Genomic DNA, 115,343 nt, shown 5'->3' with positions numbered 1-115,343 from the left:
GGTATATGGTTGTTCTTGTTGCCGGACGATAATAGCGCAGGCTATTACTTACAATCAGGCAGGTTATAAAAAGAAGTATGTTTGTTGTAACTGCATCTGTCAGAGCGTCCTTCCAGGTAAAACCAGCATTCAGGATAGAATAAACCTGTATAGAGGCCAGTAAAATCCAACTTATAAGAAATAAAACAGTAATACGACGGTCTGACAAAGGAACTAGTTGCATATAAATTTGGTAACAATCCGGGTGATTTCCTGAAGATCTTATATTTGCGTTGTTTTTCTAGCATAGCATTCAAATCAGATAGCGTACAATTTTTCTGTGTAGAGATTGACTAAGATAACGGAAGACGCCTGAAACAGCCTGAATACACTTTATATAGGTCCGATACCAGAAAAAATATTGATTTGATTGGCTAATGACCTGGCAGGAATGTGATGAATAATAATCATTCAGTTGGTTTTTTGCTGTAACATGAGAAGACCATTGCAATGAAGTTGCGAGCTTTCCTACTAAGGTTAGGTCTGCAACATGGCTAAATTGCCATTGCACCCACTGTTGTTTCAGATCCAGAAAGCAATCCTGCTGAGTATAACCAATAGAATTGGCTTTCTGGCGAGCTTCTTGCTGATCGAAGGCATGTATGATACATAGTTTTTTTGCCAACGGAACCTGAGCATCCTGACCAATAACACGAAATACAATGGTGGCTTTATACCAGTTCATAAGACTATAGTCAAATAAATGGATGATGAATAGTTATAGGAAGAAGTGATCAGGCATAGGTGTGAATTTCTATGCCCCCAAAAATTGAAGTTCCCTGCAATACCAGCGTTTTGTCAAAAGATCCATTAAGTCGTCTTCTTTTGTCTTCCATACCACCGAAGATGGTTACTACTTCTGACACTACTTCCCAGTTGGAAGGAATAATCAGCTTTGTACCACCAAAGATTTGTGTGATTTCGAGTTCCATCCGATTGGGAATTTCTGCGTTTACCAAATTTAATTCAACGCCCCCAAAAATGGCAACAGCTTCTCCTCCTCTGAAATTTTTAGAAAGAATAGTTTTCTTTATTGCGCCAAAGACTACCACATCATCAAGTCTTTCTTCTGTACTGTCAGTTGCATGATCCGTTTCATCATCTTCCAGCGAAGAATAATAATATGGTTTGTCCTTTTTTTCTCTTCTGAAAGATTGCTTACCAAATATAATCCACACACCAGCAGTGATAATGGCTACAGGCCATATAAACCGGACTATATGTAAATCAGGAAAAATATATTTGGTGAGGAATATAAAACCTATTAGGGTTATGATAAGCCATCCCTGATCGTAACGGTATTGATGTTTTGCTCCTGTAATCAATCCTACAATAATCAGAATCATCGGCCATTTGAAAATCCAGTCTGGCAATATAGTTCCTAGCTGTTTCAGGAAAAAAACCGATCCGAAAGCAACTAGGAAAGCACCCACAACAAACTTGCTTGACTGAGAATGTGAATTATAGAAATGATTTTTCATAGTGTTTGATATTTGTTTTGTAATTTTTAATCAAATCTATAGCTTCGGGGAGTTGATGACAATGCCGAAGAGGCAATATGTAGTCAGTTGTCGGTAAATGCGGTCTACATCTCGGTGAAATTTCTTCTAAACTTTACTGTCGGTGTATTTTGTACTGTAACCAGAGGATGGAGTTAGTTTTCATACTTAAGTGTGAAAGATGGTTTACATTATTTTTAAAGTAGCTCAATGAGCATATTTTGGAGTGTGAACTCATTAAACTACACACCGGAAAATAAGTGGAAGTGTAGCAAAGAATATCTCTTTGAAGCCTTTATAGAGTATTTTAAGTAACTTCTAAGTGAGTAGGAGTAGAAAAGTAAAATGTATGTAAGCAGGATGATTGCATCTTTCTTGTGTGAAGTCAGTTGAAAAGCCATTTTAGAATTTTTGGCATGCGTGTAAAACGTAAACTGTTCCACAAATTTGTATATTGCGACGGCGGAATTGCCTTTGTATAGAGTATAATAGTAAGATAGTTGAGACTTTTTTGCCTACAAACCATAATAGATTAATGATTCTGATAGTTGATGATAAGCCGGAAAATATTCTTTCATTAAAAAGTATTCTGGTGCTTAACTCTTTTGAGGTAGATACGGCTTTGTCTGGAGAAGAGGCATTGGTAAAGATTCTTAAAAATACCTATTCGTTGATTATTCTGGATGTCCAGATGCCTGGAATGGATGGATTTGAGGTAGCAGAGGCTATATCAGGACTTAGTCGTACCAAAGATACTCCTATTATCTTCTTATCTGCAGTCAATATAGAGAAGAACTTTGTAACCAAGGGCTTTGAATCCGGGGCAATAGACTACATTACCAAACCGGTAGACCCTGACATATTTATGTTAAAGGTCAGGACTTTTTGTAAGTTATATGAACAAACCCGTGCTTTAAATAATGCTCATCTGGCTTTGCAGCAGGAAGTTGAAGTGAGAAAAGAAGCTGAAAGAGCATTGCAGTCAACACTTACAGGATTACACCTCACATTAGAATCACTTCCTCAGATTGCTTTTACAGCGACACCCGATGGTAAAATTGAATTTGTTAATCAGCGATGGTATCAATATTCTGATTCAAAAGATATATTTCCAGCCCCTCATACTGACGATGAATCACTGACAGACCGATGGAATGAATGTATTCAGACCGGAAAGTTACTGGAAATGGAATTTCGGATCAGAGAACTCACTACGGGAGAATATCGGTATCATTTGCTTAGAGTAATGCCTGTAATTACCAACGGAATTATTGTAAAATGGGTAGGAACTTTTACAGACATCAATGAGCAAAAACGATTGAGCGAGTTTCTGGAACAAAAAGTGAATGAAAGAACACGCGCTTTACAGGAAACGAATCAGCAACTGGAGGCTAGTAACCACGATTTGCAACAATTTGCCTCTGTTGCCTCTCACGATTTACAGGAACCATTGCGCAAAATCAGGATCTTCAGTAGCATGATTAAAAGCAAGAAATACACAGACCCTGATTTGCTGGAGTATCTCAGTAAAATTACAGATTCTTCAGAACGAATGAGTACACTGATTCAGGATTTACTCAACTTTGCCCGTCTATCCAAAGCAGATAGTTTTAAATTAACAGACCTGAATGAGATTATTCGTGAAATACTAAGTGATCTGGAGTTGGTTGTTAGTGAAAAACAAGCCTTCGTTTCTGTTTCGTCAATGCCATCACTTGAGGTTATTCCAGGTTTAATCAGACAGGCACTTCAGAATATTATCAGTAATGCACTAAAGTTCTCCAAGCCTGACAACGTTCCTGTTGTCACTATTACAGCCGACTTTTGTGAAGGATTGAGCATGGATAGTCCTTCTGTTGTGGAAGGGGAGTATTGCCGTATCTATATTCGTGACAATGGAATTGGATTTGAAGAAAAGTATGCTGATATAATCTTTACTCTATTTCAACGGTTAAATTCCAGTGAACAGTATGAGGGTACAGGTATTGGATTAGCCATAGCTAAAAAGATCGTTGAAAAACATAATGGGTTAATTATTGCTCAAAGCACACCCGAACAAGGATCTGTCTTTACAATTATTCTACCTGTTCTCCAACAAAAGGAGCCTATCTCAGATTCACATTCATTGAAAACCACTTTTTTAACAAAAAAGATTTAAACAGGTATGGAAAAAACTTCCAATACTATAATAGCCAGAATTCGTACAGTATTTATTGTTTCTGGTATATTATTACTGCTAAGTTCTATTGCTTCTTATTACAGTATACAGCAACTCATTGAGAACTCAAAATGGGTAAACCATACCTATCAGGTATTGCTTGAAGCTGATAATATTGTTGCCAATGTTAAAGAAGCAGAAGCCAGTCATAGAGGGTATCTGCTTACACATGAAAATGCTTTCCTAACATCTTTCAATGAATCGTATAAAAAAGTAATTGATCGTTTTAATACGGTACAGGAATTAACACAAGATAATCCACAACAACAAAAGAATCTGGGTGATCTGAAAACATTAATCGAGAGGCGATTTAATCAGTTTGAGAAATTGCTGGAAACAGATAAGTCCAGAGACAGAAGTACTATTACCAACTCATTAAATCCTGAACTTTTATATGGTAAGCGGATAATGGATCAATTGAGTGATGCCATAAACCGAATTGAAAGAGAAGAAAATCGTTTGTTAGTCAGCCGTACTACAGCTCAGAATGAATACATAAGTTATGTTCCTGTTCTGGTATTGATTACAACTATAATTTCAATGACTATAACGGCTCTTGCTTACATACGCATTCGTTCTGATATGGAGCAGCGTCTGGTAAAAGAGAAAGAAGAACGGGCAAGATACCAGGAGACATTGCATCGAATTGGAGTAATGGAAGGTGTAACACAGAAAATAGCTTCAGGAGAATATACTGCCCGAAGTACGGATACGAAAGACGACGAATTGGGACGTATCTCAAAGGCTATGAATATAATGTCTGATTCACTGGAGGAGAATTTCAGACAGATGAAAGAACATAGCTGGTTACAGGCAGGTGCTGTGTTTATGAGTGATGCTACACGGGGGCAAACCAATATAGAAGAGTTGGTAACAAATGTTAGCAATGTAATTGCTTCCTATCTGGAAGTTCCATTGGCTGTTTTTTATGTAGTTACAGATAGTCGTACTCTTTTTGTGAAGGGAGGATATGGAGTATCGGATGCTCCCGAAGAAATTGGGTATGGTGAGGGGTTGTTAGGGCAAGCTGTTAAAAACAAACACATTATTACATTAGATGATTTACCGTCCGATTATATCAAGATAAATTCTGCATTAGGTAACACTCTTCCTGCATATCTCACCATTGTACCTATTACATTACGAGACAATGTTATAGGAGTAATTGAGATAGGGTCTTTGCACAAACTATCCGATTTACAGCTTCAGTTTTTGAAAGATAGTCGGGAAATCATTGCTATTAGCCTGGATGGGGTAAAGAATCTCATTCGACTACAGGAGTTATTTGAAGAGACACAGTCTCAGTCCGAGGAATTACAAGCCCAGCATAATGAATTAGAAAATATCAATGCTGAATTGGAAATGCAAGCTCAAAAACTTCAGGCATCTGAAGAAGAAATGAAAGTGCAACAGGAAGAGCTACTACAAGCCAATCAGGAATTGGAAGAAAGATCCCGGCTACTGGAAGAAAGAAACCAGGTGATTGTAGAAAGAAACCTGGAAATTCAGCAAAAGGCAGAGGAGTTGGCATTGAGTACAAAGTATAAGTCGGAGTTTTTGGCTAATATGTCACATGAATTGCGTACGCCACTAAACTCTATATTACTGTTATCCCGACTGCTATCAGAAAATAATGAGGCTAATCTTTCCGGAGAGCAGATTGAGTATGCTCGTGTAATCCAGAGTTCAGGTAATGGCCTTCTTGCATTGATTGATGAGATTCTGGATTTATCAAAAATAGAGTCTGGAAAAATGGATCTGGACTATGCTATGATTGCTGTAGAGGATGTTGCAACATCTATTCGATCCTTATTCACTCCGATTGCCAGAGAAAAAGGCCTTGATTTTAAGGTGCAGATAGATCCTGGTGTGGTACCACATATAGAAACAGATAAAATGCGTCTGGAACAGATTCTTAAAAATTTACTTTCCAACGCGTTGAAGTTTACATCCAAAGGGAGTGTAGAATTATTGATCTCTCCTTCTCCGGAAAAGCCTACTAATATCTTGTTTATGGTAAAAGATACGGGGATAGGTATTTCAAAAGAGAAGCAGCAAATTATTTTTGAAGCCTTTCAGCAGGCAGATGGATCTACCCGTCGTAAATATGGTGGAACAGGATTAGGATTATCCATTAGCAGAGAGTTAACCCGTTTGTTAGGAGGTGATATTAGGGTTACAAGTGAGCCGGGTAAAGGAAGTACATTTACATTCTACTTACCTGTAAAACAAGCGTACAAGGAGCAGTCTGTCTCACTACCTAAAGCATCTGTACCTCCTAAAGCTGAAACGGTGGTTGTTGAAGAGACAAAAGAAGTTAAGCAACCTGTTGTAGAGAATACATTTACTTCTGAGTTTATTCCTGAGAGTATTCCAGATGACCGATTGTCTGTATTGCCTGCAGATAAGGTTATTCTGATTGTTGAAGATGATATTCCGTTTGCGAAAGCTTTGTTGCAGTATACACAAAAGCAAGGATATAAAGCGATTGTAGCTGTACGTGGAGATGAAGGAATCATACTGGCTCAACAATATAAACCAACAGGTATTCTACTGGATATTCAGTTGCCAGTGAAAAGTGGTTGGGAAGTAATGGAGGTATTAAAAGCCAGTCCGAAAACCCGTCATATTCCAGTGCACATAATGTCCTCACATTATGCTAAAAAGGAAAGTTTATTGAAAGGAGCTGTTGACTTTATCAATAAACCAGTGGCATTGGAACAAATGCAGGAGGTCTTCAAAAAAATAGAACATGTATTGACGAAGGAAAGTAAGAAAGTACTGATTGTTGAAGAAAATACAAAACATGCCAAAGCTCTTGCCTATTTTCTCGAAACCTTCAATGTCCATTCTGAAATATCAGAGAGTATACCGGCTGGTCTGGAAGCATTGAATCGGGATGAGGTAGAGTGTGTAATTCTGGATATGGGTATTCCTGATCAGAAAAGTTACGAGGCTCTGGAATCAATCAAACGCAATCCTGGTCTCGAAAGCCTGCCTATCATCATCTTTACTGGTAAAAGTTTGTCAAAGGCAGAAGAGTCACGGTTGAAGCAATATGCAGACTCCATTGTAGTAAAAACAGCCCATTCGTATCAGCGTATTCTGGATGAGGTTTCCTTGTTTCTGCATCTAATGGAAGAAAGTCGTGCCAATGAGAAGTCAAGTAGTAAATATCCAAGACTAGGAGGAATGAGTGAGGTACTGGCAAACAAAAAGGTATTGATTGCAGATGACGATGTGCGAAACATCTTTTCGCTTACTAAGGCTCTGGAAGCACATCAGATGATTGTTTTGCCTGCTATGGATGGTAAGGAAGCCGTTCGGGTACTGGAAGAAAATCCTGAAATAAATCTGGTATTAATGGATATCATGATGCCTGAGATGGATGGCTATGAAGCCATGCAGCGTATACGGCAACAGATCCGATTCAGAAACCTGCCTATCATAGCTGTAACAGCGAAGGCTATGACTGGAGATCGGGAGCGTTGTATTCAGGCTGGAGCTTCAGACTATATTTCCAAGCCTGTAGATATTGATCAGTTGATTTCTTTATTGCGAGTCTGGTTATATGATAAAGCTTTATAAAATCAAGTACTATAAGAAATGACTACCATTTAGGAATAGCTACTATGTGAGTTGATACTTTATATGGAACAAACAGAGAAGAAAATATTAATTATTGATGATGATAGCCGGAATATTTTTGCCCTGACGGCCATTTTAAAATCCAGAGGGTTCATTGTTTTTTCAGCTGCCAGTGCTCAGGAGGGTATAGAAATGCTTTTGCAAAATAAAAGTATAAAAGCTGTTCTGATGGATATGATGATGCCTGAAATGGACGGCTATGAAGCAATAGGTTATATTCGGAATAAAGAGGAAATATCTCATATTCCCATTATTGCTGTAACAGCACAGGCAATGGTTGGTGATAAAGAAAAATGTTTAGAGGCAGGTGCCAATGACTATATTTCAAAACCTATCGATGTAGATGCTTTATTAAAGGTATTAGCAAACTATTAACTATTACAGATTGTCCATATGATTACAGATGAAGAAGTAGACTGGTTGTTGAGCGATCTGTTGGAAGTGTATGGCTATGATTTTACAGATTATTCAAGAGCATCTATAAAAAGACGCATGAGCCGGCTCTTCTCACTAGACCGGTTTCCCAGCTTTGCCGAATTTCGATTCAAACTTAGAAATGATGAAGAATATCTGAAACGTTTTGTAGAAGAGATTACTGTGAATGTTACTGAAATGTTTCGGGATCCCACATTTTACAAAGTGCTTCGTACAGAAATACTTTCTATACTGGCAACATATCCTTTGATTCGGATCTGGCATGCCGGATGTTCGACAGGTGAAGAAGTGTATTCTATGGCAATTTTGCTGTCGGAAGCCAATCTGTTACATAAATCATTGTTGTATGCAACCGACATTAACCCTAGTGTGCTGGAAAAGGCTAGCCGGGGAATATTTCCGTTGAGTCAGATGAAGCAATATTCTGAAAATTATATTCAGTCAGGCGGAAAGCGTGATTTTTCATCGTATTACACGGCTAAATACGAATATGTGAAGTTTCATGAAGATCTGAAGCAGAAAATGATATTTGCAACCCATAATCTGGTATCTGACCGATCTTTCAATGAGTTTCAATTGATCCTTTGTCGAAATGTACTCATTTATTTTGATCAGAATCTTCAGGAGAGAGTGTTTTCACTTTTTGATTATAGTCTGGAATCACTTGGATTTTTGGCATTAGGATCCAAAGAGACTTTGCGCTTTTCTACTATCTCTACAAACTACCGACAACATAGTTCGAAAGAAAAGATATGGCGGAAAATATCCTAAGTAAAAAATACAAATTAGTAGTGATTGGTGGTTCGGCAGGGAGTATGGAAGTGATTCTTGGAATATTATCAGAATTAAAGCGAACTCTTACACTGGCTATTGTTATTGTATTACATCGAAAAAAAAATGGAGAATCTCTATTAGTTGATCTTTTCTCTTCCAGAACAACTTTAGTAGTAAAGGAGGCAGAAGAAAAAGAAAGGATATTGCCTGGACATGTATATATAGCACCAGCGGACTATCATTTACTGATTGAGAAAGATTTTACCTTCTCAATGGACTTCTCAGAAAAGGTACACTACAGCAGACCAAGCATCGATGTGACTTTTGAAACGGCAGCAGATGCATATGGAGAGTCACTGATTTGTATACTCTTGTCTGGTGCAAATGCAGATGGTGCACTTGGTGTAAAAAAAGCAAAGGAAGCAAAAGGGTTGACAATGGTTCAGAATCCGGAAGATGCAGAAGTATCTTATATGCCAGCGCAGGCCATCGCTATAGCTCAAGTAGATTTACTTGTGAATGGGGCAGAGATGGGAGCTATTATCAATAATTTATCTGCCCAGTAAATTTCAGAGAGATTTTGTATTTTTGATATACCGGGAACTTTGTTAGCTGAAAAATGATTTTCCAGAAATAAACTTTATAAATAATCTTTGCATCATGAAATTGATATGTATCGATGATACCTGCAAGCCTAATGAGGTACAGCAGAAAAACTGGATCAAAAAAGGAGTAGAGTATACTGCATTGCGTCTGTATCGTAATCCATTGTCAGGAGATCAGTTTTTTGCTCTGGAAGAAGTGCAGCCAGATGCACCTTATGCAGGGTATAAAGTGCAACGCTTTTCATTTGATATCGATGAATTTATGAAAACGTTTGTAGAACAGAAGGAAACAGTGGAAGAACCTGAACTTGTGTAGTTGTTTTATAAATGCTTCAATAGAAATTGTGATCTCCGTGTTTGTATATAACACGGAGATTTTTTTGTGCATACAATCCGATAAATAGTTAACTACCAACGACGAGTGTGATATGCTTTCCGCTATAGAACTTGGTATTTGCTCTCTGCACTTTGAAGTTGTCTAACATAATCTCATAAAGCTGCAAAGGCATCTTTTGTACTGCGCCTTTACCTATTTTTCGAAACATAGCCAGCGACATGTTATGATTGAGTTATTGGTAAATCACTCGGCTCGCTACAAAATCTACTCGTTGAGCCTATTTGAAAATTATGTTAGACAACTTCGTTATTTTTACCGCATGAGCATTATATTACTTGTCACTCTTTTTATAGTTGGTTATGCCGCCATCACACTGGAGCATCAGATTAATCTTAATAAAACAGCGACGGCATTACTAACCGGGGTATTGTGCTGGACAATCTATGCACTTTTTCATGCTTCCAATGCGAACCAGGTGGTGGAAGAACTCTCTCACCATTTATCTTCGATTGCTGAGGTTCTTTTCTTTTTGCTGGGGGCTATGACTGTAGTAGAGCTGATTGATGCCCATGAAGGCTTTCGTATCATCACAGATCATATTACTTCCCGAAATACACTCCGGCTTCTTTGGATATTATCCTTGTTGACTTTCTTTCTTTCAGCATTGTTGGATAATCTTACTACTGCAATTGTAATGGTTTCCCTGTTACGCAAACTGGTGACAGAAAAGGAACAACGTAAATTTTTTGCAGGGATCATTATCATTGCAGCGAATGCCGGAGGTGCCTGGTCTCCTTTGGGTGATGTTACCACTACTATGTTATGGATTGGCGGACAGATTTCTGCCATACCTATTATGAAAGGTGTTTTTCTTCCTGCATTGGTTTCGTTGCTTATTCCCCTGATCTATCTGTCATTCAAGCTGAAAGGAATTAGTATAGCTCCAAAAGTTGAAGACACCAGCACTCAAGGTATTCAGGGTGGGCGTTTAATGTTGTATTGTGGATTAGGAAGCCTACTTTTTGTACCTGTCTTTAAGGCTATTACACAATTACCTCCTTATATAGGCATGCTACTGGGACTGAGTATTGTATGGGTGGCCTCTGAGATTATACACAAAGATAAAGATGAAGAAGAACGAAAGCCTTTTACTGCCGTACATGCCTTGCAACGAATTGATACTTCCAGTATACTTTTCTTTTTAGGTATTTTGCTCGCCATCAGTTGTCTGGAATCTGCTCATGTGTTACAAGGTTTAGCTACCTGGATGGACAATACCATCGGCAATCTGGATGTAATAGTGGTATTGATTGGGCTAGCCTCTGCTGTAATTGATAATGTGCCACTTGTGGCAGCAACCATAGGAATGTATGATTTGACAAATTATCCAATGGATCATAAGCTATGGGAGTTTCTGGCCTATGCTGCTGGTACAGGAGGCAGTATCCTTATTATTGGCTCAGCAGCGGGGGTAGCTGTAATGGGAATGGAGAAAATAGATTTTATGTGGTATTTGAGACGCATTGGAATACTGGCTTTTATTGGATATCTGGGAGGCGCTGCTACATACCTGCTGGTATATCAGGTACTGCATTAAGACAAGAGAGCCACAGAAATTTTAAGGTATTTTTAAGGTGTTTTTTTCTTCGTTCCATAGTAGATTTTGTAAACTTGCAATCATCATTTCCCTTACGCATTAGGAAATATGATTTATTCATAGACAGGCACTGCTGACTGAAGCTTTCAGTTAGCAGTCTTTTTTTATGGCTGTGGGTAGTATGTATGAGTTATACCAGACGGGAGAACTATGGCCCGGGTAGGATCTCGGTAAGGTGGAAACCGAGATCTTTTGTATGGAACCAATCCAGCTATCTGTCCCCGGTAACAGTGAGTAAGAGTGTTTCTATAAAATGCTGAATATAGGTTTGGTGGTTTGCATTAGATTATGCTATTATGATTTTTTAAAAGTAACTATTTGAGCGTAAATGGTAACCTAAATGAGATAGACAGAATAAATATGTAGATATGTACTTTGACTTCCTCGACATAATTGTCAGAAATAGAAAATGAAGCTATTAGCTATCAGGAAGTTGGATTAGACTAGTATAAGAAAAATTTCTTTTCCCCTTTATAAATGGTTGATTGTATCTATTTTGGCAAACTCAAACTTCGGATAGATATATACTCACTAGTCAAATGCCAGATACTATTTTTCCATGCAGCATGAAGAGTTTTATAACTCTTTTATTTCCTCCTTATGCCAAACGTATTCTTCTGCTTTTTATCCTTTGTCTTATAGCTAGTGCTGGTATTGTGTATGGTCAGAAGACGGAGCCTGAAGTAACTATTATTCCTGTGGGAAAAGGGTGGGCATCCAATTCTGTAAATACTGTTATATTCCGCAGGAATGCCTTAGTCACACATGGAAACTACCAATACATTGCATTTTATGATAGTACCCGGCATGTAGTTTTAGGTAAACGGAAGCTGAAAAGTAAGAAATGGGAATTAGTTCAAACCATTTTTAAAGGCAATGCTTATGATGCGCATAATTGTATAAGCATTATGGTAGATGGTGAAGGATACTTGCATCTTTCATGGGATCATCATGATAATCAGTTGCGATATGCTAAAAGTATTACTCCTGGTTCCTTAACTATGACCTATAAACTTCCAATGACAGGAGTATTGGAAGACAAAGTTTCTTATCCGCAGTTCTATAGATTTCCAGATGGAAACCTATTGTTCTCTTATAGAAATGGAGCTTCTGGTAGGGGAAATCTGGTAATTAACAAATACTTCACTGCCAGTAAAAAGTGGCAGCAAATCACTCCAAATCTGATCGATGGTGAAGGGAAGCGAAATGCCTATAGCCAGACCTATGTCGATCCCAAAGGTACAATCCATATCAGCTGGGTATGGCGTGAATCTCCTAATGTAGCCAGCAATCATGATATGTGTTATGCACGATCCAGAGATAGCGGCATAACCTGGGAAAAATCGACAGGGGAAAGATACCAGCTACCTATCAATGCTGCTTCGGCTGAATATGTTATGCAAATCCCGCAAAATAGTGAATTGATCAATCAGACCTCTATGTTTGCAGGAGCTGATGGCTATCCATTTATTGCCAGCTATTGGCGTGATCAAAATGAAAAAGTGCCTCAGTTTCGTGTGATATATTATGATGGAAACAAATGGAGTCACCTGAATACAAATTTCCGGAAAACCCCTTTTAGTCTGAGTGGTGGTGGCACCAAACGTATACCTATTTCCCGTCCCTATCTGGTTTCCTGGAAGGATAAAGGTCAAACATCCGTAGCTGTTATTTTTCGGGATGAAGAGCGAGGTAGTAAGGTTTCTGTGGCCATCTGTCAAAATATCAACAGTCCTGCTTGGGAAGTGAAAGACCTTAGTGCTGAATCAGTAGGGTCATGGGAACCTACCTATGATACAGAATTATGGAAACACAAAGGCATTCTGGATTTATTTGTCCAGAAGGTAGAACAAACCGATGCAGAAGGCATGTCTGTTATTCCTGCACAGGAAGTACAAGTGATGGAAGTAAAATTTGGCCGCTGACCTGGCAAGAATAATTAGTGTTATTTGCCTATAGATCATAGTTCTCAACAATATGAAGAAAAATTAATTTCTATTTCATATGGCTCTTAACCTGGTTAGATAGTTTTGTATCAATTCAATAACAACTCACATTTAACCAAAGTATTTACTATGAAAACCCCAATGAAAAAAATGTTAGTAGCCATTATTGCTCTGATCATGTGTGCTCCTGTATTTTCGCAACAACCTGAAGAAACTCACCATCGGGGTCAACGTGAAGAGGGACGTTCACCTCACCAGAGAGGTGGCAGACCACATGGCCGTGAAAGAGGTGGCTTACGTGTTTTAAGTGAATACAAAGGCACGTTGGTCGATTTTACCTATAATGAAGAAAAAGCGTATAATGGGTTTACATTGAGTGCAGAAGGAAAAAATACAGAGGTGCGCTTTGCGCCTCATTTAGCCAAAGAAATTATGGGGGCTGCTAAAAAAGGCGGAAATGTAACGGTTATGGGATTTAAGCGATCTGGAAAAGACGGAGCAGATGTAATTGTATTGAACAGCATTACTTCTGGATCGAAAACAGTGTATGAACACAGGCCTGACAGAGATGGTCGCCCGAAAGAAGAGTTTACCAAAGCAGATGGAAAGGTCACAGCTCTTGCTAAAGATAAAGAAGGACGTGTAAACGGTGTATACCTGGATAAATCATTAGTACGATTTGCACCGCATGTGGCTTTTCAGTTAGGTGATAAACTGTCTGTTGGAAAAGCGATAACTATAACAGGATATGTACGAGGTAATAGAGAAGGAGAAGTATTTGTGGAAAATACAAAAGTGATAATGGCGCAGACACTCGCTGTAGATGGGACTACCTATGCAGTACGTTAATTCTTATGTCCCATATCCAACTGCCTGGATTTGGGACATTTTTTGTGTTTAAGGTTTGTATTAAAGTTGTATATGTGTAAAAGAAATTGTTTTCTGATATGAAAATTTTGCTGGTAGAAGATGAGGTTCGGCTGGCGGAACATGTTTCTAATGGATTAGAGCAGGCCGGGCATGTGGTAGATACTGCTTCCAATGGCTCTATAGCTCTCGAACATGCCTCTACTACAGCTTATGATCTGATTTTGCTTGATCTGATGTTGCCAGGACAAAACGGATTTGAGGTACTGAAAAACCTGCGTGATTTTAATATTCGCATTCCTGTTATTATTCTGAGTGCATTAAGTAATACCGAACATGTGATCAGAGCTTTAAATGATGGAGCATTGGATTACATTCGAAAACCATTTGATTTTGATGAACTTCTTGCTCGTATTGGAGTGATTGGAAGAAAGTCTATGACACAGCAGGTAACCAAAATGGTAGTGGCAGGGCTGGAGATGGATAAAGTAAAACATGAAGTAAACCGGAATGGTAAAAAGATTGAACTCACCAACCGTGAGTTTGCTTTACTGGAACTGTTTATGTCGAATCCGGACAAGCTGATTTCCCGGACACAGATTGCTGAGAAAGTCTGGGAGGTAGATTTTGATATGGGAAGCAATGTGATAGAGGTACATATTTACCAACTTCGTAAAAAGATCAATAAAGGATTTGAAACAGAGTTACTACGAACCATAGTTGGACGAGGATATGTTCTGGATAGTAACCCGCACTAACAAGTAGTATAGCTGTGATTTTTTACAAGACCATTCGTTTCCGGATTGCACTGATAAGTGCTGTTATATTTATCCTTATTTCAACTATTGGAGCTGTTGTTTGTTATATACTAATTCGCAAAACGGTAGAGCGGGCTGCATTTCGTCAGACAGAATCTCAGGCGTATGCCTTACTGGATCGTATAGAAGTTGACCCTGTTCTGATTCCCTTGCCACAGGCTGATGAGGCTGCCCGAATAGAATTGATCAGTTCAGACTCTGTGCATGTATTGTTTGAATCTCCTCAGCTTAAACAGTTTAAAATTACAAATCGTCTGAATTTTCGTCATAACCCTGTGGTTCATGTGACGAAGTTTGTAGATGCAGAAACAGTTCTTTCTGTATTTTTTACCAGTACCCGGCCTGAAATAGCTGAAACGTTAAATCGTATAGCCTGGGTTTTGGGAATCACTATCGTATTCAGTGGTAGCATAGCTGCCTGGCTGGCATACCTGGCCGGAAATATATTTTTACAGCCAATCAGGCACATAACAGAAGTTGCCAGAAAGATCCATCTGAGTGAACGTCCCCAACAAGTAGTAGAAGTACCACAAACCTATGATGAGGTTCAGCAGTTGGCTGAAACTTTCAATCAGATGCTGGTACGTATTGGTAACGAAGTTGAAAAGCAAAACCATTTCTTCGCTTCTGCTTCCCATGAGTTACGAACACCCCTTGCCATTCTGCAGACTGAGATACAGGTAAGGTTAAAAGGCGGGAATTTACCAGAGGATATACAAAAACTACTGGAAAACCAGTTGGCAGAAACACATCGGCTTCGAAATTTGGTTGAAGATTTTCTGATGGTCAGTTCCTTGAAGAATCCAGATCTGTTGTTATTGCCTACTACAGTAGAGATGGATGAGTTGCTATTGGAAGTTGCAGATCGGTTTACTCTGTTATTACACCAGAGACAATTGCGTTTGAGTATCGATTTGGATTCGCATACTGATTCATTCGATGTGCAGGGAGATGCTTCAAAACTAAAAACAGTTGTAAGTAACCTTTTTGATAATGCTATCAAATATGCTCCTGAAAACGACCTTATTCAGATAAGGCTTTTTCGAAATGAACAACGAAAGGTGACTTTGATCTTTGAAAATCACTATAGTGGAAGTGGAATAGATCTGGATGCTCTAACAAACGCATTTTATCAGACGGATACATTGGCTAGCGGATTTGGAATGGGTTTATGGATAAGTCGACGAATTCTGGAACTTCATCAGGCAACATTATCCTTAACGAATGAAAATGAAATGTTTTGTGTGCAGATTCAATTTCCTTTCTTCCCGATTACTGATTGATCTATAGATTCACTTCAATTTCCATTTCTAATAGTGCGAAACTAAGGCTTTTGCCATGAGTATCTACCGCTAGAGAGGTCGTAACGCCTCCTAATAATGCCTGTTTACAGACAAAGTGTAATGCTGGTAGATTAGGTAGTTCATAGCGTATAATTTCTCCTGATACAATATCTTTGAGGTGCTGTTTTACAGAGTCTACAGTCACTTGATTACAAAGAATCGGATAATATTCGGATTTATAGGGAATCAGTGATAGGGTAAGTGTATTTCCCTTGTCACCTGCACGGCTATGCGCTATATCGTAGAGTTTGATTTTCATGCCTGATATAAAGAAATTGTTGATTGAACCTGGGTACGAGGAATTAGTGTAGAAACAATACCTACCACTTCATGGATGTATTTGCGGGCTCCACCACCTCCAGCTGGACCATTGGTATAGAGTGCTTCTACTTCTTCACCTACCAGAGCTGCCTGTGTTGAGGTTGACGCCTTCGCTGCTACCCGAAGACGTATTTCGTAAGGCTCTGGATGGTGCCCAAAGGAAGTTCGGTGTACAGAAGTACTGCCTATGTAATCGATACGTATATCTGAAAATGAAGAGCTAAGCCGTTGCCGGATGGTTTCACCTGCAAGTTGTGCCCGTTGCAAAGCATTGCTCCCTGCATAGGAGATCTCTCCTTCTCCAATAAACCCTGCTGCATATCCTACACTTACTTTCAACGTTTCGGGTTTCTGTTGTCCTTTCCCTCCAACAACCTGAATCTGATTAGTTCCTGTCTGTGTTAAATGTACTCCTGTGAAATCAGCTACCAAATCCGGAGTAAAGTATTGGCTGGGGTCCATAACTTCGTATAAAAGTTGTTCTTTAACTGTTGCAAGAGTAATTGTGCCACCTGTTCCCGGTACCTTACTAAATATGGCTGTTCCATCTTCCCAGACATCAACAAAAGGATGACCCAGATTGGCAAAGTCTGGAATATCTTTTTTACCTGGATCAGCAAAATATCCACCTGTTAACTGTCCTGCACATTCCATTAGATGTCCAATTACTGTTGCCTGTCCAATTCGTTCTGTATCGTCTAAAGACCATCCAAAACTGTGCACTAACGGCGCAACAAAAAGAGAAGGGTCTGCTACACGTCCGGTGATGATGATGTGAGCATCAGTTGCTAAGGCAGGTAATAAGGCATCTGCACCCAGATAGGCATTGGCGGAAATTAATTTTCCGGAAGTATGTAAGGGTTCTCCTGTTTCAATAGAGTTTTCAGTGCCTGATAACAATGGCAATACATCATCTCCTGTTACAGCAGCTACAATGATATCCAGATGTAATTGCCGGGCTATTTGACAAATAGTTTCTGCTGCAGCTACAGGGTTAGCTGCTCCCATATTGGTGATAAGCCGAATGTTGTTTTTCCTGATCAGTGGTAACAAACTGTGCATTCGGCGCTCCAACAATGGGTCATATCCTTTGGTTGCATCCTGTAATTTACGTTTTTGAGCCAACGCAATTGTACGCTCCGCAAGACATTCCAACACCAGATAGTCCAGATCTCCTTTTTCTGCCAGGATAAGAGCAGGTTCTAATCGGTCACCAGAAAATCCTGCTCCACATCCTATTCGTATCTTGTGTTTCATGATAAAGTATGTTTTGAAATTTAGATTTGTATAGATCCGGTCGTTAATGCAATAAGCGTCATGACGAGAGTAGTACCCAATGCCCATTTAAAGATAAACCGTTGATGGTCTCCCAATTCAACTTCTGCAAGTCCAACCAGTAAGAAAGTGGAAGCGGTAAGAGGACTCAAAGGAAACCCTACTGTCATCTGACCTAGTAAGGCTGCCCTTCCAATCTGTAATGGGTCTATAGCATAATGTTGTGCTGCCTGGCTTAAAATAGGGACTACTCCAAAATAATAGGCATCTGGTGTGAATAACATACTTGCAGGCATACTGGTAAGAGCTGTTAAGACAGGCAATAAATTACCATGCTCTTGCGGGATAAGAGATACCAGTGTGTGGGCCATAGCATCAATCATCTTGGTGCCCGTCAGAATGCCTGAAAATACACCGGCCGCGAATATCATACCTGAAACTAAAAAGATATTGGAACCATGTGCCTTGAGTACCAATTGCTGTTCTTTCAGTTTGGGAAAATTGATCAGAAGAGCTATAGTACTGGCTATTACAAACAATACTGGCGTTGGCAGCCATCCCTTCATAAGTATCACTATCAGCGCAATGGTTGTAATAGCATTAAACCAGAGTAACGAAGGACGACGAAACCCTTTTTTTTCTTCACTCAAGTTTGTTTTAGGATCATAGTTCAACAACACGATGCCCAAACGCTTACGCTCTTTTTTACCTAAGTAGTAAGCAACAAACAATACCCATACAATACCAGCGATTATAGCAGGAATATTGGGATTGAAGATGTGAACCGCATCAGAATTGAGTGTCGCCATAGCTCTGGCAGATGTGCCAGACCAGGGAACCAGATGCATGGGACCTACACTTAAGGCTACAATACCTGTTAATATCAGCCGATTTATCTGGAGTTGGGTATACAGAGGAAGGAATGCTGATATCACTATCATGAATGTTGCCGTACCATCTCCATCCAGGTGTACTATCATTGTAAGTACTGCCGTGCCCATAATTATTTTGAGTGGATCGCCTTGGGCATATCGGATAATTAGTGCAATGACAGGATCAAACAAACCAACATCCAGCATAATGCTGAAGTAAAGTACTGCAAACATCAGCAAAATTCCGGTTGGAGCTACCTGTTTGATTCCGCTAAGCATCATCTCTGACAGTTCTTTGACTGAAAAGCCTGCAATAATCCCAAATACAACCGGAACAAGGACTAACGCAGTTAGAACAGACAACCGTTTGAAAATAATGAGCAGTAAAAAAATGAGGATAGTAGAGAAACCAAGAAATGAGAGCACAGGATTATCTGGAGTTTAGAGTGTCACTTTGTTCAGCCTTTGTAATTTCATTCTGGGCGTCTTCTGGTAATAGGAAGCCTGCTTTAACCAGTTCCTCTGCTGCTTTTCTGACTGCTGAAACATATCCTTCATGACTACCATAACGTTCTTCCAGGGATAGTCGCGGATCTCCTGACGTTATACGTTCTTGTTTTGTCTTGGCAAATGGAATGAACATGCCACTTAATGATGCAAGATCTCCTTCTCCAAACCCTTTCTGACGAATACTCCAACCTGTATAGGTACCCAGAGGAACGCGTATGGTAATGTTTCGGATACCGTCCAGTTCATTACCATCTGGGTCTACTTTGGGAACCAGGACTGTATAATTTTTTCCTGGAATAATTTTGGGCGGTTCCCGCAGGATGCCTGTGGTATATTTGGTTGTAAATCCAGGTCCAAAGTCCAGTAAAGGAATTTTGTTGACCAATCCACTATAAGGCACTTTGGGAATTTTAGGCCAGCCTGTGCTTTTTTGATCAGGAGAAACAAGTGTTCCTTTGGCTATAGTAGAATAAACACTTTCTGGAGGAGTTTTTCCTGTTACTATCCATTCTTCCAGAGAAATAAGAATTGCCCGCAGATATGGAATATAAGAGTTGGGATTAGTCATAAATCCACTACTCTTATCTGTTATACCATATGGCGTATGTTGGGTACCTGCAAAATGATAGATACGAACATTAGGAGGGAGTACCAGATCTTTCTTTCCATAGGAGTCAGTGGTGGGGAGAGATGCTCTGAGTTGCCAGTACTCGGATGAGCTTAGTGTCTGTATAACTTTAGGACAGGTACCTGTCTGAATACATTTTTCCAGAATGCCACTTGTAATACCAGAAACGGGATCATAGTGTACATCCCAGGTAAAAGGAGGTTCATTACTGGGGAATAAGTGATCCTCATGTTGCAATCCTCCTCCTCCAGGACGTCCAAACCGGACATTCAGTGAAATGCGACGAGGGGCAATATGGGCATTAACACCATCAAAAACCTGTTTTAAATTTTCATCCTGGTTAAATCCCAGATGTAAAAATGTTCGTGCAAAGTTACTGCATTGGGATACACCCTGTAAAATGGTTGCTCGTATGGGAATAGATGTACCTGTAATCAGAGGATTACTATTTCCAGATTGATCCTGGGTCTGATATCGGAGAAATGAGACTATATCACGTATAGCTGCAAATCCAAGCCCCATTATCAATGGATTTTTAGCGATATATATCAGTTCATAGATATAATTGGGGTCAAATTTTTCTTTTAGAGAAATTTGGGTGGTACTGGGTGTACCAGGAAAAGGGACTACGCTACAATCCGAAAAAGCCCATTCTGTATTGGGGATTGAAACACGAGTATCAGCTTCATGTATACGTTTTGTGAGGACTAGTCCTCTATTATCCAGACTAATAGTTTCATAGCTGTGATGGGTGTTTCCACTGAATGCACCACTACTCAGATTAAGTGTCTGAGTCGGTTCCAGTACCTGATACTCAGTTCGTAGCATACCCGTAATCTCTTTGCCGTTTTCTGTTGCAACAGGGACTTTCATTGTCAGTCGGTTGTTTCCTGCTAATACATCTCCCTGCCAGGCACACCAGAGATATACATAACCTCTTTTTAGAAGAGTAGTATCTGGAGGAAATACATTTCCCCGATTGGGCAAGCTTAAAAATAAGATTCCATTATTTCGGTTGTTATCCTTTGGGCGAAGCAGAATAAATTCAGATATATATTCAACTTTTTCCCTGGCATTTTTAGGTGCCAGATCTATATCCTGAATAATTCTATTGAGAGTGTGTTTGGGATCTACTTCCCCAACTATCTGACCATATACTTTCTCATATGATCCTATGGTTCCGAATAACCTGCCATTTTCGTAAGGCTCCGTTTTAGTAATAAGAATTTTTACTATTTCTGCTCTGAGTGTAATAGAGAGAAGGAAGAATGACGTATAAACGAGTCTTTTCATGCTAATTATACTAACAAGAGACGATAATATGGAAACATACACTCGCAGATATTGAGTATAAAAACAGACCTATGAAATCAGTTTTCACGGGTCTGTTTTAAGTCAGAAGTCTATTTAGTAGTTGCTTGTTCTAAAAATAGATAGCGGGCTCTGTTTTTATCAGTTTGTACGCCACTGGTTACATCTATATACATCACCTGATCTCCTTTCGCATTTTTCATAACAGGCCATTCTGGAAGACCTTTACCATTGGGATTACCAGTTTTGATAAAATTGGCAAAATAATTTTGCATAGTTTCTGAAACCTTATAGTCGTCAGAACTCCATTCATACACCTGGTTATGAGGAAGATTTCCCATGGCATACTCGATTTCTGCTGAGTGTACTGCACCCGTTGCTGGTGGCATCTTAATTGCGTTGGCATCCGTATTTTTTACTACACCACCTGCAAGGCCAGGGGCTGCATTACCCATTGCTGCTTTCATTGGAGGTCTGGGACGTGTATAATAGTAGCGATACACAGGTTTTCCGCCTGTTTGGTTATGTACATCCAGCCATTTCCAGGTACTATATCCAATAAACCGGTCACCAGCCAGATCTGTAGCGGATTGAGTTACTTCGTTTTCTGAAGATGCAGGATAAAGTTTTAGTGCTTCTGTTGCTTTGTCTCCATATAGTTTCTGTACCGCTTTTGTATAATTTTCAGTAGTAGGGGCTTCCTGGCCCATAATGAACCGATAATTCATTTCTTCTGAATTCCAACCACCTAATAAAGGTACATGAGCCTGCTGACCCGCCTTAAAAATATCAGCAGGGGAAGTAGGGAAAAAGTATCCATCTACAATAGCGGAGAACCATGGTGTACCTGGTTTTGCCGTTGCTTCCAACAATTGTTCTGCTGGTATAGCACGTAATGCTGCCAGGGAGTTAGCTCCTGCGTCTGTCGCAAACTTTACACCGGTCTGCTCTGCTTGACTAAGGGGCATCAAGGGTTGCAGAGAAAGTAATGATCCACTTTCTCCAATGGCACCTGCAATCAGGTTTTTAGAATGTGGAGATGCCATCTGTGCACTTACTGCGAAGGAGCCCGCAGATTCACCTGCAATAGTAACTCGTTTTGGATCACCGCCAAAGGCTGCAATGTTTTGTTGTACCCAACGCAATGCGGCCGTCTGGTCCATTAGGCCATAGTTACCCGATGCTTTATTAGGTGATTCTTTGGTAAGTTCTGGATGTGCCAGAAATCCAAATACTCCTAAACGATAATTTACGGTAAGTGCTACAATTCCTTTCTGTGCCATGCTTTCTCCATCATAACGGGCTTCAGAACCATCGCCAGCTACAAAGCCGCCACCATAGAAGTATACCAGTACGGGTAGTTTTTCATTTCCGGATTTAGCGGGAGTCCATACATTCAGATACAAACAATCTTCACTCATGCCATTGGAACGGAAACCCATATCACCAAAAATTGGACGTTGCATAGCTCTGGGACCAAATTTGTCTGTTTTAAGCACTCCCGTCCAGTTTTTAACTGGTTGAGGTTCTCTCCAACGAAGATCACCTATTGGTGGAGCGGCAAATGGGATACCTTTAAATGAACGGATACCACTTTTTTCTGTTGTACCTTCTACAAGACCATTGGCTGTCTTAACCTGATTGGCCTTGTCTGAAGTAGTTTTGGGTGCCTGCGCTATAGCCATTGAGACCAACTGAGTAGTCGCAGCCAGTAATAATAGGAGTGTTTTCATAAAGGTGAATGGTATTAAACAATTCGATTATTGAAATAATTTTTTATATTGTCGCAATAGTGAACAATAGTAAAAAACAAATTGGGAACTTCCAAAAATAATGTTGCAAATTGCGACAATAAAAGTTTGAAAGGTACTATACATTTTTGTGCACCCTATCTGGTTGTTAATTTTGTCTATAGATGAATAATTCTTCCTCGCTTCTTCCTCCCAGTGGTGAAGGCTTTTTGCCAGGACTGGCAATAGATCTGGTCATTTTTGGATTTCATGAAAATCAGTTGAAGATTCTCCTATTGGAATATAAGAATACCGGCTTATTTGCTCTTCCTGCTGGTTTTATTAAAAATGATGAGAATCTGAATGATGCTGCTCGTAGAGCTTTGACAGAACGTACAGGATTACATGATATTTATCTGGAACAATATTATGTATTTGGTGATGTAACACGTCATGATCCTACCCCTTTGGAAGCTATCATGTTAGGCAAGGGACATGTGCCTCCTCACGATCATTGGTTATTACGGCGGTTTGTGTCTGTAGGATATTATGCATTGGTTGATTTCACACAAGCAGTACCTATTCCGGATTTGTTGTCTGATCAGTGTGAGTGGCATGATCTGAATAACCTGCCTTCTCTGATGCTGGATCATAGTACTATGGTAAACAAAGCGTTACAGACATTACGAGATAATCTGGATCATAAGCTCATTGGGACTAACCTTTTGCCTGAGACTTTTACAATGGGGGACTTACAAACATTATATGAGACAATACTTGGTGAAAAATTAAATCGAACCAGTTTTCAACGTAAAATGCTGGATTTAAATATCCTGGAAAGATTAGATAAGAAATGGACAGGTGGTGCACACAAGGCGCCTTATCTCTATCGATTCAAAAGTTGAATAACTTAACAAAATAGATGAACAGATCTATCGTTACTATCCATAATTCTGCTCATATTAGGAAGAAGTATAGTACAGAAAAGGTTAGTTTGTACTTACTATACATTTTTCTGAAGTCTGTTTACTCCTTTTACCAACATTTTAGTGGGAGTTTTATATAAAAATGCTAAAAGCCTGCCGGTTCTCCTATATGTAATTAGTTGGTCAGTTTAAGATAGAATCCTACCTGCAGACAGAGAGATAGTGCATTTGTTTGTGGTATAGATAGGGTATGAAAAACAGGACAATATAGTTGGATCCCCAAATTGCTACTAGATTTAAAAGAAGTAAAAAGGATAGGTTCAGGGCAAGGAAGCCTATTTGTTAATCGATAGCCAGCAGATATAGAGATCAGTAAATAGGTGAAATCGTAACTTAAAATCTATTTTTACAACCTTATAAAATTATACAGCTACTTCCATCACTGACTATAAATAAAGATGTAATATCTGAAAGTATTTCTCTGCATTGCAATACCAGGTTGTCATTATTGATAATATCCCCTGACTGGTAATAATACCCTCAAAATAGCAACCATTCGGCATTTCTTTTCTTTCTACTTTTGGCTATCCACTATGTAAACAGCCAGCATTGACTTCATCTATTTATAATCAGGGATTTGCAGAAGATAAATAACTCACCCAAGCATCTTCAGATTATAAAGAAATCTTCTGTTCCCTTCATTGAGCAGGAGAAATTAGAGCATGATAAGATTAAAGTGAAATATCTTATGTGAGCTTAATTTTAGAACACAGCAGGAGGGTACTCATATAAATAAGATTTGTCTATTTTAAATTTCAGTTACGCATGCAATTTTCAATAAAGGCCAAATTAATACTTGCTTTCTCAGTATTACTTTTTTTGTCAGCAACAATCTTCTTTTTGGGTAATCGCAATACCAGTACTATCAATACGAGGGTAAATGAAATTGTTGATGTAAATGCCCGATTAATAACTCTATCGGCAAAAATTGCAGAAGATGTACAATTCATTACCAAACGGGAAAAAGACATCATTATTACTCGTGATCGGGACCAGATGCAGGACTGGATAGATGACAGTGAAGCTCGGAATGAGGAGATGAACAAACGGCTTGAAGAGTTGCAATCTTTGTCTAGTAAGGAAGATAAAGAACTAATAGAGCAGTTTCTGATTGTATGGAAAGATTATAACAAGAACTTCACTAAAATCAAGCATCTGGCATTTACTGTTAATACAGATTCTAGCAACCAAGCTGCTTATACACTTTCTTCTACTGTTACCCGAAAAGTGACAGTAGATGCTACCACTATCATGAGTAAGATAGTGAAACGTAATGAGGAATCTTTATCAAAAGCCAAAGAAGAAACTGCTGCAATTTATGAACATGGACAAACAAATATGTTCATTTTGATTATTGTAGGTGCTCTGATATCCGCAGGGATTATCTTTTGGATTATTACTTCACTAAAAAAATCGCTTCAACAAGCACAAAATGCTATTACTTCACTGGCTGCAGGTAATTTTTCAATCACCATTGATAAATACAATCAAGATGAAATAGGGGCTTTATTGGATCAGATACGATACATGGTTGGGAAACTGAATAATAGTGTTTCATTGGCTAAACGGGTGTCAGAAGGGGATCTTTCATTAGATCAAAACCATAAGATAGAAGGTGAGTTAGACACTGCACTCAATGAGATGGTAGTGCGTCTGAGAGATATTATGGGTATTATTATGCAAGGAGCTGATAACATAGCTTCCGCCAGCTTACAAATGAGCTCTTCTGCACAACAAGTATCACAAGGCGCAACTGAACAGGCTGCATCTATTGAAGAAGTATCTACGTCTATTGAGCAGATGACGTCCAATATCAATCAGAATACAGATAATGCACAGCAAACTGAAAAAATAGCCTTACAGGCTGCAGATGATATTAATAATGGCAATCAATCGGTCGGGAATACAGTTTCATCAATGAAGACCATTGCTGAGAAGATTACGATTGTTGGAGAAATATCCCGTCAGACTAATCTGCTTGCGTTGAATGCCGCTGTAGAGGCAGCTCGTGCGGGTGAACATGGAAAAGGCTTTGCAGTAGTGGCTGCTGAGGTTCGCAAACTGGCAGAAAGGAGCCAATTGGCAGCACTGGAAATTGACGAACTTTCCAAAGCCAGTGTTGTAACCGCTGAAATGTCAGGTAACATATTGGAACAACTGGTTCCTAATATTCAGAAGACATCTCGTCTGGTACAAGAAATATCAGCTGCAAGTATAGAGCAGAATTCTGGAGCAGAACAAATCAGCATGGCCATACAGCAGCTTAATCAGGTAATTCAACAGAATGCCGCTTCTTCTGAGGAAATGGCAACTAGTGCCGAAGAGCTATCGGCTCAGGCAGAGCAACTGAAGGAGGCCATTGCTTTCTTTAGAATTGAGAAAAATAGTTATCAGAAGATTCAGAAAATCACAGAGAAGAATAATAAATCTATACGTACTAGTTTTACTCCAGTTCAGACAAAAAACACTACCAATGTACCCAAAGCATCAACAAAAGGGGTAACAATTCATATGGGAGAGGATAATCTGGATGAGGAATATGAAAAATATTAATAAGTTCTTATTTTAAAACAACTACCTACTTAAACAGATTATGAGTAAGGGTGTCGATATTATTTGTAATGATCAGGCTGAAGGAGTAGCTCAACTTACTATCAGTGGTAATCTCACATTACGAAATGCAACTACAGTGAAACAGGCATTAATTGAAGCACAAGATAAGTATAAGCATTTGTCTGTTCTACTATCAGAAGTTAATTCATTGGATGTATCAGTCATTCAGATTATCATGGCTGCCAAAAGCTCGAATCCGGCGATACAATGGAATATAACATTATCAGATGATATTCAAACTTTATTGGTTCGGGCTGGGCTGGCACTGTAATCTATTAAACCCTGTAATTTTAGATACTATATAGTGTGACATGAAAAAAACAATTCTACTGGTTGAGGATACAGGAAGTATACGTTCACTTGTTCAGTTAACCCTTCAAGGGGAAGGATATCATGTATTAGCTGGGGTAGATGGTGCAGATGCACTCAAATACCTGGATGGTACAAACATAGATTTAATAATCACGGATCTGAATATGCCTAATATGAACGGCATTGCTTTTATCCGAGAAGTTCGTACAAGAGAAGATTATAAATATATTCCTATTGTGCTTTTTACAACAGAAGCAGAAGCTATAAAGAAAAAAGCCAGAGAGGCTGGGGCTACTGGAGCAATTGCCAAGCCTTTTCAAAAGGACGAACTCCTTGGAACTATAAAAAAATTGATACGATAATTAACTGTCCTTAGTATAACATGGGAAAAACTATACTCATAGTAGATGATTTTGAAAGTTCATTGAATATACTGGAGAAGTCTCTTGAAAAGGCAGGCTATCAGGTTTTGAAAAGTGGTGACGGGCAGGAAGCTCTGACACACTTTGATGGACGTGATATAGACCTGGTAATCACAGATTTGAATATGCCTAACATGGATGGGATTAGCTTAGTGAAGGCGATTCGGGCAAATACAGAATATAAATTTACGCCGGTGATTCTGTTGACTACCAAATCTAATCAACAGGAGCAGGCAAAAGAAGCAGGAGTTACCTCCTTTATGCAAAAACCTTTCCAGGTAGAGGCATTGTTGGCAAACGTACGGAAAATAGTCAGATAACGCAGCTTTTGTATGGATTCACTACATGAAAAGTTTCTGGAGGAGGTAACAGAATTTGTTGCTGATCTGGAAAATGCTCTGCTGGAGCTTGAAAAAAATCCTGAAAACCAGAAACTGATTGAGAAGGTATTTCGGATTATGCATACACTGAAAGGAACCAGTGCTATGTTTGGATTTGATAAGATTGGTAACCTTACACATGATCTGGAAACTATTTATGAATTTATCAGAGAGCAGAAAACTGCTCTTTCAGAGGAAATTCTGAGTCTTACATTTGCCTCGATTGATTTTATAAAGATCCTGGTAGATACAAACAATGAGCTTCCTACGGAAGAATATAAACTTAAATATGAGACCCTGCTTTTTAGTATAAAAAGGAAGGTTGATATATTGGAACGTAATCATTCTGCTATAGCCGAAACAGCAAATGACATATCTGTCTCAGCAGAGGATGCTGAAATTGTATTAGATGAAAAGAAAATAGTTACCTATTATATACAGTTTATTCCTGCTGGACATCTCCTTACAACAGGTGTCAATCCTTTGTATATGATTGATGACGTGTATGCATTGGGAGAGTGCAAAGTATTTTTGCGTAATAAGAATGTTCCTGACTTATTACAGATTCAGGAAGAGAGCTGTTATTTGTCCTGGGATATCTTTTTGAGTACATCTGAGGAAAAAAGTACGATTGCAGAGGTCTTTCTGTTTGCCGAAGATGCTTGTACTCTGAAGATTCATAAGATCGCAGATAAGCCTTTGTTGCAGGATAATGCGTTTATTCAGAAGATGAAAGAACTTTCTGTTGTCACAGAAGGTATTTCATTAGGTAGTATTACTGCATATCTGCACAGTGCGTCTAAAGAACCTGCTCGTAAAGAAGAGAAGGCAGAAGCCAAAAAAGAAGTAGTAGTGGAAGATGAACCTAAAGTATCTTTATCTAAGATTGCTTCTTCTAAAAATAACTCGCTTACTAGTATTCGTGTTGCATCACGCAAGCTAGATGAAATGATGAATGTAGTCAGTGAATTGATTACAATGCAGGCAAGACTAACATTGTTTGCAGAGAAGAACAACTCTGCAGAACTAACATCCATTGCTGAAAACTTTGACAAGCTGTTGCGTCAGTTACGAGATAATTCATTGAAGATATGTCTGGTACCAATGGAAACTATCTTTTCTCGCTTTCAACGATTGGTAAGAGATCTTTCCAAAGACCTGCAGAAAAACATTGTTTTTAGCACAGAAGGAGGTGAGACAGAGGTCGACAAGAGTATTATTGAAAATCTGAGTGATCCGATTCTGCATTTGCTTCGCAATAGCATTGATCATGGTATTGAAGATGCTGAGACACGAATCCGGAATGGAAAGTCTGCACAAGGGAAAATACACCTGAAAGCTTTCTACTCTGAAGGGATGGTACAAATTGTCATTGAAGATGATGGAAAGGGAATAGATCCAAAACGCATCCGAGAAAAGGCAATAGAAAAAGGAATTCTAAATGAGACTACTCCATTAACAGATAAAGAAGCCATCAATCTTATCTTTCTGCCTGGTTTCAGTACTGCTCAGAAAGTAAGTGAAATCTCTGGTAGGGGTGTAGGAATGGATGTAGTCCGGCAGCGAATTGAAGAGCTCAGAGGCGAAATATATATTGACTCGAAAGTGAATAAAGGAACAACTATGACTATTAAACTTCCTTTGTCGCTTTCCATCATTGATGGTATTCTGGTAAAAGCAGATGATACCTGTTTTGTTATACCATTATCTGCTGTCGACAAGTGCTACGAAATCAGACATGATGAGATACATGCAGGATTTAATGATCTTGTAATTATAGATGGAGAACAAGTGCCATTCTATTATCTGAGAGAGGAGTTTGCTATAAGTGGAGAGGCTCCTGCTATTGAACAGATTATTACTATAACCTATGAAGGTCAGAAAATAGCCTTAATTGTAGACAGGATCGTGGGCGAGTATCAGTCGGTATTGAAACCATTGGGAGCTATGGGTATATCCAAAGGACAGGAACTCTTGTTGGGAGCAACCATTATGGGAGATGGCACCGTAGCTCTGGTGCTGGACAGTGGTAAAATTGTTAAACAACTATTACATAAAGTTTTCATTTAAATAGTTAATCACGTGAGTACAGAATCTGTATCTATTCAGTCCTATTTGTCATTTAAGCTTGGACAAGAAATATTTGCCGCCAATGTATTGACGGTAAACGAAGTGTTGGAAGTAGGTAAAATTACCAAAGTGCCTCATGCTCCTGCATTTATGAGAGGAGTGACAAATTTAAGAGGAACCGTACTTCCTGTGATTGATACACGCGTTAAGTTTGGCATGACGCCTGTTGCTGAGACTCAGGACAGCTGCATTATTGTATTGACCATTGCACAAAATGCAGAGGCCGGAAAGCATATTGTAATTGGAGCATTGGTAGATTCCGTTGTAGAAGTATTTGAGGCATCACAGGAGCAGATCAAACCATTGCCTGCTATGGGAGTTCGCTACAATGCCAACTTTATTAAAGGCACCTTTAAGGTTGGAGAAGACTTTATTATGTTCCTGGATATAGACAAAGTATTTTCTTCTGAAGAACTGGTCGTATTGAATAGTTCTGAAGAGGTGGCTAGTGCCTGAATGTGATGTTTGCTACTGATGAACCTTCTGTTAAAATGTCTGATGCTGATTTTAAACGAATCAGCACTTACATTTATCAATCCTGTGGAATAAAGTTGCCTGTTGCAAAGAGAAATATGGTTGAAAGCAGATTGAAGAAACGGCTTAAAATTACCCGTCAATCTTCTTTCAAGACTTACTTTGATTTTGTATTTACTGCTGCAGGAAAGCAGGAAGAGCTGCAGTATATGGTAAATGCAATCACTACCAATAAAACGGATTTCTTCAGAGAGTACAATCATTTTGAATTCCTTCGGTCAACCGTACTCCCTGAGTTACTTGATCAAAGCCATAACGTATTGAATGTCTGGAGTGCAGGCTGTTCCAGTGGAGAAGAGCCTTACTCTCTGGCTATGGCATTGAGTGAGTATATGGTTGATCATGTGCCGTTCACATTCCGTATACTGGGAACTGATCTTTCTACTGAAGTCCTTAGTAAGGCTATTCGGGCAGTTTATACAGAAGACAGAATTACAGACATTCCTCTTCACCTACGTAAAAAATACCTGTTGCGCAATAAATCACACGAACAGCAAGATGTTCGTATAATACCTGATCTTCGGGAAAAGGTTACTTTCCAGCAACTGAATTTTCTGGAGGAAGATCATAGAAAGTTAGGCAACTTCCATATTATTTTTTGCCGTAATGTATTAATATATTTTGATAAGCCTACTCAGGAAATGGTATTGAGTAAACTCATTTCTAAACTTGTAAAAGGTGGGTATCTGTTCATTGGCCATTCTGAATCACTGGCCCATATGAATCTGCCTGTTCAGCAGCTTCGTCCTTCTGTATTTAGAAAGTTATAGCACGCAATGAGTGCACTAATTCTTCCAATTACCTGTTAAGCATGCAGGGAGAGCTATTTTCTCTAGTACAAAATCGGGAGAATGTCTATCTTTATTCCTGATAATGTTTGGGATATGAATCTTACAGAGATTATTTTTATAAATAAAGCCTGTAAGAACTGGCTCACTTTCATCCTTCTAAATACTGCATAAATCTTTGCAATGATAAAGCAAATGGAAGTCAGAAGTATTGATACTTTTTACAAGGAATTGGCCGAGTCAACACAAAAGGGTCGATACACTTTATTGCCTGAAGGAATCACAAAAGAAACAGGTCATTTTAACGTATTTAGTATAGCAAATTTCTTTACTAAATTTAAAGAGACGGGTGAGGCCTTAATGCCTTATAATAGGAGAGCTTATTACAAAATAAGCTTCATCAAAGGACATAACAGAGCAGAGTATGCGGATAAAGTTATAGACATTCAAAAAAGTGCTTTGCTATTTGCTACTCCAAAGATTCCTTACCATTGGCTTCCTCAGGATCTGGAGCAATCTGGGTACTTTTGCATTTTTACAGAAGATTTTCTGATTAAGTCCAAGAGTGGGGTAGCTATTGATGAACTTCCTATTTTTAAACCAGGAGGCTATCCTGTCTTTGCGCTTTCAGATGAAGATATGAATAGGATTGAGGCGGTATTTCTGAAAATGAATGAAGAACTATCCTCTGACTATATATATAAATACGATTTGCTTCGGAACTATGTATTGGAGCTGATCCATTTTGGCCAAAAGCTTCAGCCTGCTACGGCATTGACTACCAAACATAATGGAACTGCGCGAGTTTCATCCTTATTTACAGAATTACTTGAACGACAATTTCCTATTGAATCCCCTAAACAGACTATTGGTTTACGGACTGCAAAAGACTACGCAGAACGATTATCTGTACATGTAAACTACCTTAATAGAGCCCTCAAAGAACAAACAGGGAAAACTACAACAGAGATTATTACTAACCGGATCACACAAGAGGCTAAAATGTTGTTGCGTCAGACTAACTGGAACATTTCAGAAATCGCCTATTGCCTGGGTTTTGAAGAGGTAGCACATTTTTCTAATTTTTTCAGAAAACAGACCTCTTTCTCTCCCGTAAGTTTTCGTAATTAACCAAGGTTTGAATTTTGCAAATATCGGTTTGTCTGATGCAAACTGCACACCTACTTTTATCGCCAACTTTGTGTCATACATTTAAACAAATAGTAAACTATATGACACAGAAAACTAAAATCGCATTGGTGACAGGAGGTAGTCGTGGATTGGGAAAAGACATGGCAATAAAGATTGCCCGGAAAGGTATTGATGTAATACTAACCTACAATAACCGAAAAGAAGATGCCTTAGCTGTAGTGGCAGAGATTGAGAAACTTGGACAAAAAGCTTCAACCCTACAATTAAATGTAGGAGATATAAAAAGTTTTCCCGCATTCATTACTAGCCTTAAAGAAATTCTGGAAAGCGTCTTTCATACACAGAAGCTGGATTTTCTGATTAATAATGGAGGGGCTAATCTGATCATTCCTTCATTTGCTGATACAACAGAGGAAAATTTTGATGAGCTGATGAATATGCATTTTAAAGGTGTATTCTTTTTCACGCAAAAGATACTTCCTTTTTTGAATGATGAAGGAGGTATAGTCAATATTTCTACGGGTTTAACGCGCGTTTCTTTTCCCGGTTCAGGTACCTATGCCAGTATGAAAGGAGCAATTGAGGTGCTTACCAAATATCTGGCAAAGGAATTAGGACCTCGTTATATCAATGTAAATGTAGTTGCTCCCGGAGCAATTGCGACAGACTTTAGTGGAGGACGGCTAAAGAATTCTGTGCAAATGCAGGAACACATAAAAAGTGTAACAGCCATTCCTCGTATCGGACAGGCAGAAGATATTGGTGGAATTGTCGCCTTTCTCTGTACACCAGAATCCAAATGGATTAATGCTCAGAGAATTGAAGCTTCTGGTGGATTACTTATCTAATATTGATACACAATCTTATAAATCGCCTGCAGGGGATGGTCTGCTTCCAACCCATAATCATTTATGGTAAAGGTACTTTGATTCGTATAAATTATAGTTTTAGAACTGGGTTGATCAGTTTTGTCTACAGTGTATTCCTCTTTCAATTTCGTCAAATCAGTACTCTGTAGTAAATCCAGTACTTTTGTTATATCAGTTCTGGAAAGCGAATAGATAGAGTCTTTATATGCTGGATTATAGTACCATTTCTTGCAGGAATTTGTATCGTTTTGAAAATCAATGATTACATCAATTGAAGGAAAGTCGTCTGATTCTACTCCAAAAGCACTAAGATGCATTTCAACTTTGCTGATTGAATTAGTGTTGGTTGTTTGAGAATTTGTACAGCCTATGAGCCCTGATAAGGCTATTCCCAGAAGACAAAACGTAAGTTTCATTGTTGGTAATATTAACTTGAAAATTGATTGATTATTATCGTCCTTCGAAGTTTACTATGCTGATAGGCAGTTCATAAATAAGCCATGCTTTCTTTCTGATCAGATTCGACTTTTGTTTAATCATCTGTATAAAGTCTTTCAGCCCCACAGGTTCGTTGCCATTGGCATGGACAAGTACGAGGCTACCTTGTTTGGGTTGCTGTTTTTTTGCCAGCCATGCATCACTTCCAATAGGAAGTAAGCCAAAGGCAAGTACCTGATCAAAGATGGCTTTATCAGAGATTAGGCCGGGGAACCGGAAAAATATGGAAGGGGTTAAACCATTTTCAAGCATATACTGCTCATTTAGGAGCACTTCATCTGAGATCTTGGTATTTGGCGCAAGCAGGAAATTAACCGGAAGAGGTTTGGAAGGACTATAATAGTGATGATAGGAGTGGTTAACCCATGTAATATCCAGTTCGCCTTTGTTCACAAGATCTTTCAGATAAGCTAAGTCCTGCATATGTTTTTGTATCCATACACCTGTGATTGTAATAGTGATAGGAATAGGCTTTTCTTCGGGTTCAAATGCAGTAATGAGTTGTTCAAAAAATGAACGGGCAAGAGGCTTGGAAGATGGACAAAGATCTATCGTTAGGCTAAATCCACGTTCTGTGGTATCTGTGCGTTGTATACCTGCATCCTGGAGATTAGAATCTCTTCCTTTTTCCTGATGAAGGGCTTTTATATACGGGGTGTGCTGAAATAAATTTTCGATCTCATTCCATGAATCTTTCTGAATCGTATTGGTGGGTAACTGTCGGGCAGATGTTTCAAGAGTATAGGGATTAAGAAGAAGATACATTTGCTGATTGTTTTGTTGCCATTTACGCAAAATGATTTGTTGTGGTTCCGAATTGGTCACTCCATAAAATACCTGATAGGCAGTAATCTGTCCATAACTATGAATATATAAGGCGATGAATAGAAGAGTAGTGATAGAGATGCGAAACATCGGAAAAATAGAGATAAATTGTTTTGAACCAATAATACATAAAATATAACTAAGACATATAAACTAGTACGGGAGCTGTAGAATTATCTCCTTGACTATGTAGAAGCTTTCGGACATATTATTTTGTGTTTGTTTATTAAGTGTTTGATAATCTGTGTTTTATGTAGTTGGTATGTAATTCTATACTATTTGTACAACAAAGATGTAAAAGAAAATACTTTTACATGCTGAGAATACATAAAACTTAAATTAAAGAACATGGCACATACTGTAGTTGGCATTTTTGATACTGCCTCAGAGGCGCAAAATGCCGTGGAGGAATTGGTTGAAAATGGTTTTGACCGTCATAATATAGATATTTCGTATGGATCTGAGCAAAATAGTAGTTCGGATTGGAGTGAAAATGAAAATGCTGGTTTCGGTGAGACTGTCAGCAACTTCTTTAAATCATTGTTTAACGGAAAAGACGAAGCCTATAAATATTCTGAGGTTGCGAAGAATACATCAATAGTAACTGTGTATACTTCTTCTGAAGATCAGGCTGAAGATGTGGCGGATATTCTCGATGATTGTGGTGCAATAGATGTAGATGAACGGGCTATCGTAACCAATACCATCACTACAGGAGGAACTACTATCGGTCGGACAGATACTGCAGGTTCTGAAAATCAGCTAGGCACTGTGACTGATTCTGTGACTCAATATGGAGATAGAGCGAATGAAGACCGTATAAAAACCGGAACATTCCAAGACCCAGTAGGGGGTGATCTGGATGATAGAATTGGTTCGTTTGCAGACACAACCCGTACGATTAATAGCAGTGAAGATTCAGATAATACCATGGATCAACCAGCACAAAGTGACACAACTATACAGCGTCGTTCACGTAGTCGTATTATAGAACGTCCAGTTGGAGATGAACTTCGTTTATGGAAGAATAAGGATCGGGAAACGGATGTATAATACCAGATTCTAATCAAAAACAGCTGCTTGTCCATCAGGTAGCTGTTTTTGATTTATAGATTATATCATCTTATAAGTCCACTCAGATAAAGTACTAAGCCTGCCAGGGCGCTGATACCAATCCAGGAAATCATTCCCAATAGTTTTTTGGATAATACTACAAATGACAAAATAGCCCAACCCAAGGCAAACCAATTGATAACTGAGATCTTGAATCCCTCCGGGAAGATGACAGATTGAGAAAATGTGAGAGTTAGATTTAAGATGACACCTACCACTGCTGCGGTGACCAATGCCAACATAGATTTGACTTTGGGATTTTGACGTGTTTTTTCTACTAGTGGGGCTCCTATAAGTATGAATAAGAAACAGGGTAGGAAAGTGTAATAAGTGGTTAATACTAACCCATTGGTAGCTGTAAGCAAAGATCCATCAGAATGATTATATCCAGCCAGAAAACCCACAAATGATAAAACCATGATCAAAGGTCCTGGAGTTGTTTCTCCTAGGGCAAGTCCATCAATCATCTGGTTACCAGATAACCAGTGGAACTGTTCAACTGTGATTTGTGCTACATAGGGAAGTACAGCATAGGCACCCCCGAATGTGATTAATGCTGCCTTCGTAAAAAATACAGCTATCTGCCAATAGAAAGGAAAATCTTCACTTGTGTAATAGAGAATAATCATTGGCAACCCCCATAAGAATATACCAGTTAGTGCCTGAGATAAAAAATGCTTAACGCGAAAAGAAGTAACAGTTGGAGTTGTATTTTGATTGATCAAATATTGATCCTCTTCTATATCCAGATGAATCTCGTCCTGATAAGACTTCAGGAGATATGGAAACCATCTCTGGCATATCCATGCTATCAGTATTGCAATAAGAATGAGATAGGGGAAGGAGATAATAAGAAAAAATATACAAATAAAGCTGCAAATAGCTATAGCATAATATAACGGTCCTAATAGTGATTTGTGAGCAATTTTAACAAGGGCAACTACTATGATAGCTATTACTGCAGGCTTCAATCCATAAAAAAGAGCATAAACCCAAGGGATAGTACCATAGACAACATATAAGATGCTAAGTCCTAACAGAAAAAAGACAGATGGAAGGACAAACAAAATCCCTGCTACTAGTCCACCCCGTGTTCCATGAAGCAACCAGCCAATATAGGTTGCCAGTTGCTGAGCTTCAGGGCCAGGCAATAACATACAGTAGTTGAGTGCATGTAAAAATCGGCCTTCTGAAATCCATTTCTTCTGCGTTACAACAAAGTTATGCATGATGGCGATTTGCCCTACTGGTCCACCAAAGCTGATAAAGCCAAGTTTGAGCCAGAACAGAAAAGCTTCGCGAAATGAGGGATAAGATAGTGAATTAAGCGGTTTGGGCATTGATACAAATGAATTAATACATAGAAATAAGCAAAACAGGGATGTTGTTGCATCCCTGTCTTAAACTTAGTGATTTCCATATTTTTTTCTCAGGCTATTACTGCCAATATAATTTTATTTTGAAGTTAATTATGAAAGGATGAAAAGACAGTTTTTTGATTATGCTTTATCCTGTTAATTGGTCTAAACGTTTTATGTCAAATCTGTTAGAGAGTCACTAAGTATATATTAGTTTGTTGCAAGGCCCTTACGTTGTTTATAACGTATCACATGACTGTCATCTGCTGGCATTCGCTGGACAAGGGTAGGAACTGCTCTAACTTTGGATTTATATTCTGAGAAAGATTTGAGCAAATCGGCTATTTTTTCAGGATGTGCTTTAAACTGATCTGCTTTCTCTCCAATATCTTCTTTCAGATTAAAGAGCAGCGTATCATGTGGGGCTACATCTCTTACACCCTGAATCCCTTTATTTCCTTTGTAAGGAAATTTTATCTTCCAGTCTCCTTTTCTGTAAGCTTGTATCTGACCATTGTAATAATAGAGAAATTCGTTCCCTTTGCGATTTGCTTTACCTGCCAGTACAGCAGTAATGTCCTCTCCATCTAGTGGTAGCGGATTAGATGACTTATAATCTGGTGAGCCGGCCAGGCTTAAAAAGGTAGGAAAGAGGTCAAACATAGTGGCAAGCTGATCATTAACCTGTCCGGCTTTGATCAATGAAGGATAATATGCTACAAAAGGAACACGTTGTCCTCCCTCAAAGGTTGTTTGCTTTCCCTCTCGTAAAACACCGGGCGAACCTCCATCTGTATCAAAAGCTAGCCATGGTCCATTGTCACTCGTAAAGATTACCAGCGTGTTCTGATCCAGATTGTTTTTCTTCAAAGTTTTTACAACTTCTCCAACACTCCAGTCCAGTTCTTCAATCACATCTCCATACAGACCTCGTTTCGACTTCCCACTAAATTCAGTAGAAGCATATAGAGGCACATGAGGCATACTGTGAGCCAGATACAAAAAGAACGGTTTGGATTTATTCTTTTCAATGAATTGAATTGCTTCCTGGGTATACGTTTTTGTTGTCAAATGCTGATCAACTTTAAATTCAGCTACATCATTGTTTCTCAGGTATACTACTCCCTGCATATCATTGCTATACGGAATACCAAAATAATAATCAAAGCCATTCTGTAAAGGCAAGAACTGACGGTGATGCCCTAAGTGCCATTTTCCAACTATTCCTGTTGAATATCCTTTTTGTTTCAGAGCCTCAGCAATGGTAACCTCCGAAGCTGGAATGCCTGTATAACTTTCTGGGAAAAATACCCCATCAATCCCCATGCGACAGGGATAACGACCTGTAAGCAAACCTGCCCGTGTGGGAGAACATACCGGTGAAGGTGTATAGAATGAAGTAAATTTAATCCCCTGAGTAGCTAACTGGTCAATATGTGGAGTGCGAACATCTGTAGCTCCATAAGTCCCTATGTCTCCATACCCCAGATCATCTGCCAGTATGAGGACAATATTGGGTTGAGCAGCTTTTACAACATTTTCTGATACGTTAGTTTTAGGCTTTTCTTTATATACTGAAAGAAAAATACCTGTGAAAAACAAAGCTATACTGGTATAAGAAGAGGTCAGAATGATTCGTGAACTCATATAAAGTTTGGTCTAAAAAGAAGTAAATGAATTTGTTACAGATGAGGTTGCTTGCTATAAATGTTTCGACTCAGAAAGCTTTTAATGACATACAGAGTTGTCTGTACTGAGTCATGTCTCTGATTTAGCGGTGGTATATAAATCAAAGCTTATAATATCTATACTAATTCTATAGACAAATATTTTTGAATTTTACTAAAATTCCAAGCATTTTATTTGTTTTCTGTAACGTATACAATAATCACAAAGAATAAATCCCTGTTATTAATCGTATATCCATCTTATATACGATTAATAACAGGGATTAGACTGAAATAGGTACAAATTTTAAAACTCTTCTGAAAACTAGTGATAGTTTTACTTATTCGGTTGTAGTAAACAACTTCCTATTTTCATTTGCTGGCATGACATTTTATCCTATTGATTCTGATCATGTAATTCATTTACTCTAACTCAATATATTTATGAAATTGTTTGGATGGAATATTGTTTGGGTGTTTGCCTTTGTATTGTTTATGAGCAGTTGCTCTGTAATTGGAGGAATCTTTAAAGCAGGTTTCTGGACTGGAATTATATTGGTAGCCTTAGTTATTGGTGTTGTCATTTATCTCTTTACTCGTAGATCTAATCCATAATTAAAGACATTGGAGGATCACATTATTTATTCAGATAAATAGTGTGATCCTGTGCTCACCAACCTCCGTCAAGTCCTTCTTGCAAAGCTTGTTTGTATTTTTCTGTATCGAAGCTGTAAAAATAAGGGGCTTTGTGTGCTACACCACTTCTACGTTCTTCCCATCGTTTGAGTATGCCATATCCGGTTATTTTTCGCTGAAAGTTTCTTCTGTCTAGCTTTTTGCCCAGAATAGTTTCATAGAGCTTCTGTAATTCTGGCATGGTGAATTTGTCAGGAAGCAGCGTATAACCAATGGGTTGATAATTCAAATGTAGTCGCAGGGTTTCGAGTGCTTTGTTTAAAATCAGGTTATGATCCAGCATCAACGATTTGATCTCCTGTAAATCCCACCAGGTGCAGTCATCGGAGATTGCATCAGCAGTAGGTTTTACTTGCGAAAATTCTACGAGTGCATAAAATCCTATACTTATAAACCGTTGAGCAAACCAATTATCCTCTGTTACTTCAATGCCTGTTTTCCTTGCTGACTCAATTAAGTCTTTGTTATTTGACCTATCAGGATCGCTGAATACATGAAATTGTTGTAAGAAGATATTGTCTAGTCCTGTTCTTTCTTTTAGAACGCGATTTGCTGCTAGTTCTACGGATTCTTCTTTACGCACAAATCCACCCGGTAAACCCCACTTATCTCTATCTTTCATTTTCAGAAGCAGTACTTTGAGCTGGTTTTCATGAAATCCAAATACAACACAGTCGAGAGAAATATGGCTTAAATAGTAGGTGGCTCCTGTTTCTAACAAATTCATCAGAGATTGTTTTTGTTCACTCATAGCATCGGGAATCGATATGTAAAGAAAATAAATTCTTTTGGTATTTGTTTTTCATATGAAAAAGCCTGTCATTGCGTTGTTGTAACATAATGCAAGATAATATAAAAAAAGTACCAGTGTTAGTTTCGTTATTGATCTTGCAAATAGGCTGTTAACCCTTATAAATTAGCATAGAATTTCATAATAATGAACAGGTAGAATCGACTAATAAACAAATGCCTTCTCTATGATAATCTGTACAAAACACCTGCTATATCTCTTCATATTTGTGAGTTTGGTTACATATGGACAAACATCTAAACTAGCAACTATTACACTAAAAGATGGGAAGATTTCAGGGACAAAGAATCAGAAGGGATATATACACATGTTTAAAGGTATTCCTTTTGCTGCACCTCCGGTAGGAAATTTACGATGGAAAGAGCCGCAGCCTGTTATACCCTGGAAAGGAATCCGCAAGTGTGATACTTTTTCTGCAAGTGCTATGCAGACCAAACCTGTTCCTTTTATGATGTATACACAGGAGTTTCTGGCACCTGCTGAACCCTTGAATGAAGATTGTCTGTATCTGAATGTGTGGACTCCCGCTAAATCCGGAAATGAAAAGTTGCCAGTAATAGTATGGATTCATGGAGGTGCATTTGTGAGTGGCTCCGGCTCTGTTCCTATTTATGATGGTGAAGAGATAGCAGGAAAAGGAGTTGTATTTGTTACAATAAATTATCGTTTGGGGGTATTAGGCTTTTTGGCTCATCCAGAACTTACCAAAGAATCTGCCCATCAGGTATCTGGAAACTACGGTTTGTTAGATCAGATTGCGGCTCTTCGATGGGTAAAAGAAAACATAGCTGGATTCGGAGGAAATCCCAATCTGGTTACTATAGCGGGACAATCTGCCGGAGCATTTAGTGTTAATGCTTTGATGGCTTCTCCTTTGGCTAAAGGGTTATTTCATCGAGTAATTGCTGAGAGTGGAGGGATGTTTAATGGGAATACTGCTGGGCAAAAGTTGGAGGATGGAGAAAAAAATGGACTAGAGCTGGCACAAAAGATGGGAACTGCTTCCATCGCAGAACTACGTGCCAGGTCAGCAGAAGAACTTATAAAAGCAGGAGGAATGTTTCGGCCTGTTATTGATAATTATGTATTGCCTGCAATTTATACAACATTTGCTGCAGGTAAACAAAATGATGTACCAGTATTAACAGGCTGGAATGCCGGCGATGGATTTGCTTCCCCTAATCCATTAAGTGCTACGGCTTATAGAGAAGATGCCGAAAAGAAATACGGCCGTAAAACAACTGATTTTTTGAAAGCCTATCCTGGGAATACAGATGAAGAAGCCAAACAATCTCAGTTTGAACTTGCAAGAGATCAGGTATTTGGCTGGCAAAACTACACCTGGGCCAGTCTACAATCAAAATCAGGTAAAAATAAAACCTTTCTCTATTATTTCAGTCAGGTCCCTCCTAATAAGGCTGATGGCATATCTTATGGTGCTTTCCATTCTGCTGAAATTTCGTATGCCCTACATACTCTTCATAAATGGGATCGTCCATGGAGAGAATCAGACCGAAAGCTGGAAGATGTAATGTCCTCTTATTGGGTAAACTTCGCTGCAACAGGTGATCCAAACGGAAAAGGGTTACCTATCTGGCCTGCCTTTACTACTGATTCCAAACAAGTAATGGAGCTGTCTGACACAGGCAAAGTGCGTGAATTGCCTTCCCGTACTCAGTTTGAGTTCTGGGATATGTACCAGACTTCCTTACAGAGATAGAATAATTTAGTCAGGATATATATTTTATAGACGTAATTCTTTATTCATAAATTCGTATATGACTTCTAGCCGTACGCTTTCTCTTATTATCCTTAGCTTGTTAATCATACGAGGTACATATGCACAAACACTACCGTCTGGCCCTCAGGTGTTAACATTCTTCTCTAATGCGGATGACACAGAACAACCTTATGGATTGTATCTGCCTAAGAATTACAATCCGCAAAAGAAATATCCTTTGGTAGTGATGCTACATGGCGCCGGATCGAATCACCGTCTTGAATTACGTAGAGTATTTGGAAAAAGTAATGCGCCTGGTGAGACAGATGTAGAAGCAAGCCTTTCTTTTCCGGAATGGAAAGATGTTGAGTATATCGTAGTATCACCTTACGCAAGAGGTACTGCAGGATATCAGGGCATTCCTGAAAATGATGTGTATGATGTTCTGGCAGATGCAAAGAAAAGATTCAGCATTGATGAAGACCGTGTTTATCTTACAGGTTTGTCTATGGGAGGAGGAGGAACACTTTGGATAGGACTTAGTCGTCCGGATATCTGGGCTGCGATTGCTCCGGTTTGTCCTGCACCACCCAAAGGAACGCAAGATTTAGCTATGAATGCGCTGAACTTTCCAGTCCATTTCTTTCATGGAGATGCTGATCCGGTAGTGCCAGTAGCAGGAACTCGTGACTGGGTAAAAAAGTTAACTGAACTGGGTACAAAAGTGGAATACAAAGAGTTTCCGGGTGTCCAACACGATAGCTGGGTTGGAGCATATAAGGATGAGTTTATTTTTGGCTGGTTTGATCAGTTTAAACGCAATCGTTTTCCAGGCCAGGTTCGTTTTGCTACCAGACAGTATAAATACAATCGTGCGTATTGGGTGCGACTGGATCAGTTTACTCCGGGAACACTGGCTAGTATTGATGCTAGGTTTACAGCACCAAATGAGTTGATGATTAAAACATCTGCATTGGATGCTTTCACTCTTACATTGACAGGTCATCCTAAATTTGTAAAAGCTGGCAAGCCATTAGCTATTACTATTAATGACAAAAAAATAAAAGTACCTGCCTTATCATCAGAGTTTATCTCTTTGCAACTGCAAAATGGTAAATGGAGTGTTGTGCCTACACCTGTGGCAAGTGCAAAGAAGCAAGGTGAAGAAGGTCCGTTGAGTGAAGCTTTTGCTGCCCGACATATCTATATATATGGTACTGGTGGAAATCCCACACCTGAAGAATTGAAAGCACGACAGGATATCGCTTTACAGGCAGCAAACTGGTCTACCTATCGGGGTGAATTTTTGGGAAGAATTATGTTCTTTCCACGTGTCTTATCAGATAAAGAAGTTCGTCCCAGTGATTTGGAAAGTTCAAATCTGATTTTGTTTGGAACTAAGGAAACCAATCTGCTGATTGAAAAGTATAGTGATCGTTTACCCTTGCAGTTGAACGCAACTGCTGCCAAAGATCATGGATTATTTTATGTTTTTCCAGTTGATAAACACTATGTAGCTGTTAACTCCGGATTGCCCTGGTGGACTGGACTAAAACCTGAAGGATATCCGTTTTTACCTCCCGCACAACGTGTCCTGGGTGATTTTAAGGATTTTATTTTATTCAAAGACTCTGTACGAAATGTAGTAGCAGAAGGATATTTTGGTACTAACTGGAAACCATCAGAGTCAGAAGCAAAAAAGATAGCTGCCCTAGGAGTAGTCTCATTACGCTAGAAACATAACGAAGTGAAAAATATGCCTTGTGTATTTAGTTGGAATGAGTAATGAAAAGAGGTGGATACTATCCACCTCTTTTCATTGTTAGATGCGTTACAGCATTTGAGAGATCCTAAACTACTATAAGCTTACAACAATCTTACCCTGAGTTTTTCCTGTAGAGATTTGCTGATGAGCTTTGGGGAGTTCCTGAAACGCATAATTGTGTGAAATGTGTGATTTCAATGCCGCTGATGCAAGTAGAGTGGCTATCTGTTGCATATCATCTCCGTTTGATACAACTCCCAATCGATGAGTAAATACTTCTTTTGCTTTGGCCTTGTCTGCAATAGACCCTTCAAAAAAAGTAAGAAGCGTAATTACTCTACCTCCCTTTTTAACTGTGTCCAGCGATCGTAGTACATGATCCCCATAAATAGAGTCAATAACTACGTCAGCATACTGTACCCGGTCTTCAAACTTTTCCTGTGTGTAGTCAATAAACTCGTCTGCTCCCAAACTTAGTACAAATTCTTTGTTAGGAGTAGAGGCAGTTCCGATTACATAAGCTCCAAAGTGTTTGGCAATCTGAACAGCATAATGTCCCACTCCACCAGCTGCAGCATGGATCAATACCTTATCACCTTTTTTTACCTTTGCATAAGTCATCAGTGCTTGCCAGGCGGTTAATGCTGCCAATGTAGCGGCTGCCGCTTCTGCATGGTTGATAGTTTGTGGCTTCAATGCCAGATGGGAGGCTGGGGCAGCCACATATTCAGCATAGGCATTTCCATGTCCTGGGAAGTTTACCATTCCAAAAACCTCATCTCCTTTTTTGAATTGAGTGACCTGGTCTCCCGTTGCTACCACAATACCTGATATATCCCAACCCAGAATAAAGGTGTCTTCATCTGGTTTAGGTTGCAGATAGGTAATAAGTGCTTGTTGATGTTGTCTTACAAAGGCATCAACAGGATTGATACTGATAGCTTTTACTTGTACTAAAACTTCATCTTTATTGATAGCTGGAGTTGGGACTTCAGCAAACTGCAATTTTTCAATGCCTCCGGTTTCTTTTAGTGTAATTGCTTTCATGATAGTATAGTTAGATGTTCATGAAACAAATCTCCGGAAAATAGCAGTGTGGAGTCTTGTAAAAATTCAGGTTAATCTGGTATCTTTATAGGTATGCAGATACAAAATCTATTTCAGCCATTTGATATTGAGTTTGTGCGGGTGGATGAATGCCCTATCAAAATGCACAAAAATACTTTTTTCGAACTTGCCTATATTGTAGAAGGAGAAGGTATCTATCATATTGATCAGAATAAATTTAACTATAATGCTGACAATCTGTTTCTTCTGATGCCTTTTGAGGTACAGTTTACCAAGGTGAAACGTACTACCACATTTTTGTTCATTCGCTTTAACAATATCTATTTCAGAGCACAAAAACCCAGTGAACAGCACAGCAATCTGAATGGTTGGATACAGAAACTAGAATACATTTTCCAGAATAATAACTATCAGCAGGGATGTATTATACGAAATGTACCTGACAAACCCTTGGTTCGGTCACTGGTTGCTGCTATTATACAGGAATATGTAAATCAGGGCACATTGCAACAAGAGTTGGTACAGCAGTTGGTAAATACACTGATTATAGTGGTAGCTCGCAATATTTCCATGCATGTGGCCGATAAAACCCAGGTAAATAATTCAGCTTTGCTGGATATACTACACTACATACACCTGAATATTTACAATTCTGAAAGGTTAAAGGCTGAAACGATTGCTGCTCACTTTAATATATCTCTCAACTATATAGGCGAATACTTTAAAAAGCATACAGGGCAAAATCTGCAGCAATATATTATCAACTACAAGCTTTCATTGGTTGAGGTAAGGCTTCTGCATAGTGATATGCGATTAAATGAAATTGCCTATGAGTTCGGATTTACGGATGAAAGCCACCTCACAAAAACCTTTAAGAAAAACAAAGGAATAACCCCTACAGAATATAGAAAAGGGAGTATAGCTGTATAGCTGCTATTTTTTGACAGTAGATTTGCTTTCTATCTGTTAAAAAAAGAGGCTATCCCCAATTCTCTAACGAAGTCAGATACTTCAAGAATTGGAGATGACTCTTATTCAAATATAGCTGATGGCAAACACTATATATCCTCTGCACTAGCTTTGTGCACCTGCATCTCTCCAGCCTTTGTGACTACCACAAAATGATTGCGTTTTGCTGCTGGCAAGATGGAGACAATAGGCTGCTTAACCTCAAACGTATGGCAGCATTTAGGATTATCCTGAGTAATGGTATATACCTCTACAATTTGTGAATCTGCTACTATAACAAAGTTATCCGGAATGTAACACAGATGCTGAACGTCCTTTCCTCTGGCAAAAAACTCATTGGATTTCTGCATCTTCCACATTGAATGTCGTATCAGTACACAACCTTCTTCTGTACTCACGATAAAACGAATGGCAGTGTGATGATTGGTCGCAGTCATTTTACGAATAGGTGAACCTAAATCAATTCGTAAATGTCTGTCAGGAATCAACTGGATCAGCGACTCACCATCTGCTGTATGATACATCTCCTTTCTGTAAATCATTTCTCTTACCGGTTGAATAAGTGCAAGAGGTTGTTGATCGGTCTGATGGGTATTGTTGGTAGACAACAAGGTTCCATCTATAGAATATGTACTTAGCACTTCATTGCTATGTACAGTATGCAGTATAACTACCTCTCCACTTTCATTAAAGCAAATCCCATGTATGGCATTTGGTAGAAATGACGGATGTAACACACTGATTTCATCCCGAAAATGCATGGAGGTAGAGAGCACCTTTTGTTTCTGAGTAAGAGTATAATCAGTATGAAGGATAACATATTTTGAAAATGCCGGATCATGAATCAGATTAAAATAGGTTGGAGAACTGGAAATAGTACTCCATACAATGTACTCGATATCGAATTCTGAACTGATGCGGGCGATATAGAGAATATTTTGTTTAATACCAAAGGCCAGAAACTGATCCTGATAAGCAATTGCCTGAATCCAGGAAATATCACTTACCAGTTTGAATGTAGAGACCAATGTATCTTTCTGAACAGTGGATACGGTTGGTGCAGGTTTGGGTATAACAGGCTGTGTTCTGATCTGATGGATATATCGGTTGGTATCCGGAATCAGTAATTGGTCATTGGGAACAAATGTTTTTAGCTTGTTTAGAGATGTTGTGTTTCCTGCCGACGCTTGTTCACTAATAATTGTAAAAGCTATATTTTTAGAAATGTCAGAGCTGTCCTGATCCTTATACTGAGGATAGGTCTGGGTCAGTACATTAAGTAAACTATTTCTTTTACTAGAAGGTGTCTGCTGATAGATTCCTTCCATGTGTTTGCCCCACTGGTCTTTTTCCGTTTTGGCAACCAGATCTGTATACTGAAGCAGACAAGTTTCAGCCTGAGTAGAATCCTGCCACCCATCCAGTAAGATCTGTTTTGTCCGTTGAGGGGATTCCAGCTTATGAAGCGCAAGTCGGGAGGCATCCAGATAGTCTTTCTGCTGTAATGATCGTTCCAGACATTGTTCATACAATTGATCTGCTTTATCTTTTTGTTCCAGAACCGTATACAGATCTCCTGCTTTTTCAAACCGATTCATTTCTACATAGAGATCAATGGCTTCATGAAACAAACCTCCTTCTTCAAGACATTCAGCTGCTGCTGCAGTATTTCTCAAATGATCTTTGTACAGAACAGCCGCTTCACGAAAGTGTTTACCTTGTTTAAGGGTATTAGCTGCACTATGGTAATCACCCAATAAATGAGCATAGATATAGGCTGCCTTTTTGAAGTCACCAGCTTCTATTTCTTTATTGGCAGCATTCTGGTATTTTCTACGTAAATCCTGATAGTAGTTATCTACATTCCACCCATCTACAGGACCACCTCCGCCTAAACCAGAGAGACTGAAGTTGGTATCTCTGCGACTAAGTGTGGAAGATGGAGGTGCCATTCCTCTATTCTGATAGTTTCCATCCAGAGGAATAGCATATTTCAAAGCTTCTTCCATATTTTCGTCAAACATCCGCAGTAATCGTTGTAATTCGCTTTCTCTTTTTTTCTGGAGATCTTCCAGCTTTTCGGATGCCCAGTTTTGTATACCTCCTATCAGCTTGCTAATAGAAGCGCCTATACCACCTCCTGATCCACCAGAACTACCTGCTCCACTTGATCCTGATCGTGTTTTGGTTGAAGATGGTTTAGCTGGTTGGTTCGGATCTGCTTGTGAGAGTTTGCGGAATAAACTCAAAATAGCATTTACAATCGCCCAAATAATACCCATAATCACTCCTAAAATACCAATGAGGAGCTTTAATAAGAAACTAGTAGTTTGTGAAACAGGGGTTTGAGCTGAAGGTGCCAACTCTTGAATAGGCTTACTTCCTACAGATTCTTGGACAGACTCTTTAAAGGATTGCATAAGTTCATCCAACTGCATTTGCTGCAATCCGATTCGTTGCAATCGGGGAGAAGTTGAGACACCGGTGTGGGCAAAGTTCCATTCCTTTTCTATAGGAAACGAATAGGCTATCAGATCTGTCAGATCAATCTGATCTGTTTTTTCAAAGCCAATGAAGCCAATACCTGGATGAAATACCTGATAATCCCATACCAGTAATGAACGAAGTTCTTCTGGTGTGATAGCAGGACTCAAGTTTGATTGAATGGGAATAAACAGTTTCTCTGCTAATGCACCATAAGGATTTCGGATATATGGCAGTTTAGCAGATTGATTACCTCGAAATACTACAAAAAGTCCCGCAGGATGTACAGATCGTATACTTTCGGGTATGATAAAACATACCAGTTGATCAGGATCTATCTCCCAATGGTTTATTTCTGTCAGCCATTCTTCCGGAGTGGTTCCACGGACAAACGCTCCACCCAGTATATACTGACTATGTTCGTTATAGGTTAGAGAGAGTATCATCCAATGGTATCAATAAAAGTTTGAATGTATTTGATATAAAACTCATTTGAGTTTATAGCTTTTGTGGAATCAGGTAAAAATTCAACATTGCCACACCATTGCCCATCGGATGACCAACAGGCTACTGGCCGGTTAATAATCAATAAAATTGTCACATTGGGGATAATACGATCAGAGCTTTGTAAATGAAGGAGGCCCCGCGAATCAAAGACTACAGAACTTCCATCAGGCCATGTATATCTGGTAAACTTCAGATTCGGATTGGAAATCTTTGGTGGTTTAATTTCTATCCCCTCATCTACAGGATGATACCCTTTAAAGTCAACCCACTTCAGTGTAGAGTTAACTTGATGCCTGGCCAGTTTGTGATTCCCTACGCACAAACTTCCTTCAGAGATATACACCTGTTGTACACGACTTAATACATGGTAGCCTGACTGATTGCTTTGATGTATATTTTTCAGATAAGGTTCTTTTGCTACACTTTTTAACTTTTTTATTTTCTGGATGACATCCAGCATAGGTTTCTGGTAAACGATTGTTCCATCAAAGGCATTAATACAAAACGCGCTGGTATCTAATGTAACGTAAAAATTGGATAGTGTTTCTGGATCAAAAAGCACTTCATCCGCTTTTTGGATTGTATGTGAAAAGTCAAAACGGGTAACCTGATTCCCATGGATAGAATAGAGTTGTACACCAGACGAATTATCTACCATAATGTATACATTGCCATCTCCTTGACCAAAGGTATACCTTCCGGATTCAATAAACTCTAATAATTCATGAGCTCCTGTCTTTTCTTTTGACCAATATAACAATCGCTGATCAGTGGTAACACACAACAATCCTGTAGGATCAACATCAAACGCATGAGATTGAGATACTCTTACTTTTAAAGAGGGATAGAGAAGTGGTGCGGTTTCTTCCTGAAGGAATGCCGGAAATTCAGAGGATATATGCTTTGTTCTTGGTTTTGTTTTTTTGGCAGAAGGAAATAATATTTCTTCCATATCCAGCTTTGCCTTACTTAGTAACTTCATTCTGCCTTCGATCAACTCAAAAAACTGAAGTTCCCCACTTCTGTTTACCGTAATCAGAAAATTGAGCAATGGTCGTATGGTAGCCAGATGAGCTATAAAGGTATGATCATTCAGTGTTTCTTCTGTTGTAATAAAGAAATTCTCTGTTTCCTGACTAAAGGTTTGTGTAGTAAGAAAAGAAGTTAATGCTTCTCCACAATGTAAGGAAGGATCAAGATGCTCCAACGCACTTATAACTCCTTCTTTTGTCGTTAGGTCGATAGGTAGAGAGGATTTGCCTTTCAGTACAAAGCTTTCTATAGTAGCATGTGCTTTATTATTAACCACACAGGCCAACGCAGCTGACATCGCAAAAATACGTGGAGTACCCCATAGTTTCAGGGTTGTATCCAGTAATATGATCCGCTCAGGATTTTGATGTGTAGGTGGTTGTTCTCTTCTAAGGTATAATGCTTCATTGTTGGCTAAACGGGCCATGAGTACAATATCATCATTGGCTAGTTCACTTAAAAGAAGACGATCAAAATTTCCACGATTGGTAATGTCTGCTACCCCACCTACAGGCTGGTCACTGCTATCTTGTGAATGCATAGGTATATGCAATACAGCAAGCAGGCGTTTGATAAGCCGGCTCAGACTTTCTGTTTCCGGATCATCTGCCAGTTGTTCCAGTAGAGTACGGGTTTCTTCCAATGGAGGAAGAACCTCAGGTGGCATCGGAAGCGTCGATATCCCTGTCCGAAGCTTCTGTCTGAGCTGATCTGTAGTCTCATAAACTTTTGAAACCGCATAGAGATTCTTCAGATCTGCAATAAAATGCTGACAAGTGATAGATTTGGTTGTCTGAAAAAGTATTAACCCATCTAACCGTCCGCTTTCCCACTCGCTGATTAGTGATTTGGCCTGTTGTTGGGTTGTTTTGTGTTGAGATGTTTCAAAGATGACCTGGAGCAGATGTGTACGTGCTGTGCCACTGCGAAATTCTTTGGGTAGTTCACTGATTCTGTCCAGCAGATTGGTTACTCCTGTCAGAAGTGGATCAATATCTTTGAGTAAAGGATTGTGCTTTTCTTTTTCCAGTAAGGCATTCTTTACGGCATACAACATTTCCAAATTAGCCGTTGAGGCAAACCAGGTATCCTGACAAGCTGCCAGTACAAGCAATATTGAACCTAAGGGAGGTAGCCCCAGCAACTGTATGTCAGTCATGATAGTTGACAGATCTTCCCGATAGCAAATCGTAGTACCATTTTGCCACTCCATGATCTGACCATTCTCTGCCCAGTGCCAGAAATATTGCTGGGGAGGACAGAAATAATCCTGAAAGGCAATGATCTGGTTATTTAGTTTCATGGGATACTTGTGTTAATCGGATGGCACTACGGGTTGCTGGTACAAAACAGGATAGTGGAATAAGTTCCCACTCGTCACTTGAATGAAATACAAGTAAATTTCCTTTTTGAGGATTAAGTTTCTTTTCAATAATATCAGTTATCAGTGGAGGATCAAAATCATATCCGGAGGGTACTAGTAAGGTATTGTGCCTCCAGTATTCCTTACCCGGAATGGAAGGTAGTAAATCACCTATAATAAATACCTCCTCTTTTTCTGAGACGGCAAATCGTACCTGTTGAAGGCGAATCTCAGGTGCTGTTTCAGCATAGGCTTTCCAGGTGGCTAAAGAAACGAGTAGAGCAGCCCCTGGTTTCTCCTGTCCAGAGGCAACAAGCTGGGCAATGTGTGGTCTTTGAAACTTCCCTGGTAATACAGACACTGGCAACTCTACTGAAATAAATGTAGTTAGAGGTTGCCAGGATAAAGATGGTAAGGTACCTGTTGGCGTTACCCCACCAGCAGGAAACAAACGATTTCGTTCATCCAGGAAATAGGTATGTAAAGCCGGAAGTTGCCGTATGCGTATGTCTATCTTCTCACTTACAACTATACCACGGAGCCATATGTGATCTCCATTTTCTGCTGCGCGTAAGCCGGGAATACACCGGACTGCTCCCAGAGTTTGTTTATCTGTATGGTTAAAGACCAGGATTTGCTCTTTCATAGTTTAACGAATAGGCATTGTTATCTGCACTTGTTGCTGAATCAAAAAATCAGTTTATGCTTTTTCCCCGGTATGCAGAATCTTTTTCCATAGTTCGTCCATTTTTTGCTGGACATATTTTCGTTGTTCTTCATTGGTAAGCCATTCACAACGTCCATTCAGATAACGAAGCCTGTCTTTAATTACTGTACGATCAGGTAACGAGGTTTCTGGTTTATCCCACTTTTCCATTAATATTACTACTTCCTGATACAACTCATCCGCATTGGGAATGGCATTGATGTGTGCCTGAGGATGAGATTCTGATTTTTCAGGATCTGCCTCTACTACAGAATTAACGATACCAGCTATAATTTCCTGCTGTTCCTCTGTGTCCCAGATATAACGTAACACCCAAAAGTCAGATGGTTGTGCTTTGGTGCGTTTACACAATAATGCACTGGCAGCTATAAGCCGCTGTAGTTTTACTGCCCGTCTATCAGAAACAGAAAGTCCCGCATTTCGTAGTTTCTGTATAAGATCAATATACAGAGGACGAATTTCATGTAAGTCCACCTGTGCTGTCAGATATTGAAGCTGAGCTACTTCATCAGTAGTAATTCTGGGAGGATTATCTACCGATTTACGTTCCAGTTGCCAGCCTGCCAGCAATACTTCGTTTAATAATTTAGGATCTACATAATCACACCGAACCCGGATCAGAAAACGGTCAAAGAGAGCCTGTAAGGCTTCATCTTCTGGTAAATGGTTACTGGCACCTATAAACATCAGAGCAGGTAAATGTTTGGTTTCCCGTCCCCGACGAAATATTTTTTCGTTCAGTGCCATCAGCAAGCTATTAAGAATGGCACTGTTAGCGTTCAATAACTCATCGAGGAAGACTAGTGAGGCTTCCGGAAGCATCCCTTCTGTATTGGTTACCAGATCACCTTCCCGAAGTTTGCGGATATCAAATGGCCCAAAAAGTTCATTAGGTTCTGTAAACCGGGTAAGGAGATATTCAAATGTTTTGCCATCCAGCAGCTTGGCTAATTCACGCACCATGGCGCTTTTTGCCGTGCCTGGAGGGCCTAGTAAGAATAAGTTTTCACGTCCAGCCAGGCAGATTCCCATCAGATCAATAATGTTATCTTTTCCAACAAAGGTGTTCTTAACGTGTTGTAATACCTGATTTAGTTTATCAATGAGCAGAAGGTCTTTTTCTGTACTGGTTTCCATGAAGTTTTGTAGGATGATAATGTTTGGAATAAATAGTGCAGGGATTGTATAGATACGAATGCCCTGTTTGTGTTAATATTCAATATGGGTCAGATCTTTTGTTACATGTTTGAGTTCTGGCCAGAAACGGTCTGCGTGTATACCCAATGCCGCCTTTACCAGATCATACAATTCAGGATGTGTGAGTCGTTTGTGATCACGTTTCTGAATGATACGATCCACATAGGTATATTTTAAGGAAGGGTGTAGTCGGATAAACGTAGTATGATCTGAATTTTCCTCAATATCAACTCCTACAGAAGAAAACGGCCAGGATTGTGCTGTATTTCGCAGAAGTTGTACCAGTACATCATCAGGCGACAGACCTTTGGCAAAATGCATGAGGTCTGGCAGGAAACGCAATGTCAGATCAATAGAGTAGATGGCCTCTGCTGAAGGAGGGCCTGAATAAGGTAAGAGATAGGTTCTAACCTGACTCTCTGTAAGATGGCGCAACAAAATAGACTGACATGCCCGATAAATAAGCATAGCTCCCCACAAGGCAGCTTCAGGCAAGAAGGCTGGTGCTGTATGTGGTATGTCTACCAGTGTTGTTGCATAGTATTGCTCCAAAACCTGGCAGGCTTCCTGTTTTTCTATTTCACTAAAAGGCTCTATCGTTGCATTTACAGTAACATTTCCCTGTTGGGTGAGGTCTGTAATAAAGTCTGTTAATGTTACTGTTTTCATAAATTCATAGTCACTAATAGCAGTTAGTCTGACAACGTCTTAAGAAAGTTAAAAATATATCAGCTTTGCTACTTGTATGGTGTGATGTCCTTAATATACAAAAATAATAGGATTTGTTTAGGAAAAGGAGATAATGGCTTCTGAAATAAAACCTTTGTAAGATGTAACAGAGAAACACTACTTCTGAGAAGATATAAAGCAACGAAAAAGATTTGGGAGCCTGATAGTTGGACGAATAAAATTTTCGGAATAAATTACCCGTAGCCGCAACTAGTGCTTTTTCTTTTATCCATTATCGTAGCCTCATGATCATTTACGAAACAAACCAAAACTTTTGGCGTGACATTTCCCATTTAACACGTAGCTGGACCATGCGACGCATTCTACGGGGTGCTGCTGGTGTTGCAGCTTTTACAAGTGTTTTTTGTGTTCTTTTTATTGAAGTATGGCCTAAAGAGTTTACCATCCCATCCACTATCTTTTCGCTATTAGGTATTGTACTCAGTGTATTGATGGTATTCAGGACCAATAGTGCCTATGACCGCTGGTATGAAGGACGCCGGCTGTGGGGAACACTGGTAAATAATAGCCGTAACCTGGCTATCATGATTCATGCTACTTTTCCAAAAGAAGATATGCAAAGCCGAAAAGAGCTGGCTATTCTGATTTCCAATTTTGCCATTTCATTGAAAGAACATCTGCGGAAAGGGGTGATATGGAGTGAACTAATCCATTTTACACCAGAAGATCAGGCTTCGTATCAAACCAAAAAACATATTCCCAATCACATAGCCTCATTGATTCACCAGAAGGTGCAGGTTGTTTACCGGAGTGGTGCTCTTGGGGACGCAGATATGATCAATTTCAAACCACATATGCAGGTATTTATGGATGTGGCAGGTGCTTGTGAACGGATCAAGAAAACACCTATTCCGTTTTCATACAGTGTATACATCAAATTACTGATTCTGGGCTATTCGGTTATGCTTCCTTTTGGTCTGATTCAGGACTTTGGGTATTTTACTATTCCGCTGGTCACGTTTATTTTCTTTACATTTATCGGTATTGAAATAATGGCGGCAGAGATAGAGGAGCCATTTGGACTGGATTGTAATGACTTGCCCACAGGAGATATTGCAAAAACAATTACAACCAATGTTTTTGAGATACTATCTGTCGACCAGTCTGCTCCAGTAACTCAGCCAGCAACTACTGATTTATATACCAAGGTATTCTAACAAAGTCTCAGACCCTTTATGTTATAAACCATTCAACGTCCACTAGATAATAACCAAGGTAGGTAGCGGAATTACTGAGAATGGAACATGTAATTGTATGTGAACACTATGAATGTAGTGGTATAAAAGCGGCACTTGAAATACTAAAAGAGGTATGTGAATTTGAAGCAGGTATTATTGATCACTAAGCATTAACCTAAAAATATCTGATCCATTGTTTGTTCTCAGAAGAGACTATACAATGGATCAGTTACTTTCTATCGTCCAGTGTATTTCATCTTTGAGTGCAGGTAAGCTTTTCCAGTTTAGTGCCTTCCCCTGAATGATATAGAGTTTATCCTGAATCTTATAATGAAGGATTAACAGACTATCCCGTTTGTTATACTCATACCTGATCTGAGTTTGGTGCATGGTATAATCTGTCAATACAAATACATGAGATGCGCTGTCAATCTGTAATTTGAAATCTTTCATCTGGTCAGCCTGATCCTGAAAAATAATGTATCCATTGCGATGAATAAAAAAGCGTTTTATGGAAGAGAAAGGATTTTGCATAACAGAATCCCTAGATGTGGTTTGTACCTGGTAGGCTCCGTGTAAAAATGGTCTTGCTACCAGATCATCATTAAAAGTCTTTCTCTGCCTATAAGGATAAAGGGCTTCCAGAAAAAAGAGGCTACTAATGAATAGCTTAAGTGTACGTTGAATAAGAGCCTGATGAGGAAACAGAACGGGAGAATCTTCAACGGTTAAAGCTGCTGGTTTCTGCAGAATGAAAAACTGATAGAGTAGACTGACTTGCGGAGACAAGGCAATTAGAGCCAGCAGTAAAAGAAAGCAGGAATAAAGCTTCACTGAAATATCAAATCCTATATTGATGGTAACAATATTGATCATGACTCCAATCGAGAGGAGCAAACCTACTACGCGCGTTCTCTGAAAGAGCAGTAATAAAGCTGCCAAGACCTCAACACAACCTGTAATTACATTGTATAGATACGAGGTGCCTATTGTGCTCCAGTATAAAATATCCTTACTTAACTGGCCGAAAGGGGTATAGAGAATATTGGGTTCTGGCAGATAAAACTGTGCTTTAAAAATTTTATCTACTCCATATTTCAAAAGCTGCAAGGCCAGATAGTAAGAAAAAACTTTTCGCAACAGAATGAATATAGCTCCTCTATGAACTCTCCATCTTTTGGATGCTTCAAACAAAAAAGACAGACCTCCTGATAGGATAAGTAAGAGCAGAAGCAGGAAATATAATGAGGTTGAGTCAGAAGAAATTCCAGAATGAATTTTCTCAATACCCGCTATTGGCGCAATGACTTGAATCAAGCCTCCAAAAAGAAATTGGGTATACTTTTCCTGAAAAGGGAAGAAGATAAAAGGAAATGGAATAAATAGAACACACAGAAATGCGAAAAGATAAATTCCTGTCTGTAGATAATGACTCAGACTCATTGAGAGTTAATAGTAGTAGGCTGCTATAAAAAGATTGGCTATCAGTTCCAGAATATAAGCTGCTTCCACTTTAAAGATATAAATGCTGTAAGTATAGCAAGTACACCAACCAAGCCAACAAGTAGTAGCTTTGAGCTATCAAGAGGAGGATGATTTGTGTTTTGAGGTATCAAAGAAAAAGAGCCTTCTTTCTTTTTGTTTTTGGGCAACTTGGTAGTTGATTCTTTGTATTCTATAAATGGGACTGAATCAAGAGAATTCTGAAAGTTATACTCTTCCTGAAGGAAGGTCTTTATCTTCTTTTTGGAATGTTTTTTGGATACAATAGGGTGATTGCTAAGAGTAATGGCATACTTTTCAGACTGATTGCCAGGGCTATTAGATTTATTACTGCAGACTAACACTGTAATCGTATCTGAAACAAACACCACACTGTCAAGGATATGTTTAGGGCGTTTATGGTAAGGGACCTCCCCAAAGTTGGAGCTTTCCAGATCAAAGAAATCATTCTTCAGAGCAGTTCCGAAAGTTTCGACGCTACCACTATGGCTTTTATGGGCAATAAGTTTGGTTTGCCCATTGGAAAATATACAGATAAAAGTAAAGATACCTGCCAGAATAAATTTCGTATTCATAGTGATAGGGTATAAAGACGATGATCTTTTCAGAAACAGATAAAGATAAGAATATTTATCTGTTTCTGAAAAAAGTACTGTATCAGTTCTGAATAAGAGAAAGATAATAGGTCATATCTTCTGAATAAAATGTATTTCCATTGCGTTGATCCAGCTTTTGCACAATCTGCTGACATTGTCCTTCAATCCATGTGATCAGGGAGGCTACTTCATACGTATCTTCTTCGATTGGCTGTACATCTGCAATTGGCACTTTAAGCTTGATCGTTTTTTTGCCTGCTTTCTGTAAGGCTTTCATAAAAAGAAGAAAGCCCAAAAGAAATTGATAGCGATAGGCTTCAGGTTGGGTATTAGTGCAAAATCCAATTTGTTTTTCAATGACCGCCCGACCTTTTATGAAGTCTTCTGTGAGTGCATAGTATGTCAGTAGATACCCCATTTCTTTCAGTACTGCACTGGTAAGCGGAATTTTCTTTCGGGCCAGAATAGCATGATCTTTTGCTACCTCTGTATTGCCAGATAGCAAATTTACCATTGCAGTTTTGGAATAGGTATAATCAGGTACTTCCTTACACTTTTTGGTACCATTTAACAATGGTTGAGCCGTATGCAGGAATGCAGGATAATCCCGTAAACTCAAATAGATATCCAGCACATTGTTTGGTTGACAGGCGTCACAATCATCCAGCAGACAGCTGCTGGTATCCTGAAGATAGTTTTTCAGGTGCTCCTGTGCTTTGGAAAGGTTCCCGAGATGAGCATAGACAATCATCCGGAAGTAATCTATTATGCGTGTGCCTGTACCATAGTCCAGAAAACGCCTTTCCATATCCTGTTGCAAGTCTTCTATTTGCTGTAAGGAGACAGACGCATAACATGGCAGCTTTATAATGACCCACTTATACATCCATAAAACAGAATACTGATGATTCTTGTTGTGACCTTCATCCATTCGTTTTAGCAACCACGGAAAAATAGCTATGGTTTTATCTGGTTTGTGTAACCAGGTTACTTGTCTGATATAAGCAATACGAGCCTCAAATTCAAGATCTTTGTCTTTGAAGAACTGTGCTTTTTGAATGCATTTCTGAAGAATTTTTTCATTTTCTTCAGACTCTTTACCATAGGACAGAATATCAACTACCTCTTGTACTTCCTCAAGAGTTTCCAGTGAGTAACTCATTATTTATAGATTGGTGTTAAGTAGTATCATGATGTTTTCATTCATACGATCCAGTTCTTTGCCGGACAATGGATAATGACCCATCATCAGGGCATTGAAATACAGCATTTGTATATAAGGATCTATTTTCTTTGAGGCTTCCGTATACAAAAGCTTCTTTACGATTTCATTTTTATAGTTCAGAAATAATTTAGCCCGAAATCCCGGGTCAAAGTCAAGTATGGCATCTGAAACACCAGCCCATAAACTATCTGATTCGTCACGGATGCTCTTAAAATCTCTTTTCTGAATGGCATCCTGTGACATATGTAACATGGCTGGAACATGCTCCGGTGAAAATGCTTTAATGTCCAGTTCTACATCAAACTCAATCAGAATAGCTTGAAGCACATCAATGCGTTTACGTATAAGATCGTAGATCTCAATATCAATGTCGTTGAGAATATTGCCAAAGTATTCCGGATTGATCTGGCGAGTCTTTCCTGTATGATCCCGCTCCTGTAACTTTAAAAGAATTGGGGTATCATAAATATATCCTGCGTTAATTACCAGCTGGTTGTTGGCTCTGGCAATAGGAGCAATCTGCCGGAATTCGTCCAGATCAGAAACAAAAAGAATAGAGCTGGATTGTTGCTGGATCTGTTTTAGGGAAAGATCACCTTGTGTGGTCGGAAATATGAACCAGTTTTTGATAAAAGCAAAGAAATCATCATCTTCCAATGCCAGTGACTTCAATGCCTGCGCATGGGTAACGATAATTTCCTGCATAGCTTCCGGATCTGAATCGCCTAATCTCTTTAGATACTTCTTAATACTGATACCCAACGATTCACGTACTTCCTCAAGTATTTCGTTATGGTAAATATCTTCACGGGACGCTGTCGTGCTTAAGTTATCTGAATTGAGAATTGCCCGTACAAAAAAGGCCCAATCAGGTAAGATGTCTCCACAAGAGTCAGAAATAAACATGCGTTTGACGTACAGTACATGTTTGCTGACACTGGTTGTATGTGTGCGATGAGGCAGGACATACGCTAAACCCTGTGTTTGTCCTTTGCTATCCTGAATAGGAAAATAATGAGAAAACCTTTCTCCAAATACACGGTTACCTAGCATGAGCGCTTCACTACCCGTAGAACGGGTAAGCCATGGAAATTCCTTTTGAAAAGTAATCTCAGAGCCGGCATTGTATGAATATTTTATAGGTACAGGTAGATAATCTCCGTACTTATGAAGTAGAAAGGTTAGCTTGTCAGACGTAAGTGCGATGTCTTTCTTGATTGCCAGGCGTACTTTAGTGCCTGTATATCCGTTATAATCTGTTGGTTCTATTGCATAGGTGCCATCGGTATTGCCAATCCAGCGCATAGTTGAGGTACTATTCCATGCTGTGCTTTCTACTTCGATTTTTTCAGAGACCATGAAGCAGGAGAGAAGCCCAATACCAAACTGACCAATAAACGACTGTTGTTCACGATCAAACATATCGGATGTGTTTCTTTTAGAGCTGGAGCCGATTTTAGACAGAAACTCTGTCATCTCGTCTGCTGTAAGACCAATACCATTGTCTTTGATCTGCAACACTCTGGATGTACCTGTTTCAAAAAAGTCGATTTCAATAACTGGCTTAAAACTTTCTTTCAGGCTTCGGGCAGTAATAGCATCATTGGCATTCTGTAATAATTCCCGGATAAATACCTCCCAGCTACTGTATAAGCTGTCAGATAATACTTTTAAGATTCCAGATAAATTGACCTGAAAAATAGAGTTTTCCATAATAAGCGTGTGGCAGAAAAGTTTACTGAATGTAATTATAGTGTTAGTATATCTGAGACATGCAAAATACGCATCACTCTCTGAAATGTTACAAACATACAGGTTCTATTAGGCAAATAAATACCCTACATGGTAGGTTGGTAACCACGTGAATCATAGAGGCTGTGTAATAAATAGGATAGTTGTAGGTTTACCTTTTTCGGAAAGCGGTATATCGGGATGCTAGAAGAACACGCTGGATGGCAACTGCCCGAATAAGCCAATACTTTATTAGTTCTTCATTGTGTGAAGAGGACTGTAAAACAGAAGTTAACGCTGAAGCAAGAGTTGTATTATCTGTAACTGATTCTGTAATGGATTGAGCTTCTTTACTTAACTTCAGATTGATTTGTTGCTGAGCCTGTTCCAGTTGCATCCAGGTATCATAGGCAATCTGGATACGGATGGAAACCTGATCCCGTTTGTTTTCCTTCAAAATATATTTCGCTGCATTGTCTTTGTCCTTCTTTTTCTCCAACACAGCCAGATGATACTCATTGCGTTTATACCTGGCATCGACTTCTTTAAACTCTTTTTCTGCTTTTTTGAGTTGCTTATTGTGTTCTTTGGAATCGGGTTGGGCCTCCAGTTCGGCTTTTTGCAGGGTTGCCTGAGCTAGTAAATAGGTGAGAAGCTTTTTATTGGTAAGAGATCTTTCTTCATCTTCCTGGATCGCTTTGATACGTTTGAGCATATGGTGCAGTTGTTCATTGAGACGTGCTTCATAGGCTCTCAAACGATAATATTCTGATCTGTTTTTACGAATAGCGGTTGAATTTGTATGGTATCTGGACATAAATAGACTATAGCTGTAAGGAAATAAATACTGATTTAATTTCCCTCAAGATACGAAAAAAAGCCTATCTATTTGGTATTACAGGAGTTTTATTATGGCAATTTCGAGTGCATTTCAGCGGTTTTGAAGTTCGCTAATCTGACTGCAAATGATTACGTTCAATAAACTCTTTAAATGATTTCCGGTAGGTGTCGCCAATAGGAATGAGGGCGTTGCCAATCTGAACTTTCTCTTTCATAATTGCGTCAATTCCTTCCAGTGCTACAATGTATGAGTGGTGTACACGAAGAAAACGATCCTGTGGAAGCTGCTCTTCCAGTGACTTTAGCCTTTGCAGGCTCACAACTTTCTGATGATGGGTGTGGATGGTTACATAATCTTTTAACCCTTCTACATATAAAATATCTTGTAGACGGATTTTGACCAGCTTTGTCCCATCTTTTACAAATATAAAAGGCGAAGCAGGTTCAGAAGATGGCTTATCAGGTAAAGTTTCTGTCTGCTGTTGTTGACTAGGTGTTGTAAGACGACCCGCCGCTTTTTCTGCTGCTTTCAGAAAACGTTCAAAGGTGATGGGCTTAAGAAGATAATCTGCCACATCCAGTTCGTATCCTTCCAATGCATATTCAGAATAGGCAGTAGTGAGAATCACCAAGGGCTTTACTTGCAGAATTTTCAGAAGAGAAATGCCTGTTATTTCAGGCATCTGAATATCCAGAAATAATATGTCTACCTTATTATCTCTCAGAAATTCAAGTGCTTCCATAGGATTGGAGCAGGTATGTACCAGTGTAAGATACGAAACCTTATGAATATATTGAGTCAGGAGATTGCGAGCCAGGGGTTCATCTTCAACTATAACACAAGTCAGGTTCATGCAGCATTCAGTTTAAGTTCAATCCGGTAGCGATCAGATGTGTCTGTTATTTTCAGACTGTAATTTTCCGGATAGCTAAGGTCTAATCGTCGCTGGACGTTTTGCAGGCCTATCCCGGATTTCTCTGGCTTCAGCGTTTTGTCAGGTAATTTACTGTTCTCTACAATATAAACGCATTCTGTACCCTGAAGTTCCAGTTTTACATTGATCCAGGCCTCAGGGTTATTATTACTGACACCATGTTTAAATGCATTTTCCAGAAATGTAATCAGAATCAAGGGCACAATCAGTACATGTCCGGTGGTACCATGCACTTCAAAATGAATAGGAATCTGATTGTTCAATCTGAGTTTCTCCAGACTAATATAATTCTCCATATACTCAATCTCTTTACTTAACATCACACGCGGGTGATTGGAATCGTAGATCATGTAGCGCATCATCTGTGAGAGTTTGGCAATGACTTCTGTTGTATTAGGAGATTGAGTAAAAGCAAGATAATAGAGGTTATTGAGTGTATTAAAGAGAAAGTGAGGATTAATCTGGGCTTTTAAAAAGCGTAATTCTGCGGATAATTTCTCATTTTCAATAGATTTCTTTTTGGAGTCCAGTTCAAACCACTCAATGGCAAAACGCAGCATAGCCACAAAAACAGTAATAAAAAGCGTGACTACAATAGTCTGGATTATGAACCGGGGACCATACAGATACTCATATTTGTGGGTGAATCCGTCCAGCAAATAACGTTCTGTATACATCCTGATGATATATAATAAGGCAAACGGCAACAAAAATCCCAGCAAATACTTTCCTGCTTTTTTTTGCTCCAGAAACCTCGGAAGAAAAAAGAAATAGTTTATATAGGCTGGAATAGACGTAAATATCAGTTGTATGGCTACAATGGTCAGGAATCGTGGCCAGTTAATATTGTCTTTCTGGTAAAAGCTAAGCTGATAACTAAAAAATGAAAGATACATGCACCAGAATGATAAGTGCATTAAGAGGACACGTTTGTGTTGATTCAATGATTGCATAGACCCAGGCAATTCTATCTGTAAGATATCAGATAGATACTCAATGATAGTAAGGACAATGTATACGTTAGCTGAAAAGTATGGTTGTAGCGGTAAAGCACCTTACTCAAATAACGTGAAAAAGTGCGAATTAACTAAGTCATCTTTACCGTTCATCCTTAATCTGTGCCATTATTATACAATCAGACATTTTTGATCGATAATCGCCGTAGTTTTCTCGTCAGACTAGTTTGTCGAATAATTGGCCGAACGGTAGAGTATAACAAACTGATAGTCTAATGAGGTTTCTCCTGTCTTAACATTGTGTATTTCTTTGTGTTTATTCTGACAGAACGATGAGTGAATCTCTAGCTGATATGAAGTATTTTCAAACCAATAATACTATGTATAAAATTTTAGTGTTAATCTTAACACTTTTAACGATGGGGACCCCCGCTGTTTGGGCCCAAACTCAAGTAACAGCATCTGCACCTCGCGGTAGTGTACGTATTACAGGTACTGTCATTGATTCGACTACCAAAGAACCGGTTCCTTTCGCTACTGTAGCACTGATCAATCCGGCCACTAAAAAGCCTGTAGATGGAGCTGTCTGCGATGATAAAGGAAAGTTTACATTGGCCAAAGTATCTGAAGGAAACTTTGCTTTACAGATTAGTTTTATTGGATACAACACAGTGGAAATTAAACTGCCTGCCATAACAGATAAAAGCTCTGATGTGAATATGGGACAGATTTATCTGTCTTCTCAAACACAGAAGTTACAGGAGGTAGAGATTGTAGGACAACGTAACCTGATTGAAGAAAAAGTAGACCGCACAGTGTATAACGCAGAAAATGATGCAACTGCCAAAGGGGGAGATGCAACAGATGTATTGAGACGCGTACCTATGTTGTCAGTAGATATGGATGGAAACGTTTCTATGCGTGGAAGCCAGAATATCAGAGTGTTAATAAACAACAAACCATCTACTATCACAGCAGGAAGTATAGCCGATGCATTGAAACAAATCCCTGCTGATCAGATTAAGTCTGTTGAAGTAATTACGTCTCCTTCTGCCAAATACGATGCGGAAGGTTCTGGCGGTATCATCAATATCATTACCAAAAAGAACAATATGCAGGGGATGTCTCTGAATATAGATGGTAGTGCAGGATTAAGAGGAGCAAACCTGGGTCTGAATGGAAGCTACCGTAAAGGTAAGATGGGCTTTTCTCTGGGTGGGTTTGGTCGTGGTAACTATAATGTGAATGGAAAATATGAAAACAGCCAGGAAACTAAGACTGGTTTAAATACGCAAAAAGCAAATACCCGTAACAATGGTATGTTTGGCCGTTATACACTGGGATGGGACTATGATATTAATAAATATAATCTTCTATCTGCCTCTGTGCAATATGGCGTTAGAAATAATACATCCTATCAGGATGATTTAACAACATTATCTACCAGATATGATCTGAGTACTCCACCAACAAGTAATGTAAGTGACGTAAAGGTGAAAGATCTGTCAGGAACGATAGATTTAAATTTAACGTATACTCATTTGTTTGAAAAGCCTCAGAAAGAATTGAGTATTCTTGCATTGTATAGCCGTAATAATCGCACTAACGATTTTCTAAGTATTTCACAAACAGTAGATACTGCTTCTCAGAAAAATATAAATGATAGCCATAACCAGGAGGTGACACTACAACTGGACTATCAAAATCCGATTGCAAAGAATCAAATGTTAGAAATGGGTGCAAAGAATATAATGCGGCAAGTAACCAGCGATTTTCAAACATTTAAAGCATTGGAAGGTGGGTCATTTCAACTTATAACAGATGATGTCTATTCCAATAATCTGACATATAATCAGAATGTTACTTCAGGATATGCTTCTTATACCTTTAGTACACAAAATAATTATAGTTTCAAAGTGGGAGGGCGTTATGAATATACTACAATCCATGCATATTTGCAGGACGAGGCAGATATAGATATTCCATCTTATGGAGTATTAGTACCTAGCCTGAATATTTCCAAGAAACTGAAAAAAGGAAATATGATCAAATTCTCATATAACCGTAGGATTCAACGTCCTTCTATTCAGTTTCTAAACCCTAATATTCAACGAACTAACCAGCTGAATATAACAGAAGGTAACCCAAGATTACAACCGGAATATACTAATAACTTTGAAGTAGGTTATAATACTACTATCAAGACTACATCTTTGAATTTTGCTGCTTTTGTTAGAAATACCAATGATGCGATACAAAGTGTACGGGATTTGTTTGTCAATCCTACAGATTCTCTCACTGGAATTCGTACTACATATCAGAATATTGGAAGTGAGAACTCTTATGGAGTAAACTTATTTGTCAACATTAATCTTTCCAATAAACTATCTCTGAACGGTGGAACAGATGTGTATTATTCAGTATTGGATAATAATAATCCAAACCCTATTTATCGGGCGAGCAATGAAGGTTGGGTGTATAACTTCCGTTTCTTTGGAAACTACACTATTAAGAACGGTTGGGGTATACAGGCATTCTCCTTCTATAGAGGCCGTCAGGTACAACTACAAGGGATACAGGGGGGATTTGGAATTTATAGCTTAGGAATTCGCAAAGAATTTAAGAACAAAAAAGGCAGTATTGGATTTGGTGCTGAAAACTTCTTCACAACAGCTATGCGTATTCGTACAGAATTGAACTCTCCTATTCTTACACAACGTAGTGTGAACGAGATGCATAACATGAACTTTAAAATCACCTTCAGCTATCGTATTGGTAAGATGAGTTTTGATTCAGCACCAAGACGGAGAAAATCTATTAATAATGATGATATGAAAGAAGGTGGTGACAATGGTGGTGGAGGTATGGGAGGAGGCGAAGGACAAGGTCAGGGAGGCCGTCAGCAAATGCAGGGGCAAGGCCGTCCTCCAGGACAAGGAGCACCTCAGCAGGGAGGACAGAGACCAGGCGGTCAATATCCGGGACAAAAGGATGGAGTTAAACGGGACAGTACACAATTCAAGAGAGATTCTTTCAAAAAAGATTCAACGATAAAGGATAGTTCCGGAAGCATCCAGCCATTCAAAAAGCAACTTCATTCGGAAATATTGGAAGGACAACCCGCAGATAAACCTGCTCCTGAACAAAATGCAAAAAGTATTCAGGATAAAGAAATCATTGCTCCAACCAAAAAAGATAGTTAACTAGAAAAAGGCCTGACATACAGTCAGGTCTTTTTTTATTTCTAAAAACCAGATTTTCTCCAGCCTGACTACTTTTTTTTCCGTTTCCTCAGCAATAGCTACAAGTGTTCAAGAAGAATTAGAATAATACCATCTGATTGTGTGAATATTTATATTTTTGTTTACCTTGTCCAATACAAAGTTTAGCGACTAGTTTCCCATTAGTTGCTGACACATAGAGCAGAAAATAAATATGAGGAGTGTAAAATTTGTTTTTATCTGTATCACCTAATCTGTGTTAAATCATGAAAAAAATCATTTTTACCATTGCTCTCATGAGTAGTACCATTGTTACTTTCGGTCAGACCTGGACTTTGGATAAAGCTCATGCAAAATTAGGGTTTAATGTTACCCATATGATGGTTTCGGAAGTAGATGGCTCATTTAAAAATTTTGATCTCAAAGTTACTTCTTCTAAAGACGATTTTTCCGATGCTGTAGTGGAATTGACTGCGGATGTGAATAGTATAGATACAGATAATGATAACCGCGATAAAGACTTAAAAAGTGATAAGTTTTTTGATGCTGCCAAATATCCAACTCTTACTTTTAAAAGTACTTCTATTAAAAAAGCAGAAGGAAAAAAATACAAACTGGCTGGGGATCTGACACTACATGGTGTAACCAAACCGGTTGTTCTGGATGTAACACTCAATGGCACTACTACACATCCTATGAACAAGAAAACTATCGCTGGATTTAAAGCTCTGGGAACTATCAAACGATCTGATTTCAATCTTGGTTCTGCACCTGCCGCTGTAATTAGCGATGAAGTAAATATTGTAGCAAATATTGAGATCAATAAGTAATGGATCAAAATTCAATAAGTATAGGGTTGTCTTCTTATTGAAGCAACCTTATGCTGCATATAGTACTAATACACCGTTTTACAGGATAATAGTAAAAGATACAAGCCTTGGTTTATTTTCATAGTAATTATTTCCCCACTCTTCTCTTACAGGTATAGTTATACCTTATGATTTTCAGTCAAGTAAATGTATGAAGAAAAAGATCTTACTTATTGTTGTTGCCATTTTGGTTCTAATCCAGTTTATCCGCCCGGAACGAAATTTAGGGTCTGCTGAATCTGAAAAAGATTACACTCACTATGTTCAGGTAACTCCGGAAGTTGCCGGACTATTAAAAACAGCCTGTTTTGATTGTCATTCTAATCATACGGAATATCCCTGGTATGCAAACATAAATCCTATTGGTTTGTGGTTGAGTCATCATGTGGATGAAGGAAAGAGAGAACTGAATTTTTCAGACTTTGCTCAGTACGAACCCAAAAGAATGGATCACAAGTTGGAAGAAATAGCAGAGGAAGTAGAAGAAGGCCATATGCCTATATCCTCTTATACTTTATTGCACAAGGATGCCAAACTCCATGAAACACAAATAAAAACAATAGTAGATTGGGTAAAGGGAGAAAGGCAAAAAATCAAACTGCCTTGACATATACAAGTGAATATAACTGATAAGTAATATAATCGGGTATACATATAAGTAAAATGGTTTACTGAGATCCTGTAAATCATTTTACTTATAGCTACATTTGATACGTTAGTCTACATATTTTACCTTTCTTTCTATTTTCGGATAAATACCTGAGTATTATCACTAAACTTGTGTGGGTTTTTAAGATTTTGCATGGTGTCTATTCGGTCTAAATCGGTTCTTTCTTCTACTCTTTTTGTTATACTTCACGTATGCTTCTGGGTTTTATTTCTGGCAACGCCGCTGGTCTTTAGAAATCATCCTCCTCCAAATCCTGGCCCGCGACCCCCATCATTACCTGACTATTATTTCCTGATATTTAATTTGTTGGATATTCCCTTTTTCTATATCAATGCCTACTATTTGATTCCGAAGATATTGCGTAAGAAAGGGATTGTCTGGTATATATTTCTCGTGTTGGGTGTAGTGTTTGTGGCACTGATTATCAATCATTCTATTCGTGAATATCTGTTTCATCTGCATAATCCTGTACGGGGAGGCTTTAAAAGGCCTTTTCATATAGGCAATCTCTTTCCTTTGTTTTTTACGTGGGCGTTTAGTACCAGTTTCCGGATTGTTTCTGATAACCTGGTTATGGAACAAAACAGAAAAGAACAGGAAACGGAAAGACTCAAATCAGAGTTGTCGTTCTTGCGGTCACAGGTGAGTCCGCATTTTATGTTTAATGTCTTAAATAGCCTAGCAGCTCTGGCCCGCAAGAAATCGGAATTAGTTGAACCTGTTATTATTAAATTGTCTGAACTGATGCGATATATGTTGTATGAGTCGGCTGATACTCAGGTAAGCCTGGATAAAGAAGTACAATACCTGCAGAGTTACATTGATTTACAAAAACTTCGGTTTGGGGATGATGTCAAAATAATTTTTGAAATAGTCCACCCTATGGCGTCACAATCTATAGAACCTATGTTGTTGATACCTTTTGTCGAAAATGCTTTTAAACATGGGGTAGGGATGATTGAGCAACCAATTATTGAGCTTACCTTAGAAGCAAATGAAAAAAGGTTGATCTTTACTATAAAAAATAAAGTTAATCAGCTATTTCAGGAAAAAAAGGACAGAGCTTCAGGGATAGGGTTAGCTAATGTAAAAAGAAGGCTGGATTTGCTATACCCAGATGCACATTCTCTTGAAGTTATTCAACAGGACACAATCTATCAGGTTATATTAGAACTTGATTTTAAACATGATAGAGTACTAAGTCTGAAAAAAAGTACTTTATAGATACTTCATGTTGTAGGATATCTCAACTATATACAATTTTTGGTCAAGCCAGAACGCTATAAAAAACTTTATGATGAACTGCATTGCTGTAGATGATGAAAGTCTTGCTTTGGATTTGCTGGTAGATAATATTCAGCAGATACCTTATCTGAAGCTTGTGAAAAGATGTAAAAATGCATTTGAGGCTATGGATGCATTGCGTAATGAACAGGTTGATCTGATGTTTTTAGATATTCAAATGCCTGGGATTACAGGTGTACAGTTGTTGCAAGGCCTGTCCTATTCACCTATGGTCATTTTCATTACTGCTTATGATCAATATGCACTGGAAGGATTTAATCTGGATGTGGTCGATTATTTGTTAAAACCTGTGGCTTTTGAACGTTTTCTGAAAGCTACTAACAAAGCTTATGAATTGTTTTCCCTGCGAAAACAGGAAATAAAGCCAGCTGTAGAAAACGACTATTTCTTTGTACATGCAGATTATTCTCTTGTAAAAATCAAGATGTCTGAGATTATGTATGTTGAAGGCCTGAAAGATTATCTTAAAATCTATCTGGCAGGGCAATCCCGACCTGTGGTTACCCGAATGACAATGAAATCACTGGAAGAGAATCTGCCTGTTTCACAATTTGTTCGTGTACATCGTTCCTACATAGTGGCGCTTGATAAAATAGATTGTATTCGTAATCAGAAAATTAAGCTAGGAGAGGTATTTATTCCTATCAGTGAACACTATAGTGAAGCCTTTCTTTCGAAAATAAATCTCAGTAAAATTGAATAAGCCGACACTTCCTGATAGAAGAGCTTTGTGATCCGGGATATTCATCATTTAACATCATTTAACAGTTGGGAATACGATACTGCTTTGCTTTTTATATTTCTATCTCTATTTTTGCGAGTCTTCTGATTTGTCTTTGCATATTTGCACAATATTTTGGAGTACACTCTGTTTTAAATAAGTGAAATGGGCATCAGATCTGTATCTTCATGGGGCAAATCAAAACTCCTCCTCCTGAAGGTTTAGCTCATGTTTTGTAAAGTACAACTATTTTCGGCATAATAGGGATTATTATTGATGACTAACAAAAACAATTTTAACAAGTACCACTGGCTGTATTTTTTGTGTCTGATCTCTTTGGTAGTTGTGGGACTAAGTGCCTGTGAGAAAGGAGATGATAGTGTGGGGATCAAGCTTGCTGATAAAGATCAGAATGTAGAGATCCAGGTGCTGGATACATTTACAGTAAGAGCTTCAACTGTTTTTCTTGATTCTATTACTACAGGTGGAAATGGTCGATTATTAGCTGGAAGATATACTGACCCTAAGTTAGGTACAGTGCAGGCTATACCCTATTTTGAACTTAGCCATACCAGTTCTTTTAAGTTGACAGACGACAACAATAAGATAGAGTATGATTCCTTAGTGTTTTCTACCAGTTATGAGTACTGGTATGGAGATACAACACAATCTCAAACAATCTCTTTGCATGGTCTGCAAAGTGATTTGGACGATGAGAGAACCTACTATAATACCAGTTCTGTCCCAGTTTTATCTGAATCATTAGGTAATAAACGATTTAAAGCCAGACCCAGGTTAGGTAAAAATCTGACAATCCGGATGTCTGATGATTTGGGCTTGGCACTATTTAATGCTGCTAAGGCAGACAAGTTACAGGATCAGGATGACTTTCAGATTATTTTACATGGATTAGCCTTACTAAATGGTGCTAATGATAATGCCGCCGTATTGGGATTTAAGTCCGATAGTACTATGTTAAAGTTGTATTATCATACCAACAGTGAACAAAGTGTAACAGAAGCTATACAGACATTTCCATTAAGTTCTACATTGAAGTTTAATCAGATACAGGCACTCAATCGCCCTGGAAAGCTGGCAAATCTTCAAAAGCAAGGAGATATCATTTCCTCTGCTGAGACAAATGAGGAGTTATATCTGCAACAAAGTTTAGGTTTTGCTACTCGTATTGATTTTCCTAGTATTCAGCAATTGCAGAATGTAGGATATGCTAGTTTGAATCAGGCTATTTTAACTGTAAAGCCAGCTTCAGGAGCCAACCCTTCTAATCTTCCGTTGCCTTCTCAGTTGACTATGTATTATGCCTCTACAAAAAATAAAGCTTTATCTCCTTTGTATACCAGCTATAGTACAACTCAACAGGTAGTAAGTTACACAACAGACTATACAACAACTGATAAAGCCTATTCCTTCGAATTACACGAATATGTAAACTCTATTCTGAAAAGTACCGGATCGGAATGGAATGGGTTATTAATTATGCCTTATTCTACTTCACTGGGTGTAGACAGACTAGTATTTGGCAGCCAGAAATCTGCAAATAAACCAATGAAGCTGACTGTGTTTGTTACAATGGTTTCCAAATAAGTCCTTGCAAATAAAGGATCACAATAATAAAAATTGTATTTTATTAATTATCATATAAACCTTATGAACCATAAAAGAAATCTATTAGTAGCTGGTGAGGCTGGTTTTACAAGAAAGATAGCCTTTAGTTTAGTTTTATTTGTTTCTACCTTTATTTTGAGTAGTTGTGGTGGGGATAGTACTGATCCTGCCGATGGAAACTGGTATCAGATTGAATCAGGTTATTTTGGAGTTGCCCGTTATAGTGCTGTATCTTTTGTGATTGGAGATAAGGTATACTCAGGATTAGGGATTGATAAAGAAGGAGATCGATTGACTAATTTCAATGTATATGATGCTGCCAATGGCAATTGGAAAAATATTGCTTCTTTTCCTGGTGTTCCAAGAAGTGGTGCAGTTGCATTCTCTGCAGGTGGATTTGGATATGTTGGTCTGGGTTATAATAATGATACTGAGACTGATTATCTAAAAGATTTCTATAAGTATGATCCTACCAATGACACGTGGACAAAGTTAAGCTCTGAATTTTTAGGAGATGCTCGTCAATATGCAGTTGCTTTTGTTATAAATGATATTGCGTATGTAGGTACTGGTGTAAATGATAACTACCTTCAGGACTTTTATAAATATGAGCCTTCGAAGGATAAATGGACAGCGATACGTGCATTTGGAGGATCTAAAAGATATGGTGCTACAGCATTTACCTTGAATGGAAAAGGATATGTAGGTTTTGGTAACAACAATGGTGTGCTTCAGAAAAATATTTACGAATATGATCCGGAACAAGATACATGGACTAAGAAAGATCAGTTAACTGATGAAAGTGACGTTACTGCTCGTAGTCAGGCTGGAGCATTTGTAATAAATAACAAGGCTTATATCTTCATGGGCTTAAGTGGTAGTACTCAGTTAGGAGATATCTGGGAATATGAACCAACTGCTGATGTTTGGAATCAGAAACAAAAGCTCTCTGATGATTGTGGTAGTGCACGTTCTTTCCCGTTATCATTCTCCTATGACAACAAAGGATATATCATGACAGGTGCTTCTTCTACAAGTTCAGGTTCTGCTTTGGATGATATGTGGCAATTTACACCAGATGTGGTAAAAGTTGATTGCGCTGATGAGTAATCAGGCTTTCTAAAGCTAAGTAAATATAAAGAACTACGAATAGTATACTTTTATAAAAAGGATATGCTATTCGTAGTTTTTTTTTGAGGCTTACATGAAAAGATGATTGAAGTTATTTAGCATAATCAATTATCTGCTATATTTAACTAATAGAGTTGTGTGAGTATAAGTATAGTTTTGCTTTATTATTTTATATTTTAATCTGAAGTAGTGCTTTTGATTTCTCGTATTTCTTTCTAAACAGAAATAATATTTGTGCTAAGTAGTAGTAAGGTCTGAATAGAATGTCATACAGGTATAGAAATCAAATGCTGATACTTTGAATCTATTGGAGACTCCATACCAACCATTATTTGTGAGCGTATCAGATCAGCACCTTATTGAGGCAATTCGAAAAGGCGACAAACAGTCTTTTGAGATTGTGTTTAAGCAGTATTACAGAACTCTTTGTGAGTATGCCTTTACTATTGTTAAGGATACAGATGAAGCCAGAGATATTGTACAATCCATGTTTCTGAAGATATGGGAAAGGAGAGAAGATTTAATTATTACACTTACATTAAAAGCCTATTTGTATAGAGCTGTCCACAACACTTGCCTTAATCGTATCAAGCATGAATCTATTAAAACGAAATACATACGTCAAAGTATTGGTGATGGTCGTCTGGAAGTAAAACAACCAGAGGTGTTTGCAAATGAGACAGAGAAAAAGGTGATGAAAGCTATTGATGACTTGCCAGAACAGTGCCGCATTATTTTTAAGCTAAGTCGCTTTGAGGAAATGAGTTATGCTGACATAGCACAAAAATTAAATATTTCTGTACAGACTGTGGCTAATCAGGTCAGCAAAGCCTTGAAAGTATTACGAACACAACTGACAGATACAGATTAATCTTTGTAGAAGCTATTCAAGATTACTGTTTTAATATACCAAGCTATTTATAATCAAATAACAGTATAAGATGAAGCATTTACAAGATCATCAATCTGTGTGTTGGATATATAATTAACGATTCTTAGTAAAATCTGTTATATATTCTTAAACAAACCTATTGATATTTTTTATTTAACCCATTTATAAGAGCCTATTGACTATACTTTACGCTTTAAAACGATAGTTGCAGTGGAAAATGAACCTAACATAGTTGTGACAGATGAGTTGATTGCCAGGTATTTAGCAGGAGAAGCAGATCCTATGGAAGCTATCGCAATTGATGACTGGCAAGAGAACTCGCTTGAAAATCAGCTTTATTTTCAACAGATGAGGGCGGCATGGCAATCCGCCCGCCCTGAAAGAAATTTTGTAATGCCAGATATAGACCAGGACTGGAAGGTATTATATACATTGCTGGACCAGTCTGATGATATTTCTGCTGACATTTCAGAAAAAAGTAATGAGAGAACGCTTACGTCTGAGGTACAAAAAACAGTAAATAGTAACTGGTTTTTAAGAGTGGCTGCTTCTGTACTTATTGTCTTGGGAATTGGGGCCATCTTTTATTGGATAGGCGGGAAGCCTCGGACCAGAGAAATGGCTTCTGTATCTTCACAAGATACCAAGATATTGGAACAGCGATTACCTGATAACTCACATGTGGTTTTGAGTGCACATAGTACTTTAACCTACACCAAAGATTTTGAAGGAGATACACGAGAAGTTGAGTTAACAGGTGAAGCGTATTTTCAGGTAACACCTAATAAAGAAAAACCTTTTATTATTCATACAGACAAAGCAGAGATTAAAGTAGTAGGTACGGCATTCAATGTAGATGCAACCGGTAATGCTGTTGTAATCAGCGTGACTTCCGGGAAAGTACAGTTTTCGGCTGCTGATACCAGTGTATACCTCATTAAAGGGCAGACAGGTACATGGCAGAAAAATTCTCGTACCATTGACGTTACATCTGTCGTAAACACAAATGCATTAGGATACGCTACTCATATGCTTGAGTTTAAGGAAACTCCTCTGAAAATGGTCATTTCTGATATTGAAAAAATGTATGCATGCAAAATCTCATTAAAAAATAATAATTTAGCGGACTGTAAGTTCTCTTCAATATTTGATAATAGTTCTCTTGATGAAGTACTTGGTACATTGAAAGAGTACTATAGCAACAATAATATTAATTTAGAAATTGTTAAAGTTGGCCCGAATGAGTTTAGTCTGGAAGGAGGTATGTGTCCTTATTAAAGCAGGAGTCTTGGTATGTCTTATAGGATGTGTAAGCCTGTCTGTATATGCACAAAATCCATCTTCTGGAAAGAGAATAACAATGACCTGTGAAAAAATTCCTGTAGAACAGGCTCTTCAACGCCTAGCCCAACAAGCTGGCGTTTTTTTTGTTTATAGTCTACACTTTGTAAACGCGAAACAGACTGTTTCTTTTTCAGTAAAAAATGAACCGGTAGATGATGTATTGACTCGGGTATGCGATCAGATAGGATTATTATATAAGAAGCAGGGGAAGCATGTCATTCTGAAGAAGAAAGCTGGTACTCCTATCACTGTCGCAAAAGCACAAACCAAAAAGACTGTAAGTTCACCTACTATTGCAAAGAAATCACCTACTGAGAAACTGAATCCTGATACTGCAAGGCCAGTCATAAAGGAGATTACACACATTGCTACAATACCTGTTGATACACAACTTATTTCAGTGTCAGATAGTATACTTTTATCAGATACTCTTCTTACTCTCTCTGATACTGTAACTACGGATACATTACTTGTATTGGAAATGCCAAATTCTTCCAGAGATTCTGGCCTGTCAACAGAAGATACAATCAAAGATGAGGCTGACTCTGTTCTGGCTCTCTTTCTTTTTAGAAATCATCAACCACTACGGCGTATCGTAACACCTTCCAGAATATATAACTATAAGCCACATACCTCTACTAAAAGATTTGCACATGGTGATGACATTGAGTTGTTCTTATTTGGAGGGCGCATGGGCATTGATTCTGTAACACAAGATTCTCTACAAACAGATAGCCTGGCAAAATCTAATTCCATAAAAAGGAATGCAAATAAATCTACTACTGATAAAAAAGTATCTACTCGTGTTAAACGCTATAAAAGACCCTTTGAGTGGGGAATAGATGGTAGTGATTTTATAGTGGGTGTAGGGGTAACAGGACTCTATTTGAATGATGTAACCAACTTTGCTGCAGAACTACAGGTTGGTTTGCGTTCCATATTTGGGGTATTCAATGTGGGGTTTTTGAACAATGGGATGACACGTTATGGAATAGGCATAGGTGGATTATTTCCTTTAGGGAATACATCCAAATGGTCAGTAGGGGGAGAATGGACAAGTGCCAGATTACATAAAAGAGAAGAGTATGTAAAGATCAAAAATATTTATTCTTATACAAATCCCTATATCCCCCCTTACTACTATACAGATGTTGAGTTAACTAATTGGTATCACCGCTTGAACTTATCAGTTCGTAGACAAATAATACGAAATGCAGAGATAGAAGTAAGTACTGTATTTCATTGGTTAACAACACGATACAAAAAAGAAGGTCGTGAGGCTAGTAAGTATGCGGCTATAAATGAAATTGATCCCTTCTTTCCAAACGAACTTTCTCCCAATAGAGTGCTTTCAAAAAAAATAGGTGATGTACAATCGGTTTGGGTAGGAAATCCAAACGATTTTAGAGAAGGAGGAAGAGAAATGTTGCAAACCCGGAAGACAAAGCTGTGGCTTAGCCTTCAGATTAGTGCCTATTATACTTTTGACTTCTCCAGACGCAGATAATTCCATCTACATTTTTTTAGCTGTTACTGGTTTATTATACAAAGAAGAATAGTAGTTGATTTTTGATTGGATGTCTTATAGATGTTTAATGAAGTGAATGTATCATTAAGTGTCTAGAGATATGAAATCGGTTTGTGTTCGATTGTCGGCGATTTCAGGTTGTTTTGTATTAATCTGGATTCTGGCATGTAACAGACAACATACTATAACCTCACAGGAAATAGCAGATGCGCAAACAATTGCCATTGAAAATGTCCAGTTATTGGCTATTGTAAAAGATGTACTTGATATCACACAGAAAGGGTTGCTAACAGAGGGCTTACTGAAATCGAATAACTCTACAAATCAACATACAACATATATAACAGAATGTAACCCTGTTATGACCAGCAACTATACCAATATTAGTCATAATGGTGATACACTTACGTATTCAGGAACTATCACAATGGACTATGGAGATGGTTCTGCCTGCGCAGATTCTCTAAAGACACCTAAAGGAAAGCTTATTGATACATTCTTTATTACAATTATTGATAGTGACATAAACGGCAAATCTCCATCTGTTTCTTGTTTAGCGTCTATTTCATTTGAGAACTTTAAGAACGACAATACAAGTCTTAGCGGGACGCTTGTATCTCAATCTGTTGATAAAATAACTACTTTCACTTCAGAAGATGTCAGATTAATCTATAGCGATGGAACTTCAACCTCATGGAATGGTGCATTGACGTATACGTATCATCCCTCTGAACACAAAGACGATGATCACTGGATAATCTCAGGCTCGCTTACCGGTATTTCCCGTATAGGGACGGCTTTTATGACAACCATACCGAAAGAGATTATATATACAAAGAGTTGTCAGAATATTGACAGACCTGTAAGTGGGTATGTAGAAACAATCAGCAATGGTACAAACTCAGTAACTGATTATGGTAATGGAGTATGTGATACACTGTATACAATTACAGTAAATGAAGCTGCCAAAAAATATAAGTCCGCCATGTAGGAATTATACTATCGTTATCTCTTCTAAATTTCTCTAATATGAAGCATATTGTACCAAAAAGTATAGGTGAAACTTTTCTTTTATTGCTTTTTAGTTTGATAAGTGCAATGGTTAGGTATGACCATTATGTATGTGATATGAAATTTGTACGTGAACCTTCTCATATATCTCCACATCAGATACATTCACTGTATGAAATACGGGATAGTGTATTACATAGAGAGAATTTAAATAAGAAAAAGTAGTGTTAGGTAGTTTATTTTGGACAAAAATTTATTTGAATGTAGTAGTAATGCCAAGGTTCTTTGTCTCAAAGATAATACTACTGAGTTGGCGTTCAGATTTTTGAGACAGTAGTAAAATCTTTTTAGTGACTCTTTGAGTAGTTTAGTTAAATACAAGCACCTGCAACAGTTCACCGGACTAAGGTTACGCTTTTTTCGGTGATGCTGATTGTAGGGAATAAAAATTTTATGTGCCTCAGGATAAGTGATTTTAATTAAAGGCAGTACAGAACTCAATTTAAAATGTATGAAAAAACAATCTTTGAAAATTCAATGTTTGAACACAGTTCTTTTTCTTTTGCTCCTCTCAACAGTATTTGTGTCTTGTAAGAAAGATAATGAGGCAGTTACACCAGATACTGTTGATGTGAGAGATAGTGCCTATTATTATTCTCTGGTCTATTATTTATGGAATGAAAAGCTTCCTGATTATGCAAAGTGGTCTGTTACCAACGGAGATTTGATCAGAAGTTCTGAGACTACATTTAAACCCCAATCTTTTGCAAATGTAGATAGTATCATGAGTAGCTCTGCAGGTATCCGTTCTTATAGTGATGTGGGAACTTCTGGTAAGCATCTTGACCGATATAGTTTTGCCTCATCGCAGACAGACTGGGAAAATACTTCATCTGGAAGCAATGCTGGCTTTGGATTCAGAAGGGGATATATCTCTTCTACTGATCAGAGAGTCGTATATGTGTATAAAAATTCTCCTATAGGATTGGCAGGTGTACAACGGGGTTGGCAGATTTTGAGTGTAAACGGTGTCCAGGCAACACTGGCAAATGAAGAAGCTTTTTACAATTCATTGAATAGTAATAGTACTTCCACATTTGTTTTTAAAACAAATGAAGGAACAGAAAAAACACTGACATTAACCAAAGCATCGTATAAAGCTAATTTTGTTCAAAAAGATACAGTAATTAGTGCTGGAGGTTTGAAGATTGGATACATTGCCTTAAGTAGCTTTTTGGGAGACAATGATGGAGCAGATACGGAAGCTGAACTGGAAGCTGCTATTAGTGATCTGAAATCAACAGGAATTACAGATCTGGTTATTGATCTGAGATACAATGGTGGGGGATATACATCTGTATCTGAATATTTTGCGAATCTGGTAGCACCTGCCAGTGCAAAAGGAAAAGCTATGTATAGTTATAAATATAATGCATTACTGACATCCGAGTTTAAAAAGGCTGGATATACAACAGATATCAATTTTGATACAAAGTCCGCCAATTTTAATCTGACGCGTATTGTCTTCATTACATCCGAAGAAACTGCTTCCGCCAGTGAGTTGCTTATTAATAATTTGAAACCCTATGTGGATGTAACATTAGTTGGCTCAACTACCTATGGTAAACCTGTAGGATTTCCAGGAATTCTGATAGAGATGAGTAAGACAGATGTAACACAGAATTACTATGTTTTTCCAATTGCTTTTAAAACAGTAAATGCAAACAATGAAAGCGATTATTTTGATGGTATGACTGCCAATATAAGTTCAGTAGACGATTATTCCAAAGATTGGGGTAATCCGAACGAAGCTTGTTTTAATACTGCTATATCCTATCTCACTGGAGGCTCAACTACCCGGCAATCTGCCCGCGTCTCTTCTGAAAAGTTGAAGCAATTAAATCTGAATACCAAAAACGAGAAGTTAGGTGGTATTAATGAAATGATTACCACTGAGAAAATACCTGTATTACCTTTTAAATAACTTTCCTGCTAACAGCACCGTGTAAGAGTGCTGTTAGCATACTTTGCCATTTTTTTATCTTTACTACGCTTTTGTTTGGCTATTACTGATAGTTGACAGAGCGCCACACCAATTAATAAACAGTACATATACATTGCTCTTATCACTTCAGATAGGGCAAGAAATAGCTTATCAACCTAAATACTAAGCATTGTATATGAGTAGTACTGTATCTGTACGACCTGTCATGTCACAGGTCGTACATTCTATAATCCCTTCTAACCTTAATCAATACCTAAGATGGTGTATTTTACTGTTCCTGTGGGGACTTACTACCAGTCCTTCTTTTGCTTCTCATATTGTTGGAGGAGAGTTTTATCTGATTCATAAAACGGATACTAAATATGAACTGGGTCTGAATCTCTATTATGATGAGATTAGTGCTGCTAGTCCTGAATTAAAGCAGGATTATATTCGGGCTACTATATTTCGCAAAAGGGATAATCAGTTTATGCGGAATGTAGATCTGGGTTTATATAAAAGTCAGAGTCTTCTTACCTACAACAATCCCAGTTGTGAAATGTATAGTTTGGTAAAAAATAGCCGGTTATGGTATTATACAGAAATTACACTCTCTGGTGATACCTACAACGATTCTGAAGGGTATTATGTAGTGTGGGAGCGTTGTTGCCGCAATGCCAATATATCTAATATTTATACCCCAAGTGAAGTAGGAAATGCATTTTATATGGAGTTTCCTGCTGTCAGACAGAATACACAATCTTTTATCAATAATTCTCCTGAATTTGGTGTGATTACGGGTGACTATGCCTGTATTAATTCTCCATTCTATTTTGATTTTAGTGCTACTGATGCAGATGGAGATTCATTAGTATACACATTGGTTACTCCTTATAAAGGTTATTCAGATGCTTGTAGTGGTCGAAATTGCATTTGCCCGGATAATTGTCCATATCCTGCTGATCCTGTTGTACAGGATCGGTTTGGCAATCAATATATAGATCCTGACCCGCGTAATCATTCGGCTCCTTATCCACTTATTACGTGGGCAACAGGTTACAGTCTGGAAAAGAGTACACCAGGCCCTGTGCCTTTATCTGTTGGAGGGCAGTCTGGAATTATAACATTTACAGCTGATAAATTAGGATTGTATGCGTTTGCAGTTTTATGTAAAGAATATCGTAATGGTATACAGATAGGTGCGGTTCAGAGAGATTTTCAGATTCGGGTAATAGAATGTCCTGTAAATAATGCTCCAGTAGTAAATGTAAAGGATAATAAAACCCGTACATATGTAGCTAATATGGGCTCAATAGAGGTTAGCAAGACTGATAGCCTTTGTTTTAAAGTTGCTCTTACAGACAAAATATCCGGGACTAAATTTGGTAGTTCGACATTGGCTCTGACTCTGGAGGCTGTAAACTTTTCTTCCAGCCTGGTTTCGCTATCACCTACATCCGGAATTATATATCAGGATAGTGATACAGTATGGGCTAATCTATGTTTTGAGAAATGTGCAGCAGCAGAAACTAACCAACCTTTACAAATAAAGCTTGTAGTCAGAGATGATGGTTGTGGAGGTGGATTATCTGATACCCTCATTGTAAATTTTAACTTTGAGCCATTGATTCAGGATCCGCCTATTGTAGTGACAACTCTACCCGGCAATCAAGCGAGCATATTTGTGAATCAGCTGTTACAGTTTACTGTTATCGCTACTAATACCGGAGATGGAACTATTGCTGTAAATGCAGCAGGAAGAGGATTTGATATGAGTGCAGTGGGAATGCAGTTTGAAAATGGAAAAACAGGGATAGATAGTGTTACCGTTCCTTTTTCCTGGACACCTGATTGTCGTGTTCTGGATATGATGAAGGACAATACATTTATCATTGACTTCTTTACGCAGAATGCAAACTGTAAAAATAAGTTTGATACCACAACTGTGACCATTGTTGTACAGGATTCTGTAGTAGATCATTCTTATTTTCTACCTGCCAATGTATTTACTCCAAATGGAGATGAATGGAATCCTTACTTTGAGATGTCAAATAATGAAGATAGTACCAAGAATCTGCCAAAAGACAACTGTAAAGAGAGGTTTGATCGAATAGAGATGTATAACAGATGGGGAAGATTAATATTTACCAGCCACGACCGGAATTTTAAATGGGAAGGTGCTCAGTTTCCAACAGGAAGTTATTATTTTCTGATTTATTATACTACCCGAAGGTACAAAGGATGGGTTTCTTTATTACGATAAAGCAAAACCCCTGAAGGAATTACACTTCAGGGGTTTTTATTATTGTGCTTTCCATTCCATTATCATATCTAACGACTGTCCTTCTTCTTCAATCTCTACCTTCCATTTTAATGTAGTAGCAGACATTTCAACTATTTCATAATTTTGTGTTCCTGCTGCTGTTCCATCTGTAAGAGTAAAAATTTTGGTATTTTCATTATATGACCATGTACCAGTACCTGTAATTGGAGTTTCATCAGGACATGCTTCACCTTCTTCACTTTCTATTTTACCACCTTCTTTAAATGTAACAATATTGTCCGTCACACAGGTTGGAAAGAATGGTAGCAAGTCAGGATCTGCTGTTCCATCTCCATCAAAATCAATAATAGGGTTAGTCGTAATTGCTGACATTTTCCAGTGTTTGCCAACAAAAATAGGATCATTATTTTTCACAGGATCTGGATCATGTTTTTTACAGGCAGCCAGACTTCCTAATAGAGTTAAAGCCAATACAGTTAGGCGTACATTTGTTACTAAAGTTTTCATAGTGTAGTTGTTTGTAGTTGAAAATCTTTGATTATTAGTATGTTACAAATGTATGCTCTTGCGATAGATAGCTCAAACACAGCCTCTGCCAACTGATGAATTTGCATGCAGGATGTCAGATTTATACTACGAATTGTAAATACAGGCATCAGATCGTATAAAAATATCCCCTGATAAGACTCATTTTTCAGTCTTATCAGGGGATACGCATTAAGATGTATTTTAAATCAGCTTAGAACGCTATTGAGTTTGTTGTTTTGCATCTGCTTTGGCTTTTTTCTTAAATGCTCCTTTCAAAAAGAAACTATACCGCAATGCATCCATGCTTTCATCCAGTTTCTTCGTACTGGTTTCTACATTCTGAATAGTGCCCTTCAACTGTGTGGCAAACTGCTCATCATTTAATAACATCCCCAGTGCATTGTTATTGCGGTTAAGGTTATCACTTGCTTTTTCAAGGTTACCACTTATAGCAGATGCCGAAGATGCTGTAGTCTGAAGCTGGTTAACAGATCCCTTTAATTGATTAAAGACAACAGTGTCTGTAAGTAGTTGATTAACAAGACCGTCTTTGTTATTTAGTTTATGTGTAAACTGTGACAAAGAAGCAGATGCCTGACTGGTTGTTGCAGATACTTGCTGCAAGTTTGAAACAATGCTCTGAAATCGGTTAGCCAGAGTAGAATCTGATAACAATGCACCCACCGTACCCTTTCCATTTGTAAGGTCGTTACTCAACTTCTTGAAATCTGTGGTGATTGCCAACAGGTTTTTATTGTTCTCCTGCAAGGTTTCCATTATGTCATCTGTACTAAGGGCTTGTTCAATCTGTAGTCTGTCTCCTTCTTCTACTACAGGTGCCTGTGGAGTTCCTCCATAGATTTCAACAATTTTATTGCCGATTAGACTTTCTGAGCCAAGTCGTGCCTTTGAATCTTTGTGAATGTACTTTTGTACATCTTCTTCTATCTTAAGTGTCACCTCAACCTGAGACGTACCGTATAGTTTCAGGGATTTTACAGTACCAATTTTTACCCCTGAAAACCAGACATTGTTTCCAGCTTTCAGACCGGCTATATTGTCAAATACTGCTTGTACTTCGAGGGTTTTTTCAAACCGTTTCTGTTTGCCTCCCAGAATAAAAATTCCTGCAACCAATATAATGATAGCCAGGAGCACGAAGCCTCCTACTACCACAGATCGTTTATTGTTTTCTGCTGTTCCCATAGTTAGTTAATCTGTAAAGTTATAGTCATAAAAAGCTTTCACCCGTTCATCTTCTGTTGTAAATACTTCATCAAATGTGCCTTGGCGCTGAAATTGTCCATCAAGCAGCATAACAATTCGGTCACCTGTGATTTTCGCACAGGTAAGATCATGTGTAATGATAATAGAAGATGTATTGAATTTTTGCTGAACCTCATTGATCAGGTTGTTGATATCCATACTGGTGATGGGATCAAGACCCGCTGTAGGTTCGTCATATAGCATAATTTCAGGTTTCAGAATCAGTGTTCGGGCTATCCCTATGCGTTTACGCTGACCGCCTGATAGCTGGGATGGCATTTGATTAATTGTTTGAGATAATCCTACATCTTCCAGGAGTTCTTCTACACGTTGATTAATTTCGTTTTCACTCAACCCTTTTTCATGGCGCCTTAACGGAAATTCCAGGTTTTCACGAACTGTCATACTATCATATAAGGCACTATTCTGAAAAGAAAATCCAATCTTTAAACGCAGTGCATCCATCTCTTTTTCCTTTATGCCAGTAATTTCATGATTGAGTACATTGACAGATCCTTCATCTGGTGGTAGCAATCCTGCAATGATTTTAATTAAAACAGATTTTCCCGTTCCTGACCGTCCTAATACTACCAGGTTTTCGCCCTGATATAAATCCATATCTACGCCTTTAAGAACGTCCAGTTCTCCAAAGGATTTCTTCAAGCCCCGGATTGTAATGACTTTATGAGTGGTATCTATTTTAGTGTTCTCTTTCATAGTTATTATATATCTTATCCACGTAAGGCATTCACTATCTGCAATATCAGTAGTTCCTCAATGAACACCAGAAACATAGATGTCACAACAGATGAATTGGCAGCTTTTCCTACACCTTCTGTACCTTTTGAGGAATTATATCCTTTATAACAGCCTACTATGCCTATTGTGAATCCAAATACAAATGCTTTAATGACTGATGAGAAAATGTCAAGAAAGGTAATCGCTTCAAATACCTGATTGATATAACTCTTAAAACTGGTTAGCTCATTGGCGTGGATGTTTAGATATCCTCCCATGAGTGCTACAAGCATAGTATACATGGTTAGAGTAGGGATCATAAATGTGGTAGCCAATACCCGCGATACAACCAGAAACTTGAAAGGATTAACTGCGGATACTTCCATTGCATCAATCTGCTCTGTTACCTTCATTGATCCAAGTTCTGCTCCGATATTAGAACCTACTCGTCCTGCTGCAATCAATGCGGTTACTAAAGGCGCAAGGGCACGTACTATGGCTACAGCAATCAGTGCCGGCAGAAGCGCTGTTGCTCCTAAGTCTGCAAGAGAAGGGCGGGATTGATTGGTAAATACAATACCAATGATAAATCCGGTAAGAGAAATTAATGGCAGAGAACGGACTCCAACCTGAAAACATTGATTGATAACCTCCTGCCATTCGTAAGGTGGTAGAAATACCTCCTGGAAAAAACGAACGACAAAACGATAAATTTCTGCCAGATCGATAAAGATCTGATCCAGTTTGCGTGAGATTACATATTTGTTGGCTTTTTCTAAGCCTTCTTTAGGGGCATCGGTATGCATCTGTCTGGTCTGTAAAAATAAAAAAGTTACATATTACTATTATCTAACCATATAGACACTAGCATGGAAAAAATCGTACCTGTAGATTTTATAGATCAATTGTGGGTACTAATGTAGGGGCAAATACTATTTTCAGTTCTGCAAATACGCTTGTCCTGACACTATAGGAAGGAAGAACTATTGACTTTATTTAGAAGAAACTAATCACACTCTTCTTACCACTAAAAAAAAGATTATTTAGGGTGAAAATAGTTGCTAAAAAGAACTGAAGGTGGAATATAACAAAAAAATGCTGTTTGAATCAGAGAGTATATCTGAGTTCAAACAGCAGGAAGTAAGTATATATCTTGTCTTGGAAATCAGTGTTTTTTCTTTTGCTGGCCTGGGGCAAACGATTTTGCAGACTGACTACCCGCGGCCTTCTTCGCTTGTCCCGGAGGCATTGGTTTTGCTTTTGCAGGCTTAGATTGTTGTACTACAGTAGTGCGTTTTTCCACAATGCAAGAAGTAAGAGAAACAATAGTAATGGCTACAATTAAGAGCGCTTTTGTCAAATAAGTAAACATAGCTGGTTGTTTTTTCGTATTCAATCAATTATATATCTTTTCTTTATCAATGAGATTTTAATGTATAATCCCTGCATTTTTAACCTCCACTGTAACACGGGCAGTGGTACCAAACATATTACCGAGATTATATTTATAATTAATGGTTTGACCTGGGATTAGGTGTTTAGGTATAATAAAAACTTTTGTTGGTTTTTCGGTTCCTTTCTTTGTATAAATTCTGTAGATAAGTTCTATGTCCTTATAAGAAGCGATAGAAGCTCGATTCGTTAAAGTTCCTTCTACAACTGTTTGGTTAAGACCATTTTTTTTCCAAGAGAATGTGTTTACAATAAACTGCTTTGGTGAACGGATCTCATGCAGATAAGTTGCATTGTTTGACTCTGTCCACTGTAAAAAGCTCATACTAGCTACTGTGGATTGCTTAATTATTCTTTCCTGCTTTTTGAAAGTGGCTTTCTGCTTAGGTAGTAGAATGGCTTTTTGTGAATCATTCTTTGTATCACTAAATTCGACTTTGCCCGTTACGACAGTAAGTTCGATATTTTTATCATCCGTGTATGCTTTCAGGTCAAAAGATGTTCCCAATACTTTCGTTTCAGTCCCACCTGCCTGAATGATAAATGGTTTTGTCTTATCTTTTTCTATCACAAAGAATCCTTCACCAGATAGTGTAATCCTTCGATTATTTCTTCCAAAATCTGAACTATAACTTATTGTACTATATTTATTCAACCATATTTGACTACCATCAGGCAAACGAATCTCTTTCACAGAGTCGGTAGATTGATAAGTTTGAACATCAATCTGAACAGATTTATTGGTGATAAAGGCTCCTGTAGTTGATGAAATAGTGGTGCTTTCAGTTAAAAATCTGTTTTTTACACCATAACCAACAGCTAGAATAATTACTATTGCTGCAGCTGTTTGCCAGTAATATTGTTTATACCAAGGCCTTAATTCAATAACTTTTGTTTCATCCTGCAGCTTTGATTGAAAAGTATCCCATTGTTTACCTGTTTCCCAATCTATTTCTTCAGCGGATGTTCCTGACAATTCCCATATAGTTTGAACGTCTTTTAACGTTTCCTGATGTTCCGGATCCTTCTCTGTTGTTTTATATGCTACCTTTTCCTGGTCTGTCAATGGCTCGTTGGTCAGGTACTTTGCGAGTATTTGCCACATGGTATTTGCCATAGTCAGAATAAATGTTTTGCTGATTGTATGAGTAAAACAGTTGAAAAGAGATTTACCCCTAAAGAAAAGTGAAAAAAATATTTATTTTTTTTAGAGGGTTGATAGTCAATAGTATATGCTGTCATACTTTTTCTGTTATCCAACTGACAATCAAAAGTAGTAGACTTATGAGAAATTCCTTGCTCAAATAAGGTTTGAGACTGATTCGGAGTTTTTCCAGTGCTATGCCCATTTGATTTTCAACTGTTTTGACTGATAGGTCAAGTTGTTCGGCGATCTGCTGATACTTAAGGCCTTCTTGTCTTGATAGCAAATAAATGACTTTGCATTTAGGTGGAAGATTAGCTATTGCCTGCTGCACTTTTTCATGAAGTTCATTAAATAACACACTGTCTGTAGTGTCATTGCTTACAAAGTTATTGCTTTGCTGGATATGTTGATGAATAGTGTGTTTTTTTTGGAGTCTTTCCAAATGATTTAAGGAAACATGTGTAGTTGATTTATAGAGATAACTTCTAAGTTGTTCTCCCCATTCCAACTCTTCACGGTTGTTCCATAACTTTAAGAACACTTCCTGTACAATATCCTGAGCCTGTTCTTTATCTCTCACAAATGTATAGGCCCAGCGACACAACTCCTTATGGTATTGTTTAAATAAAGTTTCTACGGCATCAGAATTCACTTTTTTCATCTCTGTCAACTTCAATATTCTGCAAAGATGAAGAAAAAAAAGTATCAGAAATCTAATGCTACTAATCCAGCTGTATTTAGCTGAATTAATCAGGTTAGATTTTGAGTAGTATTGCAAACTTAGTCCTATAATCTTTTATTTTTTTACTCGTTCTATAAGTGGTTAGCTTGTGGGGATTTATCTCTACATATGGTGTTTAAACTGATAAAGTCATAGATGTGATATAACATATAATGAACCAATATTTCAGGGAAATACAAGTAAGAGCCGCTGAAAGTGGTATAGAATTTGTTCCATTATTGAATTACACTTTTTACTTTTACAAGCTAACATTTTACACCCAAATAGTACCCAATTTATCCATAGGTTGAGAATTTGCTTTATCAGTAATACAGTCTGAGATCTATTTTGTATTCTTCTGTCAAGGTAGAAGATTAATATTCATTATTATGAGCATCCCTTCAGATATAAATCCCTTAAATACTTCAGAGAAAAAATCTATTGAGAAAACAAATCCATTATTTACTGTTTCATCTGATGTTGTAACCTCACTAACAATCCAAACAGAATCCTTATTTGGTTTTGGAAGCTGGCAGTGGATAGTGGAAACAGAGCAGATGGTTTGGTCTGATGGATTGATACATTTATTCGGATATGGGCCAGAGACATTTGGTTCTAATTATAAAGATATCTCATTTTTTACAGAGCATTTGCATCCACTGGATAAGGAAAGAGTCATTAGTTGCTTGTCGGAAGCAAAACAATTATCTGCCTGGATACCTTTAGAGGTCAGAATTCTGACTTTTGACGGAAAACAGAAATGGATTTCTATCAAAGGGGAAATTAGTCATATACATAGTACTCCAACCTGGGTTTGTCTGATAGAAGATATAACCTCACAGGTAACAAGCAGACAACAGGAAGATAATACAGTTAAGAGATTACGTCAGCAAGAAAAGTTGTTTCAACGTGTAGAGCATAATTTTCACTATGGAAGTCTCGAGTGGGATCTGGATACAAATGAGGTAGTATGGTCTGAGGGGATAATGTTTTTGCTGGGTTATACACCTGAAACATTTGGTCATAATCCTTGCACACCTGATTTGTATCTGTCTCATTTGTCAGCAGAGGATGTTCAGAAAACGAAGCTGATGATAGAACATTATAAAACTACTCAAGACTTCAGTCCTTTTGAGCAACGTGTCATAACCAGAGATGGAGAAGAAAAAATTCTGGCAGGAGAATGGAGCATTAGCTCTGAAGAAAGAAAAGTAATATGTCTGCTACATGACATTACTCAGGAAAAGCAGAAAGATATACAAATTGAGCAACAGGCCTGGGCCCTGGAAAACATCTTTCGGAATACTCCCACCAGTATGTGTGTGCTAAAGATAGTGTATGATGAAGAAAAACAGATCTCTGATTTATTATATGTCTATGTCAGTCAAACTTTACAGGAGCAAACCAGACTTGCTGAAAGTGAATTGATAGGAAAAAGCATGTTGCAGTTATTTCCTGAGGTAAAGAATTCACAGTTCTGGTTGGCTTATCAGCGGGTGCTTATAACAAAGGAATCTGAACGTTTTGAAGATTTCTATGAATTTGACGGCTACCGAAACTGGCTGGAAGGACAGGTTGCGTATCTGGACGATCATCATTTGTTGTCATCTTTTACAATAATCAATGATTTGAAACAGATCCAGCAAGCGTTGGAGCATCAATCTGCTTTGTTTGAAAGTGTAATTAATAACTCGCCGGTTTGTATTGTTTTATATAAAGCTCTCAGAGATAAATCCGGAAAGATTATAGACTTTGTTCATGAATTATCAAATCCTGCCAACAGCCTGATAACTGGAAAAACAGAGGAAGAATTAATGAGACAGTCATGGCTAACTCATTATCCTGAGAATAAGGTAAATGGTTTTTTTGATCTGTTTGTCTCTGTTGTAGAGACAGGCAAAATCGAGCGAAAGACTTTTTTGTATGATGCACATGGCATAAAAGGATGGTTTGATGGTAGTATTGTTAAACAGGGAGATGGGATCTTGTTTACTTACCAGGACATAACAGCTTTAACACAGCAACAGCAACAAATTGAACAAACTAATCTGGAATTAACACGGTCAAATACTGAACTGGAAAATTTTGCCTATGTAGCTTCTCATGATTTACAGGAACCATTACGAAAGGTTAAATCGTTTAGTAGCCTCTTAGTAAAGGAATACAGTACACTATTGCAAGGAAATGGCCAACTGTATATACAGCGTATGCAAATGGCTGTTGAACGCATGCAGACGCTGATCAATGATTTACTTGAATATTCCAGAGTTGGAAGATTGGAAGAGGGATACCAGCAAGTGAATCTGAATGAATTGATTACAAAAGTATGGATGCCTCTGAAAGAGGAAAAAGAGAATACTGGAAAGCTGATAGAGTTTACTATAGATGAACTGCCAGAAATTCATGCTATTCCTTCTCAGATAAATCAGTTATTTGCTAACCTGTTAGGAAATGCCGTAAAGTTTTCTAAGCCGGATGAACCTTTGACTATTCAAATTAGAAAGATGCCACTGATAGAGGAAGATAGAGGCAATCTACGGTTTGTAGAACAAACAGAGTATATCAAAATCGTTGTAGAAGATAATGGTATTGGGTTTGAACCTGAAAATAAAGAGAGGATATTCGGTCTCTTTCAACGATTACATGGTCGGAGTGAGTACGAAGGTTCAGGCATTGGACTGGCTATCTGCAAAAGGATTGTAGAAAATCACAAAGGATTTATGTATGCAGAAGGTGAACCTGGAAAAGGGGCACAATTCATTGTATTACTTCCAGCTTGAAACATCACTATATGCTTTTAAAGAGGCGTATAGTGATGTTTTATTAGGCATATTGTCTTTGTACTTTTCTTCTGGCAGGTATTAGTGTTTGTGCAATTGAAACCATATGCATAAATGCTGCAGAAGGAATAAATACTGAAAGCAAAAGTAAATAGGGCATTGTGCCAAACTGTGGTGCAAATGTATGCTCAAGGCCACAAAGCTCAGGACAAATTAAAGTGGTCATAAAGACAAATGTCTCTACTGCCAGCAATCCCAAACCCAATACATTCCATCCAATCAATGTTTGGGTAGACATAGTCTTTGAAATATACGCCATACATCCAACAACAGGAGCACTTATACCTACAAGAATGCTCAGATTATATCCTTCAAAAGTAGCATGTGCAGGTATTACTCCCTGAACATAACTTCCATAAATCAATAATTCCACAGCAATTCGTAATGTCTGTCCATATACAGTCATTGGTTTGGGAAAATACATTACGAATACTTTAAATTTATTAGACAGGAAAAAGTAAGTAATAAATCCTGTTATAGGTAACAATACCAATATTGGAATACGCAAAGGTGATTCCATGTCTGTCAAAATATTGCTTGTCGACAACAATGTGATATAACCTAACCAGCCAAGCACAGCCAGTATAGTATTGCGTTTCCATCTGCGAACTCTCTGGGAGTTTTCATTTCTTTTACGGAACGTAGCTTCCATCCCGTGTTGCCAGAATGCCAGCGTGGCAATCAATAAGGCAACAAATCCAACAGTAATCATAATTTTCAAAGTGTAGTTGTAGTATTAGAAAAATCTAGTATTCTATTAGTATCTATTTTCAACGTGAGGGAAATATCTACTATGCAAAAATACTTGCAATCTCCTTGCCATAATTTGCATTGTATTGATAATCAGTGCTGTGTATGTTTTTTGTGTTTTTTGTATGTCCGAAAGCGGACATTTTTATGCGATACTGAACGTATCTGGCAAAAAATAACATGGGAGAGTTTCTAAGAACAATGCAAAAATACGAAAAAGTTGGATCAGTTGCTAATTGTAATGTCAGGATTGAACAGAAATCTGGCTTAAATGTTTGAAATAGTCTTTCAGTTGTATTTACAAGAAGAAACAAAACAGGTCCTCAGATGAACTTTCCTGTAGTATAGATATCATACATACTATCATTCACCAGAAGTATTACAATTGATGTGCATTTTTATTCAATTCATAAAGCTATCCAAACATTTGAAGATAGACAGGATTGAATACCTCTTGATGATAGTGTTGTTTTGTATCACTTATCGAAAACAACACTATTCAAACTATTTACATTTTAATCTTTTATCTGAAAACAACTATGAAAACACGTTTCTTCTACCTGACTCTTTTCCTATTAGTAGCAGGAATTTTTACATCTAAAGTTCAGGCCCAAGAGGTCGCAGGTACCAAATATCTGAACGCTGGCGTTGGAATAGGTAGTTTTAATGCGGGCGGAATTCCTTTGGGAGTATCATTTGAATACGGCTTGAAAAATAATATCAGTGTAGGTGCATTTTTTGATTATGCCCGTTACGGAGAGAATTATGCTGGATATAAATGGCATTATACATTTTTATACTTTGGAGGAAGAGCATCTTATCATGCTAACGAATTGTTCGGAATTTCTAATGAAAAATTAGATGTCTATGGGGGATTATCTCTTGGATTCAGAAGTGTATCCTATAAAGACAATTCCGGGTACTACAATGATTATTATAGTCCATATAATAGTAGCCTCATCCTAGGTCTGCATGCTGGTGCACGGTATATGTTATCTGAAAAAGTAGGAGGATTTGCAGAGGTTGGATATGGAGTTGCTGCCTTACGTCTGGGTGTGACAGCTAAGTTTTAATCTATACTGAAGAAAAATGATTCATATATCTGATATTTTATGACAGAGGTATCAGGTATGTGAATTTTTTAAGTGCTAAAAAGTGGTTATAAAAATACAACTATGAAAACAATAATAGGTGTTTGTGGGCTTATCCTCTTAGCAGGATGGCTTACTGCTGCTCGTCCGGGAGATGCACTGAGTGATCTGGGCATGAAGATGTATGATGTTGAAACTGGTGTGCTGGAAAATGTAAAAAATGAAAGTGCCTGGTATTTTTTTTCGTCTTCAGCTATGCGCAAGGTGGCACGTCAGATTCCGGAGAGTGCCAGAGCAGAAGCTGTAAAGACCTTAGGGAAGGTGGTTCGATCCTATGTGGAGTCGCCAGAGTTTAAGAAACAATATGTAGATTGGCTAAAAAACAAATATCCTGTCGATCCGCCTACTGCTGCTGAAAGAGAACTTGAGAATGGTGCAAGTTCAGAAGCAACAAAAGCTGCTATGAATGAACAAATAACTACAGCTCAGCAGATGTTTGCACAAATGCCTGCCTCATCACTGGCTATGGCACTTCAGGCTCAGATCCAGCAGTCAGAGAGTGAAATAGCCTCTCTGGAAGGGGAAGAAAAAACTAGCAGGACAAAAGAGGTGGCAGCACAGAAAAAGATGCTGGCTATATCTAAATCTAATCCGGAGGAGTTTAAAAAGCAGTATGTCGCTTATATGAACAAGTATATGGCAGGGGAGGTCAATAATAGTCTGGCTGAAGACGAAGAACGAATGAAAGAAGCTCGTATCCATATGGAAAAGCGGAAAAAGCAACAGGCTGTTTTGGATGCCCATTCTGACATAAAGCCTGTACTGCGTAAACGCCTGCAAGACTTTATTGTCTTATGTAACTCTGTAGACTTTACTGCCAAGCTGACCTCAACAGGGTATAAACAGGAGTTTGTCAATCCTGCCTATCAACGAAAGTCTTCTGAATGGAAAATGCTTTTCCGGATAGGTAAGACTGCTACACTATCTGCTCGTGATTTTGCTCAGGAATGGCTCTCTCAATTAAAATAAATAATAAAAGGTACAGATATCTGTACCTTTTATTATTTCAGGATTATTACTGCCCTTAGCTGGAAAAGTTAATAATTTTTGTTTTCCAGTTCAGAAACCTTCCGGGTATATTTTTGAAGTTCCTCAAATACGGACTGAATCTTAGCTTCATAGAGTTCTACCTGCTGAGTACGTTGCTGTAATTCATCATAGGTAGACTTCATTTCTTCCTCGTAGCAGGCTATCATTTCTGTATGTTCCTGCATTTCCAGTTCCATAAGTGATTCTTTAGTAACATCTGTTGCCAGTTTGATGATTTTGTAGGGGATACCTGATGCATCTTTAAGAGGAATATAAGATGCTTGCAACCATACTGCTGAATGAGTTCTGGTATATCTTTTGAATCGAGCAGTATTAGGCTCTCCAGCTTTTAATTTAGTCCAGAAGCTGCTATATTCTTCACTATCTGCATAGGCTGTATCTACGAATAAACGATGGTGTTTCCCTTTTACATCATTGCACTTATAATCCATCAGATGTAGAAAGTTATCGTTAGCAGTGAGAATATTTCCATGTATGTCAAATTCGATGATAGCAAATGTGGTATCGATGCCCATAAACACATTGTTTAACTCCATCTCTTTTCGTTTTAGTTCTTCCTGGATCACTACCAGTTGTTCCAGCATTTCTCGTGTGCTGATTTCCTGTGCATTCATCTGCTCTGCTTTTACACGGCTTTCTTCCAATAAATACTGCATTTGTTCAGTGATTTGATAATCTCTTAGAGTAGCCGCAATATTTTCAGCAATAGCCTTTACAAATTCAATCTCATATGGTAGAATAGGAGAGAAGGACGCTATTTCAAGTATTCCTTTGATTTCATTCTGTGTTTTTAACGGAACAATAAGTAAAATGCGTGGTGTGGCTTCTCCCAATCCGGAAGTGATACGTACATAGTTTTCCGGTATTTCTGTGAGATAAATAATATTGCCTTCCAGAAATGCTTGCCCCGTTAATCCCTGACCTGGGAGGAGAAACACTGGTTCTTCTGAATGTTTATTCCGATTGAATGCATGACAGGCCATTAGTTCCAGTACTGCCTGTGAATCTTTCTGTTTTACTAAAAAGAGTGATCCCTGATTTGCTTTGAGATATCGAATAATAAAACTGAGGATATTCTCGCTTAATTCTTTGATATTTTGATTGTTGCGTAGAATGGAAGATATAGTTGTCAATCCTTCTGTTTTCCATAATTGGATAGTATGATCTTCCTGCACCTTCTGCAACTGATTGCGCATATGAATAAGTGAGTGTCCAAGACGATCTTCAGGAAAAAGATCAGTGAGTGTTACACTTAGATTCCCTTTGGCTATTTCATCAGAAAATAAGGTCTTTGTTTTCAGTGAGTCGACCATTTCACTCACTGAGCTACTAATTTGCCCTATCTCGTTTTTGCTTTTCAGATTTTCAGGAATAGAGACGATTATTCCTCTGGCTACTTTTTCCAGAACATCTCTTAATGTATCAATGTATTGTACCTGCAACAAATTCTTGTGGATAAGAAGATAGGTAATTGCAATCATCACACTGTTGGCAAATAATACAATCAATACTACCTGTAGTATCTCTCCTGACAAACACATGGACAATGTAAACTTTGTTGGAGATAGGAGTGTAACGGCTTTCCAATGATTCTTTGCATCTGAAAGAATTCCCTTACTAGTTGCTTGCTGTGCAATCATGTTTCTTTTATCAAAGGATGCCTGATGAATCAATGCGTTTTCATCTGCCTGATAAAGAAGTTCTGGCTGTTTTTTAAAGAAAAGGTCTCTATCTATGGCTGTTAACTTTTCATTGTGTGCACCATATAGGAGTATCTGAGCTTGAGGGTCTTTCTTCTGTAGTTCGGTTTCAGCATCCTTGCGAATCTTTTCAGCTGTTTTTTGCCAATTGGTAAATGTATACCACACTCCAATCATATCACCTTCTGAATTTCTAACAGGAACTGCAAAGGCAATACCTTGTCCGGATGATTTATACAATTGTGCAACTGTTTGGTCTACTGTAAGGTTGGAATGCCAGCTGTCAGTGGTATTTATACATTTTAAAGCTCCTCTGAACCAGTCTGTATTGTACATATTACTACCAATAAGGCCAGATGAAGACAATGGTGTACTTTGGGAGTTTTTGGTATTGACTGCAATTACATTACCATCCATATTGCAAAGCAGCAATAGATCGTAAATGGATTGGTACTGAACCATCTGATTCATGAACTCCTCTAATCTACTATTTGCCTGCGGATGTACTACGGCTTCTGTTACAAGTGAATTGTAGGCAAAAGCCTTGTTATCCATCTGACAGGTATACAGGGATTGATCTATTTTATCCAGAACAGTCTGAGATGTAATGTGGGCAGTAATCTTCTTTGCCTGGTTTTCTGATTCAATGATTTTATGGGTAAAATAATAGAAAAGAGTAATGAGCATACCGGCTATGATGGTGCACATACCCAGATACAGGCGTGTAAATAAACGTTGATTCATACAACATATCTATGTTGATTAATAAGACTTATTACCTGGCTATCCCAGGCTATTTAAACAACAGTTGTGGTGTCACATAAAACTATGTGATAGATGAAACAAGATAATCTGTTGGTTGCTCAATCAGATAGTATCTCAATTGGTTTGTTTCAAACCAAACTTTTTAATGCTGCTCGTAAGTTGTACTTTATAAATCAATAGGTAAGCTTGTATGAATCAACCTCTTCATAGAATGGATTGAAATATACTATGCGGTTGTCAGACCGTTTCTTAGTTTTTCATTTTCGGTTTCCAGTAACGTAATTTGTTCGAGGTATCGTCTTTCTTTGTCAACCATTTCTTCATGTTTGGCAGACATTTCTTCTAAGGTATTGCGCATTTCCTGCTCATATACTTCTATCATTTCCATACGTTCTGTATTTTCCAACTGAAGTCTATGTTCTGCAGTAATGTCTGTTGCCAGTTTGATCACCTTATATATCTGCTCTGATTTGTTTCTTAAAGGCACATACGATGCATGCAGCCACACTTCAGATTGATTTTTGGCTATTCGTTTAAATTTACCAGACTGGATTTGACCTAACCGTAATTTATGCCAAAAAGACTCATATTCCTCTTTAGCCGACGAGTTTTCTGGCATAAATATCCGATGAGGTTTTCCTTTAATATCTTCCAGTGAATAATCCATTAATTGCAGGAAGTTTTCATTGGCATTAATGATTGTTCCATTGGTATCATACTCTATCATACCAAACGTAGAGTTAATGCCTTGCAAAAGATTATTGGTTTCTTGTTGGTTACGTTGTAGTTCTTCCTGAGTAGCTACCAGTTCTTCCATACTCTGACGCATTTCTTCCTCCTGCGCACGCATTTGTTCTGCCATCTCTTTACTTTCATCCAGTAATTTAGCTGTATTTTCGGTAGCTTTGGCTGCAGCGAAGGAAACGGCAATATTTTCGGCAATTCGCTCTACAAAATAAATTTCATGAGATTGAAAAAGTTTAAATGAGGCCAATTCCAGAATGCCATATACTATCTGTTCATGTTTTAAAGGTACAACGAGAATATTGTTTGGGTTGGCATCACCCAGACCTGATGTGATCCGAACATAATTTTGTGGAATCTCCTTTAAATAAATAGTTTCTGCCTCCTGCCATGCCTGACCTGCCAGACCTTCTCCCTGACGAATCTGTTTGGACAAATATTTTTTGCGATTAAACGCATAGGCAGCCTTTAAATCCAGATAGGGATTATGTTCATCACTATCATTAACCATAAATAATACACCTTGATTGGCACCAATGTATTTGATTAGTTCTGCCAGAATACGATCAGATAAGATGATTAAATCACTTTCTCTACGAAGAATAGTATTCAGGTGATTCAATCCTTCATTAGTCCAGTTACGTTTTTCATCGTTTTCTTTCACAGTTTTCATATGCTGTTGCATTCTTAACAATTCGCCAACCAGATTCTCTTCATTCAGATTCTTGTTTTCCTCTGTTAAGCCTTCCCACTCCACATTTCCTGAACCTTGTGTAACATTTTTAACAAAGCTGGTTGCCTTTCTCAGATTGGTGATTGTTGTTTCAATTAGTTCAACCGTATATTCATTTGTCTTTGTGCCAGGATCAAAAAGATATTTTCGGTTGCTTTCACTCCAGTCCTTTAAAATCTGCTTGCGTCTTACCTCTTCCTTTTTAAAGTAGTTGGCTATCCAGAATAATGCAGGCAATCCCAAAAGAATAGAAAAGATCTGAATCCATGTGTTCTGTAGTGTCGCTTTGTCATATTCTCGTTGAGTCTCTTTAAGTATTGTGTTTTCAAATGCTTTCAAGTGTGCTTCCAGACGTTTGCCAATATTCTCAGATTTAATGTTACTACTGGATTGAAGCATTGAAGTGACTTCCTGTATACTGTCAATTCGGGCTTGTGCAATAATCGTTTTGCTGAATTCCTGATAAGCTGTTACTGAATCACGAGTTATTTCTGCCAAAGCAAGCAAAGATTCAATACTGGATGAATAATATGGAAGACTCTTCTGCTGTGTAGTAAGAGCATTTACCAGATTAGTATAGGCCGATTGACTAGTGGCAATATCAGTTTCTAATCGTTGTAAATGATAGTCTTCTTTGGTAAAGGCAAACGTAAGTATCTCTTTATCCAGATTGTACAGGCCACTTGAAATAAATTCATTGAAAAATTCTGATGATTTATAGGATTGTTCTTGGAGAACAATATTTTTTGACATTATTTGGCGGTTGCGGAAAAACAATAGTGCTGAACATAGCAATAAAGTCGCCACAAAAGCGATGGATAGGATAACGCCATGTTTTCGTATAAAATGCAGTAGCATAACTCGGGAAGAAAAAATATGAATAGTTGCTCTTAAATTTCGTATAAGCAAATATAGAATGGCAGATGTGAATAAGATTTCGTTAAAAATAGATTATGGCACAGATGTAAGATTCTTTATTCTTGTCAGAAACCCTATTTTTTGACTGATTCTGATAGCTTTAAAAAATCTCGCAGCAATCTGATTAGAAAAGCCTCTGATACCCCTGTAAGGCTGTTATTTTTACAATATTAGTTATGGATGTATAATTCTTTTTAATATGAACAGTAGAGAAGAGTGATGTATTGAAAAAGTGTCATACAGACAAGTTACAGTCCTATTGTAAGATTATCAGGAGTTTTACTATGATTATTACTAAAAAATTGACAATAGATAAATTTTAAACTTAAACTTCATTACACACATGTACCTGCTAGGTTACGATATTGGGAGTTCTTTTATTAAGGCGTCTATCATAGATATTGAAACAGGAAAACTGGTTGCTGCGGCTTCTGCACCTTCTGCAGAGATGCCTATGATTGCCCATAAGCCGGGTTGGGCAGAACAAGAGCCTGCTATGTGGTGGGAAAATGCCAAAGATGCTACCCGACAATTGGCTCAGAAAGCTAATCTGAAAGATGTAAAAGCCATTGGGATTTCCTATCAGATGCATGGACTGGTAGCAGTTGATAAAAATTATGAAGTTCTGAGACCATCCATTATCTGGTGTGACAGCCGGGCTGTTGAGATTGGAGATACTGCTTTTGCTCAATTAGGCAAAGAGAATGCATTAACCCATTTATTCAATTCTCCTGGTAACTTTACAGCTTCCAAGTTGCGTTGGGTGCAGCAAAATGAGCCTCAGATATATGAGCGAATACACAAATTTATGCTCCCGGGAGATTATCTGGCACTATGTCTGACAGGTGAAGCAACTACCACTGCTTCTGGTTTATCAGAAGGAATCTTGTGGGATTTCCAAAACGAAAGACCTGCAGATCTGTTGCTTGATCTATATGGCATTTCACCCAGTCTGATCCCCACAATTGTTCCAACTTTTGCACCTCAGGGATATGTGACATCAAAAATAGCTGACGAGTTGGGTTTTACAGTTGGAATTCCTGTTTCATATAGAGCAGGAGATCAACCTAACAATGCATTTTCACTAAACGTACTGGAACCGGGAGAAGTAGCTGCCACAGCGGGTACGTCCGGAGTAGTCTATGGAATTACAGATCTAAAGGAGTATGATTCTGCCTCTCGTGTGAACTCTTTCTTACATGTAAATCATACTCTACAACTACCCAGATATGGGACACTACTTTGTATAAATGGAACAGGTATCTTAAATAGCTGGTTGCGTAAAAATACTGCCAGTGGACTTACCTATGATCAGATCAATCAATTGGCAGCTTCCGTTCCCGTAGGTAGTGATGGATTAGTAACATTACCATTTGGAAATGGAGCTGAACGTGTACTGGAGAATAAACTGGTAGGAGCTTCTGTACAGAATCTTAACTTTAATAATCATACACAGGCTCATTTGTTGCGTTCTGCTCAGGAAGGAATTGTATTTGCTTTGAATTATGGTGTAGATGTAATGAAAACACTGGGCGTAGAACCTCGTATTGTTCGGGCTGGAGATGCAAATATGTTCTTAAGTCCTCTGTTTGGAGAAGCTTTCTCTACCATTACTGGTGCTGTTGTTGAACTATACAATACAGATGGAGCCCAAGGGGCTGCACGGGCTGCGGGAGTAGGCGCTGGGATTTACAAGAGTTATAGAGAGGCTTGTCAGAGTCTGAAAACTACCCGTATTATAGAGCCCAATGTTGCTTTAAAAGATGCCTATGAACAGGCATATCTCCAATGGTTGAAAGCTTTGGAACGTATGTTGCACTAATACTAAAGAGAGAAAAACAAAAAGCTCTCTGATATTGATGTCAGAGAGCCTTTTTGTTTGTAAGAACCTATTATTTATTGGTAGTCTTCTTGTCTTTTTTCTCTTTCTTCCCCTTAGGGGCAGAAGATTCTTTTTCAGGATTACCTGAAGTTTCAGAGGCTGCAGGTGCACTCAGTTGAGACTCTGCAGCAGGTTTTACTACTTCACCTTTAGTATCAAGTTCAACTACTTCATATCCTAGTTTTTCCAGTCCGGTTTTAATACGTTCTTTATCGCCAACCACCAGTATATTCATCTTAGCAGGATTGACATACTGTTTTGCCAACGCATTGATATCTGATTGATTGATACCTGCCAATATTTTGCTTTGCTCTTCTACATACGATGGCTTTAAATTATATTGTACGATTCGATTCAGGAAACGTGCTTTCTGAATTCCTGTCTCATATTGTAATGCATCGCGTTGTCCGATAGAGCTTTTTAAGAATGTTAATTCACTTTCTGTGATTCCAGTATTTGAATAGTTGGTAATTTCTTTCATTACTTCTGCTACTGCACTGTCAGAAGCTGCTGCTTTAACACCAGAGCTAAATGTAAATCTCCCTCCATTTTCATCAGAATCAAAAGAGGTCCGTGCACCATATGTCCATCCTTTATCTTCACGCAGATTCAGATTGACACGGCTGTTAAATGCACCTCCTAAGGGATAGTTCATCAAAGTAGCTTTGTAAAAATCACCTGTTGGATTATAAGTAAGATCTGTTACATATCCAACACGGATTTCCGATTGTGCTGCTTTCGGAATATCTACCAGGAAAAGCTTTGTTTTTTCAATAGGCGCAGCTTTGGTCAGAGTCGGCAACTTCACCTCTTTGGCTTCCCACTGATTCAAAAATGCCAGTTTGGGCTCAACTTCTGCCTGGTTAATATCCCCAACTACTACCAGATTGGTAACTGATGGTGAGAAGTTAGCTTTATAGAAATCTTTTACATCCTCTAATGTGATGGTACCTACTGTTTCAGCAGTTCCATATACAGGAATTGCTTTGATGTGTTTTGATCCATATAAGGTTTTATTATACACATCATTTGCTACTGCCTGCGGTTGGGTTGATTGTACTTTGATACTCTCCAATTGTTGTTTTTTTAAGCGATCAAAGTCATCCTGGTTGAATTTAGGATGATAGAGTTTTTCCTGAAGTAAGGCTAATGTCTTATCAAGGTTTTTCTTTAATGTTTCAACATAGATAGTAGTACCTTCTTCGCCCGCTCCAAAAGAAATAAAACTTCCCAGTTTATCCAGTTCACTGGCAATTTCTTCTGATGTATACTTCTCAGTATCTTCATTGAGCATAGAAGCAGTAAGAGAAGCAACCCCGGCTTTGGAAAGATTATTAGCTGAAAGCTGATGTCCTCCTTTGATATTGAACAGTAATGTTACTGTTGGGATTTCGTCATTCTGTGTTCCAATAATCTTTAAACCATTGTTTAGTTGTTTTTGCCATACAGGGGGAACCTTTACAATAGGGTTAGCTCCTGAACCTGGCTTTTGGCCACGATCAAATGTGTCTTTGGCTTTTTTATAGGTAAGGCCTGTGTATCCATAATCAGGTGCTTTGTATCCTTCTTTTGAGATAGTGTAATTATCGACAGCTGCTACGATATCCGCTTTGCCTTTAGGATAAGCACTCAATATTACAGCTGCTTTCCCTTTAATATATTTGTTATATGCCTGTATTACAGATTCTTTTGTTACAGACCGGTAATTTTTTAATTCTACTCCAATGTAATTGGGATTTCCTTTAAATGTTTGATAGGATGCCAGTTGTGAAACTTTTCCTGATACACTGTTAAGACCATTAATTGTTTGTGATTCATTTTTAGCAATAAAGCGGGCAATATCATCATCTGTTACACCGCGCTTTTCAAATTCTGCCAATGATTCTCGTATGGTTTTCTCCATATCCTGCAGCGTTTGATTAGGATAGGGGATAACTGTGAGTGTAAACTCACCTGATAGCTCACTGGCTGAGTTTACAGCTGAGCTTTGAACTGCTTTCTGTGCTTTTTCAAAGTTTTTATAGAAAATAGAATTTTTACCCTGTCCCAAAATTTCAGCCAGACAATCCAATGATGCTTCTTCTGTGCTGTATCTTGCGGGAACTGGGAAAATCATTCGTAACATTGGTAATTTGATATAGTTGTCTTCATAAGACGTATATCTGTCCTGGGTCAATGCTGGAATAGGTAATTTGAGGTTTTTTACTTCTGGGCCACGAGGAATAGAACCAAAGTACTTTTCAACCAGTTTAACAACATCCTTAGTAGTTACATCGCCTCCAACTGTCACAGTAGCATTGTTAGGGCCATACCAGCGTAGAAAGAAGTTTTTAAGGTCGTTTACATTTACACGATCTAAGTCCTCTACATATCCGATGGTAAGCCATGAATAAGGATGGCCATAAGGATACAATGCTTTAGATGTATATTCATACGTAAGTCCATAAGGACGGTTATCGTAATTTTGGCCCCTTTCATTTTTTACAGTAGCCCGCTGAATCTCGAATTTTTTCTGAGTGACTGCATCCAACAGAAAACCCATCCGATCTGCTTCCAACCATAAGGCTGTTTCGAGTTTATTGCTGGGAAGGGTTTCAAAGTAGTTGGTGCGATCCCGGTTGGTTGTTCCATTCAAGGTACCACCTGATTCTGTTACCACTTTAAAGTGTTCTTCATCTGCCACATGGTCAGATCCCTGAAACATCATGTGTTCAAAAAAGTGTGCAAAGCCTGACTTCCCAATCTCCTCACGTGCCGAACCTACATGGTAGGTAACATCTACATGCACAATCGGATCTGAGTGATCTTCGTGTACAACAAGTGTTAAACCATTTGGTAATACATATTTTTCATATGGGATTACAATCTCACCTGGTTTTTTACTGACTTTCTCGATGAGTTTTGATTGGCCGAATATAGGTGGTGTAGTTACCAGTAAGCAGAATAATCCTGCCAGAATATGGCGTTTCTTCATAATAAAGTGGTTTTAAGTAAAAGATAAAGTATTGTTTTCAAATATATATAAGTGAAACTGTATTTTTATAATTAAACCAATGTTTACACTATCAGTTTACCACTTATTCCTAAAATATGCCTTTGAGATGTTCCAGAGAGTTATTTCGGCTTATTGAATACAAAAAAAAGTGAATTTTCTTCTTTAATGAAAAGAAAGTTGATGAAAGGTAGGTAAGTTCAACTCTATTTTTAGACTAGTTTTTTTGACTTCTAAATAGTGTTATTTATTGGGTGCCAAAGGTAAAAGACAATCAACAATGTGTTTTTATTTAACAAAAAGGAGAATAGATATGATTATAGAAGTTTTTTAACAAAAATGGATTTATAATTTGGAAATATAAAATTCATATGTAATATTTGTCTATAGAATTACTAGACAAATCAATTCCCACCAAATTGATTTTATCAGAGTAGGTTCCCAAACCAGCCAATAATTAATTGGATGATAAAATTTTAATATAATGGTTATGAAAAAGGATTCACGTCATGCGCAATTCTTATCCGGGAGTTTGACAGTATTTTTCCAGATACCTTGTTGCTGTTGTACCTGTTTGTAATCTAATCAGGAGTACTATTCTTTTCCTGACATATCGTTTAGCCTTCTTCGTCTGGCCCTGTGTCAGAAAAATTACCTGTTCCATATACCGCTTATATGGCTAGAGGAAGCACTTTGTCTTCTAAATCGAGTTTTGGTGGAATTCTTTAGAAGATAGGTGCTTTCCATAGCCGCCAACTGATACAAAATTATGAAATCCTCTAAAGTTTTCTCTATCATTTTTGTCCTGTTTTTTTTAGGACAAATCGTCATCGCGCAGGACGCCGCTAAAAATAAAGTTGTGATCACAGGAGTTCGTTTTGCTTATCCATTAGTTGAAAAGTGGATCAAGCAATATCAGCAGACTAATCCCAGTTCACAAATTATAATAGAGGCGAGAACAACTACAGACCCTTCCCAATATGATGTGTTAATTGAAGCCTATGAACCCGAAGCATCTGTCAAAGAGAGTCGGGAATATGTTTATATTGCGCGATATGCATTACTACCATTTGCCAATGCAAGTTCTGCTTTTGCAAAAAACTATTCAGACAAGGGCCTAACCACTGAATTAATCAAACAGTTTTATTTTAATGATATTTATGCAGACAAAAAGAATGAGAAAAAGGTAGAGATACCTTATACGATCTATACTCGTTTGCAAAAAGCAGGAGCTCCTGTTACGTTTGCCCGCTACTTTGGATTTGAACAAGCAAACATCAAAGGTAAAGCTATCGCTGGTGCAGATGAGCATCTGGTAAAGGCTTTATTAAAAGACTCAACAGGAGTTTCTTATAGTACGCCAGGTTTACTTTTCAATCTTCAGACCCGCAAACCAATTGATGGCATAACTGTATTGCCAGTAGATATCGATGGTAACAAACGTGTGAGTGCTGATGAGAAATTCTATGACAATCTGGATATTGTGTTACAAAAACTGGAAGCAGCTGAATTAAAAAATGTTCCGATTGAGTATATCCACCTGTCTGTCCTGAAAAACAATACAAATCCTGAAGCTGTAAAATTCCTGAAATGGGTGTTTGAGCATGGACAGGATAACCTACATGAGTTTGGGTTTCTGAAACCAGATGCCAAACGTTTTCAGCAGGAAAAAGATCACCTTCAACAACTAGGTCTCAACTAACCCCTCTATTTAACATACCTAAATACGATTTCATGAAAAAACATCTACTAGTCGTAGCATTCCTTATGCTAGCGATAGGGACCGCTTTTGCCCAAAATATAAAAGGAGTCATCAAAGATGAAGGTGGTCAGCCATTACCTGGTGCCAGTGTTGTAATTAAAGGAACGAAAGAATATGTGGTTTCAACAGCTGATGGCCAGTTCAGTATAAAAGCGCAAAAAGAATTTCCTTTTACACTAACAGTAACATTGGTTGGTTTTAAAACGCAGGATGTTGAGGTGTATGAACTTTCCGAAGAAGCACTCGAAGTGAATTTGAAAACAGACAATATACTGGATGAGGTAGTTGTCATTGGCTATGGAGAGCAAAAACGAAAAGACATTACAGGTTCTATTTCGTCTGTGCCTACAGAAATTAAAACACAGCCTGTAGTTTCTGTAGAGCGACTTTTACAAGGATCTGTAGCTGGGGCCATAGTAACGCAGACATCAGGACAACCAGGTGGTGGGGTAAGTGTGCAAATTCGGGGAAACAACTCTATCACAGCAGGAAGTGATCCATTGTATGTAATTGATGGTTTTCCAATCAATAATGATTACTCTCTTACCGACGCAGGCGTTACGGATGGTTCAAAAATTAACCCACTTTCTTCTATCAATACAACCGATATTGAATCTATTGATGTATTGAAAGATGCTTCTGCAACAGCTATTTATGGTTCGCGTGGTGCCAATGGAGTTGTGATTATTACCACAAAAACAGGCTCGAAAGATAAATCATCTATTAATTATGATGGATATTATGGTGTACAAGAAGTCATCCGGACTATTCCTTTATTAAATGCAGGACAATGGTGGTCATTGCGGAAGGATGCAGCTGCTAATTCTGGAAAAACAGTTTCATTACCTTCAACAATTGGGTATTCGTTAGATACTACGGGTGATGGAACAGATTGGCAGGCAGCAGCTTTTCGGAAAGCTATCATTCAGAGCCATAGCTTATCTATTTTATCTGGCTCAGAGAAAACTCGTCTGGCAGTTTCTGGTAATTACCTAAAGCAGGATGGAATTTTGCAGAATACAGATTTTACACGATTATCAGCAAGAATCAATCTGGATCATGAATATAGCAAGAAATTTAGAATCTTTGGTAGCATTACAGCTTCTAATACAAAGGCTCAGGTGGCACCTGCTGCTATTGTGGGTAATCTGCTGTTAACTCCGCCTTCCTTACCTGTTTATAAAGATGATGGAACATTTGTAATAAATAGTCCATTTGAGTCTGCATTACAGAACCCAATTAACTCACTATATAATCAGTTGAATGAAACACGTACCAACCGGTTTTTAGGGAGCTTATCTGGTGAGTATACTATTCTCGAAGGACTAAAAGCGAAAGTACTGGTTGGGGCTGATGTAGTTGATAATAAACAAAACAGATATTTGCCTAGCTCCACCGCAGAAGGCCAAAGTTTACAGGGATTGGCTACAGTGGGAACAATGTTTACTTCAAGCTGGCTGAACGAGAACACATTAAGCTATGATAAACAAATAGGCACCCGTAACAGAGTTAGTGCTATCGTAGGTTTTACCGCACAGCAATCTGATTCCAAAGGCGCTGTAGCTGAAGCTGCAGGATTTGCAACTGATGCATTTGAGTACAACAACCTGGGAACTGGAATTACTAACCGTACACCTCGTTCGTCTGCTAATAAATGGTCACTGGCTTCTTATCTGGGTCGTATCAATTATGTATTGGATGAAAAATATCTGGCTACATTTACCTTACGTGCTGATGGATCATCTCGTTTTGGTGAAGGAAACAAATGGGGATATTTCCCTTCTGCTGCTTTGGGATGGAATGTGAGTAGTGAAAGCTTTATGCGTCAGTTCCCAAAAGTTAGTCTTTTAAAAGTAAGAGGTAGCGCAGGGATAACAGGTAATCAAAGTATTCCGCCTTACCAGTCACTTTCTCAACTTAGCTATTTCCGGTATAGCTTCTCAAATACTACTGTTTCCGGTTATGCTCCGGCAACCGTTCCGAATCCAAACTTAGGATGGGAAAAGACATTTCAGGTGGACTTTGGGATTGATCTAGGTTTGTTCAATAACCGGATTAATATCACTGCTGACTATTATTACAAAAAGACAACAGATTTATTATTGAGTCGTACGGTTCCAGGTACTTCTGGTCTATCAGATTTCTATAACGGACAGGCTTCAACTATTTACCAAAATATTGGTGCTGTATCTAATAAAGGCTTTGAGTTGTATATCAATTCTCAGAATCTAACCGGTGATCTGAAATGGAATACAATATTTATATACTCTAAAAATAGCAACAAAATTCTAAGTCTGGGTGATGGTGTTAATCAAATTATCCCGGTTATTTCTTCTCCTTCTATTGCCAAAGTAGGATATCCTTTAGGTTCATTCATTGTATATAAGACAGATGGTATTATTCAGGAAGGAGATGTTGCTCTAACTCCTCAGGCAAACAAAAATCCTGGTGGGCAGAAATACAAAGATATCAATGGAGATGGAGCCATTACACAGGCGGGAGATCGTATTGTAATTGCGAATCAGCCTGGTTTTGTAGCGGGCCTTACTAATACATTTTCTTACAAAGGATTTGATCTGGCTGTATTCTTCCAGGCTTCTATTGGTGGTAAGCTGTACAATGCCAACCGTGCCAATCTGGAGTTGGGTACTGGTTATACAAACGGTTCAACAGTGTTGCTGGATCGCTGGACCCCAACAAATACCAATACGGATGTAAAAGCTGCTTATCAAGATCCGGCAATTACTATTTCTGATCGGTTTATCGAAGATGCTACCTATTATCGTCTGAAAAATATCTCATTTGGATACACTTTGCCTAAGACTCTATTGTCTAAAGCAAAGATTCAGAATCTTAGAATTTATGTGTCTGCACAGAATGCCTTTACATGGACTAATTATACAGGTTATGATCCGGAGGTTAGTTTGAATGGACAAAGCCTGATCAACAAAGGGGTAGATTCTGGAGTGTATCCTAATAACAAATCCTATCAGATCGGACTATCCTTATCACTTTGATCTGGCTGAATAATCTTATTCATGTAAAATAAAATTGAATTGACTCATGAGACTTATCATATATACCACTCTCACACTATTATTATTGATTACAGGAGCCTGCAAGGATTTTTTGTCAGAAGATCCTGAATCCTTGATTTCTGAGGATCAATATTACAAAACCCAGGCAGATGCGATTAATGGGATTAATGCTGTATACTTTCTTCTTAACTCAGGTGGAAGTAGCATTCAGACACCCTATAATACATTATTTAACACTGGAATGAATATGGCAGGAGATGATGAAGATCCAGGTCCGGGTGCTACCAATCCGGATGTTCGTTCGCTGGCGGTATTGGCTCATTCATCTACTAACCTGAGGATTTACGAAATCTGGCAACAACATTATGCTGCTATAAAGAAAGCAAACGTTGCACTGGATAAAATTCCTTCAATCGATTTTGATGCTGCGCTGAAGAGCCGTTTGTTGGGTGAAGCTAAATTTTTGAGAGCTTTGTATTACTTCAATCTGGTTCGGTTGTATGGAGATGTACCATTGATTACTGAATACCAAAAGTATGTAAATGCTGCTGATTATGCTATTGCCAAGTCACCATCTACAGAAGTATATGCACAGATTGAAAGGGATTTGCAAGAAGCCGCTGAAGTGCTACCAGCGTCTTATACAGCTCCGGATGTAGGAAGAGCCACACAAGGAGCTGCCAAAGCGTTGCTGGCTAAAGTATATCTCACTAAAGCATCACTACCACTTAATATAACAGCACATTATGCAGATGCTGTAGCCAAAGCTGAAGAGGTGTTATCTGCTACAGATGGAGGAACAGGAAATTATGGCTATGATCTGTTTGCAAACTATGCAGATGTCTTTTTGCCTGCTACTAAAAATGGAAAAGAACATATCTTTTCTGCTCAGTTTAAGTCTAATGCTCAGGGACAAGGGAACAACGAAAATCCACGTACTATTCTGAGCGGGGTGCCAGGACTGTCGGGCAACTATGCCCATATGGTTCGTTATTATACCAATGGCGATGATAAGTATTTCAGTATTTATAAGTTGTATAAACCCAATGATAAACGCAGAAATGCAACGTTTGTAACCTACTTTACAAGCCCTTCCAATGGAAGAAAATATGCATTACCTCTTGCAAATACAGCGGTTCCTAATGATTCAACCCCATTTTATCATAAGATGTGGGATCCTAATTCAACATCTGTAACCAGTGAGTCTGCAGCTAATGTTGCTATCATTCGTTATGCAGAGCTTTTGCTGATCCATGCGGAAGCAGAGAATGAAGCTAATGGTCCTACTGCAAAAGCTTACAAATCTCTGAACAGAGTACGGAACAGGGCTGGTCTTGCTAATCTGACAGAAGGCTTAACTAAGGATCAGTTTCGTGATTCCTTGTATCTGGATCGCCGATTGGAAGTAGTGTTTGAATATCAGCGCTGGTTCGATCTGATTCGTCAGAAAGATGGAGCTGGAAACAGCACTTTTGTATCCAACTTACACAAAGTAGGAAAGACAAATGCAACAGATAAACATCGGCTTTATCCAATTCCGCAATCAGAAATTGATAACAATGCGTTGCTGGAACAAAATGAACTGTGGAAATAGAATAATATAACTATATACATAACAAGAAGCTATAATTCATAACCGGGAAAACTACCTAGTAAGAAATGTTACTTTCCCGGTTATCAAAACCTCTTCAGTTTATTCGAAACAAGTTGATAGAGGTTGTGAATCCCATATATATCAAAGGAGGTGCCACCAGCTTCCGTTTAAACCCTTAAACCGGAAATTCCTATGATCGCTTCTCTACCTGCTTCCAGGTATGTTATAGTACTCTTGTTTGGTATTATAACAGCATCTTTTAGTACCAATACCTTTGCCCAATATGATCCTGTACAGCCTTATAAAGGTAAAACAGGGAGAAACCTTGTTGAGACACAACAATGGTGGCCTGACAAAAAGAAAGCACCCGAAGGTGCTCCTAATGTGGTTTGGATACTTCTGGATGATGTGGGTTTTGGAGCTGTCAGCACATTTGGTGGATTGATCCGCACGCCAAACCTGGATTCGCTGGCAAATAATGGCCTTCGATATACTAACTTTCACACTACAGCCATTTGTTCCCCTACTCGTGCAGCCCTGTTAACAGGGCGTAATTCCCACTCTGTACATATGGGTCTATTCCCTAATACTGCTATTGGGACTCCAGGGTATGATGGGTATATGCCTTTTGAAAAAGCTACTATTGCTGAGATTTTACGTGAAAACGGCTACAATACCTATGCAGTGGGCAAATGGCATTTTACACCAATATCAGATGCAACAGTGGCAGGACCATTTAACCGCTGGCCAACAGGAAGAGGCTTTGATCATTATTACGGATTTTTAGGTGGCTCGACTGATCAGTGGCATCCTGTCTTATGGGAAGATACTCGCAAAGTAGAGCCTGAAACAGATGGCAAACATTTTACAACCCGTATAGCTGACAAAGCCATTCAATATATTGCAGAACAAAAATCTGTTAAAGCCGACAAACCATTTTTCCTCTACTTCGCTCCAGGTGCCGGGCATGCACCACATCATGTTGCCAAAGAATGGAGGGACCAGTATAAAGGTAAATTTGATCAGGGATGGGATAGTTATCGTGAAGCTGTATTTAAACGGCAGCAATCACTGGGATTATTACCTAAGAATGCCGTCCTTCCTCCACGTCAGACGGGGGTAAAAGCATGGGAAACCCTGACTGCTGATGAGAAGAAAGTATTTGCTCGTTTTATGGAGGTGTATGCTGGATTTTTATCCTACACTGATTATGAGATTGGGCGTATTGTATCTTATCTCAGACAAAACGACCTGTTGAACAACACCTTAATCGTGTTAATGATTGGAGACAATGGTGGAAGCAAGGAAGGAACTTATACAGGAACAATCGGCTTTGCCGATAAATCCCAAGGTGAAGATATTAGTTTTCTACTAAGTCAGTACGATAAGATTGGAACTGAATATACGGCTCCTAATTATCCTTTGGGATGGTCTCAGGCAACCAATACACCGTTTCGTTACTGGAAAAGTGATGTGAATGCAGAAGGGGCTAGTCATAATCCGTTAATTCTGTATTATCCCAATCGTATAAAAGAAAAAGGGCTTCGTACGCAGTATAGCCACGTAGTAGATATACTTCCTACTACAATAGAACTGACAGGCATAAAAATTCCTGATTTTATTAACGGTTACCAGCAAAGGCCTATTCAGGGTATCAGTCTGGTTTATTCTATTGCCGATGCCAAAGCTGTCACCAGACATACCATTCAGTATTATGAACTGCATGGAGGACGATCTATCTACAAGGATGGCTGGAAAGCTTCTGTATATCATCCCCGCAATATGTTTGGCGAAGCAAAGGTCACAGACATAAACTTTAATCCTCCTGATTTCAGTCAGGATCGTTGGGAACTCTATAATCTGAATGAAGACTGGACAGAAACTAAAGATCTGGCAGCCAGTAATCCACAGAAGCTGGAAGAACTGAAAGCTTTGTTTGACAGGGAGGCAGAAGTAAATAAAGTATATCCTCTCCGAAATTTTAAGGAAGGTGTTGTTGCCCCAGAGGTTCATGCCAAAACTGTCATCTATCAGGGTACTACCACAAAAACACGGGTACCTGTTGGGAAAGGTAGTATCAGCATCATATCTGCAATTGAACTGCCAAAACAAAATGCAGAAGGAGTCATTTTTGCCAATGGAGGGCTGCAGGGAGGAACAAGTTTATACATTCTGAATGGAAAGCTCCACTACACACTTACTGATGGGATCAAAGAAGTTACACTGACTTCTACAACGCCATTGGTAGCTGGCAAAAATACAATCAGGATAGACTTTACAAATACATCTGCTGTTGTATTGTCTGTGAATAATCAGCATGCTGCCGAACAATCAATAGTTTCTAAAACGAAATACCTCGCTTCTATAGCTTCTGAAGGTATTAGTGTAGGAAAAGACCTCAATGCACCTGTCAGCAAAGTGTATCCGGGACCTTATCCTTTTACCGGAATAGTATCAAAGATTGTCATCGAGCAAAAAGTAGAACCTACAAACTAAAGAGAGATTCATAAAAAAATATTTACTATCAATCATTTATTATCAGTTACCTGACACATGATAACATCAAAAGACATTCAAATTCTTCTTAAAAAGATTGGGGTTAGTATCCTGGTCTTTGCTGTTCCTCTAACTATAATCGGGGGAGGCATTTTTCTTCTTACTCTATTTTTAAACCATTAAACACATAGTCATGTCTCTAGATCACTCCTTAGCTAAAAAGATTACACGTGATGCACTGATTAGCCTCTGCTTATATGCATTGCCTGTCTTTGCACTGATTTTTTATTATGCGTTTACAGGCGAAAGACCCTGGGAAAATCCGGTAAAAGATTATGCACAGGTAAGTGCTCCTGCTTTTCTAAAGTTTCTGGAACCTGTTTTTCGCAACCTGAAATCATGGGGATTGATAGCTATTGCTTTGGGATTAGGTGTGTTGGAGTTTGTTGCAGGTTTATATGATAATAAATGGACTCCAACCGAGCGGAAAATTGACATTGTGTGTTTTCTGGTACCAAAACTTTTGCTTCCTTCCATAACCGGATTTTTTAGTCTGAAACTGCTTCCATTAGTGTTGCCAGGTGCTGCTAACGCATTCTCATGGGTTCCGTTTTGGGGTGGTTTTTTTGTGATAGCTGTAGCCGATGACCTGACTCAGTACTGGTATCACAGACTGCATCATCAGCTTCCGTTTTTATGGCGTTTTCATCGTACACACCATTCAGCTCCTTATATGGGAATGGCAATGAATAGCCGTCAGAATTTTATTTATACTGTGTTTTTTTCACAGATTTATTTGACTGCAACACTGGTATATCTGGGACTAGGCTATCAGGCATTGTTTGTAACTGTCCTTAAATCATTGATTACCTTGTCCGCTCATTCCAGTATCCCGTGGGATAAGCCTTTCTACAAATACAGAATCCTGCATCCTATAGCCTGGGTATTGGAAAGACTGATCTCTACACCAGCAACTCATCATGCACACCATGCCGATACAGCAGATGACGGAATTGGATACTACAAAGGGAATTTTGGTAATATGTTTTTCTTGTGGGATGTGATTTTTAAGACAGGCATTATCACCCGTCAGTATCCTACTTCCTATGGGATTAAGTTCTATAAGGAAGAAGAGTGGTATGCACAGTTCCTATGGCCGATTTTTAAATCCAAAAAAGAAGGAAGTGAACTTTCTGCTAATGGACCTGAAGTAGGAGATGATCCTGCCCTGGTAGATGAAACTCAGTTAAAGCCAGAATTAGCAACAGCTAAGTTAACAACCGCATAATTGAGCCGCTGGCTACCGACAACATTCTTTACCAGAATGAGGTCGGTAGCTTTTCTTGTTTTCCTAACCTTCAGAAACCGCCATTGAGGTAAATCTCATATATAAATAGGATGATAATGGCACTCAATAGATTTAAAAGTCGAATGAAACGAGATTTGTATGCCGGCTCACTGCTAATGGGCTCTCTGCTGAGCTTATGTTTTGTCATAACGGCATTTTCTATTTTTCAGGATACTCAAGGTTCGCATCAAATCGATCCAAAAACCAAAACAGAGGTTTTGCAAGTATTGGATCAGTACCTGGAAACTTTTAATGCAAAGGATCTGAAAGCATGGGAGAGTACGTATCAGTTTCCTCACTATCGTCTGGCTAGTGGAAAAATGTCTGTATTGGAAAATGCGGGACTTCGCGATTCTGTACAAGTATTTGGTACACTCCAGAAGCAGGGATGGCATCACAGTATCTGGAATCACCGGAATATTGTACATGCCTCAGAAGACAAAGTGCATGTAGACACACAGTTTACCCGCTATCGGGCAGATGGGAGCAAAATAGGAAGTTATGAGTCACTCTATGTTCTGACAAAAGAAAACGGTCGTTGGGGAGTAAAGCTCCGATCTAGTTATGCCGAATAGATATGTAAAAACAAACCACAATGAAACATCTCTATACCTATATTACATTCAGTATACTCCTTGTATTGTATGTATCCGCCTATGGAACAGGAGTAAGTAAGCCTAAGCCGGCAAAACCCAATATTGTGTTGATTCTGGTTGACGATATGGGGTTTTCAGATATTGGAGCCTATGGTTCGGAAATTCCTACACCAAACCTGGATAAGCTGGCCAACAATGGAGTACGCTTTACACAGTTTTACAATACATCCCGTTGCTGTCCAACACGTGCTGCATTGCAATCCGGAGTGTATCCGCACCAGGCAGGAGTAGGTAGCATGAATGGTAACCTGGGTACACCTGCTTATCAGGGATATTTGAATAAAAATGTCATCACCATTGCCGAGGGATTAAAGACGCAAGGATATACAACTCTCATGTCTGGAAAATGGCACATAGGAAATACTCCAGAACAATGGCCGGGGGCCCGAGGATATGATAAGTATTTTGCTCTGATAGGAGGAACCAGCCATCAGTTTTATCCTCATCCCTACAAGCTGGCTGAACTAAACTTTTTTGTAAAGAATGGTCAGAAGCTGGAATCATATACTACAGATAAGAAACCAGACTCCTATTACCTGACAGATGAATTTACAGATCAGGCTTTGGGATTTTTGGACGAAACAAAAAATACCAACAAACCTTTTTTTCTTTTCACAGCTTACAATGCGCCTCACTTTCCTATACAGGCACGCAAGGAAGATATTGAAAAGTATAAAGGCAAATATATGCAGGGATGGGATGTAGTCCGCACAGAACGTTATAAACGTTTAGTGAATATGGGAGTTATTCGTCCGGAATGGAAATTGTCTCCCAGAGACACCCTGATTCCCGGATGGGACCAACTCCGCCAGACAGAAAAAGAAGCATGGGATCTGAAAATGGCTGTATATGCCGCTATGATAGATCGGCTAGACTATAATATTGGTCGTATTCTGACTAAGTTAACTGAACTTGGAGTAGACAAGAATACCTATATATTCTTTCTTTCTGACAATGGTGCCAGTCATGAATATGCTTTTTCAGCAAAGTCACAGACTCCGGAGGCGGCTTCGCTAGTAAAACCTCTGACAGCAGATAATCCGCAATCATATGTTTCCTATGAATATAACTGGGCGAATGTAAGCAATACACCTTTCCGTTCTTTCAAACACTGGGAGCATGAAGGTGGTATCAGTACACCTTTTATTGCCTATGCTCCAGGAAAAATTCAGGCGGGAGGATTGGTACCTGCACCAGCTCATGTGATAGATATTCAGCCTACCATCTTTGATCTGGCTGGAGTAAAGTATCCACAGACTTATAAAGGTAACACGCTGATCAGTCAGGAAGGAATATCTTTCAAATTAGCCCTGGATGGCAAGGAGTGGAAAGGAAATGATATCATATTCTGGGAGCATCAAGGCAATCGGGCCGTGCGTCAGGGGGACTGGAAGATTGTTTCGTTTTACCCTGAGAATAAGTGGGAGCTATACAATATAAAGGAAGACAGAACAGAATTACACAATCTTGCATCTTCTAATCCCGCTAAACTACAGGAGCTGATAAACTTATACAATGCATGGGCCAGGCGTGCAGGAGTAGTAGAATGGGATACGCTGGTGAAGAAGACGCCATAAGCCAGTGCTGTCTTATATACAATCCATAGTATACAAAACAAACCACGATGAAACCTTTTCTTATACATTATCCTCTTTCTGTGAAAGAGGTATACTTGTTTCTGATCATCAGTCTTGTTCTCTCTGCTTGTACAAGTGGTAAACGGAGTAACTATTCTGATGAAAAGCAACCCAACATTGTCTTTCTTTTTGCAGATGACTTTGGAAATAATGTCCCTTCTGTCAATGGTAATAAATGGGTAAGCACTCCGCATATTGATGCCATTGCCAAAGGAGGCGTTCGCTTCAGACAAAACTATGTAACGGCTCCAATCTGTTGTGCTTCCCGTGCAGGATTGCTTACAGGACGGTATCAACAACGTTTTGGCTCCGAAAA

At 38.5% G+C, this 115,343-nt stretch carries 89 protein-coding genes (2 of these 89 running past the window's edge); 52 read left to right on the top strand and 37 right to left on the bottom strand.

The features are described from left to right. The 3 genes from QNI22_RS12265 to QNI22_RS12255 all read right to left on the bottom strand — a co-directional run. Positions 1-223 carry the beginning of a sensor histidine kinase gene (locus QNI22_RS12265; protein ID WP_314510921.1) on the bottom strand. It extends 815 nt beyond the left edge of the window, so only the first 223 of its 1,038 coding nucleotides appear in the window; it begins with the start codon at positions 221-223; the stop codon falls past the left edge of the window. 69 nt (positions 224-292) lie between these two features. Beyond that, entirely contained in the window at positions 293-724 is a 432-nt protein-coding gene (locus QNI22_RS12260) for a DUF4288 domain-containing protein (protein WP_314510920.1), read from the bottom strand. A gap of 49 nt (positions 725-773) precedes the next feature. Then, positions 774-1,520, bottom strand: a complete 747-nt coding sequence (locus QNI22_RS12255) for a LiaF transmembrane domain-containing protein (protein ID WP_313996603.1) — start codon at positions 1,518-1,520, stop codon at positions 774-776. Positions 1,521-2,073: 553 nt separating this feature from the next. On the opposite strand from QNI22_RS12255, the gene QNI22_RS12250 reads away from it, so the two are divergent. From QNI22_RS12250 to QNI22_RS12200, 11 genes are all read left to right on the top strand, one after another. Then, positions 2,074-3,696, top strand: a complete 1,623-nt coding sequence (locus QNI22_RS12250; RefSeq protein ID WP_314510919.1) for a hybrid sensor histidine kinase/response regulator — start codon at positions 2,074-2,076, stop codon at positions 3,694-3,696. 6 nt (positions 3,697-3,702) lie between these two features. Next, positions 3,703-7,344, top strand: coding sequence for a response regulator (locus QNI22_RS12245; protein WP_314510918.1), 3,642 nt, complete (start codon positions 3,703-3,705; stop codon positions 7,342-7,344). A 63-nt stretch (positions 7,345-7,407) separates the two neighbouring features. Beyond that, positions 7,408-7,779: a response regulator gene (locus QNI22_RS12240; RefSeq protein ID WP_314510917.1), complete on the top strand. Its 372-nt coding sequence runs from the start codon at positions 7,408-7,410 to the stop codon at positions 7,777-7,779. An 18-nt stretch (positions 7,780-7,797) separates the two neighbouring features. Continuing rightward, complete coding sequence (locus tag QNI22_RS12235) at positions 7,798-8,610, top strand: CheR family methyltransferase (protein ID WP_314510916.1); 813 nt, start codon at positions 7,798-7,800, stop codon at positions 8,608-8,610. Further along, on the top strand, positions 8,592-9,179 hold the full coding sequence (locus QNI22_RS12230) for a chemotaxis protein CheB (protein ID WP_314510915.1): 588 nt from the start codon (positions 8,592-8,594) through the stop codon (positions 9,177-9,179). The genes QNI22_RS12235 and QNI22_RS12230 overlap by 19 nt, the downstream gene beginning before the upstream one ends. A gap of 94 nt (positions 9,180-9,273) precedes the next feature. After that, positions 9,274-9,534, top strand: coding sequence for a hypothetical protein (locus QNI22_RS12225; protein ID WP_313976083.1), 261 nt, complete (start codon positions 9,274-9,276; stop codon positions 9,532-9,534). Positions 9,535-9,874: 340 nt separating this feature from the next. Beyond that, entirely contained in the window at positions 9,875-11,152 is a 1,278-nt protein-coding gene (gene nhaD, locus QNI22_RS12220; RefSeq protein ID WP_314510914.1) for a sodium:proton antiporter NhaD, read from the top strand. A gap of 626 nt (positions 11,153-11,778) precedes the next feature. Continuing rightward, on the top strand, positions 11,779-13,137 hold the full coding sequence (locus QNI22_RS12215) for a BNR repeat-containing protein (protein ID WP_314510913.1): 1,359 nt from the start codon (positions 11,779-11,781) through the stop codon (positions 13,135-13,137). Positions 13,138-13,299: 162 nt separating this feature from the next. Beyond that, positions 13,300-14,007, top strand: a complete 708-nt coding sequence (locus tag QNI22_RS12210) for a hypothetical protein (protein ID WP_314510912.1) — start codon at positions 13,300-13,302, stop codon at positions 14,005-14,007. A 98-nt stretch (positions 14,008-14,105) separates the two neighbouring features. Continuing rightward, positions 14,106-14,783, top strand: coding sequence for a response regulator transcription factor (locus QNI22_RS12205; RefSeq protein WP_313976089.1), 678 nt, complete (start codon positions 14,106-14,108; stop codon positions 14,781-14,783). Between the two features lie 14 nt (positions 14,784-14,797). After that, the gene (locus QNI22_RS12200; protein WP_313996583.1) at positions 14,798-16,126 is read left to right on the top strand and encodes a sensor histidine kinase; all 1,329 of its coding nucleotides are present in this window, start codon (positions 14,798-14,800) and stop codon (positions 16,124-16,126) included. 1 nt (position 16,127) lies between these two features. Here the strand turns inward: QNI22_RS12200 and QNI22_RS12195 are convergent, their stop codons facing one another. The 5 genes from QNI22_RS12195 to QNI22_RS12175 form a co-directional block, all read right to left on the bottom strand. Beyond that, entirely contained in the window at positions 16,128-16,445 is a 318-nt protein-coding gene (locus QNI22_RS12195) for an AtuA-related protein (RefSeq protein ID WP_313996581.1), read from the bottom strand. Beyond that, positions 16,442-17,764 (bottom strand): acyclic terpene utilization AtuA family protein, encoded by a 1,323-nt coding sequence (locus QNI22_RS12190; protein ID WP_314510911.1) that lies wholly within the window; start codon positions 17,762-17,764, stop codon positions 16,442-16,444. Before QNI22_RS12190 ends, QNI22_RS12195 begins: the two co-directional genes overlap by 4 nt. Before the next feature lie 20 nt (positions 17,765-17,784). Further along, the gene (locus QNI22_RS12185; protein ID WP_314510910.1) at positions 17,785-19,080 is read right to left on the bottom strand and encodes a CitMHS family transporter; all 1,296 of its coding nucleotides are present in this window, start codon (positions 19,078-19,080) and stop codon (positions 17,785-17,787) included. A 4-nt stretch (positions 19,081-19,084) separates the two neighbouring features. Next, positions 19,085-21,085 carry an alpha/beta hydrolase domain-containing protein gene (locus QNI22_RS12180; protein ID WP_314510909.1) on the bottom strand — a complete coding sequence of 667 codons (2,001 nt, stop codon included), beginning with the start codon at positions 21,083-21,085 and terminating at the stop codon, positions 19,085-19,087. A 110-nt stretch (positions 21,086-21,195) separates the two neighbouring features. Continuing rightward, a complete protein-coding gene (locus tag QNI22_RS12175) occupies positions 21,196-22,836 on the bottom strand; it encodes a carboxylesterase/lipase family protein (protein WP_419836227.1) in 1,641 nt (546 codons plus the stop codon). 182 nt (positions 22,837-23,018) lie between these two features. Between QNI22_RS12175 and QNI22_RS12170 the strand changes: the two genes are divergently transcribed. The 10 genes from QNI22_RS12170 (at position 23,019) to QNI22_RS12125 (ending at position 32,998) form a co-directional block, all read left to right on the top strand. Further along, positions 23,019-23,738 carry an NUDIX hydrolase gene (locus QNI22_RS12170; protein ID WP_314510908.1) on the top strand — a complete coding sequence of 240 codons (720 nt, stop codon included), beginning with the start codon at positions 23,019-23,021 and terminating at the stop codon, positions 23,736-23,738. Between the two features lie 846 nt (positions 23,739-24,584). Further along, a complete protein-coding gene (locus QNI22_RS12165) occupies positions 24,585-26,372 on the top strand; it encodes a methyl-accepting chemotaxis protein (RefSeq protein WP_314510907.1) in 1,788 nt (595 codons plus the stop codon). Between the two features lie 40 nt (positions 26,373-26,412). Beyond that, positions 26,413-26,703 (top strand): STAS domain-containing protein, encoded by a 291-nt coding sequence (locus QNI22_RS12160; protein WP_314510906.1) that lies wholly within the window; start codon positions 26,413-26,415, stop codon positions 26,701-26,703. Between the two features lie 40 nt (positions 26,704-26,743). After that, complete coding sequence (locus tag QNI22_RS12155; protein WP_314510905.1) at positions 26,744-27,106, top strand: response regulator; 363 nt, start codon at positions 26,744-26,746, stop codon at positions 27,104-27,106. A 20-nt stretch (positions 27,107-27,126) separates the two neighbouring features. Continuing rightward, positions 27,127-27,486, top strand: coding sequence for a response regulator (locus tag QNI22_RS12150; RefSeq protein WP_313976109.1), 360 nt, complete (start codon positions 27,127-27,129; stop codon positions 27,484-27,486). Between the two features lie 12 nt (positions 27,487-27,498). Next, positions 27,499-29,616: a chemotaxis protein CheA gene (locus QNI22_RS12145; protein WP_314510904.1), complete on the top strand. Its 2,118-nt coding sequence runs from the start codon at positions 27,499-27,501 to the stop codon at positions 29,614-29,616. A 12-nt stretch (positions 29,617-29,628) separates the two neighbouring features. After that, positions 29,629-30,132 (top strand): chemotaxis protein CheW, encoded by a 504-nt coding sequence (locus tag QNI22_RS12140; protein WP_314510903.1) that lies wholly within the window; start codon positions 29,629-29,631, stop codon positions 30,130-30,132. A 5-nt stretch (positions 30,133-30,137) separates the two neighbouring features. After that, a complete protein-coding gene (locus QNI22_RS12135; protein ID WP_314510902.1) occupies positions 30,138-30,980 on the top strand; it encodes a CheR family methyltransferase in 843 nt (280 codons plus the stop codon). A 213-nt stretch (positions 30,981-31,193) separates the two neighbouring features. Then, positions 31,194-32,129 (top strand): helix-turn-helix domain-containing protein, encoded by a 936-nt coding sequence (locus QNI22_RS12130; protein WP_314510901.1) that lies wholly within the window; start codon positions 31,194-31,196, stop codon positions 32,127-32,129. Positions 32,130-32,230: 101 nt separating this feature from the next. Continuing rightward, positions 32,231-32,998: an SDR family oxidoreductase gene (locus QNI22_RS12125; RefSeq protein ID WP_314510900.1), complete on the top strand. Its 768-nt coding sequence runs from the start codon at positions 32,231-32,233 to the stop codon at positions 32,996-32,998. Here the strand turns inward: QNI22_RS12125 and QNI22_RS12120 are convergent. Next, on the bottom strand, positions 32,995-33,435 hold the full coding sequence (locus QNI22_RS12120) for a hypothetical protein (RefSeq protein WP_314510899.1): 441 nt from the start codon (positions 33,433-33,435) through the stop codon (positions 32,995-32,997). The two genes, QNI22_RS12125 and QNI22_RS12120, sit on opposite strands and share 4 nt — an antisense overlap. A gap of 34 nt (positions 33,436-33,469) precedes the next feature. Then, positions 33,470-34,432, bottom strand: coding sequence for a polysaccharide deacetylase family protein (locus QNI22_RS12115; protein WP_314510898.1), 963 nt, complete (start codon positions 34,430-34,432; stop codon positions 33,470-33,472). A gap of 258 nt (positions 34,433-34,690) precedes the next feature. On the opposite strand from QNI22_RS12115, the gene QNI22_RS12110 reads away from it, so the two are divergent. Next, positions 34,691-35,395: a hypothetical protein gene (locus tag QNI22_RS12110; RefSeq protein ID WP_314510896.1), complete on the top strand. Its 705-nt coding sequence runs from the start codon at positions 34,691-34,693 to the stop codon at positions 35,393-35,395. Between the two features lie 65 nt (positions 35,396-35,460). Here QNI22_RS12110 and chrA read toward each other — a convergent pair whose 3' ends face one another. Together chrA and QNI22_RS12100 are read right to left on the bottom strand one after the other, a co-directional pair. Next, entirely contained in the window at positions 35,461-36,795 is a 1,335-nt protein-coding gene (gene chrA / locus QNI22_RS12105) for a chromate efflux transporter (protein WP_314510894.1), read from the bottom strand. Positions 36,796-37,023: 228 nt separating this feature from the next. Then, the gene (locus QNI22_RS12100; protein WP_314510893.1) at positions 37,024-38,460 is read right to left on the bottom strand and encodes a sulfatase family protein; all 1,437 of its coding nucleotides are present in this window, start codon (positions 38,458-38,460) and stop codon (positions 37,024-37,026) included. A 464-nt stretch (positions 38,461-38,924) separates the two neighbouring features. Between QNI22_RS12100 and QNI22_RS12095 the strand changes: the two genes are divergently transcribed. After that, positions 38,925-39,095 carry a hypothetical protein gene (locus QNI22_RS12095; RefSeq protein WP_314510892.1) on the top strand — a complete coding sequence of 57 codons (171 nt, stop codon included), beginning with the start codon at positions 38,925-38,927 and terminating at the stop codon, positions 39,093-39,095. A gap of 55 nt (positions 39,096-39,150) precedes the next feature. Here the strand turns inward: QNI22_RS12095 and QNI22_RS12090 are convergent, their stop codons facing one another. Then, on the bottom strand, positions 39,151-39,927 hold the full coding sequence (locus QNI22_RS12090; RefSeq protein ID WP_314510891.1) for an NUDIX hydrolase: 777 nt from the start codon (positions 39,925-39,927) through the stop codon (positions 39,151-39,153). A 226-nt stretch (positions 39,928-40,153) separates the two neighbouring features. Here QNI22_RS12090 and QNI22_RS12085 point away from each other — a divergent pair, with 226 nt between their 5' ends. Together QNI22_RS12085 and QNI22_RS12080 are read left to right on the top strand one after the other, a co-directional pair. Then, positions 40,154-41,707: a carboxylesterase/lipase family protein gene (locus QNI22_RS12085; RefSeq protein ID WP_314510890.1), complete on the top strand. Its 1,554-nt coding sequence runs from the start codon at positions 40,154-40,156 to the stop codon at positions 41,705-41,707. 58 nt (positions 41,708-41,765) lie between these two features. After that, complete coding sequence (locus QNI22_RS12080; protein WP_314510889.1) at positions 41,766-43,442, top strand: carboxylesterase family protein; 1,677 nt, start codon at positions 41,766-41,768, stop codon at positions 43,440-43,442. Positions 43,443-43,565: 123 nt separating this feature from the next. On the opposite strand, the gene QNI22_RS12075 is transcribed toward QNI22_RS12080, so the two are convergent. After that, positions 43,566-44,519, bottom strand: a complete 954-nt coding sequence (locus tag QNI22_RS12075; protein WP_314510888.1) for an NADP-dependent oxidoreductase — start codon at positions 44,517-44,519, stop codon at positions 43,566-43,568. Positions 44,520-44,612: 93 nt separating this feature from the next. Here QNI22_RS12075 and QNI22_RS12070 point away from each other — a divergent pair, with 93 nt between their 5' ends. Beyond that, positions 44,613-45,470 (top strand): AraC family transcriptional regulator, encoded by an 858-nt coding sequence (locus QNI22_RS12070; protein ID WP_314510887.1) that lies wholly within the window; start codon positions 44,613-44,615, stop codon positions 45,468-45,470. Between the two features lie 128 nt (positions 45,471-45,598). Here the strand turns inward: QNI22_RS12070 and QNI22_RS12065 are convergent, their stop codons facing one another. The 5 genes from QNI22_RS12065 to QNI22_RS12045 all read right to left on the bottom strand — a co-directional run bounded on the left by QNI22_RS12065 (position 45,599) and on the right by QNI22_RS12045 (position 53,488). After that, on the bottom strand, positions 45,599-48,439 hold the full coding sequence (locus QNI22_RS12065; RefSeq protein ID WP_314510886.1) for a hypothetical protein: 2,841 nt from the start codon (positions 48,437-48,439) through the stop codon (positions 45,599-45,601). Then, positions 48,436-50,835: a hypothetical protein gene (locus QNI22_RS12060; protein ID WP_314510885.1), complete on the bottom strand. Its 2,400-nt coding sequence runs from the start codon at positions 50,833-50,835 to the stop codon at positions 48,436-48,438. The genes QNI22_RS12065 and QNI22_RS12060 overlap by 4 nt, the downstream gene beginning before the upstream one ends. Then, positions 50,822-51,541: a hypothetical protein gene (locus QNI22_RS12055; RefSeq protein WP_314510884.1), complete on the bottom strand. Its 720-nt coding sequence runs from the start codon at positions 51,539-51,541 to the stop codon at positions 50,822-50,824. Before QNI22_RS12055 ends, QNI22_RS12060 begins: the two co-directional genes overlap by 14 nt. Positions 51,542-51,595: 54 nt before the next feature. Beyond that, complete coding sequence (locus QNI22_RS12050; protein WP_314510883.1) at positions 51,596-52,759, bottom strand: AAA family ATPase; 1,164 nt, start codon at positions 52,757-52,759, stop codon at positions 51,596-51,598. A 72-nt stretch (positions 52,760-52,831) separates the two neighbouring features. Beyond that, positions 52,832-53,488 carry a hypothetical protein gene (locus tag QNI22_RS12045; RefSeq protein ID WP_314510882.1) on the bottom strand — a complete coding sequence of 219 codons (657 nt, stop codon included), beginning with the start codon at positions 53,486-53,488 and terminating at the stop codon, positions 52,832-52,834. Between the two features lie 305 nt (positions 53,489-53,793). Here QNI22_RS12045 and QNI22_RS12040 point away from each other — a divergent pair, with 305 nt between their 5' ends. Further along, on the top strand, positions 53,794-54,726 hold the full coding sequence (locus tag QNI22_RS12040; RefSeq protein ID WP_314510881.1) for a bestrophin family protein: 933 nt from the start codon (positions 53,794-53,796) through the stop codon (positions 54,724-54,726). Positions 54,727-54,972: 246 nt separating this feature from the next. Here QNI22_RS12040 and QNI22_RS12035 read toward each other — a convergent pair whose 3' ends face one another. The 7 genes from QNI22_RS12035 to QNI22_RS12005 all read right to left on the bottom strand — a co-directional run bounded on the left by QNI22_RS12035 (position 54,973) and on the right by QNI22_RS12005 (position 62,473). Beyond that, positions 54,973-56,190 carry a hypothetical protein gene (locus tag QNI22_RS12035; protein WP_314510879.1) on the bottom strand — a complete coding sequence of 406 codons (1,218 nt, stop codon included), beginning with the start codon at positions 56,188-56,190 and terminating at the stop codon, positions 54,973-54,975. 41 nt (positions 56,191-56,231) lie between these two features. After that, positions 56,232-56,825 carry a hypothetical protein gene (locus tag QNI22_RS12030; RefSeq protein ID WP_314510878.1) on the bottom strand — a complete coding sequence of 198 codons (594 nt, stop codon included), beginning with the start codon at positions 56,823-56,825 and terminating at the stop codon, positions 56,232-56,234. An 82-nt stretch (positions 56,826-56,907) separates the two neighbouring features. Then, positions 56,908-58,008: a hypothetical protein gene (locus tag QNI22_RS12025; protein WP_314510877.1), complete on the bottom strand. Its 1,101-nt coding sequence runs from the start codon at positions 58,006-58,008 to the stop codon at positions 56,908-56,910. A 3-nt stretch (positions 58,009-58,011) separates the two neighbouring features. Beyond that, entirely contained in the window at positions 58,012-59,784 is a 1,773-nt protein-coding gene (locus QNI22_RS12020) for an HSP90 family protein (protein WP_314510876.1), read from the bottom strand. A gap of 190 nt (positions 59,785-59,974) precedes the next feature. Then, on the bottom strand, positions 59,975-60,619 hold the full coding sequence (locus tag QNI22_RS12015) for a hypothetical protein (protein ID WP_314510875.1): 645 nt from the start codon (positions 60,617-60,619) through the stop codon (positions 59,975-59,977). Between the two features lie 133 nt (positions 60,620-60,752). Continuing rightward, positions 60,753-61,496 (bottom strand): LytR/AlgR family response regulator transcription factor, encoded by a 744-nt coding sequence (locus tag QNI22_RS12010; RefSeq protein ID WP_314510874.1) that lies wholly within the window; start codon positions 61,494-61,496, stop codon positions 60,753-60,755. Then, the gene (locus QNI22_RS12005; protein WP_314031282.1) at positions 61,493-62,473 is read right to left on the bottom strand and encodes a sensor histidine kinase; all 981 of its coding nucleotides are present in this window, start codon (positions 62,471-62,473) and stop codon (positions 61,493-61,495) included. The genes QNI22_RS12010 and QNI22_RS12005 overlap by 4 nt, the downstream gene beginning before the upstream one ends. Positions 62,474-62,913: 440 nt before the next feature. On the opposite strand from QNI22_RS12005, the gene QNI22_RS12000 reads away from it, so the two are divergent. From QNI22_RS12000 to QNI22_RS11940, 13 genes are all read left to right on the top strand, one after another. After that, positions 62,914-65,736, top strand: coding sequence for a TonB-dependent receptor (locus QNI22_RS12000; RefSeq protein WP_314510873.1), 2,823 nt, complete (start codon positions 62,914-62,916; stop codon positions 65,734-65,736). Positions 65,737-66,020: 284 nt separating this feature from the next. Continuing rightward, positions 66,021-66,584: a YceI family protein gene (locus QNI22_RS11995; RefSeq protein WP_314510872.1), complete on the top strand. Its 564-nt coding sequence runs from the start codon at positions 66,021-66,023 to the stop codon at positions 66,582-66,584. 190 nt (positions 66,585-66,774) lie between these two features. Continuing rightward, positions 66,775-67,230 (top strand): heme-binding domain-containing protein, encoded by a 456-nt coding sequence (locus tag QNI22_RS11990; protein WP_314510871.1) that lies wholly within the window; start codon positions 66,775-66,777, stop codon positions 67,228-67,230. Positions 67,231-67,425: 195 nt separating this feature from the next. After that, positions 67,426-68,517: a sensor histidine kinase gene (locus QNI22_RS11985; protein ID WP_314510870.1), complete on the top strand. Its 1,092-nt coding sequence runs from the start codon at positions 67,426-67,428 to the stop codon at positions 68,515-68,517. 70 nt (positions 68,518-68,587) lie between these two features. Continuing rightward, positions 68,588-69,301, top strand: a complete 714-nt coding sequence (locus QNI22_RS11980) for a LytR/AlgR family response regulator transcription factor (RefSeq protein WP_314510869.1) — start codon at positions 68,588-68,590, stop codon at positions 69,299-69,301. Between the two features lie 339 nt (positions 69,302-69,640). Next, positions 69,641-70,924, top strand: coding sequence for a DUF4270 family protein (locus QNI22_RS11975; protein ID WP_314510868.1), 1,284 nt, complete (start codon positions 69,641-69,643; stop codon positions 70,922-70,924). A 63-nt stretch (positions 70,925-70,987) separates the two neighbouring features. Continuing rightward, complete coding sequence (locus QNI22_RS11970; protein WP_314510867.1) at positions 70,988-72,055, top strand: Kelch repeat-containing protein; 1,068 nt, start codon at positions 70,988-70,990, stop codon at positions 72,053-72,055. 355 nt (positions 72,056-72,410) lie between these two features. Beyond that, complete coding sequence (locus QNI22_RS11965; protein WP_314510866.1) at positions 72,411-72,947, top strand: RNA polymerase sigma-70 factor; 537 nt, start codon at positions 72,411-72,413, stop codon at positions 72,945-72,947. Between the two features lie 231 nt (positions 72,948-73,178). After that, positions 73,179-74,246 (top strand): FecR family protein, encoded by a 1,068-nt coding sequence (locus QNI22_RS11960; protein ID WP_314510865.1) that lies wholly within the window; start codon positions 73,179-73,181, stop codon positions 74,244-74,246. Further along, on the top strand, positions 74,209-75,819 hold the full coding sequence (locus QNI22_RS11955; RefSeq protein ID WP_314510864.1) for an STN domain-containing protein: 1,611 nt from the start codon (positions 74,209-74,211) through the stop codon (positions 75,817-75,819). The genes QNI22_RS11960 and QNI22_RS11955 overlap by 38 nt, the downstream gene beginning before the upstream one ends. Before the next feature lie 121 nt (positions 75,820-75,940). Next, positions 75,941-76,831 carry a hypothetical protein gene (locus tag QNI22_RS11950; RefSeq protein WP_314510863.1) on the top strand — a complete coding sequence of 297 codons (891 nt, stop codon included), beginning with the start codon at positions 75,941-75,943 and terminating at the stop codon, positions 76,829-76,831. Between the two features lie 531 nt (positions 76,832-77,362). After that, complete coding sequence (locus QNI22_RS11945; protein ID WP_314510862.1) at positions 77,363-78,835, top strand: S41 family peptidase; 1,473 nt, start codon at positions 77,363-77,365, stop codon at positions 78,833-78,835. A gap of 196 nt (positions 78,836-79,031) precedes the next feature. After that, positions 79,032-81,098 (top strand): T9SS type B sorting domain-containing protein, encoded by a 2,067-nt coding sequence (locus QNI22_RS11940; RefSeq protein WP_314510861.1) that lies wholly within the window; start codon positions 79,032-79,034, stop codon positions 81,096-81,098. Between the two features lie 39 nt (positions 81,099-81,137). Here the strand turns inward: QNI22_RS11940 and QNI22_RS11935 are convergent, their stop codons facing one another. From QNI22_RS11935 to QNI22_RS11905, 7 genes are all read right to left on the bottom strand, one after another. Further along, positions 81,138-81,626 (bottom strand): lipocalin-like domain-containing protein, encoded by a 489-nt coding sequence (locus QNI22_RS11935; protein ID WP_314510860.1) that lies wholly within the window; start codon positions 81,624-81,626, stop codon positions 81,138-81,140. Between the two features lie 240 nt (positions 81,627-81,866). After that, entirely contained in the window at positions 81,867-82,853 is a 987-nt protein-coding gene (locus QNI22_RS11930) for an MlaD family protein (RefSeq protein ID WP_314510859.1), read from the bottom strand. A 6-nt stretch (positions 82,854-82,859) separates the two neighbouring features. Beyond that, positions 82,860-83,630 carry an ABC transporter ATP-binding protein gene (locus tag QNI22_RS11925; RefSeq protein WP_314510858.1) on the bottom strand — a complete coding sequence of 257 codons (771 nt, stop codon included), beginning with the start codon at positions 83,628-83,630 and terminating at the stop codon, positions 82,860-82,862. Between the two features lie 14 nt (positions 83,631-83,644). Next, positions 83,645-84,457, bottom strand: a complete 813-nt coding sequence (locus tag QNI22_RS11920; protein ID WP_314510857.1) for an MlaE family ABC transporter permease — start codon at positions 84,455-84,457, stop codon at positions 83,645-83,647. 359 nt (positions 84,458-84,816) lie between these two features. Further along, on the bottom strand, positions 84,817-85,023 hold the full coding sequence (locus QNI22_RS11915; protein WP_314510856.1) for a hypothetical protein: 207 nt from the start codon (positions 85,021-85,023) through the stop codon (positions 84,817-84,819). A 57-nt stretch (positions 85,024-85,080) separates the two neighbouring features. Then, a complete protein-coding gene (locus tag QNI22_RS11910; protein ID WP_314510855.1) occupies positions 85,081-86,208 on the bottom strand; it encodes a FecR family protein in 1,128 nt (375 codons plus the stop codon). 133 nt (positions 86,209-86,341) lie between these two features. Beyond that, positions 86,342-86,911 (bottom strand): RNA polymerase sigma-70 factor, encoded by a 570-nt coding sequence (locus QNI22_RS11905; RefSeq protein ID WP_314510854.1) that lies wholly within the window; start codon positions 86,909-86,911, stop codon positions 86,342-86,344. 449 nt (positions 86,912-87,360) lie between these two features. On the opposite strand from QNI22_RS11905, the gene QNI22_RS11900 reads away from it, so the two are divergent. Continuing rightward, positions 87,361-89,751 carry a PAS domain-containing sensor histidine kinase gene (locus QNI22_RS11900; protein WP_314510853.1) on the top strand — a complete coding sequence of 797 codons (2,391 nt, stop codon included), beginning with the start codon at positions 87,361-87,363 and terminating at the stop codon, positions 89,749-89,751. A 43-nt stretch (positions 89,752-89,794) separates the two neighbouring features. Here the strand turns inward: QNI22_RS11900 and QNI22_RS11895 are convergent, their stop codons facing one another. Continuing rightward, the gene (locus QNI22_RS11895) at positions 89,795-90,523 is read right to left on the bottom strand and encodes a hypothetical protein (RefSeq protein WP_314510852.1); all 729 of its coding nucleotides are present in this window, start codon (positions 90,521-90,523) and stop codon (positions 89,795-89,797) included. 577 nt (positions 90,524-91,100) lie between these two features. Between QNI22_RS11895 and QNI22_RS11890 the strand changes: the two genes are divergently transcribed. Further along, the gene (locus QNI22_RS11890) at positions 91,101-91,634 is read left to right on the top strand and encodes a hypothetical protein (protein ID WP_314510851.1); all 534 of its coding nucleotides are present in this window, start codon (positions 91,101-91,103) and stop codon (positions 91,632-91,634) included. 102 nt (positions 91,635-91,736) lie between these two features. After that, a complete protein-coding gene (locus tag QNI22_RS11885) occupies positions 91,737-92,681 on the top strand; it encodes a hypothetical protein (protein ID WP_314510850.1) in 945 nt (314 codons plus the stop codon). A gap of 68 nt (positions 92,682-92,749) precedes the next feature. On the opposite strand, the gene QNI22_RS11880 is transcribed toward QNI22_RS11885, so the two are convergent. Next, positions 92,750-95,206 carry a GAF domain-containing protein gene (locus tag QNI22_RS11880; RefSeq protein ID WP_314510849.1) on the bottom strand — a complete coding sequence of 819 codons (2,457 nt, stop codon included), beginning with the start codon at positions 95,204-95,206 and terminating at the stop codon, positions 92,750-92,752. A gap of 247 nt (positions 95,207-95,453) precedes the next feature. Continuing rightward, a complete protein-coding gene (locus QNI22_RS11875) occupies positions 95,454-97,457 on the bottom strand; it encodes a GAF domain-containing protein (RefSeq protein ID WP_314510848.1) in 2,004 nt (667 codons plus the stop codon). A gap of 508 nt (positions 97,458-97,965) precedes the next feature. Between QNI22_RS11875 and QNI22_RS11870 the strand changes: the two genes are divergently transcribed. After that, entirely contained in the window at positions 97,966-99,444 is a 1,479-nt protein-coding gene (locus QNI22_RS11870; protein WP_314510847.1) for a xylulokinase, read from the top strand. A gap of 70 nt (positions 99,445-99,514) precedes the next feature. Here the strand turns inward: QNI22_RS11870 and QNI22_RS11865 are convergent, their stop codons facing one another. Then, positions 99,515-102,478, bottom strand: coding sequence for a M16 family metallopeptidase (locus QNI22_RS11865; protein ID WP_314510846.1), 2,964 nt, complete (start codon positions 102,476-102,478; stop codon positions 99,515-99,517). 787 nt (positions 102,479-103,265) lie between these two features. Here QNI22_RS11865 and QNI22_RS11860 point away from each other — a divergent pair. From QNI22_RS11860 to QNI22_RS11825, 8 genes are all read left to right on the top strand, one after another. Further along, positions 103,266-104,198 carry a hypothetical protein gene (locus tag QNI22_RS11860; RefSeq protein ID WP_314510845.1) on the top strand — a complete coding sequence of 311 codons (933 nt, stop codon included), beginning with the start codon at positions 103,266-103,268 and terminating at the stop codon, positions 104,196-104,198. Between the two features lie 32 nt (positions 104,199-104,230). Beyond that, positions 104,231-107,275: a SusC/RagA family TonB-linked outer membrane protein gene (locus QNI22_RS11855; protein ID WP_314510844.1), complete on the top strand. Its 3,045-nt coding sequence runs from the start codon at positions 104,231-104,233 to the stop codon at positions 107,273-107,275. 46 nt (positions 107,276-107,321) lie between these two features. Next, positions 107,322-108,890, top strand: a complete 1,569-nt coding sequence (locus QNI22_RS11850; RefSeq protein WP_314510843.1) for a RagB/SusD family nutrient uptake outer membrane protein — start codon at positions 107,322-107,324, stop codon at positions 108,888-108,890. A gap of 192 nt (positions 108,891-109,082) precedes the next feature. Then, positions 109,083-111,386, top strand: coding sequence for an arylsulfatase (locus QNI22_RS11845; RefSeq protein WP_314510842.1), 2,304 nt, complete (start codon positions 109,083-109,085; stop codon positions 111,384-111,386). Between the two features lie 193 nt (positions 111,387-111,579). Beyond that, positions 111,580-112,674 (top strand): sterol desaturase family protein, encoded by a 1,095-nt coding sequence (locus tag QNI22_RS11840; protein ID WP_314510841.1) that lies wholly within the window; start codon positions 111,580-111,582, stop codon positions 112,672-112,674. 143 nt (positions 112,675-112,817) lie between these two features. Further along, positions 112,818-113,309 carry a hypothetical protein gene (locus QNI22_RS11835; protein ID WP_314510840.1) on the top strand — a complete coding sequence of 164 codons (492 nt, stop codon included), beginning with the start codon at positions 112,818-112,820 and terminating at the stop codon, positions 113,307-113,309. 20 nt (positions 113,310-113,329) lie between these two features. Continuing rightward, the gene (locus QNI22_RS11830) at positions 113,330-114,967 is read left to right on the top strand and encodes an arylsulfatase (RefSeq protein WP_314510839.1); all 1,638 of its coding nucleotides are present in this window, start codon (positions 113,330-113,332) and stop codon (positions 114,965-114,967) included. 47 nt (positions 114,968-115,014) lie between these two features. Continuing rightward, positions 115,015-115,343, top strand: partial view of a sulfatase-like hydrolase/transferase gene (locus tag QNI22_RS11825; RefSeq protein WP_314510838.1) — the start only. The gene runs 1,273 nt beyond the window's last position; 329 of the gene's 1,602 nt are visible here — the first part of the coding sequence; the start codon lies at positions 115,015-115,017; the stop codon falls past the right edge of the window.

The organism is Xanthocytophaga agilis, from assembly GCF_030068605.1.
In the GTDB taxonomy this organism is placed as follows: domain Bacteria; phylum Bacteroidota; class Bacteroidia; order Cytophagales; family 172606-1; genus Xanthocytophaga; species Xanthocytophaga agilis.
This window is presented reverse-complemented; position numbering and strand designations above follow the sequence as displayed.

Bases quoted from the DNA above. Each gene is read 5' to 3' on its own strand.
- QNI22_RS12080 (WP_314510889.1), top strand. From the start codon at position 41,766: ATGACTTCTAGCCGTACGCTTTCTCTTATTATCCTTAGCTTGTTAATC.
- QNI22_RS12085 (WP_314510890.1), top strand. From the start codon at position 40,154: ATGATAATCTGTACAAAACACCTGCTATATCTCTTCATATTTGTGAGT.
- QNI22_RS12040 (WP_314510881.1), top strand. From the start codon at position 53,794: ATGATCATTTACGAAACAAACCAAAACTTTTGGCGTGACATTTCCCAT.
- QNI22_RS12005 (WP_314031282.1), bottom strand. From the start codon at position 62,473: ATGTATCTTTCATTTTTTAGTTATCAGCTTAGCTTTTACCAGAAAGAC.
- QNI22_RS11830 (WP_314510839.1), top strand. From the start codon at position 113,330: ATGAAACATCTCTATACCTATATTACATTCAGTATACTCCTTGTATTG.
- QNI22_RS12120 (WP_314510899.1), bottom strand. From the start codon at position 33,435: ATGAAACTTACGTTTTGTCTTCTGGGAATAGCCTTATCAGGGCTCATA.
- QNI22_RS12245 (WP_314510918.1), top strand. From the start codon at position 3,703: ATGGAAAAAACTTCCAATACTATAATAGCCAGAATTCGTACAGTATTT.
- QNI22_RS11945 (WP_314510862.1), top strand. From the start codon at position 77,363: ATGAAAAAACAATCTTTGAAAATTCAATGTTTGAACACAGTTCTTTTT.
- QNI22_RS11970 (WP_314510867.1), top strand. From the start codon at position 70,988: ATGAACCATAAAAGAAATCTATTAGTAGCTGGTGAGGCTGGTTTTACA.
- QNI22_RS12010 (WP_314510874.1), bottom strand. From the start codon at position 61,496: ATGAACCTGACTTGTGTTATAGTTGAAGATGAACCCCTGGCTCGCAAT.
- QNI22_RS11865 (WP_314510846.1), bottom strand. From the start codon at position 102,478: ATGAAGAAACGCCATATTCTGGCAGGATTATTCTGCTTACTGGTAACT.
- QNI22_RS12090 (WP_314510891.1), bottom strand. From the start codon at position 39,927: ATGAGTGAACAAAAACAATCTCTGATGAATTTGTTAGAAACAGGAGCC.
- QNI22_RS12235 (WP_314510916.1), top strand. From the start codon at position 7,798: ATGATTACAGATGAAGAAGTAGACTGGTTGTTGAGCGATCTGTTGGAA.
- QNI22_RS11980 (WP_314510869.1), top strand. From the start codon at position 68,588: ATGATGAACTGCATTGCTGTAGATGATGAAAGTCTTGCTTTGGATTTG.
- QNI22_RS11935 (WP_314510860.1), bottom strand. From the start codon at position 81,626: ATGAAAACTTTAGTAACAAATGTACGCCTAACTGTATTGGCTTTAACT.
- QNI22_RS11840 (WP_314510841.1), top strand. From the start codon at position 111,580: ATGTCTCTAGATCACTCCTTAGCTAAAAAGATTACACGTGATGCACTG.
- QNI22_RS12165 (WP_314510907.1), top strand. From the start codon at position 24,585: ATGCAATTTTCAATAAAGGCCAAATTAATACTTGCTTTCTCAGTATTA.
- QNI22_RS11835 (WP_314510840.1), top strand. From the start codon at position 112,818: ATGAAACGAGATTTGTATGCCGGCTCACTGCTAATGGGCTCTCTGCTG.
- QNI22_RS12225 (WP_313976083.1), top strand. From the start codon at position 9,274: ATGAAATTGATATGTATCGATGATACCTGCAAGCCTAATGAGGTACAG.
- QNI22_RS11875 (WP_314510848.1), bottom strand. From the start codon at position 97,457: ATGTCAAAAAATATTGTTCTCCAAGAACAATCCTATAAATCATCAGAA.
- QNI22_RS12070 (WP_314510887.1), top strand. From the start codon at position 44,613: ATGCAGATACAAAATCTATTTCAGCCATTTGATATTGAGTTTGTGCGG.
- QNI22_RS12095 (WP_314510892.1), top strand. From the start codon at position 38,925: ATGAAATTGTTTGGATGGAATATTGTTTGGGTGTTTGCCTTTGTATTG.
- QNI22_RS11870 (WP_314510847.1), top strand. From the start codon at position 97,966: ATGTACCTGCTAGGTTACGATATTGGGAGTTCTTTTATTAAGGCGTCT.
- QNI22_RS11895 (WP_314510852.1), bottom strand. From the start codon at position 90,523: ATGATTACTGTTGGATTTGTTGCCTTATTGATTGCCACGCTGGCATTC.
- QNI22_RS11990 (WP_314510871.1), top strand. From the start codon at position 66,775: ATGAAGAAAAAGATCTTACTTATTGTTGTTGCCATTTTGGTTCTAATC.
- QNI22_RS11905 (WP_314510854.1), bottom strand. From the start codon at position 86,911: ATGAAAAAAGTGAATTCTGATGCCGTAGAAACTTTATTTAAACAATAC.
- QNI22_RS11890 (WP_314510851.1), top strand. From the start codon at position 91,101: ATGAAAACACGTTTCTTCTACCTGACTCTTTTCCTATTAGTAGCAGGA.
- QNI22_RS11995 (WP_314510872.1), top strand. From the start codon at position 66,021: ATGAAAAAAATCATTTTTACCATTGCTCTCATGAGTAGTACCATTGTT.
- QNI22_RS12170 (WP_314510908.1), top strand. From the start codon at position 23,019: ATGAATAATTCTTCCTCGCTTCTTCCTCCCAGTGGTGAAGGCTTTTTG.
- QNI22_RS11950 (WP_314510863.1), top strand. From the start codon at position 75,941: ATGAAATCGGTTTGTGTTCGATTGTCGGCGATTTCAGGTTGTTTTGTA.
- QNI22_RS11930 (WP_314510859.1), bottom strand. From the start codon at position 82,853: ATGGGAACAGCAGAAAACAATAAACGATCTGTGGTAGTAGGAGGCTTC.
- QNI22_RS11880 (WP_314510849.1), bottom strand. From the start codon at position 95,206: ATGAATCAACGTTTATTTACACGCCTGTATCTGGGTATGTGCACCATC.
- QNI22_RS12065 (WP_314510886.1), bottom strand. From the start codon at position 48,439: ATGATACTCTCTCTAACCTATAACGAACATAGTCAGTATATACTGGGT.
- QNI22_RS12230 (WP_314510915.1), top strand. From the start codon at position 8,592: ATGGCGGAAAATATCCTAAGTAAAAAATACAAATTAGTAGTGATTGGT.
- QNI22_RS11985 (WP_314510870.1), top strand. From the start codon at position 67,426: ATGGTGTCTATTCGGTCTAAATCGGTTCTTTCTTCTACTCTTTTTGTT.
- QNI22_RS11910 (WP_314510855.1), bottom strand. From the start codon at position 86,208: ATGTGGCAAATACTCGCAAAGTACCTGACCAACGAGCCATTGACAGAC.
- QNI22_RS12135 (WP_314510902.1), top strand. From the start codon at position 30,138: ATGTTTGCTACTGATGAACCTTCTGTTAAAATGTCTGATGCTGATTTT.
- QNI22_RS11860 (WP_314510845.1), top strand. From the start codon at position 103,266: ATGAAATCCTCTAAAGTTTTCTCTATCATTTTTGTCCTGTTTTTTTTA.
- QNI22_RS12195 (WP_313996581.1), bottom strand. From the start codon at position 16,445: ATGAAAATCAAACTCTACGATATAGCGCATAGCCGTGCAGGTGACAAG.
- QNI22_RS12050 (WP_314510883.1), bottom strand. From the start codon at position 52,759: ATGGAAACCAGTACAGAAAAAGACCTTCTGCTCATTGATAAACTAAAT.
- QNI22_RS11915 (WP_314510856.1), bottom strand. From the start codon at position 85,023: ATGTTTACTTATTTGACAAAAGCGCTCTTAATTGTAGCCATTACTATT.
- QNI22_RS12030 (WP_314510878.1), bottom strand. From the start codon at position 56,825: ATGAATACGAAATTTATTCTGGCAGGTATCTTTACTTTTATCTGTATA.
- QNI22_RS11940 (WP_314510861.1), top strand. From the start codon at position 79,032: ATGAGTAGTACTGTATCTGTACGACCTGTCATGTCACAGGTCGTACAT.
- QNI22_RS12205 (WP_313976089.1), top strand. From the start codon at position 14,106: ATGAAAATTTTGCTGGTAGAAGATGAGGTTCGGCTGGCGGAACATGTT.
- QNI22_RS12210 (WP_314510912.1), top strand. From the start codon at position 13,300: ATGAAAAAAATGTTAGTAGCCATTATTGCTCTGATCATGTGTGCTCCT.
- QNI22_RS11845 (WP_314510842.1), top strand. From the start codon at position 109,083: ATGATCGCTTCTCTACCTGCTTCCAGGTATGTTATAGTACTCTTGTTT.
- QNI22_RS12160 (WP_314510906.1), top strand. From the start codon at position 26,413: ATGAGTAAGGGTGTCGATATTATTTGTAATGATCAGGCTGAAGGAGTA.
- QNI22_RS12180 (WP_314510909.1), bottom strand. From the start codon at position 21,085: ATGAAAAGACTCGTTTATACGTCATTCTTCCTTCTCTCTATTACACTC.
- QNI22_RS12015 (WP_314510875.1), bottom strand. From the start codon at position 60,619: ATGTCCAGATACCATACAAATTCAACCGCTATTCGTAAAAACAGATCA.
- QNI22_RS12175 (WP_419836227.1), bottom strand. From the start codon at position 22,836: ATGAAAACACTCCTATTATTACTGGCTGCGACTACTCAGTTGGTCTCA.
- QNI22_RS12125 (WP_314510900.1), top strand. From the start codon at position 32,231: ATGACACAGAAAACTAAAATCGCATTGGTGACAGGAGGTAGTCGTGGA.
- QNI22_RS12260 (WP_314510920.1), bottom strand. From the start codon at position 724: ATGAACTGGTATAAAGCCACCATTGTATTTCGTGTTATTGGTCAGGAT.
- QNI22_RS12190 (WP_314510911.1), bottom strand. From the start codon at position 17,764: ATGAAACACAAGATACGAATAGGATGTGGAGCAGGATTTTCTGGTGAC.
- QNI22_RS12045 (WP_314510882.1), bottom strand. From the start codon at position 53,488: ATGAAAACAGTAACATTAACAGACTTTATTACAGACCTCACCCAACAG.
- QNI22_RS12110 (WP_314510896.1), top strand. From the start codon at position 34,691: ATGGCACATACTGTAGTTGGCATTTTTGATACTGCCTCAGAGGCGCAA.
- QNI22_RS12075 (WP_314510888.1), bottom strand. From the start codon at position 44,519: ATGAAAGCAATTACACTAAAAGAAACCGGAGGCATTGAAAAATTGCAG.
- QNI22_RS11900 (WP_314510853.1), top strand. From the start codon at position 87,361: ATGAGCATCCCTTCAGATATAAATCCCTTAAATACTTCAGAGAAAAAA.
- QNI22_RS12145 (WP_314510904.1), top strand. From the start codon at position 27,499: ATGGATTCACTACATGAAAAGTTTCTGGAGGAGGTAACAGAATTTGTT.
- QNI22_RS12000 (WP_314510873.1), top strand. From the start codon at position 62,914: ATGTATAAAATTTTAGTGTTAATCTTAACACTTTTAACGATGGGGACC.
- QNI22_RS12130 (WP_314510901.1), top strand. From the start codon at position 31,194: ATGGAAGTCAGAAGTATTGATACTTTTTACAAGGAATTGGCCGAGTCA.
- QNI22_RS12250 (WP_314510919.1), top strand. From the start codon at position 2,074: ATGATTCTGATAGTTGATGATAAGCCGGAAAATATTCTTTCATTAAAA.
- QNI22_RS11920 (WP_314510857.1), bottom strand. From the start codon at position 84,457: ATGCATACCGATGCCCCTAAAGAAGGCTTAGAAAAAGCCAACAAATAT.
- QNI22_RS12035 (WP_314510879.1), bottom strand. From the start codon at position 56,190: ATGAGTCTGAGTCATTATCTACAGACAGGAATTTATCTTTTCGCATTT.
- QNI22_RS12055 (WP_314510884.1), bottom strand. From the start codon at position 51,541: ATGAAAGAGCAAATCCTGGTCTTTAACCATACAGATAAACAAACTCTG.
- QNI22_RS12215 (WP_314510913.1), top strand. From the start codon at position 11,779: ATGAAGAGTTTTATAACTCTTTTATTTCCTCCTTATGCCAAACGTATT.
- QNI22_RS11850 (WP_314510843.1), top strand. From the start codon at position 107,322: ATGAGACTTATCATATATACCACTCTCACACTATTATTATTGATTACA.
- QNI22_RS12240 (WP_314510917.1), top strand. From the start codon at position 7,408: ATGGAACAAACAGAGAAGAAAATATTAATTATTGATGATGATAGCCGG.
- QNI22_RS11925 (WP_314510858.1), bottom strand. From the start codon at position 83,630: ATGAAAGAGAACACTAAAATAGATACCACTCATAAAGTCATTACAATC.
- QNI22_RS12060 (WP_314510885.1), bottom strand. From the start codon at position 50,835: ATGAAACTAAATAACCAGATCATTGCCTTTCAGGATTATTTCTGTCCT.
- QNI22_RS12255 (WP_313996603.1), bottom strand. From the start codon at position 1,520: ATGAAAAATCATTTCTATAATTCACATTCTCAGTCAAGCAAGTTTGTT.
- QNI22_RS12020 (WP_314510876.1), bottom strand. From the start codon at position 59,784: ATGGAAAACTCTATTTTTCAGGTCAATTTATCTGGAATCTTAAAAGTA.
- QNI22_RS12150 (WP_313976109.1), top strand. From the start codon at position 27,127: ATGGGAAAAACTATACTCATAGTAGATGATTTTGAAAGTTCATTGAAT.
- QNI22_RS12115 (WP_314510898.1), bottom strand. From the start codon at position 34,432: ATGTTTCGCATCTCTATCACTACTCTTCTATTCATCGCCTTATATATT.
- QNI22_RS12155 (WP_314510905.1), top strand. From the start codon at position 26,744: ATGAAAAAAACAATTCTACTGGTTGAGGATACAGGAAGTATACGTTCA.
- QNI22_RS12100 (WP_314510893.1), bottom strand. From the start codon at position 38,460: ATGAGTTCACGAATCATTCTGACCTCTTCTTATACCAGTATAGCTTTG.
- QNI22_RS11955 (WP_314510864.1), top strand. From the start codon at position 74,209: ATGAGTTTAGTCTGGAAGGAGGTATGTGTCCTTATTAAAGCAGGAGTC.
- nhaD (WP_314510914.1), top strand. From the start codon at position 9,875: ATGAGCATTATATTACTTGTCACTCTTTTTATAGTTGGTTATGCCGCC.
- QNI22_RS12025 (WP_314510877.1), bottom strand. From the start codon at position 58,008: ATGAGTTACTCACTGGAAACTCTTGAGGAAGTACAAGAGGTAGTTGAT.
- QNI22_RS11885 (WP_314510850.1), top strand. From the start codon at position 91,737: ATGAAAACAATAATAGGTGTTTGTGGGCTTATCCTCTTAGCAGGATGG.
- QNI22_RS11855 (WP_314510844.1), top strand. From the start codon at position 104,231: ATGAAAAAACATCTACTAGTCGTAGCATTCCTTATGCTAGCGATAGGG.
- chrA (WP_314510894.1), bottom strand. From the start codon at position 36,795: ATGCCCAAACCGCTTAATTCACTATCTTATCCCTCATTTCGCGAAGCT.